This is a genomic window from Bacillus sp. FSL K6-3431 (genome assembly GCF_038002605.1).
GTDB lineage: Bacteria > Bacillota > Bacilli > Bacillales > Bacillaceae_C > Lederbergia.
On the sequence record NZ_JBBOCT010000001.1, the window covers coordinates 4,784,256 to 4,897,694 of the forward strand.

At 37.8% G+C, this 113,439-nt stretch carries 133 protein-coding genes, 1 tRNA gene, 1 pseudogene and 1 riboswitch (2 of these 136 running past the window's edge); of the genes and pseudogenes, 102 read left to right on the plus strand and 33 right to left on the minus strand.

Features of this window, described 5'->3' with window-relative positions; genetic code table 11:
- From MHB53_RS22665 to MHB53_RS22680, 4 genes are all read left to right on the plus strand, one after another.
- On the plus strand, positions 1–1,717 hold the 3' portion of the coding sequence (locus tag MHB53_RS22665) for a GTP-binding protein (RefSeq protein WP_340922745.1). Its footprint begins 1,034 nt before the window's first position; only the last 1,717 of its 2,751 coding nucleotides appear in the window; the start codon falls outside the window, past its left edge; it ends in the stop codon at positions 1,715–1,717.
- Between the two features lie 204 nt (positions 1,718–1,921).
- Complete coding sequence (gene mgsA / locus MHB53_RS22670) at positions 1,922–2,326, plus strand: methylglyoxal synthase (protein ID WP_340922747.1); 405 nt, start codon at positions 1,922–1,924, stop codon at positions 2,324–2,326.
- A gap of 186 nt (positions 2,327–2,512) precedes the next feature.
- A complete protein-coding gene (locus MHB53_RS22675; RefSeq protein ID WP_340922750.1) occupies positions 2,513–4,246 on the plus strand; it encodes an AAA family ATPase in 1,734 nt (577 codons plus the stop codon).
- A gap of 586 nt (positions 4,247–4,832) precedes the next feature.
- Positions 4,833–5,879 (plus strand): polysaccharide deacetylase family protein, encoded by a 1,047-nt coding sequence (locus tag MHB53_RS22680; protein WP_340922754.1) that lies wholly within the window; start codon positions 4,833–4,835, stop codon positions 5,877–5,879.
- A gap of 692 nt (positions 5,880–6,571) precedes the next feature.
- On the opposite strand, the gene MHB53_RS22685 is transcribed toward MHB53_RS22680, so the two are convergent.
- The 4 genes from MHB53_RS22685 to MHB53_RS22700 form a co-directional block, all read right to left on the minus strand.
- Positions 6,572–7,735: an iron-containing alcohol dehydrogenase gene (locus tag MHB53_RS22685; RefSeq protein ID WP_340922759.1), complete on the minus strand. Its 1,164-nt coding sequence runs from the start codon at positions 7,733–7,735 to the stop codon at positions 6,572–6,574.
- A 78-nt stretch (positions 7,736–7,813) separates the two neighbouring features.
- Entirely contained in the window at positions 7,814–8,728 is a 915-nt protein-coding gene (thrB, locus tag MHB53_RS22690) for a homoserine kinase (protein WP_340922762.1), read from the minus strand.
- The gene (gene thrC, locus MHB53_RS22695; protein ID WP_340922765.1) at positions 8,725–9,786 is read right to left on the minus strand and encodes a threonine synthase; all 1,062 of its coding nucleotides are present in this window, start codon (positions 9,784–9,786) and stop codon (positions 8,725–8,727) included. Before thrC ends, thrB begins: the two co-directional genes overlap by 4 nt.
- A complete protein-coding gene (locus MHB53_RS22700; protein WP_340922768.1) occupies positions 9,783–11,084 on the minus strand; it encodes a homoserine dehydrogenase in 1,302 nt (433 codons plus the stop codon). Before MHB53_RS22700 ends, thrC begins: the two co-directional genes overlap by 4 nt.
- A 597-nt stretch (positions 11,085–11,681) precedes the next feature.
- On the opposite strand from MHB53_RS22700, the gene MHB53_RS22705 reads away from it, so the two are divergent.
- The 6 genes from MHB53_RS22705 to MHB53_RS22730 all read left to right on the plus strand — a co-directional run bounded on the left by MHB53_RS22705 (position 11,682) and on the right by MHB53_RS22730 (position 16,369).
- On the plus strand, positions 11,682–12,278 hold the full coding sequence (locus tag MHB53_RS22705; protein WP_340922771.1) for a DNA-3-methyladenine glycosylase: 597 nt from the start codon (positions 11,682–11,684) through the stop codon (positions 12,276–12,278).
- Positions 12,279–12,630: 352 nt separating this feature from the next.
- Positions 12,631–13,413, plus strand: coding sequence for a hypothetical protein (locus MHB53_RS22710; protein ID WP_340922774.1), 783 nt, complete (start codon positions 12,631–12,633; stop codon positions 13,411–13,413).
- A gap of 5 nt (positions 13,414–13,418) precedes the next feature.
- Positions 13,419–13,793, plus strand: a complete 375-nt coding sequence (locus MHB53_RS22715; protein WP_340922778.1) for a GntR family transcriptional regulator — start codon at positions 13,419–13,421, stop codon at positions 13,791–13,793.
- On the plus strand, positions 13,790–14,503 hold the full coding sequence (locus MHB53_RS22720) for an ABC transporter ATP-binding protein (RefSeq protein ID WP_340922781.1): 714 nt from the start codon (positions 13,790–13,792) through the stop codon (positions 14,501–14,503). Before MHB53_RS22715 ends, MHB53_RS22720 begins: the two co-directional genes overlap by 4 nt.
- The gene (locus tag MHB53_RS22725; RefSeq protein WP_340922783.1) at positions 14,500–15,420 is read left to right on the plus strand and encodes an ABC transporter ATP-binding protein; all 921 of its coding nucleotides are present in this window, start codon (positions 14,500–14,502) and stop codon (positions 15,418–15,420) included. The genes MHB53_RS22720 and MHB53_RS22725 overlap by 4 nt, the downstream gene beginning before the upstream one ends.
- Positions 15,413–16,369: an ABC transporter permease gene (locus MHB53_RS22730; RefSeq protein WP_340922785.1), complete on the plus strand. Its 957-nt coding sequence runs from the start codon at positions 15,413–15,415 to the stop codon at positions 16,367–16,369. The genes MHB53_RS22725 and MHB53_RS22730 overlap by 8 nt, the downstream gene beginning before the upstream one ends.
- A 227-nt stretch (positions 16,370–16,596) precedes the next feature.
- Here MHB53_RS22730 and MHB53_RS22735 read toward each other — a convergent pair whose 3' ends face one another.
- Positions 16,597–16,722, minus strand: a complete 126-nt coding sequence (locus MHB53_RS22735) for a hypothetical protein (protein ID WP_340922787.1) — start codon at positions 16,720–16,722, stop codon at positions 16,597–16,599.
- 323 nt (positions 16,723–17,045) lie between these two features.
- Between MHB53_RS22735 and MHB53_RS22740 the strand changes: the two genes are divergently transcribed.
- From MHB53_RS22740 to MHB53_RS26495, 20 genes and pseudogenes are all read left to right on the plus strand, one after another.
- Entirely contained in the window at positions 17,046–18,737 is a 1,692-nt protein-coding gene (locus tag MHB53_RS22740) for a peptide ABC transporter substrate-binding protein (RefSeq protein WP_340922790.1), read from the plus strand.
- A gap of 167 nt (positions 18,738–18,904) precedes the next feature.
- Positions 18,905–19,831 carry an ABC transporter permease gene (locus MHB53_RS22745; protein ID WP_340922793.1) on the plus strand — a complete coding sequence of 309 codons (927 nt, stop codon included), beginning with the start codon at positions 18,905–18,907 and terminating at the stop codon, positions 19,829–19,831.
- Positions 19,831–20,763 (plus strand): ABC transporter permease, encoded by a 933-nt coding sequence (locus MHB53_RS22750; protein ID WP_340922795.1) that lies wholly within the window; start codon positions 19,831–19,833, stop codon positions 20,761–20,763. Before MHB53_RS22745 ends, MHB53_RS22750 begins: the two co-directional genes overlap by 1 nt.
- A 17-nt stretch (positions 20,764–20,780) precedes the next feature.
- Complete coding sequence (locus MHB53_RS22755; protein ID WP_340922797.1) at positions 20,781–21,794, plus strand: ABC transporter ATP-binding protein; 1,014 nt, start codon at positions 20,781–20,783, stop codon at positions 21,792–21,794.
- Positions 21,791–22,777 carry an ABC transporter ATP-binding protein gene (locus MHB53_RS22760; protein ID WP_340922798.1) on the plus strand — a complete coding sequence of 329 codons (987 nt, stop codon included), beginning with the start codon at positions 21,791–21,793 and terminating at the stop codon, positions 22,775–22,777. The genes MHB53_RS22755 and MHB53_RS22760 overlap by 4 nt, the downstream gene beginning before the upstream one ends.
- Positions 22,778–22,949: 172 nt before the next feature.
- A complete protein-coding gene (locus tag MHB53_RS22765; RefSeq protein ID WP_340922801.1) occupies positions 22,950–24,074 on the plus strand; it encodes an ATP phosphoribosyltransferase regulatory subunit in 1,125 nt (374 codons plus the stop codon).
- Complete coding sequence (gene hisG / locus MHB53_RS22770; protein WP_340922803.1) at positions 24,071–24,691, plus strand: ATP phosphoribosyltransferase; 621 nt, start codon at positions 24,071–24,073, stop codon at positions 24,689–24,691. The genes MHB53_RS22765 and hisG overlap by 4 nt, the downstream gene beginning before the upstream one ends.
- Positions 24,688–25,968 carry a histidinol dehydrogenase gene (gene hisD / locus MHB53_RS22775; RefSeq protein ID WP_340922805.1) on the plus strand — a complete coding sequence of 427 codons (1,281 nt, stop codon included), beginning with the start codon at positions 24,688–24,690 and terminating at the stop codon, positions 25,966–25,968. The genes hisG and hisD overlap by 4 nt, the downstream gene beginning before the upstream one ends.
- Complete coding sequence (locus tag MHB53_RS22780; RefSeq protein WP_340922808.1) at positions 25,968–27,017, plus strand: pyridoxal phosphate-dependent aminotransferase; 1,050 nt, start codon at positions 25,968–25,970, stop codon at positions 27,015–27,017. Before hisD ends, MHB53_RS22780 begins: the two co-directional genes overlap by 1 nt.
- A 5-nt stretch (positions 27,018–27,022) precedes the next feature.
- Positions 27,023–27,610 (plus strand): imidazoleglycerol-phosphate dehydratase HisB, encoded by a 588-nt coding sequence (hisB, locus tag MHB53_RS22785; protein ID WP_340922810.1) that lies wholly within the window; start codon positions 27,023–27,025, stop codon positions 27,608–27,610.
- A 179-nt stretch (positions 27,611–27,789) separates the two neighbouring features.
- On the plus strand, positions 27,790–28,491 hold the full coding sequence (gene hisA / locus MHB53_RS22790; protein ID WP_340922812.1) for a 1-(5-phosphoribosyl)-5-[(5-phosphoribosylamino)methylideneamino]imidazole-4-carboxamide isomerase: 702 nt from the start codon (positions 27,790–27,792) through the stop codon (positions 28,489–28,491).
- Positions 28,491–29,252 carry an imidazole glycerol phosphate synthase subunit HisF gene (gene hisF / locus MHB53_RS22795; RefSeq protein ID WP_340922814.1) on the plus strand — a complete coding sequence of 254 codons (762 nt, stop codon included), beginning with the start codon at positions 28,491–28,493 and terminating at the stop codon, positions 29,250–29,252. The genes hisA and hisF overlap by 1 nt, the downstream gene beginning before the upstream one ends.
- Positions 29,242–29,886 (plus strand): bifunctional phosphoribosyl-AMP cyclohydrolase/phosphoribosyl-ATP diphosphatase HisIE, encoded by a 645-nt coding sequence (gene hisIE / locus MHB53_RS22800; RefSeq protein WP_340922817.1) that lies wholly within the window; start codon positions 29,242–29,244, stop codon positions 29,884–29,886. The genes hisF and hisIE overlap by 11 nt, the downstream gene beginning before the upstream one ends.
- A 289-nt stretch (positions 29,887–30,175) precedes the next feature.
- Complete coding sequence (locus tag MHB53_RS22805; RefSeq protein WP_340924668.1) at positions 30,176–31,336, plus strand: IS256 family transposase; 1,161 nt, start codon at positions 30,176–30,178, stop codon at positions 31,334–31,336.
- 488 nt (positions 31,337–31,824) lie between these two features.
- Positions 31,825–32,973 (plus strand): trans-sulfuration enzyme family protein, encoded by a 1,149-nt coding sequence (locus tag MHB53_RS22810; RefSeq protein ID WP_340922818.1) that lies wholly within the window; start codon positions 31,825–31,827, stop codon positions 32,971–32,973.
- Positions 32,974–33,081: 108 nt separating this feature from the next.
- A riboswitch (SAM riboswitch) is annotated at positions 33,082–33,194 on the plus strand.
- Between the two features lie 206 nt (positions 33,195–33,400).
- Positions 33,401–34,381: an aliphatic sulfonate ABC transporter substrate-binding protein gene (locus tag MHB53_RS22815; protein ID WP_340922820.1), complete on the plus strand. Its 981-nt coding sequence runs from the start codon at positions 33,401–33,403 to the stop codon at positions 34,379–34,381.
- A gap of 85 nt (positions 34,382–34,466) precedes the next feature.
- Positions 34,467–35,315, plus strand: coding sequence for an ABC transporter permease (locus tag MHB53_RS22820; protein ID WP_445661471.1), 849 nt, complete (start codon positions 34,467–34,469; stop codon positions 35,313–35,315).
- A 14-nt stretch (positions 35,316–35,329) separates the two neighbouring features.
- Positions 35,330–36,076 (plus strand): ABC transporter ATP-binding protein, encoded by a 747-nt coding sequence (locus MHB53_RS22825; RefSeq protein WP_340922825.1) that lies wholly within the window; start codon positions 35,330–35,332, stop codon positions 36,074–36,076.
- The gene (gene acsA, locus MHB53_RS22830) at positions 36,045–37,757 is read left to right on the plus strand and encodes an acetate--CoA ligase (protein WP_340922826.1); all 1,713 of its coding nucleotides are present in this window, start codon (positions 36,045–36,047) and stop codon (positions 37,755–37,757) included. Before MHB53_RS22825 ends, acsA begins: the two co-directional genes overlap by 32 nt.
- A gap of 516 nt (positions 37,758–38,273) precedes the next feature.
- A pseudogene (locus MHB53_RS26495) lies at positions 38,274–38,801 on the plus strand (methyl-accepting chemotaxis protein); the annotation flags it as partial.
- Positions 38,802–38,979: 178 nt separating this feature from the next.
- Here MHB53_RS26495 and MHB53_RS26500 read toward each other — a convergent pair.
- From MHB53_RS26500 to MHB53_RS22860, 6 genes are read right to left on the minus strand one after another with little or no spacing between them, the layout of a single operon-like run.
- Positions 38,980–39,177, minus strand: a complete 198-nt coding sequence (locus MHB53_RS26500; RefSeq protein ID WP_445661472.1) for a helix-turn-helix domain-containing protein — start codon at positions 39,175–39,177, stop codon at positions 38,980–38,982.
- A 5-nt stretch (positions 39,178–39,182) separates the two neighbouring features.
- The gene (locus MHB53_RS22840; RefSeq protein ID WP_340922834.1) at positions 39,183–39,611 is read right to left on the minus strand and encodes a hypothetical protein; all 429 of its coding nucleotides are present in this window, start codon (positions 39,609–39,611) and stop codon (positions 39,183–39,185) included.
- Between the two features lie 15 nt (positions 39,612–39,626).
- Positions 39,627–40,190 carry a VanZ family protein gene (locus MHB53_RS22845; RefSeq protein ID WP_340922836.1) on the minus strand — a complete coding sequence of 188 codons (564 nt, stop codon included), beginning with the start codon at positions 40,188–40,190 and terminating at the stop codon, positions 39,627–39,629.
- Between the two features lie 15 nt (positions 40,191–40,205).
- Positions 40,206–41,474, minus strand: coding sequence for an FtsW/RodA/SpoVE family cell cycle protein (locus MHB53_RS22850; RefSeq protein WP_340922837.1), 1,269 nt, complete (start codon positions 41,472–41,474; stop codon positions 40,206–40,208).
- A complete protein-coding gene (locus MHB53_RS22855; RefSeq protein WP_340922839.1) occupies positions 41,467–41,880 on the minus strand; it encodes a PadR family transcriptional regulator in 414 nt (137 codons plus the stop codon). The genes MHB53_RS22850 and MHB53_RS22855 overlap by 8 nt, the downstream gene beginning before the upstream one ends.
- Before the next feature lie 6 nt (positions 41,881–41,886).
- A complete protein-coding gene (locus MHB53_RS22860) occupies positions 41,887–42,420 on the minus strand; it encodes a sigma-70 family RNA polymerase sigma factor (RefSeq protein ID WP_340922842.1) in 534 nt (177 codons plus the stop codon).
- Between the two features lie 142 nt (positions 42,421–42,562).
- Here MHB53_RS22860 and MHB53_RS22865 point away from each other — a divergent pair, with 142 nt between their 5' ends.
- The 3 genes from MHB53_RS22865 to MHB53_RS22875 are packed head-to-tail and all read left to right on the plus strand — an operon-like array spanning position 42,563 to position 46,002.
- Entirely contained in the window at positions 42,563–44,005 is a 1,443-nt protein-coding gene (locus tag MHB53_RS22865; RefSeq protein WP_340922844.1) for an FAD-binding oxidoreductase, read from the plus strand.
- Positions 44,002–44,538, plus strand: coding sequence for an MFS transporter (locus MHB53_RS22870; protein WP_340922847.1), 537 nt, complete (start codon positions 44,002–44,004; stop codon positions 44,536–44,538). Before MHB53_RS22865 ends, MHB53_RS22870 begins: the two co-directional genes overlap by 4 nt.
- Before the next feature lie 3 nt (positions 44,539–44,541).
- Positions 44,542–46,002 (plus strand): amidase family protein, encoded by a 1,461-nt coding sequence (locus MHB53_RS22875; RefSeq protein ID WP_340922849.1) that lies wholly within the window; start codon positions 44,542–44,544, stop codon positions 46,000–46,002.
- 159 nt (positions 46,003–46,161) lie between these two features.
- Here the strand turns inward: MHB53_RS22875 and MHB53_RS22880 are convergent, their stop codons facing one another.
- On the minus strand, positions 46,162–47,085 hold the full coding sequence (locus MHB53_RS22880) for an MBL fold metallo-hydrolase (protein ID WP_340922851.1): 924 nt from the start codon (positions 47,083–47,085) through the stop codon (positions 46,162–46,164).
- A 260-nt stretch (positions 47,086–47,345) separates the two neighbouring features.
- On the opposite strand from MHB53_RS22880, the gene MHB53_RS22885 reads away from it, so the two are divergent.
- A complete protein-coding gene (locus MHB53_RS22885; RefSeq protein ID WP_340922853.1) occupies positions 47,346–48,431 on the plus strand; it encodes a DUF3597 family protein in 1,086 nt (361 codons plus the stop codon).
- Positions 48,432–48,713: 282 nt separating this feature from the next.
- On the opposite strand, the gene MHB53_RS22890 is transcribed toward MHB53_RS22885, so the two are convergent.
- Positions 48,714–49,013, minus strand: a complete 300-nt coding sequence (locus tag MHB53_RS22890) for a hypothetical protein (protein ID WP_340922855.1) — start codon at positions 49,011–49,013, stop codon at positions 48,714–48,716.
- Positions 49,014–49,419: 406 nt separating this feature from the next.
- Here MHB53_RS22890 and MHB53_RS22895 point away from each other — a divergent pair, with 406 nt between their 5' ends.
- On the plus strand, positions 49,420–50,565 hold the full coding sequence (locus MHB53_RS22895) for a DEAD/DEAH box helicase (RefSeq protein ID WP_340922857.1): 1,146 nt from the start codon (positions 49,420–49,422) through the stop codon (positions 50,563–50,565).
- Positions 50,566–50,670: 105 nt separating this feature from the next.
- Complete coding sequence (locus MHB53_RS22900) at positions 50,671–51,693, plus strand: STAS domain-containing protein (RefSeq protein WP_340922860.1); 1,023 nt, start codon at positions 50,671–50,673, stop codon at positions 51,691–51,693.
- 483 nt (positions 51,694–52,176) lie between these two features.
- Here MHB53_RS22900 and MHB53_RS22905 read toward each other — a convergent pair whose 3' ends face one another.
- Entirely contained in the window at positions 52,177–53,040 is an 864-nt protein-coding gene (locus MHB53_RS22905; RefSeq protein ID WP_340922862.1) for an endonuclease I family protein, read from the minus strand.
- 172 nt (positions 53,041–53,212) lie between these two features.
- Here MHB53_RS22905 and MHB53_RS22910 point away from each other — a divergent pair, with 172 nt between their 5' ends.
- The 10 genes from MHB53_RS22910 to MHB53_RS22955 all read left to right on the plus strand — a co-directional run bounded on the left by MHB53_RS22910 (position 53,213) and on the right by MHB53_RS22955 (position 66,146).
- Positions 53,213–54,616, plus strand: coding sequence for an anthranilate synthase component I family protein (locus MHB53_RS22910; RefSeq protein WP_340922864.1), 1,404 nt, complete (start codon positions 53,213–53,215; stop codon positions 54,614–54,616).
- Complete coding sequence (gene pabA, locus MHB53_RS22915; RefSeq protein WP_340922867.1) at positions 54,613–55,194, plus strand: aminodeoxychorismate/anthranilate synthase component II; 582 nt, start codon at positions 54,613–54,615, stop codon at positions 55,192–55,194. The genes MHB53_RS22910 and pabA overlap by 4 nt, the downstream gene beginning before the upstream one ends.
- A gap of 1 nt (position 55,195) precedes the next feature.
- A complete protein-coding gene (gene pabC / locus MHB53_RS22920) occupies positions 55,196–56,035 on the plus strand; it encodes an aminodeoxychorismate lyase (RefSeq protein ID WP_340922869.1) in 840 nt (279 codons plus the stop codon).
- A 97-nt stretch (positions 56,036–56,132) separates the two neighbouring features.
- A complete protein-coding gene (glcT, locus tag MHB53_RS22925) occupies positions 56,133–56,975 on the plus strand; it encodes a glucose PTS transporter transcription antiterminator GlcT (RefSeq protein ID WP_340922871.1) in 843 nt (280 codons plus the stop codon).
- A gap of 159 nt (positions 56,976–57,134) precedes the next feature.
- Entirely contained in the window at positions 57,135–59,165 is a 2,031-nt protein-coding gene (ptsG, locus tag MHB53_RS22930; protein WP_340922873.1) for a glucose-specific PTS transporter subunit IIBC, read from the plus strand.
- A gap of 350 nt (positions 59,166–59,515) precedes the next feature.
- Complete coding sequence (locus tag MHB53_RS22935; RefSeq protein WP_340922876.1) at positions 59,516–61,096, plus strand: response regulator transcription factor; 1,581 nt, start codon at positions 59,516–59,518, stop codon at positions 61,094–61,096.
- Positions 61,093–62,883, plus strand: coding sequence for a cache domain-containing sensor histidine kinase (locus MHB53_RS22940; RefSeq protein WP_340922878.1), 1,791 nt, complete (start codon positions 61,093–61,095; stop codon positions 62,881–62,883). Before MHB53_RS22935 ends, MHB53_RS22940 begins: the two co-directional genes overlap by 4 nt.
- 146 nt (positions 62,884–63,029) lie before the next feature.
- Positions 63,030–64,304, plus strand: coding sequence for an ABC transporter substrate-binding protein (locus MHB53_RS22945; protein WP_340922880.1), 1,275 nt, complete (start codon positions 63,030–63,032; stop codon positions 64,302–64,304).
- Between the two features lie 161 nt (positions 64,305–64,465).
- Complete coding sequence (locus MHB53_RS22950) at positions 64,466–65,329, plus strand: carbohydrate ABC transporter permease (RefSeq protein WP_340924928.1); 864 nt, start codon at positions 64,466–64,468, stop codon at positions 65,327–65,329.
- Positions 65,322–66,146: a carbohydrate ABC transporter permease gene (locus MHB53_RS22955; RefSeq protein WP_340922882.1), complete on the plus strand. Its 825-nt coding sequence runs from the start codon at positions 65,322–65,324 to the stop codon at positions 66,144–66,146. Before MHB53_RS22950 ends, MHB53_RS22955 begins: the two co-directional genes overlap by 8 nt.
- Positions 66,147–66,220: 74 nt before the next feature.
- Here MHB53_RS22955 and MHB53_RS22960 read toward each other — a convergent pair whose 3' ends face one another.
- The 6 genes from MHB53_RS22960 to MHB53_RS22985 all read right to left on the minus strand — a co-directional run bounded on the left by MHB53_RS22960 (position 66,221) and on the right by MHB53_RS22985 (position 69,777).
- Entirely contained in the window at positions 66,221–67,009 is a 789-nt protein-coding gene (locus tag MHB53_RS22960; RefSeq protein WP_340922884.1) for an AAC(3) family N-acetyltransferase, read from the minus strand.
- An 84-nt stretch (positions 67,010–67,093) separates the two neighbouring features.
- Positions 67,094–67,687: an ABC-2 transporter permease gene (locus MHB53_RS22965; RefSeq protein WP_340922886.1), complete on the minus strand. Its 594-nt coding sequence runs from the start codon at positions 67,685–67,687 to the stop codon at positions 67,094–67,096.
- 12 nt (positions 67,688–67,699) lie between these two features.
- Complete coding sequence (locus tag MHB53_RS22970; protein ID WP_340922888.1) at positions 67,700–68,329, minus strand: ABC-2 transporter permease; 630 nt, start codon at positions 68,327–68,329, stop codon at positions 67,700–67,702.
- Complete coding sequence (locus MHB53_RS22975; protein ID WP_445661473.1) at positions 68,326–69,189, minus strand: ABC transporter ATP-binding protein; 864 nt, start codon at positions 69,187–69,189, stop codon at positions 68,326–68,328. The genes MHB53_RS22970 and MHB53_RS22975 overlap by 4 nt, the downstream gene beginning before the upstream one ends.
- A 5-nt stretch (positions 69,190–69,194) precedes the next feature.
- Positions 69,195–69,566, minus strand: a complete 372-nt coding sequence (locus tag MHB53_RS22980; RefSeq protein ID WP_340922894.1) for a GntR family transcriptional regulator — start codon at positions 69,564–69,566, stop codon at positions 69,195–69,197.
- A 40-nt stretch (positions 69,567–69,606) separates the two neighbouring features.
- Complete coding sequence (locus MHB53_RS22985; protein WP_340922896.1) at positions 69,607–69,777, minus strand: Fe3+ hydroxamate ABC transporter substrate-binding protein; 171 nt, start codon at positions 69,775–69,777, stop codon at positions 69,607–69,609.
- A 141-nt stretch (positions 69,778–69,918) separates the two neighbouring features.
- On the opposite strand from MHB53_RS22985, the gene MHB53_RS22990 reads away from it, so the two are divergent.
- Complete coding sequence (locus MHB53_RS22990) at positions 69,919–71,349, plus strand: aldehyde dehydrogenase family protein (RefSeq protein WP_340922898.1); 1,431 nt, start codon at positions 69,919–69,921, stop codon at positions 71,347–71,349.
- A 52-nt stretch (positions 71,350–71,401) separates the two neighbouring features.
- Here the strand turns inward: MHB53_RS22990 and MHB53_RS22995 are convergent, their stop codons facing one another.
- The gene (locus tag MHB53_RS22995) at positions 71,402–71,545 is read right to left on the minus strand and encodes a hypothetical protein (protein WP_340922900.1); all 144 of its coding nucleotides are present in this window, start codon (positions 71,543–71,545) and stop codon (positions 71,402–71,404) included.
- 177 nt (positions 71,546–71,722) lie between these two features.
- Positions 71,723–71,872 carry a hypothetical protein gene (locus tag MHB53_RS23000; RefSeq protein ID WP_340922901.1) on the minus strand — a complete coding sequence of 50 codons (150 nt, stop codon included), beginning with the start codon at positions 71,870–71,872 and terminating at the stop codon, positions 71,723–71,725.
- 184 nt (positions 71,873–72,056) lie between these two features.
- Between MHB53_RS23000 and MHB53_RS23005 the strand changes: the two genes are divergently transcribed.
- Positions 72,057–72,129: transfer RNA gene (locus MHB53_RS23005), tRNA-Arg, on the plus strand.
- A 101-nt stretch (positions 72,130–72,230) separates the two neighbouring features.
- On the opposite strand, the gene MHB53_RS23010 is transcribed toward MHB53_RS23005, so the two are convergent.
- The 5 genes from MHB53_RS23010 to MHB53_RS23030 form a co-directional block, all read right to left on the minus strand.
- Positions 72,231–73,382 (minus strand): site-specific integrase, encoded by a 1,152-nt coding sequence (locus tag MHB53_RS23010; protein ID WP_340922905.1) that lies wholly within the window; start codon positions 73,380–73,382, stop codon positions 72,231–72,233.
- A gap of 24 nt (positions 73,383–73,406) precedes the next feature.
- Entirely contained in the window at positions 73,407–73,784 is a 378-nt protein-coding gene (locus MHB53_RS23015; protein ID WP_340922907.1) for a hypothetical protein, read from the minus strand.
- Positions 73,784–74,356, minus strand: a complete 573-nt coding sequence (locus MHB53_RS23020) for an ImmA/IrrE family metallo-endopeptidase (RefSeq protein ID WP_340922909.1) — start codon at positions 74,354–74,356, stop codon at positions 73,784–73,786. The genes MHB53_RS23015 and MHB53_RS23020 overlap by 1 nt, the downstream gene beginning before the upstream one ends.
- Positions 74,357–74,462: 106 nt before the next feature.
- Positions 74,463–75,122 carry a hypothetical protein gene (locus MHB53_RS23025; protein ID WP_340922911.1) on the minus strand — a complete coding sequence of 220 codons (660 nt, stop codon included), beginning with the start codon at positions 75,120–75,122 and terminating at the stop codon, positions 74,463–74,465.
- 91 nt (positions 75,123–75,213) lie between these two features.
- Entirely contained in the window at positions 75,214–75,561 is a 348-nt protein-coding gene (locus MHB53_RS23030; RefSeq protein WP_340922913.1) for a helix-turn-helix domain-containing protein, read from the minus strand.
- Positions 75,562–75,721: 160 nt separating this feature from the next.
- Here MHB53_RS23030 and MHB53_RS23035 point away from each other — a divergent pair, with 160 nt between their 5' ends.
- From MHB53_RS23035 to MHB53_RS23125, 19 genes are all read left to right on the plus strand, one after another.
- Entirely contained in the window at positions 75,722–75,946 is a 225-nt protein-coding gene (locus tag MHB53_RS23035) for a helix-turn-helix domain-containing protein (RefSeq protein WP_340922917.1), read from the plus strand.
- Positions 75,947–75,960: 14 nt separating this feature from the next.
- Complete coding sequence (locus tag MHB53_RS23040; RefSeq protein ID WP_340922919.1) at positions 75,961–76,662, plus strand: ORF6N domain-containing protein; 702 nt, start codon at positions 75,961–75,963, stop codon at positions 76,660–76,662.
- Positions 76,663–76,950 (plus strand): helix-turn-helix domain-containing protein, encoded by a 288-nt coding sequence (locus MHB53_RS23045; protein ID WP_340922921.1) that lies wholly within the window; start codon positions 76,663–76,665, stop codon positions 76,948–76,950. It abuts the gene before it with no gap.
- 66 nt (positions 76,951–77,016) lie between these two features.
- The gene (locus tag MHB53_RS23050; protein WP_340922924.1) at positions 77,017–77,292 is read left to right on the plus strand and encodes a helix-turn-helix domain-containing protein; all 276 of its coding nucleotides are present in this window, start codon (positions 77,017–77,019) and stop codon (positions 77,290–77,292) included.
- A gap of 301 nt (positions 77,293–77,593) precedes the next feature.
- The gene (locus MHB53_RS23055; protein WP_340922928.1) at positions 77,594–77,791 is read left to right on the plus strand and encodes a YqaI family protein; all 198 of its coding nucleotides are present in this window, start codon (positions 77,594–77,596) and stop codon (positions 77,789–77,791) included.
- Between the two features lie 93 nt (positions 77,792–77,884).
- On the plus strand, positions 77,885–79,414 hold the full coding sequence (locus MHB53_RS23060) for a hypothetical protein (protein WP_340922931.1): 1,530 nt from the start codon (positions 77,885–77,887) through the stop codon (positions 79,412–79,414).
- Positions 79,414–80,409 carry a RecT family recombinase gene (locus MHB53_RS23065; protein WP_340922932.1) on the plus strand — a complete coding sequence of 332 codons (996 nt, stop codon included), beginning with the start codon at positions 79,414–79,416 and terminating at the stop codon, positions 80,407–80,409. The genes MHB53_RS23060 and MHB53_RS23065 overlap by 1 nt, the downstream gene beginning before the upstream one ends.
- Positions 80,402–80,560: a hypothetical protein gene (locus MHB53_RS23070; RefSeq protein ID WP_340922934.1), complete on the plus strand. Its 159-nt coding sequence runs from the start codon at positions 80,402–80,404 to the stop codon at positions 80,558–80,560. The genes MHB53_RS23065 and MHB53_RS23070 overlap by 8 nt, the downstream gene beginning before the upstream one ends.
- 121 nt (positions 80,561–80,681) lie before the next feature.
- Positions 80,682–81,527: a DnaD domain-containing protein gene (locus tag MHB53_RS23075; protein WP_340922937.1), complete on the plus strand. Its 846-nt coding sequence runs from the start codon at positions 80,682–80,684 to the stop codon at positions 81,525–81,527.
- Between the two features lie 5 nt (positions 81,528–81,532).
- A complete protein-coding gene (locus MHB53_RS23080; protein WP_340922940.1) occupies positions 81,533–81,655 on the plus strand; it encodes a hypothetical protein in 123 nt (40 codons plus the stop codon).
- A 14-nt stretch (positions 81,656–81,669) separates the two neighbouring features.
- Complete coding sequence (locus MHB53_RS23085; RefSeq protein ID WP_340922943.1) at positions 81,670–82,092, plus strand: YopX family protein; 423 nt, start codon at positions 81,670–81,672, stop codon at positions 82,090–82,092.
- Entirely contained in the window at positions 82,076–82,345 is a 270-nt protein-coding gene (locus MHB53_RS23090) for a hypothetical protein (protein ID WP_340922947.1), read from the plus strand. The genes MHB53_RS23085 and MHB53_RS23090 overlap by 17 nt, the downstream gene beginning before the upstream one ends.
- The gene (locus MHB53_RS23095; protein WP_340922952.1) at positions 82,302–82,682 is read left to right on the plus strand and encodes a hypothetical protein; all 381 of its coding nucleotides are present in this window, start codon (positions 82,302–82,304) and stop codon (positions 82,680–82,682) included. The genes MHB53_RS23090 and MHB53_RS23095 overlap by 44 nt, the downstream gene beginning before the upstream one ends.
- A gap of 105 nt (positions 82,683–82,787) precedes the next feature.
- Positions 82,788–83,024: a hypothetical protein gene (locus tag MHB53_RS23100; protein WP_340922954.1), complete on the plus strand. Its 237-nt coding sequence runs from the start codon at positions 82,788–82,790 to the stop codon at positions 83,022–83,024.
- 28 nt (positions 83,025–83,052) lie between these two features.
- Positions 83,053–83,304: a hypothetical protein gene (locus MHB53_RS23105; protein WP_340922956.1), complete on the plus strand. Its 252-nt coding sequence runs from the start codon at positions 83,053–83,055 to the stop codon at positions 83,302–83,304.
- Between the two features lie 138 nt (positions 83,305–83,442).
- On the plus strand, positions 83,443–84,072 hold the full coding sequence (locus tag MHB53_RS23110) for a dUTP diphosphatase (protein WP_445661474.1): 630 nt from the start codon (positions 83,443–83,445) through the stop codon (positions 84,070–84,072).
- Complete coding sequence (locus tag MHB53_RS23115) at positions 84,072–84,239, plus strand: DUF6011 domain-containing protein (RefSeq protein ID WP_340922958.1); 168 nt, start codon at positions 84,072–84,074, stop codon at positions 84,237–84,239. Before MHB53_RS23110 ends, MHB53_RS23115 begins: the two co-directional genes overlap by 1 nt.
- On the plus strand, positions 84,236–84,748 hold the full coding sequence (locus MHB53_RS23120) for a Holliday junction resolvase RecU (protein ID WP_340922961.1): 513 nt from the start codon (positions 84,236–84,238) through the stop codon (positions 84,746–84,748). Before MHB53_RS23115 ends, MHB53_RS23120 begins: the two co-directional genes overlap by 4 nt.
- 23 nt (positions 84,749–84,771) lie before the next feature.
- Positions 84,772–84,933 carry a hypothetical protein gene (locus MHB53_RS23125; protein WP_340922964.1) on the plus strand — a complete coding sequence of 54 codons (162 nt, stop codon included), beginning with the start codon at positions 84,772–84,774 and terminating at the stop codon, positions 84,931–84,933.
- Positions 84,934–85,219: 286 nt separating this feature from the next.
- Here the strand turns inward: MHB53_RS23125 and MHB53_RS23130 are convergent, their stop codons facing one another.
- Entirely contained in the window at positions 85,220–86,044 is an 825-nt protein-coding gene (locus MHB53_RS23130; protein WP_340922967.1) for an ATP-dependent DNA ligase, read from the minus strand.
- 95 nt (positions 86,045–86,139) lie between these two features.
- On the opposite strand from MHB53_RS23130, the gene MHB53_RS23135 reads away from it, so the two are divergent.
- The 5 genes from MHB53_RS23135 to MHB53_RS23155 are packed head-to-tail and all read left to right on the plus strand — an operon-like array spanning position 86,140 to position 87,264.
- A complete protein-coding gene (locus MHB53_RS23135; RefSeq protein ID WP_340922970.1) occupies positions 86,140–86,376 on the plus strand; it encodes a hypothetical protein in 237 nt (78 codons plus the stop codon).
- The gene (locus MHB53_RS23140; protein ID WP_340922975.1) at positions 86,373–86,549 is read left to right on the plus strand and encodes a DUF6877 family protein; all 177 of its coding nucleotides are present in this window, start codon (positions 86,373–86,375) and stop codon (positions 86,547–86,549) included. The genes MHB53_RS23135 and MHB53_RS23140 overlap by 4 nt, the downstream gene beginning before the upstream one ends.
- Complete coding sequence (locus MHB53_RS23145; RefSeq protein ID WP_340922978.1) at positions 86,539–86,715, plus strand: hypothetical protein; 177 nt, start codon at positions 86,539–86,541, stop codon at positions 86,713–86,715. Before MHB53_RS23140 ends, MHB53_RS23145 begins: the two co-directional genes overlap by 11 nt.
- Complete coding sequence (locus tag MHB53_RS23150; protein ID WP_340922981.1) at positions 86,712–87,077, plus strand: hypothetical protein; 366 nt, start codon at positions 86,712–86,714, stop codon at positions 87,075–87,077. Before MHB53_RS23145 ends, MHB53_RS23150 begins: the two co-directional genes overlap by 4 nt.
- Positions 87,078–87,090: 13 nt before the next feature.
- Positions 87,091–87,264, plus strand: coding sequence for a DUF3954 domain-containing protein (locus tag MHB53_RS23155; protein WP_340922984.1), 174 nt, complete (start codon positions 87,091–87,093; stop codon positions 87,262–87,264).
- Between the two features lie 25 nt (positions 87,265–87,289).
- Here MHB53_RS23155 and MHB53_RS23160 read toward each other — a convergent pair whose 3' ends face one another.
- The gene (locus MHB53_RS23160; protein WP_340922987.1) at positions 87,290–87,400 is read right to left on the minus strand and encodes an anti-repressor SinI family protein; all 111 of its coding nucleotides are present in this window, start codon (positions 87,398–87,400) and stop codon (positions 87,290–87,292) included.
- 221 nt (positions 87,401–87,621) lie between these two features.
- Between MHB53_RS23160 and MHB53_RS23165 the strand changes: the two genes are divergently transcribed.
- The 22 genes from MHB53_RS23165 to MHB53_RS23265 all read left to right on the plus strand — a co-directional run bounded on the left by MHB53_RS23165 (position 87,622) and on the right by MHB53_RS23265 (position 102,641).
- Positions 87,622–87,801 (plus strand): hypothetical protein, encoded by a 180-nt coding sequence (locus MHB53_RS23165; RefSeq protein WP_340922991.1) that lies wholly within the window; start codon positions 87,622–87,624, stop codon positions 87,799–87,801.
- Positions 87,802–87,812: 11 nt separating this feature from the next.
- Positions 87,813–88,313 (plus strand): sigma-70 family RNA polymerase sigma factor, encoded by a 501-nt coding sequence (locus MHB53_RS23170; RefSeq protein ID WP_340922995.1) that lies wholly within the window; start codon positions 87,813–87,815, stop codon positions 88,311–88,313.
- Positions 88,314–88,512: 199 nt separating this feature from the next.
- On the plus strand, positions 88,513–88,689 hold the full coding sequence (locus MHB53_RS23175) for a hypothetical protein (RefSeq protein WP_340922998.1): 177 nt from the start codon (positions 88,513–88,515) through the stop codon (positions 88,687–88,689).
- 73 nt (positions 88,690–88,762) lie between these two features.
- Positions 88,763–89,626 carry a terminase small subunit gene (locus tag MHB53_RS23180; RefSeq protein WP_340923000.1) on the plus strand — a complete coding sequence of 288 codons (864 nt, stop codon included), beginning with the start codon at positions 88,763–88,765 and terminating at the stop codon, positions 89,624–89,626.
- On the plus strand, positions 89,613–90,932 hold the full coding sequence (locus tag MHB53_RS23185) for a PBSX family phage terminase large subunit (RefSeq protein WP_340923002.1): 1,320 nt from the start codon (positions 89,613–89,615) through the stop codon (positions 90,930–90,932). The genes MHB53_RS23180 and MHB53_RS23185 overlap by 14 nt, the downstream gene beginning before the upstream one ends.
- 12 nt (positions 90,933–90,944) lie before the next feature.
- Positions 90,945–92,441, plus strand: coding sequence for a phage portal protein (locus tag MHB53_RS23190; RefSeq protein WP_340923005.1), 1,497 nt, complete (start codon positions 90,945–90,947; stop codon positions 92,439–92,441).
- Between the two features lie 4 nt (positions 92,442–92,445).
- Positions 92,446–93,564 (plus strand): phage minor capsid protein, encoded by a 1,119-nt coding sequence (locus MHB53_RS23195; RefSeq protein WP_340923008.1) that lies wholly within the window; start codon positions 92,446–92,448, stop codon positions 93,562–93,564.
- A gap of 17 nt (positions 93,565–93,581) precedes the next feature.
- On the plus strand, positions 93,582–93,725 hold the full coding sequence (locus MHB53_RS23200; protein WP_340923010.1) for a hypothetical protein: 144 nt from the start codon (positions 93,582–93,584) through the stop codon (positions 93,723–93,725).
- 152 nt (positions 93,726–93,877) lie between these two features.
- Positions 93,878–94,483, plus strand: coding sequence for a phage scaffolding protein (locus MHB53_RS23205; RefSeq protein WP_340923012.1), 606 nt, complete (start codon positions 93,878–93,880; stop codon positions 94,481–94,483).
- Between the two features lie 12 nt (positions 94,484–94,495).
- Positions 94,496–95,338, plus strand: coding sequence for a N4-gp56 family major capsid protein (locus MHB53_RS23210; protein WP_340923014.1), 843 nt, complete (start codon positions 94,496–94,498; stop codon positions 95,336–95,338).
- A 66-nt stretch (positions 95,339–95,404) separates the two neighbouring features.
- The gene (locus MHB53_RS23215) at positions 95,405–95,800 is read left to right on the plus strand and encodes a hypothetical protein (RefSeq protein WP_340923017.1); all 396 of its coding nucleotides are present in this window, start codon (positions 95,405–95,407) and stop codon (positions 95,798–95,800) included.
- Positions 95,800–96,156 carry a putative minor capsid protein gene (locus tag MHB53_RS23220; protein ID WP_340923019.1) on the plus strand — a complete coding sequence of 119 codons (357 nt, stop codon included), beginning with the start codon at positions 95,800–95,802 and terminating at the stop codon, positions 96,154–96,156. The genes MHB53_RS23215 and MHB53_RS23220 overlap by 1 nt, the downstream gene beginning before the upstream one ends.
- On the plus strand, positions 96,156–96,485 hold the full coding sequence (locus MHB53_RS23225; protein WP_340923022.1) for a minor capsid protein: 330 nt from the start codon (positions 96,156–96,158) through the stop codon (positions 96,483–96,485). The genes MHB53_RS23220 and MHB53_RS23225 overlap by 1 nt, the downstream gene beginning before the upstream one ends.
- Positions 96,482–96,898, plus strand: coding sequence for a minor capsid protein (locus MHB53_RS23230; protein ID WP_340923024.1), 417 nt, complete (start codon positions 96,482–96,484; stop codon positions 96,896–96,898). Before MHB53_RS23225 ends, MHB53_RS23230 begins: the two co-directional genes overlap by 4 nt.
- Positions 96,898–97,335 (plus strand): phage tail tube protein, encoded by a 438-nt coding sequence (locus MHB53_RS23235; RefSeq protein WP_340923026.1) that lies wholly within the window; start codon positions 96,898–96,900, stop codon positions 97,333–97,335. The genes MHB53_RS23230 and MHB53_RS23235 overlap by 1 nt, the downstream gene beginning before the upstream one ends.
- Positions 97,336–97,403: 68 nt before the next feature.
- The gene (locus MHB53_RS23240) at positions 97,404–97,658 is read left to right on the plus strand and encodes a hypothetical protein (RefSeq protein WP_340923028.1); all 255 of its coding nucleotides are present in this window, start codon (positions 97,404–97,406) and stop codon (positions 97,656–97,658) included.
- 69 nt (positions 97,659–97,727) lie between these two features.
- Complete coding sequence (locus MHB53_RS23245; RefSeq protein ID WP_340923029.1) at positions 97,728–98,117, plus strand: hypothetical protein; 390 nt, start codon at positions 97,728–97,730, stop codon at positions 98,115–98,117.
- Between the two features lie 10 nt (positions 98,118–98,127).
- Positions 98,128–98,724 carry a Gp15 family bacteriophage protein gene (locus MHB53_RS23250; RefSeq protein WP_340923031.1) on the plus strand — a complete coding sequence of 199 codons (597 nt, stop codon included), beginning with the start codon at positions 98,128–98,130 and terminating at the stop codon, positions 98,722–98,724.
- 61 nt (positions 98,725–98,785) lie between these two features.
- Positions 98,786–98,914: a Com family DNA-binding transcriptional regulator gene (locus tag MHB53_RS26505; protein ID WP_445661543.1), complete on the plus strand. Its 129-nt coding sequence runs from the start codon at positions 98,786–98,788 to the stop codon at positions 98,912–98,914.
- Positions 98,915–98,970: 56 nt separating this feature from the next.
- Positions 98,971–101,748: a tape measure protein gene (locus MHB53_RS23255; RefSeq protein WP_340923033.1), complete on the plus strand. Its 2,778-nt coding sequence runs from the start codon at positions 98,971–98,973 to the stop codon at positions 101,746–101,748.
- Complete coding sequence (locus MHB53_RS23260) at positions 101,745–102,437, plus strand: distal tail protein Dit (protein WP_340923035.1); 693 nt, start codon at positions 101,745–101,747, stop codon at positions 102,435–102,437. The genes MHB53_RS23255 and MHB53_RS23260 overlap by 4 nt, the downstream gene beginning before the upstream one ends.
- Before the next feature lie 15 nt (positions 102,438–102,452).
- Positions 102,453–102,641: a hypothetical protein gene (locus MHB53_RS23265; protein WP_340923038.1), complete on the plus strand. Its 189-nt coding sequence runs from the start codon at positions 102,453–102,455 to the stop codon at positions 102,639–102,641.
- A 112-nt stretch (positions 102,642–102,753) separates the two neighbouring features.
- Here the strand turns inward: MHB53_RS23265 and MHB53_RS23270 are convergent, their stop codons facing one another.
- Positions 102,754–103,302, minus strand: a complete 549-nt coding sequence (locus MHB53_RS23270; RefSeq protein ID WP_340923040.1) for a hypothetical protein — start codon at positions 103,300–103,302, stop codon at positions 102,754–102,756.
- A 147-nt stretch (positions 103,303–103,449) separates the two neighbouring features.
- On the opposite strand from MHB53_RS23270, the gene MHB53_RS23275 reads away from it, so the two are divergent.
- The 5 genes from MHB53_RS23275 to MHB53_RS23295 are packed head-to-tail and all read left to right on the plus strand — an operon-like array spanning position 103,450 to position 110,083.
- Positions 103,450–107,766 (plus strand): phage tail spike protein, encoded by a 4,317-nt coding sequence (locus MHB53_RS23275; protein WP_340923043.1) that lies wholly within the window; start codon positions 103,450–103,452, stop codon positions 107,764–107,766.
- Between the two features lie 2 nt (positions 107,767–107,768).
- Entirely contained in the window at positions 107,769–108,221 is a 453-nt protein-coding gene (locus tag MHB53_RS23280; protein WP_340923046.1) for a hypothetical protein, read from the plus strand.
- Positions 108,208–108,432 (plus strand): hypothetical protein, encoded by a 225-nt coding sequence (locus tag MHB53_RS23285; RefSeq protein WP_340923049.1) that lies wholly within the window; start codon positions 108,208–108,210, stop codon positions 108,430–108,432. The genes MHB53_RS23280 and MHB53_RS23285 overlap by 14 nt, the downstream gene beginning before the upstream one ends.
- Positions 108,433–108,474: 42 nt before the next feature.
- On the plus strand, positions 108,475–108,918 hold the full coding sequence (locus MHB53_RS23290) for a phage holin family protein (RefSeq protein WP_340923052.1): 444 nt from the start codon (positions 108,475–108,477) through the stop codon (positions 108,916–108,918).
- 49 nt (positions 108,919–108,967) lie between these two features.
- Positions 108,968–110,083: an N-acetylmuramoyl-L-alanine amidase gene (locus tag MHB53_RS23295; protein ID WP_340923054.1), complete on the plus strand. Its 1,116-nt coding sequence runs from the start codon at positions 108,968–108,970 to the stop codon at positions 110,081–110,083.
- An 18-nt stretch (positions 110,084–110,101) separates the two neighbouring features.
- Here MHB53_RS23295 and MHB53_RS23300 read toward each other — a convergent pair whose 3' ends face one another.
- A complete protein-coding gene (locus tag MHB53_RS23300; protein ID WP_340923059.1) occupies positions 110,102–110,479 on the minus strand; it encodes a hypothetical protein in 378 nt (125 codons plus the stop codon).
- A gap of 108 nt (positions 110,480–110,587) precedes the next feature.
- Here MHB53_RS23300 and MHB53_RS23305 point away from each other — a divergent pair, with 108 nt between their 5' ends.
- Positions 110,588–110,860 (plus strand): YolD-like family protein, encoded by a 273-nt coding sequence (locus MHB53_RS23305; protein ID WP_340923061.1) that lies wholly within the window; start codon positions 110,588–110,590, stop codon positions 110,858–110,860.
- Between the two features lie 116 nt (positions 110,861–110,976).
- Here the strand turns inward: MHB53_RS23305 and MHB53_RS23310 are convergent, their stop codons facing one another.
- On the minus strand, positions 110,977–111,246 hold the full coding sequence (locus tag MHB53_RS23310; protein ID WP_340923063.1) for a hypothetical protein: 270 nt from the start codon (positions 111,244–111,246) through the stop codon (positions 110,977–110,979).
- 753 nt (positions 111,247–111,999) lie between these two features.
- Positions 112,000–112,563 carry a beta-class carbonic anhydrase gene (locus MHB53_RS23315; RefSeq protein WP_340924934.1) on the minus strand — a complete coding sequence of 188 codons (564 nt, stop codon included), beginning with the start codon at positions 112,561–112,563 and terminating at the stop codon, positions 112,000–112,002.
- Positions 112,564–112,871: 308 nt separating this feature from the next.
- On the opposite strand from MHB53_RS23315, the gene queF reads away from it, so the two are divergent.
- Together queF and MHB53_RS23325 are read left to right on the plus strand one after the other, a co-directional pair.
- Positions 112,872–113,369, plus strand: coding sequence for a preQ(1) synthase (gene queF / locus MHB53_RS23320; RefSeq protein ID WP_340923065.1), 498 nt, complete (start codon positions 112,872–112,874; stop codon positions 113,367–113,369).
- A 35-nt stretch (positions 113,370–113,404) separates the two neighbouring features.
- On the plus strand, positions 113,405–113,439 hold the start of the coding sequence (locus MHB53_RS23325) for a hypothetical protein (RefSeq protein ID WP_340923068.1). 271 nt of this gene lie beyond the right edge of the window; 35 of the gene's 306 nt are visible here — the first part of the coding sequence; the start codon lies at positions 113,405–113,407; its stop codon lies off the right edge, out of view.

Below are 113,439 nucleotides of genomic sequence, written 5' to 3' on the forward strand. Positions count from 1 at the left end.
AGATATATTTAAAATGATCGAGAAAAAGGCGTTTAAACAGCAGATTGAAGTAGATCAATTTTCTGCATGGATGATTAACAGATTGGCGGAATTCGGTAATCGACGTGTGCTTATTGGTGGAAGTCCTGAAAGTGAGAAATTAGATGTAATCACAACAATTATTGGTCAAGAAGCTAAACCGTCAAATGCAAACGCGGAGACAATTTTGTACAGATATGGTTCCAATCCCTCTGTTCAAGCAGTTACAGAAGTAGGTATCATTCCACTTGCTTCCCAATTTGACGTGAATGAAGTAGCTTCTAATCCCAATACGATCATTGATATAGCAGTAGATAAACCATTATTTGATAATAAACAAATGGCTATCGTACATTTGCCAAATTATAATTGGTCCAGTATAGATGATAACGTAATCCCCGACTCTGTTAGACTTGCGGATAATATATTATATATACTTAATGATAGTGCGCCGTTTTCAAGCAATGAATTAACAAATCTGTTGAATATGAAAGAAAAAAATCCTGGACTTCAAGTAGATTTTATTTTGAAATTATCTGCTGAAAATGGGAATGATCAAGAATCAAGCGATCTGTTGAATGATACGAAAAAACATATAAAGGATTATTTTCCGGGTGCAAACCTTGTTTCTTATTCAACTACCTTGGACAAATCCAATGAATTGGATAAATTGTCTCGTTTCCTTCAGAAGAGCATGGAAATGGAAAATTGGCGGCATAATCGGATAACGAATACTTTATATTATATGAAACAGACGCTTATTTATCTGGCTCAACAACAAATCAGAATTGAAGAGGAACTGTCTAACGTAATTGATCGGGACGAAGACATTTTGTCGAAAATTCAAGGTTCAATCCATCAGCTTCATGATATGGAAGAGGATAAGAAACAGGTTATTCAGGAAGCGTATCAAGCAATAAAAATAGAAATAAAGACTGAATTTGTTAAAAACATACCTAACTTAATTAAAGGATCGTCCGACATTATTAAAGAAGATAGTGATTTTAGAAATATTCACCTAGAATTAAATGAGGAAATGAATAAAAAAATAAATCTTTATATCCAAAATAATGTCATGCCGATTTATATTAGTTCACTTCAAGACTGGATAACTTTTGCACAGAATGAACTTACACTAAGCCAGGAACAGTTAACAGAGTGGGAGCATAGTTTTAATACTTTGCTAGGTGAGGATAGAATACAAGCTTCCTGTGACTTTCAAATACTTAATGATTGGCAAAGAGATGCTGATAGAATGACGAGTTCATTTGATATGGAGCAGGAAAACATTATTTTGCGTAGAACACCTTCCCAAGTATTATTAAAAGGTGCAGGAAAATTATTTGGAGCCATGCCAATAAATAATAAAGTGTTAGCAAATGCGTACAAAAGCTTTATTGTAAATGAGGATTATCAAGAAGTGACAGAATCCATATCTAGAAAGTTCTTTCTGCAATTTGAATTATTCGAAAAAGCAATTGCTCGCGATATTCATATTTTCTATAGGGAACCCTTTAGTGTATTAGAACACGCAGTTGCGGAATTGAATAGTGAAAAGGAAAAGAATCAGGCTGATTTGTTAGCAATTAGGTCAAACCCTGAAGTATTTCGTGATCCATTGACCTTGTTTGAAGTAAGGATTCGTCAATATGAATGGATGAACTATGCAGATCAGGTGAAGATAGAAGCGAGAAATTAAGCTTTTATTTGTATCTATCAGCTTAATGGCTGGTTATAATGACAATGTTGATTTTTGGCTCAACTTAGCTCTCGTTTCATCCAGAAGAGCAATCTTTTAACATATTGAAAGCTAGGAGAAAACTTGATTTCTCACAAATGAGCTGAAAATTATTTACTCAACAATAGTGTTTAACATAGCCTTCCAAATAAGGAGGAACATAAATTGAATATTACTTTAATTGCACATGATAAAAAGAAAGATGATATGATCCGGTTTGCAACAGCATATAAACCTATTTTGGAACATCATACGTTATTTGCGACAGGTACAACGGGTTTACGGATTATGGAGGCAACAGGATTGGATGTTCATCGTTTTCAATCAGGTCCACTTGGAGGCGATCAGCAAATAGGTGCTTGCATTGCACAAAATGATATGGACATGATATTATTTTTCCGCGATCCATTAACAGCACAACCACATGAGCCGGACGTTTCTGCATTAATGCGTTTATGCGATGTGTACGGAGTGCCATTAGCTACAAATATGGGAACAGCAGAAATCTTGATCCGTGGACTAGCAGAAGGTCATCTTGACTGGCGATCAGCAATGGATAATGAAGAATGAAACATCAATATGAAAAAATGGCTGACTCATCACTGAGCCAGCTATTTTTTTTGGCATAAATCACTAAAAACAGTGCGATGCCAGACTCCTTCATCACGAACTTCGCCAATTTGTCATAATATGTCTAATGACCTCGACACATGAACGATGTTATACTAGAATCATATTCTATAAGGAGATGGAACAGTGAAATCAAATTCAAAGATTGCATCGAAGATTGTTCCTTTAGCCATTGGATTTATCGTCATTGTAGCATGTGTTGTTTGGGCATTATTGACCGGAGACAAGGGAACCGTCATTCCGTTTTCAGCGATTGAAAAAACAATTCAGGCGCAAAATGGCGAGCTTATCACCCTTAAAGAAATGGCAAACGGCACATTGTATATAGAAACTCCTGAAGAAAAATTTGTTTCACATTTTCGACCAAATAGTCCACTAGTGGAAGAACTAGTTGAAAAATATAATATTAACTATAAATATTCCGAAGGAAATAATATCAATAATTGGCTTATGGGTGGAATCATTATTTTGCTCATTGCAACTGCTATTGTTATTCAGAGAAAAGGTGGCGTTGGCGCAGCAAAGATGAAGCAAAGTGCATCGAAAGAAACACCACTTCCATCTGTCACTTTAAATGATATTGGTGGACTTCCTGAAGAAATGAAAGAAGAAATTCAACAAACATTAGAAATAATTAAAGATCCTAATCGTTCAGCGAAGATCGGTATTAAAGCGCCGAAAGGGATTTTATTATATGGACCTCCAGGGACAGGGAAAACAATGCTCGCACAAGCGATCGCACGAGAAATTGGTGCTAGCTTTTATTCGTCTAGCGGCTCAGCGTTTACTGAATTGTTTGTGGGCGTAGGTGCTTCGCGTATTCGTAGTTTATTTGAAAATGCTAGAAAGCAATCGCCAGCAGTTATTTTTATTGATGAGGTAGATGCACTTGCTGGTAAGAGGAAAGCACATGGCGGAGAAGAAGCGGAAAAAACTTTGACAGAACTTCTTGTCCAACTTGATGGTGGCCATGAGAATAAAGGGATTTTATTTATTGCAGCGACAAATCGTAAGGATATGCTTGATGATGCATTCCTTCGACCTGGAAGAATCGACTTTACATTCCAAGTACCATTACCAGATACGCAAGGTAGAAAAGAAATAATCGACATTCATACAAAAGGGAAACGTCTTTCCGAAGCAGTATTTGCGTCACTAAATACACTTGCGGAGAGTACGTCCGGATTTTCAGGCGCTGAACTCAATTCATTATTTGAATCCGCAAGTAGGAAAGCAGTGAGAGAGGGACGTGACAAGGTCGATGTAGAAGATCTAGATTATGCTCTCGATCGAACGATATTAGGCAGTACTTCCCGTACCTTAAATGATCCAGATACAAAGCGACGGGTGGCTATACACGAATCAGGACATGCACTAATTGCTGCACTTACGAAGCCAGGCTCTGTAAGAAAGGCGACGATCATCCCACGTGGACAAGCATTAGGATATGTGGCTCCAATTCAGAAGGAACTTCATTTGACAACGACAAGTGAGTTGTTAGATCAAGTAAGTATGATTTTAGCTGGTGGTGTTTCTGAACGTCTTTTCCTTGGCGAGCATAGTATTGGCGTAAGCGGGGATGTTCAACAAGCAAAAAATATTTTAGAACAGATGGTTGACACTGGCATGTTGGAAGACGGCTTCACTTTAACTTTCCAAAAAGCAGAGCGGGAAACGAAGATGCAGGAATTATTTCAAAAGGCTTTGAAAAAAACGGAGTATATGATTAATGAACATCAAAAAGAATTCTGGGAACTAGTAGAAGCTTTGCTTAAAAAGGAAACATTGGAAGGTACTGAAGTGCAAATTATTGTCGATGGAAACAATCAGGTAGAAATGGATAATGTAGTATATTCATAAAAGGATGTTCAAAAAGTTATAAAATGATAAACGGCGAATTTCTTGTTGGCAATTAGGTACTTCTGCTAATGAAAAGGATGCTCTGGAAAAGAGGAACCTCTGTTAAGTTCGTCTCACGTCCTGTGAGCAACACAGAGGTCAGCACGTCGTGTGCAAGTCCGGTTCTCAAAACCTTCTCGTCTCGAATTTCTTGTTTCTAATTTGCCACCTTTTTGAACACGCACATAAAGAATATAATCCCCTTAAGCATATAGTTGTAAAACACAAAGCTTAAGGGGATTTTTTTGTGCCATGATAATTTTATAAAAAATAGCGTTAGATAGCTACATATAACTTGAAGCGTGAATAATGTGTTCCTAATCTTAGATTAGTTTATAACTAAGGATTGAAAATATTGCTAAAAAATGCAACGAATTTAGTCGATTTTCCGTCTATATACATATGTATTTGTATAAGATGTTTGCACCTTTATCAGAATGCGACAAAAAGTAACAATGTATGTACATTTTTTGTAACTTTGCTGTAACTAATTCTAATCAATACTCGTATAGGATAATAGATAGAGATATTACTAGGGGGAGCTTTAATGGCAAAACGGGAAAAGGAAGGTAGAAAGTTAAATTGGTTCGGAAAGATCTTCATTTGTTCAGTATTAATATTTACTATTACACTATGTTTTTTTATATTCGAAATGAAAAAGGAAAATGAAGCATTGGCAATTAAAAACCAGGATTCCTCATCAATACAGCAAAAAGGAAAATGGAAAAGAGAGAAAAAAGAGCAGAAAGAGAAGAAAATAGACTCCGCTATTGTTAATAAAACAAGTGATAATAGTGAGGAAAGGAAAGAAGTTGTAACCCCCCCCACACATGATTCAAATTCATCTGAAAAGAAAAAGCAAACTGACCAACAAAGCCAAGAGCAAGAGTCAATAGCCGAGTCTGATGAAGAAACAACAGAGGATCAAACAGGAAGTCAATCAGAGGATCAATTAGAAGACCAGACAGGGGACCAAGCGACTACTCAACAACAATTAAGGACTGGAAAAGTAGTTTATTTAACCTTCGATGATGGACCACATCCTGATTCTATGGAAATATTACAACTCTTAAAAAAGTATAACGCAAAGGCGACTTTTTTCATGCTAGAACCGAATATGAGAAATTATCCTGACGCAGTAAAACAAATGGTTCAGGATGATCATACTATCGCAGTTCACGGAGTGACTCATGATGCTTCGAAGATATATAAAACTCCTGCAAGCTTTGCTGGGGAAATGGAAACAGCTATTCAATATTTAGAAGAACTTACAAATGTGAAGACGCGGCTTATAAGGGCACCATACGGATCCAAGCCGTATATTACTCCGCCATACAAAGCCGCATCTGATGCCAAGGGCTTTATTATGTGGGATTGGAATATTGATTCGATAGATTGGAAGTTAATGAATGGACAATACGTTCAAAAAGTAATTGAAGGAACAAAGGCACTAGAAGGAATAAAGCCACTAGTTGTATTACTTCATGAAAAGTCTTCGACAAAGGATCATCTCGAGAAACTGCTGAAATATTACTCCGACAATGGTTATGAGATGGAGGCATTAACGGAAACAATGGAGCCAATTCAATTTTAATTTTAATAAAGGAATGTATTATATGAAAACGAATATAAAAATAGGTGTTGTAACACTAGTTATTTTAACCATCATTAGTGGTTTATATCTTTTAAACGTCATTCATAGTTTAGAATCAATGGCACCGTATGGATACATACGATTTTAATTAAGGAAAAACTGCTGGGAAACGAGGGCACTGAAAAAAACCTCTTAATGTAAGGATCCGATAGAATACTGTGGATTTCCGCTCTGGGAGGACGCTCCAAGGCTTCCTCAGGCCAACAGGATTTGTTGGTCACGAAGCCCGTTGTGGTGCTTTAGGTTTCTCGCAGGAGCCTTTCACTCCAATCAACGGAACCTGCTAAAATCAACAATCAATGATTTTTAGTCTATATAAGTTCCCCCTCAAAAACACAGCGGATGTCATGGAGGATGAAATGAGAGTATTGCCAAAATATAAAAAGACGACCAAATTCTCATACTTCTGAATTTGGTCGTCTTTTTTGGGTTTAACTAATTAGATTCTTTGAAAATTATAAGTTTTTCAGTGCCCTCTGGGGAACTGGCGTTTTTTTATCTCGAGAATAATACTTTTTGCGAAGCGGTTCAAATTGAACGTTTATATATTTTATAAATGATGCGTTATGAATTCGGCTTATAATGCGAAAAGCCCCGAAAGAAAGTGTTTTTTACAGGGCTTTTCATATAATTTACAATGAGGCTTCGTAGATTGCTTTAACATCTTCACGATTTAATTTGGTGAAATTGCCAAACTCTCCATTGACCATCGCCTTTTCAGCCAACACATTGAGTTTACTGTTATCAATATCGTAGTCCGATAGCCGGGAAGGGGCACCGATATTATTCCAAAACTCACGTAGCTTATTAATACCTGCAAGCCCGATTTCTTCATCTGTCTTATCATTTGGATCAATGCCAAAGACATTAACAGCTAGTTTTTTGAAACGAGATGGATTTACATGTAAATTATGCTTCATCCAATTTGGGAATAAAATAGCAAGCCCTCCGCCATGCGGAATATCATAAACAGCCGAAACAGCATGTTCTATATTATGAGTGGCCCAATCTCCGCGGTACCCCATATTCAAAATGCCATTTAAAGCCATTGTTCCACAGTATAAAATAGTTTCTCGATGTTCGTAATTTTCAAGGTCAGCTAAAAGCTGTGGTGCTGTTTCAATCACAGTAAGCAAAACAGATTCGCACATACGATCTTGTAGTGGTGTGTTTTCTGTTTGGTGAAAATAATGTTCTAAAACGTGAGACATGATGTCGACAATGCCATAAATGGTCTGGTCTTTTGGGACCGTAAATGTATTTACTGGATCAAGGATAGAAAATTTTGGGAAAACAGCGGGACTACCCCAACCATGTTTTTCATTTGTTTCCCAATTAGTAATAACAGAGCCAGAGTTCATTTCAGAGCCTGTTGCTGCGAGTGTTAATACAGTACCAAATGGGAGCGCATCTTTAACAGCGGCTTTTTTTATGACAAGGTCCCATGGATCACCTTCATATTTGGCTCCGGCTGCAATTGCTTTTACACAGTCGATCACGCTGCCACCACCGACAGCGAGTAGAAATTCTATTTCTTCTTGCTTACAGATATCTACCCCTTTACGAACAGTAGAAAGCCGAGGATTCGGTTCGACGCCAGCTAATTCAAAAACTTCAGCATTAGTGTCCGCTAAATAATGTAACACTTTATCATATAAACCATTCTTTTTAATACTTCCGCCACCATATACTAGCAACACCTTTTTCCCAAACTTAGGAACTTCGGCTGTTAATTGTTCCAGTTGATTTCTTCCGAAAATTAATGTCGTTGGATTCCAAAATGAAAAATTGTTCATGAACAAATCTCCTCCTATACAGTCCTATACAAATTATTATCCTGTATTATCAAATAGAAAGCAAAAAACACAGCACGACTAAATGTGCTGTGACTTTGCTTTCTCGACTCGAGAGCCATGTAAATCCATTTCCAGTACTTCAACCGAAAAATCTGGTAAATGCTCTTTAAGACGTAATGCTAATTTACTACCGCTTCCTTTGGGGGCCAATGACATCATCGTCGGACCAGCACCGCTAATAACTGTTCCAAAAGCACCAGCGTTTTTAGCTTCCAGACGAATCTTTTCATAATCGGGTAGTAAAGAGGCACGATGAGGTTCGTGAAATAAATCTTTTTCCATCATTTTTCCTGCAAGTTCATAATTACCTGAAACAAGTGCAGCAAACATGACATTTGCAATAGCACTTGCATTGGTTGCCTCACCACGAGAATACTGATTAGGCAGTACTTTTCTTGCTGCTTCGGTTTTTAATTCGAAGTGAGGAATATAAGCGATAATATCGAGATTATCATCTTTTTTATGCAAATAATCTAAATCGCCATCAGTGGATTGAGCGGCAATGACGAGTCCACCTAAAAGAGATGGAGCCACATTATCTGGATGACCTTCAATAGCAGAAGCACATTGAAGTTTTTCTGTTAATGATAATGAAAGATTACAAAGTTGATCAGCTAACTCAATCCCGGCAATTATTGCGGAGGAACTGCTTCCTAATCCACGTGCTAATGGGATGTCACTTTCCATTAGCACATATGCACCAGGAGGTAATACTGCACCAAATTGATTGGCAACCTTATCAGCTATTTGATAAATAAAATGTTCCTTTGCAACAGGGACATCAGGCAAATGAACAGATTGATGTTCAAACACCCACTCATCATTTGCTTTTACATGAAGTGTTAAATAACGATTCAGTGCCATACCAGCCGAGTCGAAACCCGGCCCGATATTAGCGGTGCTTGCTGGAACCGTAATGGTAAAACGTGTCATGCTTTTACCACACCTTCTATGTAATCAATAACTGTCTTTTCATCATTTGGTAAAACTACTGTATCAATATCTATTTGTTCCATCGCAGTTTCCGGATCTTTTAGTCCATTTCCTGTTAAAACTGCTACAACTTTGCTGCCTTTAGAGATGCTACCATTTTTAACTTGTTGAAGGACACCAGCGATAGATGCGCATGATGCTGGTTCCGCAAATACACCTTCAGTGCTTGCTAATAGTTTAAATGCTTCTAGAATTTCGGGATCTGTAACAGATGTAATTATTCCTTCAGATTCATCACGTGCATTTTCAGCAAGTTCCCAGCTTGCTGGGTTACCAATTCGAATAGCCGTTGCTACTGTTTCTGGGGTGGCTATCGGGCTACCTTGAACGATTGCCGCCGCGCCCTCGGCTTCAAATCCAAACATTTTTGGAAGCCCTGTCTGTTTTGCTTCGTTATATTCTTTAAACCCTTTCCAATAGGCACTAATATTACCAGCATTACCAACAGGGATTGCTAGGATATCTGGTGCACTACCAAGCTGATCACAAATTTCGAATGCAGCTGTTTTTTGACCTTCAAGTCTGTATGGGTTGACTGAATTCACGAGCGTTACAGGAGCCGTTTCGCTCACTGTACGAACCATGTTTAAAGCCTCATCAAAATTACCTTCGATTTCGACGATTTCAGCACCATACATTTTCGCTTGTGCTAGTTTACCAAGTGCAACTTTACCGTTAGGAATAACGATAATTGCACTAATTCCCGCCTTTGCTGCATAAGCAGCAGCTGCAGCGGAAGTATTCCCAGTTGACGCACAAATAATTGATTTACTGCCTGATTCAATTGCTTTTGCGACGGCCATAACCATCCCACGGTCTTTAAAAGAACCTGTGGGATTGGCTCCTTCTATTTTGCCATAAAGCTCAATGCCGAGCTTTTTTGATAAGTTGGAAAGGTGAACCAAAGGTGTGTTCCCCTCTTGTAGTGTTAATGCTGGTGTATTGTCTGTTACTGGTAAGTACTCTTTGTAATGTTCAATTAATCCTGGCCAATTCATTTCTTTACATCTCCTTCAACACGATAGTGACTGATTACTTCTTTAACAACTGACAAATCTCTTAATTGCATTAAAGCTTTATGGAAGTTTTCCAGTGAAATACGATGTGTAACAATAATAATTTCTGCTAGTTCATCTTTACTAAGTGGTGTCTGCAAAATTTGTTCAAAGCTAATGCCAAGTTCATTAAACAAGGCAGTGATTTTAGAAAAAGCGCCGACTTCATCTTGTAAATGGAGGCGGAAATAATGTTTACTAAAGCGTTGGTCAGGTGTTTTTAACACTCGTTCGAATCTTGGTGCAAGAACACTTTTCCCATTGACACCAAGTCTCATATTCTTAATGACCGCTACAACATCAGCCATGACAGCAGTTGCTGTTGGTAGGCTACCTGCTCCAGGTCCATAAAACATCGTTTCACCGACAGCTTCTCCATTTACATAAACAGCATTATATTCATTTTTTACTGAAGCGAGTGGATGGTTTTTTGCTAAAAATGTCGGCTGGACGCTTACTTCCAATTGTTGGTCATCGATATGTGCATAACCGATTAGTTTCATTGTATAACCAAGCTTTTGTCCATAATTTAAATCATCGACAGATACATTACTAATTCCCGATACTTCAACGTCATCAAGCTCTACATTTGTATGGAAAGCTAGTCGAGCTAAAATTGCCATTTTTCTCGCAGCATCTAGTCCTTCCACGTCAGCAGTAGGATCGGATTCTGCAAAACCGAGCTCTTGCGCTTCCTTCAATGCTGTTTCGTATGAAAGTCCATCTTCATCCATTTTCGTTAAAATATAATTCGTTGTTCCATTGACGATTCCCATTAGCTTTTGAATGCGGTCAGAAGATAAACCTTCTGATAAACCTCTTAAAATTGGAACCCCACCGGCAACACTTGCTTCATAAAATAAATCACAGTTATGTTCAATCGCTTTTTTCTGGAGCTCAGGTCCGTGTAGAGCGATTAAATCTTTATTTGCTGTCACCACATGTTTATTTGCTTTCAGTGCTTGAATTATATGTTCACGGGCTTCTTCAACGCCCCCGATTACTTCAACTACGATATCAATGTCTGGATCTTGCAAAACTTCATTAGGATCAGTGGTGAGGTATGTTTGCCCAATATGAATACCGCGATCTTTTTCCACATCGCGAACAAGGATACTTTTAACACGTACTTCACAGCCTACTTGATGAACAAGATCTTCTTGATGATTTTTAATTAGCTGTACAACACCGGAACCAACAGTTCCTAGCCCCAATAGTCCGATAGATACATAGTTTTTCATTTGTTCCTCACCTCTTATGTCTTTCTGTTAGATACATTTGTATTTATATAGTAGACAGTTAATGATTAAAAGTCAAGGGTCTTATTGAAAATTGTGGATATGACATATATAAGTAAGTGTTCAAAAAGGTGCTAAATTAGAAACAAAAAGTCAAGGCGGGAAGATTTTAAGGATAGGACTTGAACAGGATGTGCTGACTTTTGCGTTGCTCACGAGACGTGAGACGAACTTAACAGAGGTTCCCCTTTTCCAAAGGATCCTTTTCCTTAGTAGAAGTACCTAATTGCCAACGAAGAAATTCACCGCTTATCATTTGGTGATTTTTTGACATCCTATAAAACACATAACTTTTTTGTAAAGCTATTAAAAATAGATGAAACCTCCACTCGAGTGTACCGTATGTATGAAACAAAGGGACAAGTTTATTAATAGCAGCATAAGCATAATTAATTTATTCATGTTAATTGCAAAAACTTTTTCTATTTAAAATTTTACCACAAAAAGTAATAATTGATGGAATGGAAATGAATTTCTTTTTCGAAGATTATATCGAAGGGAATGAGGAATAAATAAAGAATAGGAAAGGTGGAGTAGTATATGAAGCAAAACAGCTTACTACAACCATTGAAAGAGGAATCTTTTCAAAAAAACACATTGGAGTTAGCTCAGGCATTGCTTGGATGTGTACTCGTTAATGAAACACCTGACGGAATAACTTCTGGGGTTATTGTGGAAACAGAGGCCTATATGGGTCCAGGCGATCGGGCGGCACATAGTTATAGTAATAAAAGAACGAAACGTACAGAAATTATGTTTGGAAAATCGGGGCTCGTCTATACATATGCAATGCATACTCATTGTCTGGTCAATGTCGTTAGTGCTGGTATAGATGAACCTGAAGCAATCTTAATCAGAGCGATAGAGCCTTATTCAGGGATTGAATTGATGCAAAAGAGAAGACCTGTTGATCAAATGAAGAATTTAACAAATGGACCTGGTAAATTGACGAAGGCAATGGGCATTTCAATGAAAGATTATGGAAAAAGGTTTTATGAACGTCCACTTTATATCGCTGAAGGAATTGTGCCAGACGAGATTTCAATCGGAAAGCGAATTGGAATCGGAGGTGCGGGTGAAGCACAGGATTATCCATGGAGATTTTGGGTGAAAGATAGTCCATACGTGTCAAGATGAAGATGTACAGTTAACGCGTTTTATAAAATTTCATATCAGACATGGCGCATATGCGTTTCGGGTACAGGGTGCTTCCGGATAAACACAAGGCTGGTCATAAGTGCGTGGTCAAAGCCGTGTATCGTTTTGTCTAAATGTTTCTTTTCCCTGCCATGCTAATGTTCCTTTATACGTAGATTCAGTCATACAATCAATAAAATGCTGCTTTATCAGGAAGATCCATTTTATTCACTTATCCTCCGTGGACTACATAACAGGTTATAGAATTTTGTAAAATATATTCTTGACTTTTTTGTATGTACCAGTGTACTATTTGATTAGTACACTGATGCGTCATTTGGAGGTGGGAATAATGAATGCCTTTCTTGGGCTTGTAAAAAAAGATATGACATTGATGAGGTTTTGGTATTTTGCCTGGTTGATTTTTACTGCAATTAGTATGATCGGGGGGTATTTGATCTCAAATTGGTTATCAGAGCCGAACGTGCTTGTTCCGATCTATATTATGTTGTTGGGGTTGCAGCTATTATTAGCGCCGATCATGTTATTAAGCGCTTTAAGACAGGAAGGTAAAACGCAGTTATGGCTTTATAATCCTCAAAGTAGTAAAAAGCTAATACTTGCAAAAATGAGTGCAGTTTTTACATTTCAAGTTGTTTCACAGTTGATTATGGCATTATATGCATTCGTGATTATGACATTTCTAACGTATAAAGGAGAAATTAATACGCTGTCGGAGCTGCTATCATTTAAGCCAGGATTACTCATCCATCTAGGTATCCTATCAGCATCGCTATATTTCTCTTTTTGGATAACCTTCCTTTGGACTGTATATCATTCGCTAGGAAAATACCCAGCCATTAGAAATTTCCGTTGGCTCATCATTATTCTTATATGGGGAGCCTTTAACACGATTGAAGGAATTCTCAGTAGAACGCAGGTAATGCAACAATTGTTTTCATTTACAGCAAATATTGACGTTACTCCAAAGATGGATTATGAACAGGGGAGCGGCTGGAACATTAACTATACCGATGTGCCTATTCCAATCATACCGATCATTTTATATGCAATCATTTCTATCGCATTAATCCTCTTTGCTAGCAGATTACTTGATAGAAAAGTGGAGGTGTGACGAAGGTGGCAAAAGAATTTGAAGCATCAAAACCGATCTATATTCAAATTGCCGATAAAATCTTTCAGCAGATTGTTCGTGCAGAGATTAGACCTGGGGATAAGCTACCTTCTGTACGAGAAATGGCGATTCAATCAGGTGTAAATCCAAATACCATTCAACGAACATATACAGAAATGGAGAGGATGGGAGTAGTGGAGACGAAAAGAGGGCAGGGGACGTTCGTCGTAGAAAAGGAAGAAATTGTGATGGAAATGAAGCATTCTATGCAAAAAGAAATTATTGGCCAATTTGTAAACAGCATGAAGGAACTAGGTCTTTCGAAAAAGCAAATAGTGACAGGTCTTGATGACTTTTTAAAGGAAGGTGAGCAGTTGTGACTGTTTGTCTGAAAAACGTAACCAAAAAGTATGGATCTGAATTTGCGCTTAAAGATGTAAGTCTGGAGTTCGCACCGGGGAAAATATATGGATTGCTCGGTCCTAATGGTAGCGGAAAGTCAACAACGCTAAAGATGATTACTGGTCTTGTTTATCCTAATAGCGGAAAAGTAACTGTTTCAGATGAAGAAGTTACAAGGAGAATTAGTAAGAAGGTTGCATATTTAACTGAACTGGATATGTTTTATGATTCTTTTACAGTTGAAAAGATGATCGCATTTTATGCATCACAATTTCCAGATTTTAGTCTCGAAAAAGCAAATGAGCTTTTAGTGGAGATGAAATTGGTGGGCAATAAGAAAATCAAACAACTATCTAAAGGGAACCGTGGTAGGTTAAAGCTTGTCCTAACACTAGCACGTGAAGTGCCTATTATTCTATTAGACGAACCGTTTTCAGGTCTTGACGCTTTAGTAAGAGATTCCATTGTAAAAAGCTTGCTTACTTATATTGATTTTGATAAGCAAACAGTCATCATTGCTACACATGAAATAGATGAGATTGAGTCGATTATGGACGAAGTCATTGTTATTTACAATGGAAATATTATTGGATGTGAAAACGTGGAACAACTACGAGAAGAACAAGGGTATTCAGTGCTCGATTGGTTTAAATCAATATTGATAGAAGAGGAGCGTGAGGCAAAGTGAAAACTGTTGTAGAATTGAAAAACGTATCTAAAGTCATTCGTGGGCGGAAAATTATTGATGATTTAAGCTTCGAAGTAAATGAGGGGGAAGTATTTGGATTTTTAGGTCCGAATGGGGCTGGTAAAACGACCACGATCAGAATGATTGTTGGGTTGATAGGGATTACTTCAGGAGATATTGCTATTTGTGGCAAGAATGTTGTAAACGACTATGAAAATGCCATTCAGAATGTCGGTGCGATTGTTGAAAACCCTGAACTATATAAATTTTTAACAGGTTATCAGAACTTACAGCAAGTTGCACGCGTAATAAAAGGGGTCACAAACGAAAAAATTGATGAAATTGTAAAATTTGTTGGTTTAAAAGATCGTATTCATGACAAGGTGAAGACATATTCTCTTGGAATGCGACAAAGATTAGGAATTGCACAAAGTCTTTTGCATGATCCAAAAATCCTCATACTAGATGAGCCGACAAATGGACTTGATCCTGCCGGAATAAGGGAGATGCGTGATTACTTACGAAACTTGGCGGAAGAAAAAGGCCTTGCAATCATTGTTTCAAGTCACTTACTTTCTGAAATGGAAATGATGTGTGATCGGATTGCGATTATCCAAAAAGGTAAGTTAATTAATGTGCAGAATGTCAGATCCAATGAAAGTGATACGCATCACGACTATGTATGCCAAGTCAATGAGCAGAAAAAAGCAAAGAAACTTTTGCATGAGAACGGGTACGAAGTCAAGGATCATAAAGACGGACTGGAGCTAGAATTAGAAAGAGATCAAGTGCCAGATATAATTAAATTACTTGTTGAGAATCAGATCCTTATTTATGAAGTGAAACGAATTTCCAAATCACTAGAAGATCGATTCTTAGAGATTACTAATAATAAGGAGGTAGCAGCACATGCTTAATCTCATCCAAAATGAATGGATTAAAATGTTTAGACAAATTGGGACGTATATCATGATTGGCTTAGTCATCTTGCTTGTGATCGGATCTGGAGCAATCACTAAATATCTGGACTCAAAAGCAGAACCAATTAACGATAATTGGAAGCAGGAATTAGCAGCAAGTAATCAACAATTGGAACAGGATATGGAAGAAATCCCGATGATGACGGCTTCGTATAAAGAGTTTATCAATAAGGAAAAAGCAATCAATGAATATCGGATTCAACATGATTTGCCACCTGAAACTTCAAGTAGTGTCTGGACTTTTATTAATGAGTCAGCCTCTTTAATTAGTTTTGCTGGACTATTTGTTATTATTATTGCTGCTGGAATTGTAGCCAATGAATTTACCTGGGGTACAATTAAAGTACTATTAATCAAACCGTTCCACCGGTGGAAAATCCTACTTGCCAAATATGCATCTGTTGTATTATTTTTACTACTAATGCTCGGTGTTCTATTCATTAGTGCATCGGCGATAGGTGCGATTTTATTTGGATCAGGTGGGGAAGCTAGTAATATTCACCTTGCCTATGTAAATGGTGCTGTGGCAGAACAAAGTCTTCTACTCTATTTAATCAAATCATATTTATTAAACTCATTAAGCATCTTTTTATTAGCGACAATGGCATTTATGATTTCCGCTGTATTCAGAGTAAGTGGATTAGCGATTGGGATTTCCATTTTCTTATTACTTATGGGTGGCACAGTTACAAACCTACTTGCAAGTAAATTCACATGGGCAAAATATAGCTTGTTTGCTAACACAAACTTAATGCAATATATAGATGGAATGCCATTGGTTGAAGGGATGACGATGTCATTTTCCATTATAATGATTATTATATATTTCTTGATTTTTCATCTTCTCGCTTTTGTCTTTTTTACGAAACGAGACATTGCAACATAATCAATATCGTATAGACTAGTTCGATAAAAAAGATAAGTTTTATATCGTTTCAATTGTATAAAAGTATTTCTATGTCTAGCGGAAGCGCCTAGCTCCTTGAGGTCACGAAATCGGGGCTAGGCGCTTTCGCTTTTCTTTATTGTGGTATGTGCATGAATGGTTCATTCAAGATGTCTAATATGACTAGCAAGTGTTTTTCTTGATGTTCTATGCTTAATGCCTCTTTCTTAAAATGTTTCGATATCATATCTCCAATTTTCTTCGTTTTTCAGATTTAATTCGGTGTCCGTCATCCTGTCTTTATCGTTCTCCTGAACAAAGTCCGACTTAATTAATAGTTCAATACAATACATTCCACGTCGGAACCCCCATATCCTTCTATTCTCTTTACTCTTTACTGTTTCTGCTTTGTTGTTTAAGAATTGTGTAAAGAAATAAATGAGAGCAAAACAGTCATTAACATATTCCGAGCTAACTACAGTAGCTGATAAAGCATGAGTATCTATCGTGTGTTTTTGACAGACCTGGGCCCATATGGACGCACTATTCTTTAAAAAAGTAAATAAAAGATGATTATGTGAAGAATAGACAAATTAAATCTTTCAATGCCTCATAGACTAGTAAAAGGCAATTACTATGCAATTTATTGCTAATAATACTAAGAGGGGGATTTTATTTGAAAAAGTCGCAATTTTCCGCATTTTTGTTGTTTCTGTCCCTGATGTTATTGCTTGCAGGCTGTTTTGGTGGTCAAAAGGAAACGGCGAATGATCCTGGAAAGGAAGACGAGAATTCACCCGGAAAGACAGAGGAAAAAGAAGAGGTAGCTCCAGAAAAAAAGATATTGCATCTCAATAATAATGAGGAACCTGGGGCACTTCATCCAGGAGAAGCGCAAGGAACCCATGATTCATGGATTTTAGAACACGCATTTGAAGGTTTAACGAAGAAAACACCTGAAGGAGAAATCGTTGATGGGATGGCGGAAAAATGGGACATGAGTGAAGACGGAATTACGTGGACATTCCATTTGAAGGACGGAATGGAATGGTCGAACGGAGACCCAGTAACAGCAGATGATTTTGCATACGCTTGGAAATACGTCCTTAATCCCAAAACAGCCGCCGAATATGCCTATCAGCTTTATTATTTAGCAGGGGCGGAAGAATATAATAGTTCAGAAAATGAAGCTGATTATCCTACACTAGAAGAAAAGGTAGGAGTTAAAGCGCTCAATGAAAAGACGCTTGAAGTAACGTTGGCACAACCAACACCATATTTTCTTGATTTAACATCATTTTACACATACTATCCAATAAGCAAAAAAGCTCAGGAAGCAAATCCTGATTGGTCATTGGAGGCTGAAAGCTACGTCTCGAATGGAGCGTTTAAACTGACTGAATGGAAACATAAAGAAAGCATGAAGCTTGAGAAAAACGAAAATTACTATGATAAGGACAAGATTAAGCTCGATGAAGTTCAGTTTGTTATCATCGATAATGAAGATACAGCATGGCAAATGTATCAAGCCGATGAACTTGATTTGTCTTACCCACTTCCGCAGGATGTACAAGGCCAACTCGTAAATTCAGGCGATCCTGAATTCAATAATGGCCCAGATTTGTCCGTTTATTATTACAACTTAAATAATGATGTGAAGCCTTTTAACAACAAAAAGGTAAGGAAAGCCCTCACCATGGCAGTGGAGCGAAAAACGATCACAGAGCATGTCGCTCAAGGGGGGCAGCAGCCTGCGTACTCTATCATCCCTCCAGGTATTCCTGATGCAAGCGGTGATTTTCAGGAAAATACAGGAGAATTATTCAAAGAAGATATGGAGGAAGCGAAAAAGTTGCTGGCAGAAGGGTTAGCGGAAGAAGGGCTAGATAAAATGCCGGAGTTTACAATTGTTTATAACACTTCTGAAGGACATAAGAAAATTGCAGAAGCCGTGCAAGAAATGTTGCGTAAAAATCTTGATGTTGCCGTAACGCTTGAAAACGTTGAATTCCAAGTAAAGCTTGATCGTGAAAAAGCTGGTGATTACGAAATTTCTCGTGGAGGTTGGTCAGGAGATTATGTTGATCCGATGACATTCATCGATCTATGGGTAACAGATGGTCCATTCAACGATGTAAATTGGAGTAATGCTGACTATGATAAAAATGTCAATATTGCAAAAACATCAATGAATAAGGAAGAACGCATGGAAGCGATGCATAAGGCGGAAGAAATTTTGATGGAAGAAATGCCGATCATTCCAATTTATTTTTATACAAAGCCATTTTCTGTAAAACAACATGTAAAGGGGATCTTTACACCTATTAATCGTTACCCACAATTTATTTACGCGGATATTGAACAATAAAGAAATATAAACGCCCTCTTTGGGTGTGGGAGGTCATAACTGCTTAGATCGCACGACCTGTGGAAACACCGTTGTGACTCGCATTATGCGAGCCTCTTTAAATAGAGGTATGTCGGATCGGCATACCTCTATTTAAAAAAATGTTACACAATGAGGTGGTGGATATATTGTGGAAATATACGTTAAAGCGGTTATTATGGGCAATTTTGACATTATGGGTAATTATTACGATTACTTTTATTATTATGAAAATTATTCCTGGTAATCCATTTGCTAGAGAAGGGGCTATGCCTCCAGCTGTTTATGCAAACCTGCAGCGACACTATCACTTAGATAAATCAGAAATAGTCCAGTATGGCTTGTATTTAAAGTCATTGATCCAGCTAGATTTTGGTCCATCCATGAAATCTCAATCTCTGACAGTAAATGATTATATTAAAAAGGGATTTCCAGTTTCTTTGCATCTTGGATTACAGGCATTAGTAATTGCCGTAACTTTCGGTTTGATTTTAGGTGTGATTGCATCATTGAACCGAAACCGATGGCCAGATTATCTATCGATGGTAGTAGCTATTATTGGTATTTCGGTTCCTAGTTTTATTCTCGCTACTTTTCTCATCCAATATTTCGCTGTTGAATGGAAACTCCTTCCAGTTGCGACGTGGAAGTCCTGGGCACATACTGTTTTGCCATCGATATCACTCTCGTTAATGCCGCTAGCATATATCGCTCGACTTATGAGATCAAGCATGCTGGAAGTAATGAATCAGGATTATATTTTGACAGCGAAAGCAAAAGGTTTAGCGAGAAGCACTGTTATTATTAAGCATGCGATTCGCAATGCGATCTTGCCTGTCGTGACTGTGCTTGGGATATTGACTGCTAACCTTGTGACTGGAAGCTTTATTATAGAGCATATTTTTGGCATCCCAGGAATGGGAGAAATGTTCGTAAAGAGCATCTTTAATCGAGATTATTCTGTCATTTTAGGATCAACTATTTTCTACAGCGCTATTCTTATCCTTTTGATCTTAATAGTGGATATCGCGTATACGTGGATTGATCCTAGGATAAAGGTCACAGGGGAGAGCTGATGATGGAAAAGCATGTGAAAATGATAGAAGAGATGTTTTTGCCAGCCGAAGACAATTTTAAGGAAGCAGAAAAAATAACTAGGCCAACTATCTCTTATTGGTCAGATGTTTGGCGGCGCTTAAGAACAAATAAGCTTGCGATGTTCGGGTTGATTATGATTCTAATATTATTGATCTTGGCGATTGTCGGACCCTATCTAACCGGCTTTACTTATTTTGAACAGGATTTTGCAAAAAAGAATCTAAAACCAAATACTGAACACTGGTTTGGCACAGATTCAGCGGGAAGAGATTTATTTACGCGCGCTTGGTATGGAGCAAGAATTTCTTTATTCATTGGGTTTATGGCTGCGTTAATTGATTTCTTAGTGGGTGTGGTATATGGCGGAATCGCTGCTATTCGTGGCGGTCGTACAGATAACGTAATGATGAGGATCGCTGAGGTGCTTTATGCAATCCCTTATTTATTAATGGTAATACTAGTCATGATTGCGATGAAAAGAGGAATATGGCCGATCATCATAGCGATGACGATCACAGGATGGATACCGATGGCAAGACTTGTCCGAGGACAGGTACTTCAGTTAAAAGCATTAGAATATGTCCATGCTGCTACTTCGATGGGGGCGAATATGTGGTGGGTATTAAGAAAGCATATGATACCTAATACGCTTGGGCCGATTCTCGTAAATCTGACCCTGACAGTACCTACTGCCATTTTTGCAGAAGCAACTTTAAGTTATCTTGGCTTAGGTGTACAACCGCCTCAAGCAAGTTGGGGTACGCTAGTGAATGATGCCCTAGGAAGTATTCATATTGGAAATTTCTATCAATTGTTTATTCCTGCCATATTAATTTCACTAACGATGTTGGCGTTCAATGTTTTCGGTGATGGTCTGAGGGATGCTCTTGATCCAAGATTAAGAGATTAAGAAGGGAGGGATCGTTGATGGGGATAATATTAGAAGTAGAAAATTTGCACGTATCCTTTCGTACGTATGACGGAGAAGTAAAAGCAGTTAGAGGTGTGGACTTTGTTGTTAGAGAGGGGGAAACAGTTGCGATAGTGGGGGAATCAGGATGTGGAAAGAGTGTGACAGCCAAATCTATTATGAAGCTACTGCCATCACCACCAGTTCACTATAAACAAGGTACGATTCATTTTGCCGGGAAGAACTTGCTTGTTGCTAGTGAAAAAGAAATGCAGCGTATACGTGGAAATCAAATAAGTATGATATTTCAAGATCCAATGACCTCACTAAATCCAACAAGCAAAATTGGTAATCAGATTATGGAAGCAATCATACGTCACAATCAGATTAGTAGAAAAGGGGCCTATAAGAAAGCATTGAATATGCTTGAACTTGTTGGAATTCCGCAGCCGAAAAAAAGAATGGATCAATATCCTCATGAATATTCGGGGGGGATGCGGCAAAGAGCGATAATTGCCATGGCTTTAGCATGCAATCCACGGCTGTTAATTGCTGATGAACCAACGACAGCACTTGATGTTACAATTCAGGCACAAATTCTCGAATTAATGAAGGATATTCAGCGACAAACAGGAACTTCTATTATATTAATCACCCATGATCTAGGAGTGGTTGCGGAGGTCTGCGATAGAGTTGTCGTCATGTATGCGGGTCAAGTTGTGGAATCTGGAACGGTTCATGAATTGTTTGCAACTCCCCAACATCCATACACAAAAGGGTTGCTCAAATCTGTTCCACGCCTTGATATGAATAAATCGCAACCGCTTTCTCCTATTATTGGTACACCACCAGATCTACTGGATCCTCCGAAAGGATGTGCGTTTTATGCTCGTTGTGAACATGCCATGCACGTTTGTAATGATCATACTCCAGCATTGGAAGAAGTGAACAATGATCAGTATGCAGCGTGTTGGCTTCATCATCCGTTTGCTAAAAAGCGGTTAAATAGAGGAGGGAGAGGGCGAATATGAAAGCTAAATTAAAAAACATAGTAGAGAAAAAAGGCACCTTACCTCCTCTGGTACAAGTGAAAAATTTGAAGAAGTATTTTTCTGTAGATAATAAGAAATTAAAAGCAGTGGATGGATTATCTTTGGATATTTATCCTGGAGAAACCGTTGGACTTGTTGGTGAAAGCGGTTGTGGAAAGTCAACGGCGGGAAGAACGATTATTCGTTTATACGAACCTACTGAAGGCGAAGTACTGTATAAAGGAAAGAACATTTATTCCAACAATCAAAGAGACATGGCTAAACTTCGACGAGATATGCAAATGATCTTCCAGGATCCATATGCATCATTGAATCCGCGGATGACAGTTGAGGAAATCATTGGAGAACCATTTGCTATTCATAAAACCATGAGCGGGAAAAAGAAAAAAGAGCGCATTAAAGAGTTGTTGAAATTAGTAGGTTTAGATCCGGAACATATAAGTCGTTTCCCACATGAGTTCAGTGGTGGACAACGGCAACGAATCGGAATTGCTCGGGCGTTAGCTTTAGAGCCAGAGTTTATCGTTTGTGATGAACCGATTTCAGCACTAGATGTGTCGATTCAAGCGCAGGTTGTTAATTTGTTGAAGAAACTCCAGAAAAAGATGGGTTTAACGTATTTGTTTATTGCTCATGACTTGTCAATGGTGAAATATATATCTGATCGGATTCTTGTCATGTATTTAGGGAATATGGTTGAACTCTCAGATAGCTCCAATTTGTATGATGATCCGTTACATCCATATACACAGGCTTTGCTGTCGGCTGTGCCAATACCTGATCCAGATTTCCACCGTGAACGAATTGTCCTAAAAGGAGATGTTCCGAGTCCAATTGATCCGCCGAGTGGTTGTGTGTTCCGAACGCGTTGTCCCGCAGCCATGGAAATATGCTCAAAAGCGAAGCCGGAATGGCAAGAAGTAAAATTGAATCATTATGTGGCCTGTCATTTATATGGATAATAGATCATACACCCCAACTCCTTCGTTATTTAATAGTGAAGGAGCTGTTCATTTATTGAAAATGTAAAAAACTAGTTGACGACTATAATTTAGTATGATAAAGTAAAAATAATCAAAAAATCCTTTAGTTCGATAGAGTGATAACGGGATAAAGAATTAGGAAGTGACAAAAATGTTTTTACCGACGGGAAGTAGAGATGAAATGGGAGCTACTGTCAGTAGTCGATTTCATGTAATTGAAAAGTTCAGAAAAGTGGCTATAAATCGGTGTTATCGTGAAATATCTACACCAGTAATTGAGTATGCCTCTACATTTACGAATGAATATGTAGATATGAAATTACAGAATATGATGAAATGGTTTAATTCTGAGGGAGAAATTGAAGTGTTACGACCAGATTGGACAATCGCGATTGCTAGAGCATTATCCAATCAAGAAAAGCGACCGCAAAAATGGGCTTATGCCGGTTCTGTTTTTCAGCAAAATATGCCTGGAGTTGAATCTCATCAAGCTGGGGTGGAAATGATCCATATGCCCGAGCTTATGGGCGAAAGTGAAAGTTTACTAATGGCACGATCATTTTTAAATGATCTAGGTTTAGAACCCTGTGTCATCGAACTTGGTCATGCAGGTATTTATGAAAAACTTGCTGCAGAATTGACATTATCGAAGCAAGAACGTGAACGATTGAGAGTTGCTATGCATGATAAGAAAAAAGATGAAGTTTTTCAAATAGCTGCCGATAATGGAAGTAAAGAGCTAGCGGATGAGTTAGCGAGTCTCGTCGACGCATTTGGTCAAATGGAAATCATCTCCGAGTACGAAAAACGCTGGGAAAGTAAGCCGGAATTATTGCGGATGCTACAACATTTGAAAAAGCTTGTCCTGATTATGAAAGCATCTGGCAATGAAGAGATTCTTGTTGATCTTGGTAGGGTCAAAAATTTACCTTATTATTCAGGAATCATGTTCCGAGGATTTTTAAAAGAATCAGGTGCAGTTTGTTTTTCAGGTGGACGGTATGATCAACTCTATGATCAGTTTAATGAACGGGTATCGGCCGTTGGACTTGGTTTTGAAGTAGATGTTTTGGCAGAACATATTCATATGAACAACGATAAACAAAAAATTTGTATTATTGCGTCAGAAGAGTCTTTAGTGTTTGCGGAGCAGCTTAGAGGTACTTTTAAAGATAGTATTGTCGATGTACAATCAACGGAATCTATGTTAGAAGACTATGATAAAATCGTTGAAATTAAAGAGTACAATGGAGAATTTGAGGTGGTGGAAAGATGAAACCGGTACTTGCCCTAACAAAAGGTAGAATAGAAAAACAATTCATTGCTTTTTTACAAGAGCGTGGATACGATGTTCAACCTTTAATTGATAAAGGTAGAAAGCTGCAAGTCGAAACAGATGATTTTTTTGCTGTTTTCGCCAAAGGAATTGATGTTGCTACATATGTGGAATATGGAATTGCCGATCTCGGCATTGTAGGTGCAGATATTTTACTTGAAAGCGAGCCTGATGTGTTCGATCTTTTGCCACTACCATTCGGCGTATGCAGATTTGCAATTGCTGGTGAACCAACGGCTGCTCCATCATTGCGTAAACCAAGAATTGCGACAAAATATCCAAACATTACGACGAAATATTTTCGTGAAAAGGGAAAATCGGTAGATATCGTAAAACTCGAAGGTTCCGTGGAACTTGCTCCTCTTTTAGGCCTTGCTGACGATATTGTTGATATTGTCGAAACGGGTAGTACGCTAAAGGAAAATGGCCTCATCGTAAAAGAAGAAATGTTTTCACTTTCCGCTCGTTGCATCGCTAACCGAAATTCACTAAAGTTGAAAAAAACAATCCTCTCACCACTAATAGAATCGTTTAAAGCGGAGGAGGCGACAATATGATACCGGTATACTCAGTGGAACAATTTAAAACAGCATTTATTTCTCGAAAAACAAAGAAACAGCCGTTTGATGACAAGGTGATGGAGACGGTAAAAGAGGTAATAGAAAACGTCAAGAATCGCGGAGAAATAGCTTTAAAAGAATATACAGAAGAATTCGATGGTGGTATTCCCAATGAATGGATCGTAACGGATGAAGAAAGAAACGCAGCTTGGAAGGCTGTTTCTCCAGCGGTAATTGAATCGCTTCAAAAGGCTGCGGATAATATACGTTCCTTCCATTCTAAACAGCTTCAGCAATCAAGAATGATGGAAATGACACCTGAGATTGTGAGTGGTCAGTTGTTTCGCCCTATTGAAAGAGTGGGGGTTTACGTTCCCGGCGGAAAAGCCGTCTATCCGTCAACTGTTTTAATGAACGCTATTCCAGCTGCACTCGCCGGTGTGAGCGAAATTGTAATGACAACCCCAGCACGAGATGGAGTCGCTATTTCTCCCATTTTATCTGTTGCTGCAGATATTGCAGGAGTTCATACGATTTATAAAATGGGTGGTAGCCAAGCAATTGCTGTTTTGGCTTATGGAATAGATGGCATTACGCCTGTCGATAAAATTGTCGGACCAGGGAATGCGTATGTTGCTGCAGCAAAATCCCTCGTATTTGGAGATGTGGGCATCGATATGATAGCAGGACCTTCAGAAGTAGCGATCATTGCTGATGAATCGGCAAATCCGAGATTTATCGCTGCGGATTTAATTGCTCAAGCTGAACATGATGAGAAAGCTAGACCATTTGTTTTTTCCACATCGAAAAGAATCCTTGAAGAGACAATGGTCGAGGTTGAAAAACAATGCGCGGTGTTACCAAGAAAAGAGATTGCTGAAGTAGCATTACAAAGTGAAGGAGCGGCGGTTTTTGTTGAGTCGATCGATGAAGCGTTTAAACTCGTCAATGCATTGGCGCCAGAGCACTTAGAATTACAAATCGATAATGCCCTTGCACAGTTAAGTAAAGTGAAAAATGCAGGATCTGTGTTTATTGGTCATTATACACCTGAATCTGTTGGTGATTATTTCGCGGGACCAAACCATGTATTGCCAACATCAGGAACAGCTAGATTTTCATCAGGTTTATCTGTCGATGATTTTATAAAAAAGACGACATATGTTTACTATTCTGAACAGGCACTGCAACAGGCTGCTCAGCATATTGAAAGCATAGCTTTCGAGGAACAGCTGGAAGGGCATGCACGCGCTGTGAAAGTGAGGATGGAATAATGAGAAAAACGCTACAAACATTAACACCTTATAAAGTAAAACCAGAGTTTGATATGATTAGGCTTGATAATAATGAGGCATTTATGAGTTTGCTTTCATCTGCGGATTTTTCGAAACTAGAAGAGACGTTGATTAATCGCTATCCAGCGGAAAGCTCGGATCTGCTTGTTGAGACCTACGCGCGATTTGCTGGTTTTCCGGCTGAAAATGTTTTACCGGGAAATGGATCTGATGAATTGATTTCACTTATTTCTCAGTATGCATTAGATCTGGGAGATACAGTCATTGTGCTAGAACCGGATTTTTCCATGTATGAGAAAAATGCGTTAGTCATGGGAGCGGAAGTAACTCAGATTCAGCTGAATGAAGACTTTACACTTCCAATCGATATAGTTAAAACTGAAATTAGCGCAAAGAAGCCAAAATTATTATTTCTATCCAATCCGAATAATCCTACAGGTCAGCTTTACAGTGAAAATGAAATAGAAGATTTAATCAGTGCGATGAAACTTGTTGGCGGTTTGCTTATTTTAGATGAGGCTTATATGGATTTTGCTGGGGAGTCGCCATTTGCTGGGAAAGTACGCGAATATGATAACTTAATTATTTTACGAACAGCATCTAAGGCACTTGGTATGGCTGCTTTAAGGCTTGGGTTTTTGATCGCAAATGATCGCATTATTGCGGGCATTAGTTGCATTAAGCCTCCATATAACGTAAACACAATTTCAGCATTGCTAGGAACGCAGTTAATGGAAAAGGCGAATGTGCTTGATCAATTTTTATTATTGCAATTAGAGCAAATTGCGGAGTTAGAAGCAATCATGACTGAATTTTCAGCGCGAACAGAAGGAACATATTTGTACCCAAGCAGCACTAATTTTTTCTTAATGAAATATGATCGTGCAAAAGCATTGGCTGATTTTTTATATGAACGAAAAATTAAAATTCGTTGTTTTGATGAAGCTTCTTTGAAGGCAGTGCGCATTTCTGCTGGTACTGTAGAAGAACAAGAAAAATTAAGGTTAGCATTAAAGGAATGGGAGTGAGATGTATGCGAATTGCATCTAATCAAAGAGAGACGAGAGAGACGAAAATTGAACTTGAGTGTCGATTGGATGATCCAACAGTAGTGGAAATTGAAACAGGAGTTGGTTTTTTTGATCATATGCTTGAGGCATTTGCTAGACATGGACTGATTGGTTTAACATTAAAAGTGGACGGCGACTTACATATTGATAGCCATCATACAGTCGAAGATGCAGGAATTGTTCTTGGGAAAGCTGTCCGCGAAGCATTGGGAGATAAAGTAGGGATTGTTCGTTATGGCTCTTCATATGTACCAATGGATGAAACACTCGGATTTGTCGCTTTAGATATAAGTGGTCGGCCATTTTTACATTTTGAAGGAGAATTTGGCCTGCAGTCACTTGGGAATTTTGACACAGAACTTGTGAAGGAATTTTTCCGTGCTTTCGCATTTAATTCAGGCATTACCTTACATGCCCGAGTATTGTATGGTGAAAATACGCACCATATGATTGAAGCACTTTTTAAGGCGCTCGGCCGTGCACTTGCTGAGGCGATTCGGATCGATCCGAATATAAAAGGCATTAATTCTACAAAAGGGATGTTGGAATAAGTGTAAACCAGAACCAGTAGTAAATCGAAGATAATCGATAGCAAATCATAAAAAAACGGTATTAAATCGAAGATACTTAGTAATAAAGTGCTCAATATCGATAGAAATCGCTCAATAATCGGTAATAAACCAGCAAATAGCAAGTATAATTCGCGAATTTTGATTCAGGGGGCAGTTTAATGAAGATTTTACCAGCAATGGATTTAATCGATGGAAAATGTGTCAGACTTTATCAGGGTGATTTTAAACAAACAACACAAGTCGGAAGCGATCCAGCAACTCAGTTAAAAACGTTTATTGAAGATGGTGCTGAAATCATTCATATTGTCGATTTGGATGGCGCACGCTCAGGTAATCCAGATCAGTTGGAATTGATTTCTAATCTATGTAAAATATCCACAGTTCCTGTCCAAGTCGGTGGCGGTATACGATCACTTGAAACAGTAAGAGCTTATATTAAAGCGGGCGTATCAAGGGTTGTACTTGGTACAGCCGCATTGGAAGATGAAAATTTTCTAAAGGAAGCATTGAAAAGTTTCCAAGCAAACATCGTAATTGGAATAGATGCACTTCATGAGAAAGTGGCTGTTAGTGGATGGGAAACGTCAACTAATGTGAATTATATTGAGTTTGCCCAACAAATGGAGCAGCTCGGTGTGAAGACAATTGTTTTCACTGATATTTCTAAGGATGGCACGATGCAAGGGCCTAATCTGGAACAACTTCAAAAAATTAATGAGGCAGTTGATTGCACGATTGTTGCTTCAGGCGGAATTAGAAATCAGGCTGATTTAGATGCAATTGCTGAGCTGGGGATTACAGAAGCGATTGTTGGTAAGGCGATGTATGAAGGTACAGTCAAACTAAAAGGTGGTGCGTGATGGTAGCGAAAAAAATTATTCCTTGTCTTGATGTGAAGGACGGAAAAGTCGTTAAAGGTGTGAATTTTGAAGGCATGCGCGAAATGGGAGATCCAGTTGCAATGGCAAAAGCATATTCTGAAGCTGGCGCAGACGAACTTGTATTTTTAGATATTTCGGCTACAACAGAAGAGCGTGAGACAATCGCCGATTTGGTGAGTAAAGTGGCAAAAGTTGTGACAGTGCCATTTGCAGTTGGTGGTGGAATTAAAAGTTTAGATGATATTGCTCGAATTTTAGCCGCAGGTGCAGATAAAGTTGGTATCAATTCAGCTGCAGTTAAAAATCCATCGCTCATCGAAGAAGCGGGGAAGAAATTCGGTTCAGAGAGAATTGTTGCTGCAGTTGATGCGAAGCTCTTTCCAGATGGAACATGGCATGTAATGACACGCGGTGGTATGGAGGATGCGGAAATTGATGCGATCTGGTGGGCCAAAGAATTAGAAAGTCTAGGTGCTGGGGAGATTTTACTTACAAGCGTTAATCGTGACGGTGTGAAGAATGGCTATGACCTAGAACTAACAAAAGCAATCGTTGACGTTGTTCAGATTCCAGTTACTGCTTCAGGCGGATGCGGAAATGCTGAACATATTGTTGAAGTCTTTGAAAAAACAGATGTTGCATCCGCCCTCGCCGCATCAATTTTTCATGAAAATACATTGACAATTGCTGAAGTAAAACAGCTGTGTAAAAAACAAGGAGTGAATGTCAATGAAGCCTGATTTTTCCAAAGGACTCGTCCCTGCGATTGTTGTGGATGATCGGAAAGGCGACGTGTTAATGCTCGCTTATATGGATGAGACGGCGTTTCAACGTACATTAGAAACGAAGGAAACATGGTTCTATTCACGTTCGCGAGAAGAATATTGGAATAAAGGTGCGACGTCAGGAAATAAGCAAATAGTCAAGTCCATTCAGCTGGACTGCGATGGAGATACGTTGCTAGTTAGAGTCGATCCGCTGGGCCCTGCTTGTCATACTGGAGAAAAGTCATGCTTCTTTCATACGATTGAGGGAGAAGTTTCAGAGTCCCCTTCTATATATGAAGACTTAATGGCTGAGATTAGTGAGCGGAAGCAATTGCCGATTCCAGGATCGTATACGAATTATTTATTCGAAAAAGGTACGGATAAAATTGCTAAAAAGCTAATTGAAGAAGCAGGAGAAGTGGTCATTGCCGCAAAAAATACTGATAAAGAAGAGCTAATCAATGAAAGTAGTGATCTGCTTTATCACCTACTTGTTCTTTTAGCTGATCAAGGTGTGCCGCTTGAAGATGTTGAAGCAGAACTCCGCAAGCGCTCTTCAAAAAAAGGCAATGCCAAAGTGGAAAGACCTGAGATTGAAAATTGGTGAAAAAGACTAGGTTGGTAGGTCGATCATACCAATCTAGTTTTTATTTTGTTCCTATGAACTTTTAAGCATGATTCATAATTTGATAGGCTCATAAAATTGAGTGGCCAGTAAATCACGTGAGTGGCTCATAAAATAGCTGAGTGGCCAGTAAATCACGTGAGTGGCTCATAAAATAGCCGAGTAGCCAGTAAATCGATAGAGTCCGTATAATTGTGTAAAAAGAAAAGGTCTCATCAAGACCTCATGTTACAATGTTTTCAACCACGATCACATTGAGGAGGAATTGATGATGACCCAACTTAATTTTAACCTAGATATTGAAATTTTAAAAGACTCAGTGCTAAATTCAAACCTGGAAGCGGTAGTAAAATCCACGATTGTACTTGTCCTAAATGAATATATGGAGAAGGAACGCGATGATTATCTCCAAGCAGCTGCCTACGAGCGCTCGATCGAACGCATTGATTACCGAAATGGCTACTACGAGCGAGAGCTTCTCCTTAGTATTGGAAGGGTTCAACTGCGAGTCCCGAGAACCCGTGAGGGACACTTTTCTCCCTCCGTGTTTGAAAAGTTTTCCCGTGTAGATCAGGCCTTTGTATTGTCGATGTTAGAGATGGTGGTCAATGGGATTTCCACTCGAAAAGTCACAAATGTCGTTCAACAACTGTGTGGAGAAAACGTCTCTAAATCGTTCGTATCTTCCCTTACTGGAAAGCTAGATCCAATCGTAAATGAGTGGGCAAACCGCCCTCTAAATACCATGTACTATCCGTACGTTTATGCAGATGCCATGTATATCAAGGTCCGGGAACATAATAAAGTGATTTCCAAGGCAGTTTATATCGCTACAGCGATAAATGAAAACAAGAGACGTGAAGTGATTGGACTAAAAATCGATCATGTTGAGAGTTTTGAGGCATGGCAAGGGTTCTTCCAACACCTGAAAGGACGTGCTCTTCAGTCTCCAAAACTTATTATTTCAGACGCTCATGAAGGACTGAAAAAAGCAATTCAGCGGGAATTCATAGGCACTTCTTGGCAACGTTGCACTGTCCATTTTAAACGGAATATCATTGAACGATTGCCAAAAAAAGAATCAAAACAAATAATCGCTGACATGAGGCGCATCTTTAATAGTATTTCAGTAGAAGAAGCTCGCCAATATAAAGAGCAATTTGTCGATAAATATGAAGAAGAAGCAAAGGTCCAGAAAGCAATTGAAATTTTAGAGGATGGCTTCGAAGATGCCATTCAATTTCTCAACCAGCCTTCTCGTTATCATCGTTATCTAGCGAGCACAAATTCACTTGAAAGGCTTAATCAGGAGGTTCGCAGGAGAGAAAGAGTCATACGTATCTTCCCGAATAATCAATCTGCATTTCGACTTATCGGTGCAATACTAATGGATTATGAAAACAGAGAACGAAGCGGAAAAAAGAGTTTATAAAATGACAATTTCATCAAGTGAAAAGGGGGTACCCCCTTTTCACTTGATGAAATAAAATAGCCAACTATAACTAAATATCATAAAGAAAACATTGTAAACTAAATTACACAATTGTCTGGACTTGACTAGTAAATCACGTGAGTGGCTCATAAAATAGCCGAGTGGCCAGTAAATCACGTGAGTGGCTCATAAAATAGCTGAGTGGCCAGTAATAGTCGATATTAACTAGTTATAGTTGTGCGAGTATGCTAGTAATTGTACTCGAACTATCAGTAAATTGCCCTACCGACGGTCAGTAAGATTGGATCACGCTAGGCAGTAATAGATTCATTCCGAATATATTTGCCTTAAGGGCTACATGAATCAGTATTATTAATCACAACCCAAAAGTTCTTGGAGTCTCTTTTTTTGACAACTCTTATAATTGTGAGTATAATCACAATTATTGAATTTCACATTTGCTACAAACATAGGAGTGACCCAATATAATGAGCGACGTTTCATTTGACACTATGGCAGTGCATCAATCACAAAAACAAAATAAAAACTTTACAGCGAAGGTTTCGCCTATTTATCAAACATCGTCATTTGCTTTCCAAAACCTCGACGAATTGGAAAGTTATTTTGAAGGAGAGACGCCATACTTGTATTCGAGATATGGAAATCCGAATACGGATGAACTCGGAGCAGCAGTAGCAACATTAGAAGGAGCAGAATCTGGTGTTGCTGCATCATCAGGTATGTCTGCGATTCTGGCTGGATTACTTGCGGTCGTTAAACACGGGGATCATATTATCGCATGTGAGGATTTGTACGGGGGTACGTATCATCTATTGTCCGAGGAATTAAAAAACTTTGGTGTAGACGTTACATTTGTCTCATTTTCTAATGAAGCTGAGGTATTGTCAGCGATCCGCCCTAATACTAAGTTACTTTATACGGAAAGTATTACAAATCCATTTTTAAGAGTAGAAAATATTACTACACTTGTAAAAATTGCTAAAGAATATCAATTGTGTTCGATGGTTGATAATACGTTTGCAACCCCATACTTGCTTCAGCCTTATAAAGCTGGAGTAGATCTCGTTGTTCATAGTGCAACAAAATATCTCGGTGGACATAGTGATGTGTCGGCTGGCGTGATTGTTGGAACAGAAGAACTTGTGAAAAAGGCGCGACAAAAAATTGTCAACTTAGGTGGAAATTTAAGTCCATTTGAAGCTTGGCTTACATGCAGAGGAGTAAAGACACTCGCTTTGCGTATGGAAAAACAATCAGCTAATGCACAATCTGTGGCAGACTTTCTTGAAAATAATGAAAATGTTAAAAAGGTATTTTATCCAAAAGCGGTTTCTAAATATGGAAACGGAGCTGTAGTAACTGTTGAATTGGCTAAACAATGTGATATTCGCTTGTTTTTCTCTACACTTGGCTGGATTAAAATTGTGCCTTCTTTAGGTGGAGTTGAGACAACTGTTTCTTATCCATTTGGTACTTCACATCGAAACTTACCTCGCGAGTCCCAAGAGAAGCTTGGAATAAATAAAAGTGTCGTTCGTATCTCAATTGGTATCGAAAATGAGCAAGATATTATTATTCAACTACAGCAGGCTATTGCTAAAGCAGTGAACAATTGAAATTGGATATATTGCATTAATTTTCTAAAAATCATTTGACAGCAACAAAACAATCGTTTATACTGCAATACATGGTCAACGAATAAGTATTTGACAATTAAATGTAATCTCTTATCGAGAGTGGCGGAGGGAATAGGCCCTGTGAAGCCCGGCAACCTGCAAACATTATTATGTTTGAGAAGGTGCTACATCCTACAGATCATTGATCTGGAAGATAAGAGGAGGAATCGTATATAACGCCCTCTTCTTAGGAAGGGGGCTTTTTTATGTTTATTTTAAAAAGGTACAAATGCTATATAAAAGGAAAAATGCAAATAGAAGGAACCACTAAACGCCATTTCCGGTGGCAAAGAGGTTCTTATCTATCATGTATAAAGTTAAACCAAGTAATATTATGTGATTAATTATATAAGTGGGGGGATTTCAAATGAAATCATGGACTATTAAAACATTATTAATCTTTACATTAGCGGTTGCGTTAGCAGCTTGCTCTGCAAATGCAAGTGAAGAGCCGGGTAAACCGAAAAAAATAATTCTAGATTATGCACATTATTCGCCAACAAGTCTTGTTTTAAAAGAAAAAGGCTTTGCTGAAAAGTTGTTCGAAGAGGAAGGGATTGAAGTCGAGTTTGTTTTAAGTCATGGAAGTAATAAAGCCCTTGAGTTCTTAAATTCCAAAAGTGTTGATTTTGGATCATCTGCTGGAGCAGCAGCACTAATGGCGAAAGCGAAAGGTTCTCCAATTGAATCTGTATATATTTATTCTAAACCTGAATGGACAGCGCTTGTTTCTACTGACAAAACAATTACAGCAGTTGAAGATTTAAAAGGGAAAAAAGTAGCGGCAACATTAGGAACAGATCCTTATATATTTTTATTAAGAGCGCTAGAAGATAGTGGTCTATCTGCAAAAGATGTGGAAATCGTCAATTTACAGCATGGAGATGGTGCAGCAGCACTTCTTGCAGGTGAGGTTGATGCCTGGGCAGGACTAGATCCACATATGGCTCGTGTAGAAAAGGAAGTCGGAGCTAATCTCTTCTTCAGAAATCCGGATTTTAACACATATGGCGTATTGAACGTTCGTGAAGATTTTGCGAAAAAGTATCCTGATTATGTGAAAAAAGTAATTGAAGTATATGAACAAGCGCGCTTATGGGCGATTGATAATCCAGAAGAAACGGCAGAAATTTTAGCAAAAGAAGCACAAATTGATTTAGATGTAGCAAAAATTCAGCTTGAGCGTAATGATTTTTCTACTTCGGCACCGGGAGATGATCAAAGGGATGTGATTCAAGCAGCTGGTGATGTGCTCAAATCGGAAGGTATCATTGAATCTAAAACAAATATTGAAAAAGTCGTAGATGACTTAATTAACTCAAGCTATTTCGATGCTGATAGAGAATAAATTTGTTTATAATTGATAGTTGATTTTAGGACATATGTCTTGCTCCAGCGCTTACGCATTTAATTTCAATAAGTAAAGGGCGGTAATGAAGATGAGTGAAAGAAGCGAAACAATTGGAGTTGCAGTGGGAAAGCCGAAGACGCGCTTGACTGAAAATTCTCTATGGAAAAATAATGAGAAATGGTTATTAGGAAGTATTATTCCTTTCGTTCTATTAATTTTTTGGGAGGCAGCAGCGAGAGTTGGACTAATTGAAGCTCATCTGTTACCAGCACCAACTAGGATCGTGCAAGAAATTTTCGAAATGGGCGCAGCAGGTACACTCTTCGGTCATGTTGGAACAACGGTGTTTAGAGTTGCGGCAGGTTTCTTACTCGGAACGATAGCTGCGGTCTTGTTTGGGTCAGCAGTAGGATATTTTACTGTATTGGAAAAACTAATGGATCCGCTTATACAGGCATTTCGGTCGATTCCATCACTTGCGTGGGTGCCCCTGTTTATCCTCTGGATGGGAATTGGTGAATCTTCAAAAGTGGTATTAATCGCTGTCGGTGTTTTTTTTCCAGTCTATTTGAATATTGTTTCTGGGATTCAAGGAGTAGATCGAAAACTAATTGAAGTTGGGAAAATTTATGGATTCACTTCAACTGAAACGTTGAGAAAAATTATTCTTCCAGCTTCCTTACCATCATTCCTAGTTGGCTTACGGAGTGGCATGGGGCTTGGCTGGATGTTCGTTGTTGCTGCAGAAATTATGGGCGCAAGTCAAGGACTTGGTTACTTACTCGTCGTAGGACAAAATACGTATTCACCTGAATTGATTATTGCAAGTATTTGCTTATTTGCAGTTATTGGTAAAATAACCGATTCATTGCTAAAAAAATTAGAAGAGAAATCACTTCGCTGGCAAGATAGCTTATCAAATCAGCGTTAAAGGAGGTAATGAGATTGCTTGCAGTTCAGAATGTGAGTCGTACATTTAATAATGGAAAAACTGGTTTTCAACATGTGACTTTTTCGATGGAAGAAGGAGAAATTATTGGGGTCTTGGGTACAAGCGGCTGTGGGAAGAGCACCTTGCTGCGAGTTCTCTCAGGGCTTGATGGTGAATATGAAGGAACGTTTACCTTATCCAATAGTAAAGTTGGAATGATGTTTCAAGAGCCACGCTTAATGCCCTGGCTTTCTGTCCAAGACAATATTTGCTTTGGTGTTCAATCGGTAGAACAAAAAAAGCTTGCCAAGGATTTGCTTGAACTTGTCGGACTTGACGGTTTTGAAGGTCATTATCCCAAAGATTTATCAGGCGGAATGGCGCAACGAACTGCGATTGCTAGGTCCCTTATTACTGAACCGGATGTGTTGTTATTAGATGAACCATTTAGTGCGCTCGATGCTTTTACAAAAATGCAACTTCAAGATTTGTTGCTATCCATTTGGAAAAGGCGGCAAACAACAATGGTGCTTGTGACACATGATATTGATGAAGCCCTCTATTTATGTGATCGGATTTTTATTTTACGGGGACAGCCCGGTGAATTATACGCGGAAATAGCAATTACTCAAGTAAAGCCCCGCTCAAGAGGCGATGTACTACTTGCAGAGAAAAAGGCAGAAATTTTAAGCCTTCTAAATTTAAATAAAGTGGTAAAGGAGAACGACAATGAGCAGACAACAAGTAATTCCTCCATTTAAAGGTATATATAATGTGCAATCCGATCTTGGTGATCAAAAATCACTTGCATGGGAAGAAATTGAAAAAAACTTTAGTTGGCATGAAACAGGTAAAGTGAATATGGCTTATGAATGTGTGGACCGTCACGTAGCTGATGGTTATGGAAATAAAACAGCTCTTCATTATGTAGATGGAGGGAATGAATGGAAACTCACCTATAGGGAATTGAAAAACGAGACAGATAGATGGGCGCAAGTGTTGAAAAAGCATGGGGTGAAAAAAGGAGACTTTCTCTTTGTATTTTTACCGAAGCATCCAGAATGTCATATTGCAATATTAGCAGCAATTAAACTAGGTGCGATTGTTGGTCCACTGTTTGAAGCGTTTATGGAAGAAGCTGTCCGTGATCGGATTTTAGATTGTGAAGGGAAATACCTGATTACAAATGAAGAATATTTACAAAGGGTGCCACTACAGGATCTACCAAGTCTTGAATCGATTTTCCTTACGGATAAAAATCCAGTTTCTTCTGAAGTTATTTCGATTCCACAAGCACTAGGCACTGTCGAAACAGATGAGCATATTATTGAATGGGTTGATCTTGATGATGGGTTGAATATTCATTATACGAGTGGTTCTACAGGGAAGCCGAAAGGAATCATTCACGCTCATAGGGCAATGATTCAGCAATACATAACGGGGCGTTGGGTGTTAGATATACAAGAAGATGATGTGTATTGGTGCACAGCGCATCCAGGCTGGGTGACCGGCTGTGTTTACGGCATTTTCGCACCGCTTTTAAACAGGGCAACTGTTATTCTTCATGGGGGGCGCTTTAATGCTGACAGCTGGTACGAAACGATCGAAAAAACAGGAGTAACTGTTTGGTATAGCGCGCCGACTGCTTTCCGCATGTTGATGGCAGAAGGGCGTGAAGCACTTGATCGCCATAACTTAAGCAAGCTACGTCATATATTAAGCGTTGGTGAGCCGCTTAATCCTGAGGTCATCTACTGGAGTGTGGAAAATTTGAATTTACGGATCCATGATACATGGTGGATGACAGAAACAGGTGCACAATTAATCGTGAACTTACCGACAGAACCGATTAAACCGGGTTCAATGGGCAAACCGCTACCGAATATTGAAACGGCTGTTTTGGACGATGATGGAAGTATTCTGCCATTGGGGGAAGTTGGGCACTTAGCAATAAAAGGTCCATGGCCTGCGATTATGAAAGGGGTTTGGAAGGACGAAGCTAAATATGCCTCTTATTTTCCGTTTGGTCCAGATTGGTATCTTGCTGGTGATTTAGCGTCCAAGGATGATGACGGTTATATCTTTTTCCAAGGAAGAAGCGATGATATGATTAATTCTTCTGGTGAACGTATTGGTCCTTTTGAAGTAGAGAGCAAGTTAATTGAGCACCCGGCAGTGGCAGAAGCAGGTGTTATTGGCAAACCTGATCCTATTCGTGGTGAAATTGTAAAAGCGTTTATCGTTTTAAACAAGGATTATACATCCACACCAACCCTGCTTGAAAACATACGTCTTTTTGTCAGAGGTAGGCTTGCGGCCCACTCTGCACCACGTGAAATAGAAGTGGTGGAAGAATTACCGAAAACAAAAATTAGCGGAAAAATTTTACGCAGGCAGTTAAAAGCACAGGAAATTGAAAAGTCAAAAAAGGTGCTAGTATAACATATGACTAATATAAAATACCTATATCTTTTATCCTGTTTATATACTTTATCTATGTTAAATTATGTTATTATAGAGGTATAAAGTATTGTGGGAGGAAGACATATGTTTAAAGCAAAAAAAGAAAAACAACAGCGAATTATGCAATTGCAATTAGAAATAGACGAATTACAAGCTGATTTACAACAAAAGGAAGAGAATAATCAGGAATGGCTTTTAAAAGTTAAGAGCGAACTGAATGCAGCAGTGCATCAGCATGAAAAAGTAAACTCGCAACATAGTGGACTTGGAGAAGCTGTTAATCTTATAGAGAAAAAGTTCGAAAACGTTGCTCATATAAGTGAAAAAACTTCAGATAAGTCAAAGGAACTATATGAAAAAGGAGTTTCTTTAAACCAACTATCAAATAAAATGGTAGACGATTCACAACAAGGATCAGAAGAAGTAAAGAACACAGCTGATGTCATTCAAGAGCTAGGAGAACAAATCATTGCATCCGAGCAAAATATGACGAATTTAAGCGAACGTTCTGTTGAAATTCAATCGATCGTCGGAGTAATTGAGGATATTGCTGCGCAAACGAATTTATTGGCGTTAAATGCATCCATCGAAGCTGCAAGAGCTGGTGATTCTGGCAAAGGATTTGCTGTTGTCGCCCAAGAAGTGCGAAAACTTGCTGAAAGCACTGCGGACAGTACGGCGAATATACAATCATTGACATCATCATTGCAAACAGAAATAGAAAGTGCACTAACAGCAACGCAAAAAAGTGCTCAGTTAGTTGATAAAGGAATTCAAGTCAGTTTTCAAACCGCAGATAAAATTGACGCTATTTTAAAAACGATTGAAGAAAGTCAAATTGATATTGGCGCGGTGCAAGAAATGATAGAGGAACAAAAACAATTGTCAGAAGAAGTGAGGTTAGAGCTTCAGGAAGCAAGAAGTCTCTTCACACATGCCCATGATAAAATTATTGAGCATATCGAAGACGCGAAAGAAGTAGATGAGCGGTTGGAGAACGGTATTTTACAGCTGCAAGTATAAAGAATTAAATAAACCACTCGCTCATTGCGGGTGGTTTATTTAATTCTATACGCAGTGGCTTCACATACTGCAGGTGAATGTTTTTAACAATAGTGCAAATCCAATGTATATGGTTATTTTATTATATATATTTATCGAAGATTATGGGCAGAAAATCTGCACTTATATAAGCTTTACGTTATGTATTGAGTTCTATCGTGTCTAAGTTTTTTCTAGTTTCTTTTCGGTACATGGAGGGAGTTTGACTAGTTATGCGTTTAAATGATTGAGCGAAAAAAGATTGTGAGGAAAAACCAGTCATTTCAGCTATGTCTGCAATTTTGTAATCGGTCGTTTCTAGGAGAAGTTGTAAATCTTTAATTCGTACTTGGTTCAAGTATTCTATAGGAGAGATCCCATATCTTTTTTTAAGGAATGAGCTAAGTAATATTTATTGATATGTCGGATTCCAGCCAATTTATCAAGTGTAATTTCATTACGGTAATTTTGCTTGATAAATTGTTTGATAAATGCCACATCTTTATTAATTCTTTTGGAGTCAGTTTTTTCAACTTTTAAGTTTTTTTCGCGCTGAAGTTTGACAATAAGAATTTCAATAATATTTTGGCGAATAATCTCAAAATTCTCTTTATTATTTTGAACTTCATATAATAACTTGTTGAGGTAGAATAAAAGATTCTCGCGGTTTCCTTGATATGTATATAGCCACATTTGTGAAATCTCTTCTTTCGGAAGTGAGAAAGACAGTCCTTCAATTCCTAATGCAATATATTCTAATGAATCCTTAAAAGGAGTAGTGAAAACCTTCATATTTTGTCATTTAATTCAAATTCGGTTTTTCATGTACATAAATGTCTTTCGTATCAATAGCCATAAAACAAATCCAATACAACCGCCAAGTGTATTCAAGATCAAATCATCGACATTGAATGTTCTTATCGAGATGATTCCAAAGTAACTTAAGATCAATTGAGATATTTCGATTGTAAGACTTGTAAGGAAAATAATAAGCGCTGCTTTTTTTACTGTTTTAATATTAAATAATAAGGATAAGTAAATTCCTAATGGCAAAAGCATAATTAAATTATAAAAAGTTAATTTGACTGAGTTCCAGAAAAACCAATCTAAGCCATTTTGACGATATATTGAAACAAAGTCCGCGACAAAATAAAATGGAGTGAACTGGATTTGGATCCCAGCCATATCGGTAAAAGGCGGTAAGTGAATATGGCCGAGCGTAAGTCTTGCCACATTTAATATATAAATAATAAAGCTGTAAAAGAAGGCCCTTTTTAAAATATGCCTAGTTTTATGTTTTACAAAATCAACTATAACTAGTAGCACAATCCCCGTGATAAAAATGATTCCTATAATCGCAATTGTATCCATAGAAAACTCCTTGCATTATTTTTCGATGGCAGGGGCAACTAAATCCTTCCGCCGGTATACACTGAGAACAAGTCCGATCAAAACAGAATTAATTAAAATATGCACTGTTCCATAGCTAATGAAGGGCAACCAAAATCCAGCAAGAGGTAACCAGCCGAGCACCATCGCAATATTGTAAACAAAGGGAACAGTGTAAAGAGTAGCCGCACCGATAATGACCAGTTGGCCAAATGTATCCGGGATTTTACGGGACATCCAGCACAATCTGACAGTGACGGCAATAAGAAAGAGAACAAGACTGATAGAAAATATCCAACCAAAAGAGTAGGTTAAAGTCACAAACACATAATCCGTGTGTGATCCTGGGAGAGAGAAGTTTTCTAGTTTTTTTATTTGGCCAAACCAGCTTGCTTCAGATAAGTACTTTTTTATTTGTACATACATAAATCCAGAGTCATCGGCATATTTTCCGGGATTTAAAAAACCTAATAATCGATGTTTCATATAGAAAGGATTATATTTCCAAATAAGAAGAGAAGAAGCTCCGATGATCAATGCGATGAATGTTCCAAGTACTCGTTTCCTCTGTTTACGAATGGTCCATACGTACATAGTGAAAACCATCGAAACATATATTAAGATATTGGATAAATTGCTTACAGGAATATAAAGTAGTAATGTAAGGGAAAATAATCCAATCATTAACAAATTACTATTACCATATCGATAAAATACTCCTGTCCATCCAATAAAAAGAAAAGGAAGAACGGCTATGGAATTTGAATTAAAAAGTCCGAATCGGATATATGGATACCCATTTATAAAGGTGCCAAAATAGAAAAGTACAATCAAATTAACACCAATTAGACCAATAACTAGCGACAACTTTTCTTTTAATTTTCGATAATCAAATAACATGATGCAAAAGGCACAAACAATGCCTAAGAAAACACTCATGGTTTGTTGATAAATAGATGGCTGATACTCAAAATTAGTGATTAAAAGTGGCAGTAACCCAACCATTTGTAAAAAAATAAAGAGACTAAATAAGCTCCAGTCCACTTTTGGTCGATGCAAACGGCCCATATTCAAACCAAGTGTTACGGGATCTCCCATTTGCTGAACGGCTTGGGCTACTGCTTCTGCTCTACACATCCCCGATTGTGTTAATTGTTGCACCGTTTCTTCAATATGTTTGTCAAGCTCAAGAGATACGAATTCCTTAGCTTCCCTAGATTTAATCTGACTTTTTACGAGCTGTAGAAATGACTGTTTCTTATTCATAAGTTAGATCCCCTTGCAAAAAGTCCTTTAGTGGTTTCGATAAAATCTCATGTTTAGCTTCCATTTTACGTAAATGCCTTTTTCCTTTTTGATTGAGAAAATACTGTTTTACATTATCCTGTTTCCATTCGGACAAAATGAATTCTTTTTGCTCAAGATCGTGCAATAGTATGTACAATGATCCTTCATTATCTTCAAACTTTTTCAAGCCGCGAGCAATGAGTTGTTGGAGTAATTGAAAACCGCTTTTCTTCTCGGATAGCAGCTGTAATATGGAAAGCAACACATCATCCTCATTTTCTGCTTCTCGTTCAATCGCTTTATAAATATTGTTGCGATGACGTTCAGTAAATTCTAGCTGTGTGGACACCCGGCTTTTTTTGAGGTTTTTTAATCTATCTTCCATGAATAATCACCCCTCCAAACTTTCTTTTAAAAGTGTTTTCGATCGGCGCATGCGAGTTTTAATCGTGTTTTGTTTTACTCCTGTGAGTATTTCAATTTCTTTGATCGACATCTCTTCGAAATAATGTAGATAGATAGGTTCGCGTAATTTCAGTGGCAACTGCAAAATTGCTTTTATTAATTCGCTATCGTCATTTAATTGAATTACCATTTGTTCTACATGATCGTGTTGAGAAGCGGGTTCTACCTCATTTTCGTATGTAAGAAGAATCTTTCGGTGGTGCCAGCTCCGCAAATAATCTTTGCAATGGTTAATAGCAATCCTCCATAACCAAGTTTTGAAGTTAGAATGATGTTGAAATGTATGTAAATTTTTATAGCATTTAATAAAAATCTCCTGCGTTAAATCTTCAGCAATTGCATTATTTTTCACATAGGAATAAGCGAGCTGCAAAATCGCTTGCCCATAATCTGTCATGATTTGATCGAAAGTTATCTCATCTTCTGTCACTTGAAGCGCTTCAGCAACAATTTCTTTCACAAATTCATACCTCCTTACCATGCATATCTATTAGACGATGCAATGTGAGTGTTGGTTTTCATTATATAACAAAATTTACAGTCTCTGATAAAACACTTTCTGCTAGAATGAAAGAAAAGGTATCTTTCATAGGGGGGACAAATTGGGGAAATCAAAGCGGATTGTAAGCGTATGTATTATTTTATTCATTGTTAGTTATGCTATCTTTTTTCTCTTTTCGATACAGAAAAAAGATCAAGATGAGCTCCTAATGAATGATGTGGGACGATTGGTTCCTATTAAAGTGCGAGAAGTCGTGCAAGGACAAGAAACAGAGCAAATTCAGCAAATTTTAAAAGAAGCTAAAAAGAAGGAAATGAAAATTTCAATAGCTGGGAAACAACATAGTCAAGGCGGGCATACGTATTTTAAAGATGCAATTGTGTTAGACATGACAACGTATAATCGTATCATTAAGGTACTACCAGAAGAGAAGTTGATCACTGTTCAAAGCGGTGCTACATGGGAGGATGTCCAAGAAGCAATCAATCCTTACAATCTATCAATTAAAACGATGCAGGCTCCAAATATTTTTACGATTGGTGGATCAATGAGTGTGAATGTCCACGGAAGAGATATTCGCTTTGGCCCACTTATTGATAGTATTCGTTCTTTTCGGTTGATGAATGCGGATGGAAAGATTTTGAATGTAAGCAGAACGGAGAATGAGGAACTGTTTAGGCTTGTGAATGGTGGGTATGGATTATTTGGGGTTATTCTTGATGTTGATATTGAGCTGACGGATGATGTCGTTTATAAGGCAAATAATGAATGGATTGACTATAAAGAATATCCCACATACTTTAAAAATGAAATATTAGCGAACCAGAATATAGAGATGCATAATTCGCGAATATCCGTCGCACCAAATCATTTTTTAACAGAAATGTATGTAACAAATTATTATCGTGAGGATAAAGACTTGAACGAATTTAATGATTTGCTTAATGAAACATATGTACGCAGAAATAAATTTGCATTCGGACTATCACGACATTTTGATTGGGGGAAAAACTTCGTCTGGTATGTGCAAAAGCAAGCCTTTAAAGATGGAAAAGAAGAGTGGATATCGAGGAACAATGTAATGCGTCCGGAAGTTCAGTTTTTAGACTATGAAGGAAAAAGTGATACGGATATTCTTCAAGAATATTTCGTACCAACAGATGAATTTCCGATTTTTATTGATAGATTAAGAGAAATGTTAGAAGATAGTGAAATGAATGTATTAAATATCACTGTGCGATATGTGCCTAAAAACGAAGAAACAATCCTTTCTTATGCGAAGGAAGATATGTTTGCCTTAGTATTCTTAATCAATCAAGGAATTGGGGAAAAAGAGATCGATAAAAATGGTGAGGTTGTGAAAAAAATCATTGATCTTACGCTTGAATTGGATGGAAGCTATTACTTACCTTATTATCACTATCCAACGAAAGAACAAATGAGAAAAGCATATCCATTAACAGATGAATTTTTCGAAAAGAAAAAGCAGTATGATCCCAAGGAACGATTCGTGAGCGAATTTTATGAGGAGTATAGCCAATGAGATGGGTAGTTATTTCACAAAGCATTGCTATTCTTGGAAGCAGTCTTGTCTTTCCATTTTATTTAATATTTATAAAAGAAGTTGGTGGGGGATTCCTTCAGTACGGAATTTCTTATGGACTATTTATGATGAGCTCAGCACTCGTCCATCTTTTCATTGGTAAGCTTTCTGATAGAGTGGGTCGAAAATTATTTTTACTAATCAATAGTTGGGGTATGGCGGTACTATTATTATTTTTCCCCATTGTCTCGATGGTTTGGCAAGTATATGTTTTACAAATTTCCCTTGGAATTGTTGGAGCGATGCAGAAAACGAGTGAAAAAGCATTGCTTGCTGATTTTACAGATGGTGCGAATCGTGGCTTTGTTATTGGACGTTATCACTTTTGGACATCGATTTTTTCAGGTGGAGCAGTTATGCTAGGCGGATTTATTATTGATTTATTTACGCTAGATATTATTTTTTATATTAGTTCCTTCATTTTATTCGTGAGTGGTTTCTTTATTTTGAAAATAGTAGAAAAGGAGACATGAGACATGAAGAATCCTAGGCTTAGAAAACTACATGATAAGTGGCTGATTGAGGCAAGAATTGAAGACATGCAAGAAAAGCTTGGTTCAGGAGAAGTATCATCTGTAGATCTCGTCCAAATGTATTTGTACAGAATTGCTAAATATGATAAAAGTCTCCGTACAGTTATTGAATTAAATCCGGATGCTTTGCAGATTGCTATGGCACTCGACGCGGAGAGAAAGCTTCATGGGTCAAGAGGCGCACTACATGGCATTCCAATTTTATTAAAGGACAATATTGACACAGGTGATAAAATGCATACGACCGCTGGTTCCTTAGCTATGAAGGATCATTATGCAGCTGAAGATTCCTTTGTAGCCGGACAATTACGAAAATCGGGAGCTATTTTACTCGGAAAAACAAATATGACGGAATGGGCGAATTTCATGACAGTCGGAATGCCAAGTGGGTATAGTTCAAGAGGTGGGCAAACATTGAACCCTTATGGACCGGGAAAGATAGATGTCGGTGGATCAAGCTCTGGTTCAGGTGCCGCGATCGCAGCCAATTTTGCTGCAGCCGCCGTAGGCACGGAAACATCGGGATCTATCTTAAATCCTTCTTTGAAAAATGCATTAGTTGGTATCAAGCCGACAGTGGGACTCGTGAGCAGAAAAGGTGTCATTCCGATTGCGCACAGTCAAGATACACCAGGACCAATGGCTAGAACAGTGAAAGATGCCGCATATTTATTAGCTTTGATGGCAGGTGTCGATGAAAAGGATCCGGTTACAGGAACAAATACAAAGCTGGTCAACTTTGCTGAACATCTTAAGGAAACGAGCTTAAAAGACATGCGTATCGGTATAGCACGGGGGCCTTTTACAGAGCGGATCAGCAAGCATAAGCTAGCACTCTTTGATGGTGCCATTCATGGGCTTCGGGATCTGGGGGCGGAGTTGATAAATGATATTGAGATTGCATCTGCGAAAGAAGGATGGGAAGCTGAAACCCTGATACATGAGTTCAAATCGGATTTGAATGCCTATCTACAGGCGACCACACATTCAAATAAAATTCGTTCACTTGCGGATGTGATTTTGTATAATAATGATCATCCAGATGAAATGCTAAAATACGGGCAAAAACTACTCGAAGCTTCCGAGAAAACGAGCGGAACATTACTTGAGATGGAATATATTCATACATTGGAAAAAGAATTGTATTTATCGCGAGAGCAAGGCATCGACTATGCTTTGCAAAAATATAAGCTAGATGCGATTTTATTCGCAGGTGACCGTGGTTCAGATATTGCTGCGAAAGCAGGGTATCCATCTGTCATCGTGCCTGCCGGATTTATTCCAAATGGAGAGCCATTCGGAATCATGTTTACAGGCACATCGTTTAGCGAACAGATATTGTTGAAAATCGCCTATGCATTTGAACAAGCAACGAAGCACAGGCAAGCCCCAAAGTTAGAGTGATAAAGAATGGCTGCTACTACTGAGTAAGCAGCCTTAACAATGTTGGTGTAACTTTGGCAATAGAACTTCGCAAAGGTAAATAGAATGTCTATATAAGTAAATAGAACCCCACAACGGTAAATAGAGTACTGGTATCGGCTAATAGGCCGACAATACCGACTATGCCATCCTCATCGTCTCGCCAATTTTTAAGTCTTTCAATCGTTCATCGTCCAAATCTTGTTTTTTCCATTCAGCAAACAATCGATCGAGTGCTTCTTTAGGTGTATCATCTGCTAAACGATATGCGCCATAATGCATGGGGATCAGTATTCGAGCTTGGGTATCAAGAAAAGCCTTTACAGCTTCTTCTGGACTTACATGCTGTGCGCCCATGAACCATTCCGGTTCGTATGCTCCAATCGGCATTAAACAATAATCAATCTGATATTTTTCCCCGATTTCTCGGAATCCTTTAAAATATCCACTGTCTCCTGCAAAGTAAATCGTTTGTTTGTCGGAATCTTTGATGATCCAACCTCCCCAATGGGAGCGGTTCGTATCGGTTAACGTTCGCTTTGTCCAATGTTGAGCTGGCGTAAAAGAGAAGTACAATCCAGACACTTCATGTTCCTCCCACCAAGTAAATTCCATTGTATTGCCAAATCCTTTTCGCTTAAACCAGCTACCTAGTCCAATTGGTATCAAAAACATTGGTTCACCTTTCAAACTTTTAATAGAAGAATAATGAAGATGATCATAATGACTATGTGATATTAAAACAAAATCAATTGGTGGTAACTCACGCAAGGCAAGTCCAGGCGAAGAGAGTCTTTTATCCATCCCAAGTCGATTTGCCCAAACAGGATCTGTTAAGATGTTTTTTCCGTTAAGTTGAATGAGAAAAGTGGAATGACCAATCCAAGTGATCGTTGGAATAGTACGGTTGGATTGCAAAAATACTACTTCTGTTTTTTCCACTGTCGGTACTTGGAATGACAAATCTTTCATTTTAGCCTTTCTTTCTTTTCTCCACTTTAGTAAATCTTTAAATGTACTAAGGCTTGCATTTACGTCCATATTTTCATAACGTTTCTTTTTCATGTACTAACCCCACAATGATCTTTTCTTCAGTTTAAGTTAAATGAAAAAAAATTGCTAAGTGGGTGTCTTTGTATAAATAAAGTGTATATCACTTTATTTAAGAAGGAGGTTAGTCCATTGATAAAAATAATGATTGAAGGTGGGGAAATAACACGCAAGGACACTAATTTTTTTTTGTAAAACAAGCACATGTACCAAGTGATCTGCCTGTACGTTTAATGAACACGTTGCATTTTATATTATAAGGAGATGTATATCTTATGAATATTAAACAACAACTAGTTTTTAACCGTTCAAACACATATGGGTTAGGTAATCCATGTAACTTTATTACGATCCACGAGACAGCCAACTATGATAAAGGGGCTGGTGCTCAAACACACGCTAATTTACAATCAAATGGCTATTCTGCATCATGGCATTATCAAGTTGATGACAAAGAGGTTATACAATCATTTTCAGATGATGTACAATGTTGGCACGCCGGGGATAGTCGTGGAAAAGGTAATTTAGAATCTATAGGGATAGAAATTTGCGTTAACATTGATAGTGATTTTAAAAAGGCAGTAGAAAATGCAGCAAAACTTGTTAAGATCTTGATGAACAGGCATAAGATAGCACTTATTAATGTAGTTCAGCATAATAGGTGGAGTGGTAAGGATTGCCCACATAATTTACGGAATGGATCAAAGGGAATTAGCTGGGGGGACTTTGTAAATATAGTAAATGAGTTAGTCAAAGACGAGCCAATTGAAAATAAGCCAACTAAGACTGAATCTGGTCCAGTTCAAAGTAAACCAGTGCAATCAACTACAATCAATAAACAGACAAGTATTGTAGATTGGATGAAACTAAATGGGATGGATCCGAGCTATGTGAATCGTACTAAGTTGGCTGGCCAGTACGGAATTAAAGATTATAAAGGCACAGCTGCTCAAAATATAACATTGTTAAATAAACTAAAAGGCGACCGACCTGTCATGAACTCCAAACCTAAATCAACTGTCAACACGAATAGTATAATAGATTGGATGAAAGCTAATAAATTGGATTCGAGTTATAGCAATAGAGCAAAGCTTGCTGAGAAATATGGTGTTAAGAATTATACTGGGACAGCTGGTCAGAATATAGCGCTGTTAAATAAACTAAAAGGCGACCAACCTGTCATGAACCCCAATCCTACATCGACTGTCAACACGAATAGTATAATAGATTGGATGAAAGCTAATAAGTTGGATTCGAGTTATAGCCATAGAGCAAAGCTTGCTGAGAAATATGGTATTAAGAATTATACTGGGACAGCTGGTCAGAATATAACGCTGTTAAATAAACTAAAAGGTAAATAATAGCCCGGCATTGTCCGGGCTTGATTTAATCTTATGAAAATAGGCCGGAAAACAGAAGGATAATTAGTGAAGCCATCGTTCTAATCAAAGCATGTTACGGATCAAGCTATAAGTCATTGCTACTAAAAACGTTTCATGATGTTTATATCGATTACATCGAAAAAGATTCTTTTCACCATTGACCGATCATAATAAATAACTGAAATAATTAGTTAGATAATATCCAGTAAGTGAAAATTCCCGTCTTTATAGAAGAAGGAAAAGGTTTAAGGTGAAATTTAGTTAATTATCTATATTGTCCCGAAAATTTTTATTCCAGTTCTTATCCCCTGAATGTTCGAAGTCTTGGGTGGTACGCTCCAACACATCAAGTATCCATCGTTTGGTTTCATATATGGTATCGTAGAATGCTTTTTCTTCCACCCCGGTTGTCTTTACTCCAGCTAGAGCATTCGACGCAGTTAAACGTCGATGTTCTTCTATCTTTTTATTGTACTCATCAAAGATATGCTGTACAAACATCGTAATGTCTCTGTGTTCCTTCGTTACCCTTTGTTGAATATCAATTAATCTTTTATCCATTTTTAATTACCCCTTTCTTTTCTTTTTAATCATTCAATTAACCTTGCCAGTTCTAATTCATCCACAATCATAGGTCACTAATTCAGTTTATTTTCTTCTTAATAAAACAATACCTTTTGTAGCACTTTATTTTCATTGGCTCCATATATTACATAATTGTCAATATATGATTTATAGACGTCAAGTAAAAGCATTTACCAATGTGTTTTAATCATACTATTTTACTTCACAGTAAATTTATAAACAAGGGAGAGATGTAATAAATCCGGAAATTTACTGATTACCTTTTATATAAATAAAAACTCTTCTATAAAATGATTGTTAAAGCTGGTAGAATTTTTATTACTGTAAAGGATTGTAGTATGATGGAAGAAGAATCTTGTAGTATGTGAAATGAGGAGAAAAAATGACAAACGAAATAAACTTCTTATCCAATATAAAACCAGCGTTGCAGAAAATATGGGCAAAGTCTCATTTTACTGTACCCACTCCAATTCAAAATAGAGCTATCCCCTATATTTTAGAAGGAAAAGATCTTATCGCGCAATCACCGACAGGAACAGGCAAGACGATTGCGTACCTTCTTCCGATTGTCGAACATATTCAAGTGGATAATAATAGCCTTCAAGCAGTCATTTTAGCGCCATCTCGTGAACTTGTTATGCAAATTTATCAAGAATTACAAAAGTGGACAGAAGATACGGAAATCACCGGGGTATCATTAGTAGGTGGGGCAAATATTAAGCGCCAATTAGACAAATTGAAGAAAAAGCCACAAATTGCTGTGGGGACACCAGGACGAATATTAGAGCTAATCAAATTAAAAAAATTAAAGATGCATGATGTGAAAACAATCGTTCTTGACGAAGGGGATCAGCTTCTTATAAACGAACATTTACAAACAGTACGAACAATTGTAAAATCAGCACAAAATGATCGTCAACTGTTATTATTTTCTGCTACTTCCCTGAAAGAGATTGACTTGATTACGGCAATGATTGACAGAAAACCCGAAATTATTAAAGTGGAGAGAACGGAAACTGCGTCAAAGGGAGTAAATCACTATTATTTAATATCTGAACCACGTGAAAAAGCTGAATTACTTCGAAGGATTGCTGCTATGGAAGGGATGAAGGGGCTCGTTTTTGTACGTGATGTTGCAAGTATGACCGTACTAGCGGAAAAGTTGAAGTATGAGAAAGTATCACTAGACATTCTTCATAGTGAGCTTGGAAAAAATGATCGTGAAAAAGCGCTTCGGGCATTACGCGATGGCGATGTGAAAATATTATTAGCAACAGATGTTGCTGCGAGAGGGCTAGATATCGAAGGATTGACCCATGTCATTCACTCTGATTTTCCAGCCGATGTTGAACAATACATACACCGTTCAGGTAGGACAGGCAGAATGGGGGCAGCAGGTACTGTTGTATCCCTTGTTACATCTAGGGAAGAACGTGAGTTGAAAAAGTATGGTAGACAACTCGATCTAGAAGTACAACTCCGCAGGCTTTCACATGGTAAGTTTATAGAAGTGAATCTGAAAAAGTAAGTTTTTTTACTTTTGGAAGATACAGATTTTTAGGTGTAATATTCAAGCAGTTTTATCAACAATCTCATGGTTTAAAATGTAGAGAATTTTGGGGAGGCAAATTGCATGAAGCCAAATGAGCATGTAAAGACAGTTGATGGTGTCCAGTTTTCTTGGGGTATGGATAGTGGGTCCCTTAAATACGAAGGTGATAATGTTCTTTTATTCTGGATTGATACCGCATTTAAAACATTTTTAGACACGATTGAAGAAATTACGGGGGAAGAAAGTGCACGCGTTGTTATGGAAGCAGCTGGCTATAGAACAGGTAAAATAGTTAGCGACTTTTTTGCAGGCAAAGCGGAGAACGAGGAGGAGATAATAGCCCTCCTCCCAAATATCTACAAAAGGGCCGGGTGGGGAACCTTTACAGTTTTAGAATTTTCCGTTGAAAAAAAAGAAGCGATTATTGAGTTAAAGGATGACTGGGAACTCAAAATTAATCGATTACAAAATAAAAAAGAGCCAGGAAGTTTTCTTGCAGGACACTGGGCCGGCATTCTTTCCGTATTATTTAAAGAACAGATTTGGTATCAAATTACGAAACACCCTTTTTTAGGGGATGATGTCACCGAAATTAAATTTACTCTATCGAATATTTCATCTACTGAAAATATTAAAGAGCTTTTAAACAGTAAGGAGCAACATGAGATTACTACACTTGAAGCAATTGTTGAAGATAGGACTCGGGAACTGAAAAAACTTGTCAACGATTTATCTTCACCAATTATACCTGTTTTGGAGAATATTGTGGTTGTACCGATGATGGGACGGTTTGATGAAAGTAGATCAACGGAACTGATTGAGAAAACGTTGCAAGGTGCGATAGACTATCAATCTAATATTATCATTTTTGATGTTACTGGAATGAATGAGATGGATAATAATTTTATTTCATTATTGGAAAATGTGACACAAGCAGTTGCCTTGGTTGGGGCTACGCCAATCATTGTTGGAATATCTCCAGATTTAAGTATGCAGCTCGTGTCCAGCGGGGTTTATCTACAGGAATTAAAATGTTTTGCAACGCTTAAACATGCCGTTCATTATGCTTTAGCTTTAGAAGGTATGCAAATAACGGCGAAATAACATGAAAAAAACGCTCTTTTCCAACAGATGAAGACTTGGGAAATGAGTGTTTTTGTTTTTTAAAGGAAAAAGATATCCAAGTATTTGCTGTACTGGTGGTGAAAAGACACCAAGTGATTTAATAGAAGTCTATATGTAAGTCTGTTACATCCAATGATGATGAAACTTATTGGAAACTTAGTGAAATTAGGCTAGGGTATAATAAAAAAGAAATGACATTACGTAAAATAAAAACATCCCGCTTGTTTTAAAGACAGGATGTTATGTAAGTATGTCTATTATCCTTCTTTATTTGCAGCAATGTAACCATTAGTCCTGTCATTCCTGCACTAAGTATTGGGGCAATGCTGAAAGTAAGGAATCTCAAATTATCGGTAATTAGCGACAAAATGAGAAAAAAGCAAGGGAAAATGATTAGAACCGTTAATGAAACATTCAATGCAAATCTTATATTCTTTCGGATTCGTATTCATCCTTCCATTTTCATAATGGAAAATAAAACTCATCGATAAGTTCTGGATAATCAATAAATGGATTACGATTTCCTTGAATATGAAAAATTGCTTGGTTGCGATGCTTTTCGTAAATGCTGGGAGGAAATTGCTGGTTCCATTTCCTTAATAATGTGAAATCAACTTTTTTTCTAAAGGATTTCCGAATCCCATCAGGATAGCGAAGAATAAAATATAGCATCGCACGAGCAATAGTTCCTTTTCCATATTCTGGTTCGAATAACTCGAATGATGCGACTCCGCAATGATTACGAATGTTTTCATTAGGAGATTCCGGACTGTAATTGACAAAATCATGATATTCAAAATTAGATCGAATGGCATTGCATTGGGGATCACACGCGAATAAATGATGCAGATCGCCTTTCATTGGCTCTCGCCCACTAAACCAAGATTGTGGAACGATATGCTCCGCATTAAATTTTAAATCTATCGAAATTAATTCAGTAGTATTCTCCTTTGGCTGTAATCTTTCATAATCAACATGCCTAATCTGGACCTCAAAGTCTTGTTTGATTAAATCGGCGGGCTTCATTTCTTCACCTGAATAAATATTTTTTACAATCCCATTTGGCTGTAAATCAACCCAGGTATATAAGTATTCATCTTTACTAATAAAATAAGGAAGTATATTTTTATGGGAGTTTCTCACGATTGTATGTAACTGAAAAAACTTTTTACGGCTACTTGGTAGTTGAAATTTGAATCGATGATAATAGCGCTGAGTATCTTTCATATTTGCTTCTTCATCATAATAAACAAGTTCATTATTGATTATCTTGCTGCGATATATCTCTAATGACGCAAGTATTGATTCAAGTCGATTTTTGTACATATTTTCATCTCTCCTTTCTTATAAGCTAGTATAAGCCGAAAGTGTATAGATTAAAATGGAAAAACGACTTGACTTCTATATAAAAATAAAGTAACTGGATCAAAATATGATATGATGAAGCTAAAAATTATACTTTAATAATTTATAATTAAAGACAGGAAGTGAGTTTACAATGGATAATAATCCAATTTTATATAAAAAGGTTCCATTTACAAAAGAAAGATTCTTTCAAGTATATGTGCATGAAACAAAAGAACAGGAGCGTCATGTGCTACTCGAAAGTGGCCGCACTGGAAGGTATAGCATTGCTGGGATAACACCATTTGCTGTTTTTCAAGCAAGTGGCAACGAAATTACGATTGAACAGTCAGGTAAACGTACGATGATATCTGGAAAAGCTTTGTTGGAGTTAGAGAAATGGATGAAGCCATTTAGCTTTACCCCAATACCAGGACTTCCTGATTTTCAAGGTGGTGCGATTGGGTATATAAGTTATGATTACACTTGGTCCATTGAGAGACTACCCAATATGGCAGACGATGATTTACAATTTCCACATATTTATTTTTTAGTTTTTGATGAATGGGTAGTTTTTGATCATGAAGAAGAATGCCTATGGATCATGGTGCTAAATCGTGGTGATGCTAAGGAAAAGCTTTTGTCTGCTAATAAAAGATGGTTAACTGAATCTATAGAAAATACTGAAATAACTACTACTCCATCAAAACTTAAAAGTGTACATCAAGTTTCTTTTACTGAGGAGGAGTTTGTCACTGCAGTTGAAAAAGTGCAAGCATACATAGAAGAAGGTGATGTTTTTCAAGTAAACTTGACGGTTAGACAGTCAAAAGAGCTAGAAATTCCACCATTTGATATTTATAAAGAGCTGCGTATCCTTAATCCTTCTCCATATATGGGCTATTTTCATACGCCAGAATTCCAAATAGTTTCCGGCTCCCCGGAGTTATTAATTAAAAAGTCGGGCGATATTGTGAGTACGAGACCAATTGCAGGTACAAGGTCGCGTGGGATGGATGACGAAGATGACCAAAGACTTGCAAATGAGTTAATGGAAAATAAAAAAGAGCAAGCAGAGCATATCATGCTTGTTGACTTGGAACGTAATGATATAGGTAAGGTATGTGCATATGGTTCTGTCAAAGTAGATGAATTAATGACGGTCGAGAAATACTCCCATGTCATGCATATCGTTTCACATGTAAGTGGTCAGCTTGCTGAGGAAAAAAGTGCTTATGATTTAATTGAAGCTACATTTCCAGGTGGTACGATCACAGGAGCGCCAAAAGTTCGTACACTCGAAATTATCGAAGAGCTTGAGTCCGTTAAGCGCGGTGTTTATACGGGATCACTAGGATGGATTGGATTTAACGAGGATTTACACCTTAATATCGTCATTAGGACGATGCTTATTAAAGATGGGATGTGCCATGTACAAGCAGGTGCTGGAATTGTGATTGACTCAGATCCGAAGGCGGAGTATGAAGAATCACTGAAAAAAGCACGTGCGCTTTGGAAGGCAAAAGAAGTAGCGGAAAGTAAGGTGGAAAACGCATGATATTAATGATAGATAATTATGATTCATTTACATATAATCTTGTACAATATTTTGGTGAACTTGGAGAAGAGATTTTGGTTAAACGAAATGATAATATATCTATTGATGAAATTACTCAGCTTGAGCCGAATTATTTGGTGATCTCTCCAGGACCTTGTACCCCAGATGAGGCGGGAATTTCGCTGGAAGCGATCCGTTATTTTTCCGGGAAAATTCCAATCCTCGGTGTCTGTCTTGGTCATCAGGCTATTGGTCAAGTATTTGGCGGTGAAGTTATAAAAGCAGAACGATTGCTGCACGGAAAAACATCTGCGATATTACATGATGGAAAAACAGTTTTCTCCGGGCTAGATAATCCTTTTCGCGCGACGCGTTACCATTCCTTAATCGTCAACAAAGAGAATCTACCTGATTGTTTAGAGGTATCGGCTTGGACTGATTCAGATGAAATTATGGGAATTAGGCATAGAGAACTAGCGGTTGAAGGAGTTCAATTCCATCCTGAATCGATTATGACGGAAGCAGGGAAGCAACTTTTAAAAAACTTCCTTCAACGCTATCGAACGGAAGTGCGTTAATATGTTTTTATATCTAAATGGCGATTTTATTGAAAAAGAGAGAGCAACAATATCTCCATTTGATCATGGTTACTTATATGGGCTTGGCGTCTTTGAAACATTTCGCACGTACGATGGGCACCCATTTTTATTAGATGATCACTTGAAACGTCTGAATGCAGGGCTTGATGAGCTGAATATTGTAAGAAAGTTTACTTGTGATGAGGTGCGCGGTATTGTTGAAGAACTGTCGCGGTTGAACGGTCTCCAGGATTCATATATTCGCTTTAATGTTTCCGCGGGTGTGGGTGAAATAGGTTTACAAACGGAAGGATATAATAGGCCGACAGTTATTATGTTTCAAAAGCCACTTCCGAAGATGAAGCCGCTGGGAGAAAAGGAAGCAGTGGTTTTGCAACTCCGGCGTAATACACCGGAAACAGCAACCCGATTGAAATCGCATCATTTTTTCAATAATGTAGCAGCGAAGAGAGAGCTAGGATCTAACCCGAGTAGGGAAGGGATATTTCTGACTGAAGCCGGATTTTTAGCAGAAGGTGTTACATCAAATTTATTTTGGATAAAAGATGGGTCCGTATTTACGCCATCCCTTGAAACAGGGATATTAAATGGGATTACACGTCAATATATCTTGAATTTAGCACGTTTACTTGAATTGCCAGTTCATGAGGGATTATATCAAGAAGCTGTATTGGAAGAAGCAGATGAAATCTTTTTTACCAACTCTATTCAAGAAATCATACCAGTGAACATATTGGGTCCGGTCCGATTTCCTGGGGAAAATGGTAAGTATGTAAAAGAGCTTCATCAGGCATATGGAGAGAATATTAGTTCATTCTAATTTATAAAATTGAAACTGTTCGAATGCGCCTATAAAAACGACAAACTCGCCCGAAACCGGTAAAATAGATACTATGAACATTAATGGAGAGGTATCGATGGATAAATACTTGATCAAAAAGAGTTTAAATAATAATGTCTTAATTGCTACAAATGAAGATGATGATGAAGTGGTGGTCATTGGGCGAGGAATCGGTTTTGGTAAAAAGTCAGGAGATCGAATTGTTCAGGAGCAAGTGGAGAAATTATTTGTATTGAAAGATCCAGATGAGCAAAAGCAGTATAAGGAACTTCTATACAACTTAGATGATACTATTTTAAAAGTGATTATTTCTGCTGTTGAACTGATACGTAAGCGAGTATCTGCCCCCCTGAATGAACATATCCACGTCGCGATGACAGATCATTTGGCATTTGCAGTTAGTCGGATAAAAAAAGGAATTGGTATTCGTAATCCATTTTTACTTGAGACGAAGGGACTTTACCCTGACGAATACGCGATTGCTACTGAAGTGACGGAAATGATTAACAAACATCTAACCGTGGCACTCCCAGAAGGTGAGATCGGGTTTATCGCCCTGCACATCCATAGTGCACTTATGAATAAAAATGTTCGGGATTTAGCTTTACATTCCGATTTAATTGCCCGGCTTGTAATAATAATTGAAGAGCAATTTGATGTGGTGATTAACAAAAGCAGTATTGATTATTTGCGGCTTATTCGTCATCTAAGGTTTACAATCGAGCGTGTTGTCAGGGACGAGGAAGTAGCGGAACCGGAAAAAATCGCGCAACTATTGAAAACGGAATATCCAGTATGCTATAATCTAGCTTGGAAGCTAATCAAAGTGATGCAGCAAACACTAAAAAAACATGTATATGATGCAGAGGCAGTTTATTTAACATTACATCTGCAGCGAATTCAAACAAAAATGAAATAATAAATCATAATAACGTGTTACTGATTCGATCAGGCATGAGTTAAGAAGATTGAGGGGAAATAGGGGTTCATACCTTATTTTCATCATCTTTTTTTCTCATGCCTTTTTTTGTTGCCTTACTTTGAGAAGCATTAATGATAATTTCAGGAGGATGAACAAATGTTTAAGAAAGCATTTGGTGTATTACAAAAAATAGGACAAGCCTTAATGTTACCTGTCGCTTTACTACCAGCAGCGGGGTTATTACTAGGTTTAGGTAATGCAGCTCAACAAGATACGATGCTAAACTTTCTACCGTTCCTATCAGCTGATTGGATACAATTAACAGCAACGGTTATGGAAGATGCCGGTAATATTATTTTCGCTAACTTACCACTTATCTTTGCGATAGGGGTTGCGATTGGGTTAGCAAAAGATGGTGCAGCCGCACTTGCAGCACTCGTTGGTTATTTAATACTGAATCAGGTGATGAGTTCATGGATGGGAATTACTCCAGACATGCTTGCTGATAACCCTGGTTATGCCCTTGTTTTTGGAATTCCAACATTACAAACGGGTGTTTTTGGCGGAATAATCGCAGGTCTGATCGCAGCATTCTGTTATAACAAGTTTCATGATATTGAAATGCCTTCTTTCCTTGGTTTTTTTGCTGGGAAACGTTTTGTTCCAATTGCTACAGCGGCAGTATCTTTTGGTGTAGGATTGTTATTAATGATTATTTGGCCACCAATTCAATCGGGAATGAATAGTGCATCTCTTTGGCTGATGGAGGAAGGTACGTATTTCGCTGTATTCTTCTTTGGATTTATTAAACGATTACTCATTCCATTTGGATTGCACCATATTTTTCATGCTCCATTCTGGTATGAATTTGGTTCATATACTACAACTGCGGGTAATATTGTTCGCGGTGATATGACGATCTTCTTTGCACAATTAAAAGACGGTGTAGATATTACAGCGGGTAATTTTATGGCTGGTGAGTTTCCAATTATGATGTTTGGTTTACCAGCGGCGGCGCTAGCGATGTATCATGCAGCTCGACCAGAAAGGAAAAAGCTTGTAGCTGGTTTATTAGCTTCTGGAGCTTTAACTTCCTTCTTAACAGGGATTACCGAGCCACTTGAGTTTTCATTTTTATTCTTGTCGCCAATACTATTCTTAATCCATGCCATTTTAGATGGGTTATCATTTGTTTTAATGACATATCTAAATGTGAATATAGGTTATACTTTCTCTGGTGGAGGAATCGACTTCTTCCTATTTGGAATATTACCAGGTAGGGAACCATGGTGGATTGCTATCCTAGTAGGTCTAGTTTTTGCGGTCATTTATTATTTCTTGTTCCGTTTTATGATTAGTAAATTTAATCTGATGACACCTGGACGAGAAAAAGTGGAAGAAGATGAAGCAGAGAGTACGAAGGGGAATGCTGATCTTGCTTATCATATTCTTGATGCAATGGGTGGACAAGAAAATATTTCTAACTTAGATGCTTGTATTACTCGTCTACGTGTATCTGTTAAAGATATTAAAGATGTAAACAAGGGCGAGTTGAAAAAATTAGGTGCAGCAGGTGTACTTGAGGTTGGAAATAATATTCAAGCTATATTTGGTCCTCGATCCGAAATTATTAAAGGACAAATGCATGATATTATTAGTGGTAAAAGACCTCGGACAGTCGATGAACAACCTAGCAAAGAAGTGAACACAGCTGATTTAAGTAACGATGCAAATGATGTGTTTGTTTCACCAATCAAAGGAGAAATTCTACCATTGTCAGAAGTTCCAGATGCGGTATTTTCTGAAAAAATGATGGGAGATGGATTTGCGATCATGCCATCTGAAGGTACGGTTGTTTCACCTGTTGATGGGACAATCATTAATTTCTTCCCAACAAAACATGCTATGGGTATTTTATCTGACTCAGGAAGAGAAATTTTAATTCATGTAGGTATAGACACGGTTAAATTAGATGGACAAGGTTTTGAAGCATTAGTTTCACAAGACGATCGTGTGGAAAAAGGACAACCATTGTTGAAAGTCGATTTAGACTATATTAAGGACAATGCGTCATCCAGCATTACTCCGATCATATTCACAAATCTATTCGAAGGTGAATACGTGAAGATCAACAAAGAGGGTAATGTTGAAATAAAAGAGGATAATATTATTACGATTGAAAAGTAAAAAGCGGGAGCCGACATGGCTCCTGTTTTTTTATTGCGTGAAACTACTACTGTAGTAGCCGTAAACTTTGTCGAGTAGCCAGTAAATTCCCTGAGTGGCTGTTCAGCGGTCACTAAATCATCTAAAACTTACTAGTATCTCTATTTGAATGCATCTATGTCCCTTTTTGTATGAATTCCAATAAGAATGTATACAAAATTGGTACGATGACAGGTGTTAACAGCTTGGAACTTTTTAACACTCAATTATGGTTGCGGCAGGATTGGAATGATATATAAATACATAATATCGTTCACTACACCCATGCTATAATTAAATATATCTATTAGTAGGACGAGCGGGGGATAATTATGTCAGTACGTGAATGGTGTAAAGTACTTGTAGTTGATGATGAAATTCTAATTAGACAAGGAATAAAGCATTATATCAAATGGGAGGAAGAAGGCTTTCAAATTGTCGGTGAAGCTTCCAATGGTAAGGAAGCCCTAGCAATGATAGAGACGCAACAGCCTCATATCGTAATTACTGACATGGTCATGCCTGTGATGGATGGAGAAGAATTAACGAAAATAATAAAAAGAGATTATCCACAAATAGAAATTATTGTTTTAAGCAGCTTTGGTGATTTTGATTATGTTCGTTCGACATTTCAACATGGGGTGTCAGATTATATTCTTAAGCCTAAATTAGAAGGTCCGGAGTTATTAAAATCATTGCAACATGCTGCAAGTAAACTTACTTCCTTTCGTTTGTTGAAAAATGAAAGAAATCCACATTCTTCGATCGGCCGCGTGCTTGATCGGGTAATGTCTGGATTTGATGTGGAAGATGAATATACCATTATAAAAGAAGCTTTTCCACACAGTCATTATTGCTTATTTGGAGTGGAGGCTGAAGAAGGAAACTGGAAAGGTGACAAAGAACTTTCGGAATTGAGACAATATATCTCCAGTGTGTTGGAAGATGAACTAACCCGTATTATTTGCCATACTCTTACTCTAACTGAAAATACAATCACTTATTTATTAAATGTGGATGAGCATCAACTTGCCACAATTAAATATTTTATAAAAAAACTTGCTCAATCAAAAGAAGTTTCTGAATGGGATATTGCTTTTTCCCTTAGTGAGCCATTTACCACTTTTTCTGAATTGAAGAATATGCATGAGCAAAAGTTGTTGCAATTGATGCAGTATCGCTTTTATTTGCCTGAAAAGACGGTGTTTATTTATGATGAATTTCCACTTGAATCAAAAGGAGAAGAACCTTTTCAGTTAACACATTTCATAGAGGTTTTTAAACGCGAACGGTTTGAAGATGCTTTTACTTACTTGGAGAAGCATACCGACTATTTAGCTCAACACTATACAGCGGAAGTTTTCGCATTTAAATCATTCATTGGAAATATTATTTTTAATGTAACGACATTATTAGGAAATATGAAATATGAGAATCAACATTTGGAAGAAGCGAAATATGGTTATTTAGCAACAATTGATAGTGCCACAACAGCAAGAGAAGCACTTCTTCAATTAGAAGCATTTATTACGGCAGCAAGGTACGTAATTACGGAAAAAAGGTTAAATATGGTTCAGCCAAATATGCAGAAATTACTTAATTATATTGATAAACATTATGCAGAGTCACTTAGTTTAACGGAAATGGCGGATCATTTTCACTTTAACCCTTCCTATTTATCAAATTATTTTAGTATGAATAATAATGAAGGGTTTAATGAGTATTTAAATAAAGTGCGTATCGAAAAATCGACTGAATTATTAAAACAAGACACTACTCCCATATCTGAAATTAGTCATTTAGTTGGCTATTCAGATCATAGTTATTTTTGCAAAGTATTTAAGAAAATGAAGGGAACATCACCAAGTAAGTATCGAAAACAATTTCACCAGACAAAGAAGCGAAGAAAATGAAAAAGATCTTTACACAATTAAATAATAATAGTTTATTTATTAAAATGTTTATTGTGATGGTGCTTAGCATCGTAACCATTTCTGTAACGATTACTTATAGTACGATCCGAATGTCAGAGCGGCTATTTATGGAAACTTTCAGTATTACAAACTCGAAGGTCATTAATCAAATGAAAAACAGTTTTGAATCTTTCAGTTACTCGATTGTGACTGCAGTAAATAACATATCTGATAGTGTGACGGTTAAAAACTATCTTATGCAAAGCGATTCAGATTCATTGTCCATGTCAAAATCTTATTATCAAATGGGAGAACAAATGAGTCGCATGGAATCGCATCTAGATGCCTATGATGTTGGAATTAATTTGCTAGGTGTAAATGGGCGGCACTTTGCTACTAATACTGCTATATGGTCCATTCCTACAGAAGAATTGGCGACACATACGATCACCGTGAAAGCGTATGATCAGCCCCAAAAACTGATGTATCATTATGATTATCCGAATGGAATGAATAGATATTCTGGAAAACCGACAATTATCGCTTCAAAAGCTTTAACGGAGCGTACATCAGGATATATTTATGGCGTCCTTTATATTGCGATGGAGGAAAGTGAATTCAAGCAGTTTTATACCAATTATACGAGTGATGGTAATGATATTGTCATATTAGACAGCAAGGGTTTAATGATCTCAAGTAATCGTGAAGAATGGATAGGAAAAAAAGATAAAGAGCTATTAAAACATGCAAAAGAAATTGATGAGGATGGATTGGACTATAAAAATGCGATTGTAATGGATAGAAATCAGATTATTTTAACAGAATACTTACCCTCCTTTGATCTGTATATTGTTAATTTGGTTGATAAAAAGCTTGTCATGAAAAATTTAATCGATACGAAAGCAATTATCTTCATTAGTATTACGATCGTTAGTATTGCCTTATTCATTGTTTTTCTTATATCAAGACGCCTTACCAAATCTTTAACAAATCTTGTGAAGCAAATATCAAATATGCCTAAATATGATTTTGATCAATATGTCACAGTTTCGGGGAGTTATGAAACAAGGGAATTAGCAAATACGTTTAATTATATGCTCGATGAACTCCATGATTATGTCGAGGAGTTAATGGAAACACAAAAGAAACAACGTAAAGCTGAATTAGCAGCGTTACAGCAACAAATTAATCCGCACTTTTTATATAATACACTAGCTTCTATTAAAATCATGGTAGAGCAAGGGAATAAAGAAAATGCTGGGGAAACGATACGTGCACTGATTTCACTACTACAAAATACAGTGGGTAATATTAGTGAAACGATATCAGTTGAACAAGAACTAATGAACATGAAAAACTATGCGTTTATTAATCAAATGCGATATGGGCAAAGAATTAAAGTGAATTATTATATTTCACCAGACTGCTTAGCATTTCAGCTACCAAAATTAATTATACAGCCCTTTATAGAAAATGCCTTTTTCCATGGGTTCAATAAAAAATCTGATGGGTATATACATATTATGATAGCTCAAGAAGGCGAGAAGCTTGTTTGTGAAGTAGTTGATAACGGAGATGGTATGCAAGTCAATCGGGAGCATAGATTACCGAGTCACAAAAGCAAACGCCAGCTTTTTAGCGGTATAGGAGTAAATAATGTCAATGATCGGATTAAATTATTGTATGGCAAAGAATATGGGGTGGCTATTACGAGTCAGATCGGTAAAGGAACTAGGGTGAAAATCCATTTACCACTAATACAACCTAAAGAAAATCCCAATATCTAAAAAAAGTCATATAATTATTGAGTCTGTATTTATAAAACCAAAAATCTTCATAATTCGAGCTAAAGATCGTCCTAACGATCTTTTTTTCATGCATGTTAAGATGAATACACAAGAAAGCGGTTACAAAAATACGGGAGGTAATTCTATTGAAAAAATTACTATATGTATTGTTAGCTAGTCTATTATTGCTAGCTGCGTGCTCCTCAGGCTCTGAGAAAGAAGGATCTGAAAGCAAAGATGATAATGAACTCACTGTATGGGCATGGGATCCAAACTTTAATATTGCAGCGTTAAAGCTTGCTGAAGAGGCATATGGCAATGATGATGTAAAACTAAAAATTATCGAAAATGCACAAGACGATATCGTTCAAAAGCTAAACACAAGTCTTAGTTCTGGTACAACAAAAGGCTTACCAAACATAGTATTGATCGAGGATTATCGTGCACAAAGCTTTTTACAAGCATTTCCGGATTCTTTTTATGAGCTAACAGATCACTTTAATAATGAGGATTTTGCTGAATATAAGCTTGCACCGACTAGTATGGATGGTAAAAACTATGGATTACCTTTTGATACAGGTGTAACTGGATTGTTCGTTCGAACTGATTATTTGGAAGAAGCGGGGTACACGGTTGAGGATTTGCAAGGAATCGATTGGAATGAATATATCGAAATTGGTAAGGTAGTCAAGGAAAAGACAGGAAAGCATATGATTTCAATTGATCCTAATGACTTAGGTGAAATACGATCAATGACTCAAACTGCCGGAACTTGGTATACAAAAGAAGATGGAGTAACTCCAAATATTGAAGGTAACGAAGCTCTGAAATCAGCTTTTGAAATATACAAAAAGATGATTGATGCAGATATTGTTAAGCCACACTCTGATTGGAACCAATATCTTGCTAATTTTAACGGTGGAGAAGTTGCATCAGTTGTTACAGGAAACTGGATCACTCCTTCTATTAAAGCAGAAGAATCTCAAGCGGGTAAATGGGCGGTTGTACCAATACCACGATTGCCAATAGAGAGTTCAATAAATGCCTCTAACTTAGGAGGAAGCTCATGGTATGTTTTAAATGTTCCAGGCAAGGAAAAAGCTGCAGAGTTCCTTGGAAAAACATTTGGGGAAAATGAAGAGCTTTATGAGAAGTTAATAACAGAAGTTGGTGCTCTTGGTACTTATACTCCAGTCTCTGATAGTGCAGCGTACAATGAGAAAGATCCATTCTTTAGCGACCAAGCTCTTTCAGGCGATTTTGCCAAGTGGATGGAGGACATTATCGGTATTAATTACGGCATGCATACGTATGCGATTAATGACATCTTAGTCGTAGAAATGCAGAATTATTTATCTGGAAAAGATATTGACGATGTATTGAAAGATGCCCAAAAACAAGCAGAATCGCAGATTAAATAAGGATAGGAAAATAACCTTGAGCAATTGTCTGCTGCATCACTGCTAAGTAGTAGATAATTGATCAAGGTTTTATTTACAGAAAAGTTACTTCCGAGTTTCAACAGGATCGGTGGGCGCCTTGCGCTTTTCTAAATAAGGAGTTGATTTACGTGAGTACGAGAATGAAAAATAATGCCATTGGCTGGTCATTTATCATAGTGGCGGTATTCATGATTTGTGCGTTTTATTTTTACCCTATGATTCAAGCATTGATCTTATCTTTTAAATCTGGTACAGGTACGAACTTACAGTTTGTAGGACTAGATAATTATAAGCGACTGTTTTCTGATGCTACTTTTCTAGCAGCAGTAAAAAATACCTTCATTTATTTAATTGTTCAAGTACCAATCATGATTATATTAGGATTATTTATATCTGTGCTATTGAATGATAAAACGCTGAAATTAAAAGGTGTTTTCAGAACCTTGATTTTTTTACCTTGTGTTACTTCTCTTGTAGCTTATTCTGTTATATTTAAATATTTATTTGCAGTTGATGGTTTAGTAAATACATTATTAGTAAAGTTTCATCTTGTACCACAAGCAATCAATTGGTTGACAGATCCTTTTTGGGCAAAAATAACGATCATCATTGCCATTACTTGGCGTTGGACAGGTTATAATATGATATTTTATTTATCCGCACTACAGAATGTAGACAATTCCATTTACGAAGCAGCAAAAATTGATGGTGCTAATGGTTTACAACAATTCTTTAGAATAACGATCCCGATGTTGAAGCCAATTATATTATTTACTTCCATCACATCGACCATTGGGACACTCCAGATTTTTGATGAGATTATGAATATTACAAAAGGCGGTCCTGGTAATGCCACGTCCTCCATATCTCAATATATTTACAATCTTTCTTTTAAGTACACACCGGATTTTGGTTACGCAGCGACTGTATCTTATGTAATCGTATTCTTCATTGTAATTTTAGCAATTCTACAATTTAAAGTGGCAGGTGATCGAAATGACTAATGTAAAACGGATATTTGTATATATATTCCTGGTCATTGCATCAGTTGTTTCCATTTTTCCGTTTATATGGATGATTGTGAGTGCAACGAACAAATCAGTTGATGTAACACAAGGGAGATTATTACCAGGTAGCCATTTTATAAAAAATTTAACGAATCTCCTTGAAACAGTTGATATCGTACCGGCATTATTGAATTCAGCAAAAATATCGATTACAACAACGGTTTTAGCGCTTCTAATCGCATCCATGGCAGGATATGGATTTGAAATTTATAAAAGCAAAGCTAAAGATATGGTATTTAATATACTGCTGCTATCGATGATGATTCCATTTGCAGCATTGATGGTTCCTTTATATCGGATGTTCGGGTCCATTTCACAAACGATGCCAGCGATTGGTATTGACACATTGACATCAGTAGTGTTACCGACGATGACTACTGCATTTCTTATCTTCTTCTTTAGACAAAGCACAAAAATGTTTCCAAGAGAGATGATTGAAGCGGGGCGAATCGATGGCTTGAGTGAAATAGGAATCTTTCTACGTATCTTTATGCCGACGATGAAAACAACATATGCCGCGGCGGCAATTATTACATTTATGTCGAGTTGGAATAATTATTTATGGCCATTAGTAGTCTTGCAGTCACCAGAAAATCAAACAATACCATTACTCATATCTAATCTAGGGTCAGGTTATTCACCAGATTTTGGTGTGATTATGATGGCGATCGTTATAGCGACATTGCCGACAGCACTTGTATTCTTCCTGATGCAAAGACATTTTGTAGCTGGAATGATGGGGTCTGTAAAATAAATTAATAAAAAGTCAGGAGCCGAATTTGGCTGCTGATTTTTTCTACCTGAATGTTACTGCTAAACTTCTTGATATTATTTATTCGAATAATATTCAATTGTTTTTTTATCGAGTGGTTCATTATCGGAAAATAAGTCAGGTAGATCATATAGCATATCCATTAAGACATCGTTAAGTTTCCTCGCATTACATACTCTTGTTTCAGCATCACCGAATGTACCAATCGACATTGCTCCACGGTTTAATAAGATGTCATCCACCTTCCAAAAATGTTCGGACCAAGATAAGCCGCTATGTCGGCGTGAAGGTACATTCACTATTGTACCGTCTGGCAAAACAGATTGTAGTTGCTCGAAGCTATCCGTCATTCGTCCTGGTATATCTGCCCATTCTTCAATCCCATGGATATACGTATTTCTTTTTAAATCGACACCAACTAGCATGATTTGCGCATTCCGATCAAGTAACTTGCCCCAAGCAGAACCGCGAGCACATGGTGTGTCGCACTTTTCGTCACCAGATGTAAAAGCAATAGCATCCTCACCAATAGCTGCCACGGAGTGCGTCGGATGAGCAGATCGAACAACATGATCTCTTTTCCGAAACAGTTCTGTTAATATACCAACACATGTCGAAGAATCTTGCACAGAAAAAGTTGGATTGTCAGCATTGATCGAATCCCATGTATGTGTCGGAAGGACAAGTAATCCATCTTCCATATGTTTTTCGAGTGCATCTAGAACAGTATCAGCTCTGCCGGCTACGTCTCCAATACTTTTGTATGAAGAGTGTACAAGTAATGTTCCCTTTTTATCAATGGATAGATTGGTTAAATCATCAAGTAAACTATTTTTTGTATGCATGAAACGTTCCTTTCTTCTGTCTAAACAGTAAATATTTTTCTGACCTATTCATTGTAGCCCAAAAATTCAGAAACTGACAGAGAATTAAGTGATATCAGTCTTTTTGAACCGAGACAATACAGTACAATAGGAAATAACCGTTATTAACAACGAGACAAGGTAGATTAGCCAATGATTTATTAATGAAAAGAATTCACTCATTTTATCTGGTAAATTGAGAGAGAGAGTAAAGGTAATACAGAAAATGAATAAAGGGAATGTAGCCGTTTTCCAAAAATGATTGATTAAAAAGAATAATGAAGCGAACATGATTGTAAGAGCAAAAGTGATCAACCATATTTTTAAACTGAAAAAGCTAAAGTCTCTATCAAATAATAGGATCAATATAGTCATAGTAATAGAAGCTATGATAAACCATGGGATGACTATGACATATTTTACGGTAATATATTCCTTTCTCGTCACAGGCAAGCTAATAATAAGCGTCGGAATCTTATCTTTAGTTTGCTTATTAAATGTTTCAAACGAAAGCCCGAGCGTGATGAGGGAGATTCCTACGTAAAAAATGCTCGTGCTAAAAATAGTAGATATAAATGCAATGACGAACACTGCCGGAATAAGCGTTACAAATGCAAACAGTTTGATGCTTTTCATATCAGCTTTCATTAGATTGATCATGATGGCCCTCCTTTACAAATCTTTTTTCTCAAAGACTCTGACAGATCCAATATAAGAAAGTGTTACTACTAAAATACTTATGATAATAATAATTAACTTCGATATAGTAAGACTGTTTTCGAGCCCATCAAAAAATGCAGATAGGTAACCTATACTAAAAAAACCACTCATTGTGATTATAACGGTGATAAGCGCAGCAATTTGATAACCATACGCAAAATAGAGCGGATAAAAAATGGAAATAGCAATATATAAGGCAGCAAAAGAAAGTAAGATACTTTGCCAACTTGGTAGGCCTAAATCTGCAGAAGTGGAGATCTCTATGATCAGATAAATGAATCCAAAAAATAGAAAACTAATCCCCCACCATACGAGAGCAGCTAAGTACTTTGCTTGCACGATATTTTTTCTAGTAACAGGGAGGCTCGTGACCAATCTTTTCTGTAATAAATCTATAGATACGACGCCAAAATTGGAATAGACAGATAGCCAGATCGCAGCGTATGTCGCTGCTATTAAGAAAAAGTTGCCAATGCCGACAACAAAACTAAGGCTTATAAACATCATGAATGTAATGAAAATTGGAAAAAAGTAGCCCATACGCTTTTGTGTATATAGATCTTTGAGGATCAACTGCTTCATAAGGACCTTCCTTTCACTGTGTAATACATGATGTCTTCCAAGGTAGGTTGTAGCAACACTAGATTTTCCATTAGCTCAACATCAACTTTTTTAAAATCCTTCATGAGTGCCTCAAAGCCAATATCTGTTTGTTTCATCCCGACAATGTTTAATGTGTTAATGCGATCGACTAACTCTCGTGGTCCTCTCATAAGCTTGTAATCTTCTAAAATCGCATCTGTTTCCTTGCTAAAGATCAATTCCCCAGCGTGAATAAACGTAATATAATCTGCAATTTGCTCTAAGTCCGTTGTAATATGTGTGGAAAAGAAAACTGATTTATTTTCATCTTGGATAATATCTTGTAAAATATCGAGTAATTCCCTACGGAAAACAGGATCAAGACCTGATGTCGGTTCATCTAAAATAATTAAATCTGGATGATGTGATAGGGCAATTGCAATCGCGAATTTCATTTTCATCCCTTTGGATAAATGCTTTACTTTCTTTTTCAGCGGTAAATTGAATTTTTCAATATAATCATAAAAAGCTTGCTCATCCCAATCGCGATAAAACGGAGCAATAATGCGCTTATTTTTTTCTAATGTAAGATCTTCATAAAAATAACTTTCGTCATAAACAAAGCCAATTCTTTGCTTCATTTCTTTAGTGTTTTCAGCGTGTGTCATGCCAAATAAATTAATTTCTCCAGTGTTAATCTTCATTAAATCCATCAAACAGCGAATGAGCGTACTTTTCCCAGCCCCGTTTGGTCCAATTAAACCCATGATATACCCTTTTTTTAAAGCGAATGAGATATTTTTTAGTTGAAAGTCTTTTAATGTCTTCGAGATCCTTTTTACTTCGATGATATTTTCCAAACCAATCACTCCTCGTACAGTAAAGTTACCATTTGCACTAATTCTTCTAAGCTGACGTTGTATGCTTTGCTATCTTGAATGACTTCGCTTAGCTTATCTTCCATCATTTTCATTTGTTTTTCTTTTAATAACTCGTGATTTTGAGTGGCGACGAACGAGCCTTTTCCAGGAAAGGTTTCGATAAACCCTTCACTTTCCAATTCGTCATATGCTCTTTTCGTTGTGATTACGCTGATCTGTAAATCTTTTGCAAGCTTCCTAATAGAAGGAAGGGCTGACTTTTCAACGAGTTCCCCCCGTAAAATTTGTTCTTTTAGCTGATCTTTAATTTGGATGTAAATCGGCTGGCCATTATTGTTGGAAATGATGACATTCATCTGAACACCTACAATATTTTTTATTTATAGAATGAGAAAATTAATTCTTTGTTTCTTTAAAACAATCTTTACAAATAATTTCACTTTTCTTTTGCAAAAACGCTTTAATTTCTACCATTACTTTGTGTTTTGGATAATTTAATTTAGCGTATACTTCTTCACTTTCTTGTATTTCTCTTTCGCATCGTGAACAGATTGCTTTTTTAAACATGAAAATTACCCCTCTTTATTTTTTATTTTACCAACTGTTAATATTCAATATATACAGTAATAACGGTAATGTCAAACACAATATACGAATTTTTATTGACAATTTGTTATAGTTAAATCAAATCAATGATGAGGTGAGAAGATGAAAATGGGTCTATATATTGATGGTGAATATAATAAAACGGATACAATGTATGAATTAATCAATCCGTATAACAACGAACTGATAGCAAAAGTATCGGAAGGAACAACGGAAGATATGAAAAAGGCTGTCGCTTCAGCTCATCAAGCTTTTCAAAAAATGAAACGGACATCCGCCTTAGAGCGCGCAAACATTTTATTCAATGCTGCACGCTTACTAAATGATAGAAAAGAAGAATTTGCGAAGCTTATTACAGTGGAAGCAGGAAAACCAATTACGGCATCAAGAGCAGAAGTAGAACGATCTGTACAAACATTACAATTTTCCGGAGAAGAAGCAAAACAAAGCCAAGGAGAGTATATTCCCCTTGGGGCAGCTACAGGCGGTACTGGAAGGGACGCTTATACTGTTTTTGAGCCGCTAGGAGTGGTTGGGGCAGTGACACCTTTTAATTTTCCATTAAACCTTACCGTTCATAAAGTAGGACCAGCAATTGCCGCGGGAAATACAATTGTTGTCAAACCAGCTGAGAAAACCCCATTATCCGCATTAAAACTGGCAGAGCTGTTCACGAAAGCCGGCTTGCCTGATGGGGCGTTAAATGTAATTCCAGGAGAAGGAAAGGCTATAGTAAAAGTGCTACTGGAAGATGAGAGGGTGAAGAAGATTTCGTTCACGGGAAGTCCAGAGGTTGGTAAAGAGATAAAAAATCAAGCGGGACTGAAAAGAATGACTTTAGAGCTTGGAAGCAACTCAGCATTGTATGTAGATGCTTCTGTAAAAGATGAGCTTAAAAATATTGTGCAGAAATCTGTAAATGGAGCTTTTGCCTATAATGGACAAGTGTGTATCCATACACAAAGAATTTATGTTCATGAAGAAATAGCGGATGCATTTTTAGAGGAGTTTGTAAAAGGAACAGAAAAGCTTACTTTCGGTGATCCCCTTGATGAAAAAACGGTCATTACTGGAATGATTAATAAGAAATCGCGAGAGCGTGTGCTTGCATGGGTGAGAGAAGCAGTAGATGGTGGTGCTGAGCTACTCACTGGAGGTGTGACACGGGAGACAGGTATATTGCCGACTGTTCTAACGAATGTCCACGCGTCTGCTAAGGTGGTATGTGAAGAAGTATTTGGTCCCGTTGTTGTGATTAATCGTGTGGCATCTCCGGAAAAGGCACTTGAGTTAATGAACGATAGTCAGTACGGATTAAATGCGGGGGTATTTACGAACAATTTGAAGCAATCACTGTATTTTGCTCATGAACTAGAAGTCGGTCAAGTTTTAATCAATGATGTCCCTACGCTTCGATTTGATAATATGCCTTATGGTGGTGTGAAAGAGTCAGGCTATGGCCATGAAGGAGTAAAATATGCTATCAGAGAAATGACAAAGATGAAGCTAATTAGTTTAAACTATCAGTTTTGATAAATGAAAGCGCCGAGCGTATTGGATACGCTTCAGGCGCTTTATCTTTGTCTTAATCATCATCAGATTTTCCTACACGAGCTTTGTCCACTCTTTTAGCATCATCAAAATTTAAGGCTCCACTAATGAAATAACAGAGAAATACGGCAATGGAACCCAATACAAAGACAAGACCGATCGTTATCCATAAATCCATTTAAAATCCCTCCAGTTTCTAAAAAATGTATGCCAATCATGTAGTTAAGTAAAGAGGCATTAATTATTTTCCCTCTTTCACTAACAATAAACATAAAATTTAGAAAAGTCTAGAAGTAATTTTAAGATAATAAAAAATCTCTTGCAACATAGTTGTTAGCAAGAGATTTTATTAAATTTATTGAGCTTTTTGACTTAAATCATTTTGTGGCAATTCGTCAATTGTGTGGGCGTCATCTGAGTTCAATGCGGATCCAATAAATAAGGTAAGAAAAACCGCTACAGTTCCCATGATAGCAATTAAGCCTAATAGCACTCCTAGTTGCATGCAAATAACCTCCTCTTGTGTAAATGATCATATAAATCTATGTGAAAAAAGAAGAGAACTATCTTCTTTTATTTCAAAAAAAGATGTGAGACTTATCTTATATTTAGTATATATAAGATTTTACTGTTAATCAAAGAAACTTTGTATTATAATAGGGAAAGTGAAAAAAATGTGACTGAATTATGGCTCCATAGCTCAGAGGATAGAGCGTCGGTTTCCTAAACCGTGCGTCGCAGGTTCGATTCCTGCTGGGGCCGTTACCAAAAACCTATTGATAGCAGGGGATGCAGCGTTTTGTTCCCTTGCTGTTTTTTTGTTAAAAATCGTGATTGGTCACGGTTTGGTCACCTTTAGTCTACTAAAGTGCATTTTTGTTCTCATTTTCAATGTTTTTATCAGCAAACATTTCATCCAATTTAGCGGCTGCTGCTTCTTGCATGTTTGGTAGCATGTGAGAATAAGTGTCTAAAGTAATCTGTATTGACGAATGGCCCAAACGTTCCTGTACAATTTTAGGATGGATGTTTTGACTAAATAGCAATGATGCATGAGTATGCCGCATGTCATGGAAGCGTATCTGCTTTACTTTCGTCTTTTTTAACATTATCCGGAATGCCCTTCCGATATTTGTAGGTAGCACGAAAGAGCCTACAGCCGTAGCCACAACAAATCCTTGATCGTCATAATCCTCACCAAGTTTTAACTTTTCCTCTTTTTGTCTGGTCTTATGCTTTTTTAACTCAAACATTAAACTTTCTGACATAGATATAGACCGATAGCTTGGATCGTTTTTTAAATCATCTAATACATGTCCGCCTTCTTTTCTTTTTATTGCTCGGTGTACATGTATGGTTTTGTTATCAAAGTCTAGCGCATCCCACTTCAATCCTAATACTTCACCTTGTCTCATTCCAGTAAAAATCGCTAGATAAAAAGCGATGAAGTGTTTATGACTTCTGGCCACTTCAACATACTTATTCACATCCTCGACATCCCAGTAGTTTAATTCTTTCTTTTTAACCGTTACAGGATCTACAGCACTAGCAATATTTCTTTGGACTTCACCCATTCTTACGCCTAAATTAAGCGCATTAGATATGATTCTGTGTATATGATGTATAGATCGAGCGGATAATACTCCAGCATCAAGTAATCCATCATAAAATAATTGTAGCTGCATTGGTTTTAATTCATGTGTTTTAACATTTCCTATAGCCGGTTTAATGTGATTACGAACAAATCCTTCATAGTGAAGATAAGTTCCATATGCCACACGTTTTTCCTTATGCTTCAGCCACTCATCAAGATATTCCCCTAAATTCTTGTTAGTCGGTTCTACATACCCGCCCTTATTAATTTCTGCTATCATGTCGATCATAGATTTACGCGCTTTCTTTTCGCTTGTAAATCCAGATACACGTTTTTGCTTACGCTTTTTCGTAACTGGATCACGACCTAGATCGATGATATAAGAGTATTTACTACCACGTTTAACAACGTGTCCTCTCATTATAGTTTCACCTCCTTTCAATGTTTAGATGATCACAAACTCCATTGTTCTTTTGGTTGGCAGGATTTCGAGAAATTCATTTATTTCTGGCGCTTGTAAAATAAACTGTCGGACCACACAAGGATCCACTCCATGCAGCTCAATTCGCTTTCTGACACACTTTAGATTAATTCCGATTTTATGTGGATAACATTTATTAAAAACTAAGTCTGAGAGGTTAAATGACATATTGATGAAAGAATCATCGAATTCGTCTCTTTCAACGAATTCAAAAGGCTTGATGGCATCAAAATAATAAACAGTCTGGTCCCAATCTAGTTGGTTATATCGAAACGTCAAAACATACCAGTAGGGGATTAGCTGGTCATCTACATAATCATAATACAATCGTTGTTGTGGCATTAAACTTTCACACCTTTCTTTATTAATAGAGCATTTAATTGATCTAATACTTTATTAGTTTCTTCGTTATATGGGGGTGCTTTTGGATACATAGATTCCATATAACGACGATGCTCCTCATCGGAATGGGCTTGTAGAACTTTCTTTTTATATTGGTTGAGCCTTATCTTGGCAAATTCCTCTGTGACATTAAAGTTTTTTGCTATTAACGGTACTCCATCATCGAAATTATAATAATTAGTAAACTCGTAATCTTGTAACATAAAAGTTGGGACGCAGAAATGGTGCATAAAATTTTCCGCTTTTACTTCCTGATAGAGACGAAATTCGAATGGCAAGTTCCATTGATAGCCGGAATGTTGAAGAACATGGCATAATTCATGACCAAAATCCTGCCATTTTTCTTCAGGACTTAGATGTTCATTTAAAAATATCCAATGTACTCCTTTGATTTTTGTTGCTTCACTTGTATCGTCCCAAAAACGTAGTTTAACATTAAGACAGTCAGCTATTGCTAACATATTAATTTTCTTCGGAGTTACAATACCCATGGACTGATACGTTTCGTTCACAAAATCTTCCAAAATACTATAATTGTATATAATAATCTCCCCCTTTATCAAACGTATGTTCTAATGATGGTTGAAAGAAAACTCCCTCGATAGAAGGAGCGCTCTATTACTTGTTAACTTCGATTACATGTTTGATATCTTCACCAACAGTTTCGAATCCGCTATCAGTAGGTGCAGATATTCGTATTTCAATAGATTCCAAATCTTTTACAGTTGACTTATTTAATATATATACATTAAAACCTTCATGCTCCACTTGTCCAAGGTAATCACCTTCAATATATTCAGACAATATCATATCTGGCTCTAATTGCTCTTTAGTATTTGTAATGATCGTTGCTTGTCCTAAATAGAAGGTCATATCTTCTTCTGATGTGTTTTCGCCAGAAAGAGCAATAGTAATCACGTGCACTTTATCTCCTATTTCAACTTCAAACATATCTGCTGTTTCTTGAGTTTTTGGTTCGAGTTCTTTTAATTGAATGCCTGATATTTCATATTTCATTGGTCCGACTTCACCAGTGATACCGAGTTCTTTATTCGTGAAAGTGTTAGTCGCTTTTAGATCATCATCTTCTTGAACGTTTTCATTTTCTGTTTCAGCTTCTTTTTTTACTTCTTCTGGAACTTCTTTATCCTTTTCAGCTTCTTTCGCCGATTCTTCTTTTGGTTTTTTATCACCGCCACTAATTTTAACAGTATCAGATCCACAAGCTCCCAATACCAAAGTTAAACCCAGTAACAAAACCAACAATATTTTATTCATATGCATCTCCTTAAATTGTCATGGTGAATATCACCTATATTATATGTAAAAAATATACACGATTGAAAGAATCGTGCTTTTAATTACTAAATCAATCTTTTTCGCTCTTAATAATTTCCCACATCTTACGGAGTTTCCTTAAATCCTCTTCTTTAGATTTAGGTAACTCTTTATACCAGCGTCCAAGCTCAGGGTCACTGATGAACTCTTGAAATTCATCGTCCTCAGTCATATTAGGATTATTAGATCTACCTAAAAGATAGTCAGATTTAACTTCTAATACATCTGAAATCTTAGCTAGTTCATGATCCTTAATAGGTCTTTCACCTGATTCAATTCTATTCATTACACTAGCATTCAAATTAACCCTCTTAGCTAATTCTCGTTGATTCCATCCTTTGCTTTCTCTTAGGGATATAATTCTATGTCCTATTTCCATTTCCCCACCACTTTCTATAACCACAACATCATAATAGCACGTTTCCAAAACAGAAATATAATAATTGCTAAAATAACAATATAAAGTGTTGACATTTCTATAATAGCAATGTAATATGTAATTAAGGCGTTGCTAATTCAGCAATTTAAGGAGGGTTTACATGCAAACACTAGATTTACAATACATCAAGAATCGACGGATTGAGCTTGAAAAAACTTTGCAAGAAATGGCTGACAGCTTAGGAATGAAGAATGCATCAACTTATTTAAAGTATGAGAATGGCACTTATGCATTCAAAGCAGAGCAACTTCCTATGTTATCTAAAACGTTAAAATGCAAGATTCCAGATTTTTTTAACCGGAACGTTGCTAAAACAGCAATTTAGGAGGAGGAAAACAAATGAATCAATTACAACCTATCATCCAAAACAATCAACGAGTATTAACAACTGCTCAACTTGCAGAATCGTTTGGGGCAGATGCCAAAATTGTTAATCGGAACTTTCAACGAAATTCAGAAAGATACATTCAAGGAAAACATTACTTTGCTCTTTCAGGTAACGAATTAAGAGAATTCAAAGGGTCACGTCAATTTGACGACAGCCTAAAGTTCACTTCCGTATTGTATCTCTGGACAGAAAAAGGAGCTTGGCTTCATGCAAAATCACTCAACACGGATCAAGCTTGGGATGCTTACGAAATGTTGGTTGATGATTATTACGAAATCAAAAACAATGTCGTTCCTTTAAACGAAAAACAATCTCTAATTGCAGTCTTGAAACTTACTACTTTAACAGCAGAAGAAACTGAGGAGCTGAAACAGGTGACAACTGAACACTCCAATGAAATCAAAATGCTTAAACAGAAAGTGGATAACGAGATCACGCTCGATCATGGCGAACAACGCAGATTACAGAAAGCAGTTGCGTCTAAAGCGTACGAGCTATGCCACGACGCAAAAGAGCGTCCGAAGTTTTTCAAAGAAATCTATCGTGAAATCAAGGATCGATTTGCAGTTGCTTCATATAAAGATGTAAAGCGTCACGAATTACAATCAGCAATTCGATACGTTGAAAACTGGATTCCAAGGAAGGTGAGCTAAATGTCCTTCGAAGATGTAGTACGACAAATTATTCGTGAAGAAAATGAGAAACACTTGAAAAATATTGAACAATTATTAGAACGACACGGATACAACGAGATTCCTAGATTCCTAACAGTTCCTGAGACAGCAGAAATATTAAGGATTGGCCGCACGGCAACTTATGAGCTTTGCCAACAAGCGGAAGTTAACGGCTTCCCTTGTTTCAAAGATGGAAACAAGATTAGGATTCCATACTCAGCATTAATGAATTGGATAGAACAGCAATCGAATCAATTAATCTCTTAACTCTAGTTTACTAACAAAATGAAACATCTACTATTCCAATTTGGAATAAACGGGGAGGTGATCAAAATGGAGTTTGGGGGAGTATTCAGAGCCTTAAGGCAAAGAGCAGGCTTTAGTCAAGAAGAATTTGCTGAAAAATTACATATAAGTCAGTCAGATATCAGCAAGTATGAAAATGATGTTAAAACACCAGATCTACCGATGTTCCTACAAATCATACAGGTTACACAGGCACCAGAAGTCGCAGTTGCTTTCATGCTAGGAATGGATGGGATTAGCATCATGCAGAACTTAGCAAGCTTAACAACTACTTTAATGGGTGGATTCATCACATTGATATAAGGAGTGAACGATATGGACTTTTTCGATATGTGGTTGGTAGCAGTGATTTTTAGCTCACTAGGTTACATGGTTGGGAGTTTCATCAAAGAAGACAACAAAAAAGCAGGAAATTGAGTTCACGGCTCAACTTCCTGCAAAGATCCAAACATGAAATTCATTCAGTAACTACATTATAACATCTGAACATTCGGAATACAAGACAGGCTTGGTACCTGTCGAAGCGATTATAAGCTGTCCCCCTTAATGGCTTGTAGTCGCTTCGATGGTACTAACCATTAATACATAACAGGAGGTGAAAATAATGCCACCAGTAGAGAATCCAATGGTAATCGATGCACTTTGGAACGATCAAGAAAAACATTGGGGTACTGATGCAATGGGTGAAGAGATTTTTGAAGGTGAGTCAATTGTCGAGATCGACGGTGAAACAATCCTGGAGGATAACTTGGAAGATTATTTAGTAGAGCATCTGGGAGCCAAGTTCACATTAGCAAAATAAAAGACCCCTGTTAGCGCAGGAGTCGGAGGTTTTAAAAAGTTAATTAAATCTATTTTACCGCACATTGAAAATTGAATCAAGGGAGAGAAAAACATGGAAATCATTTTTAAGCATGTTGAAATGGAAAACTTTAAGAATCAGAGCAAGCTATCAACTAGTTTTGGTGACATAACAAACATCTTTGGTAGAAATGGTGCAGGGAAATCAACAGTTGCAGATGCAGTAGCTTGGGTGTTTACAGGGAGAGATCAGATAGGCGTGAAACTTGATCCTAATCCAGTTGATAATCCTGAGCTCGAAAGCAAGGTTACTCTTACCATCTTAGTCGATGGGGAAGAAACGATCTTAGCTAGAGCGCAAAAGAAAACTGCTAAGTATTACATCAATGAGATTCCAAAGAAAGCTACTGAATTTAACCAGTTCACAAAAGAACTTTTCGATGAAAACTTATTTCTTTCAATGTTCAACCCAATTTATTTCTTTACTCAAAACTGGAAAGATCAACGCGCTCAGGTGCTTGAATACGTAGACGAGCCACTAAATAGTGAAGTTTTTGCCGAATTGCCAGACATTCAATCCAAGTTGCTTCAAGAACACATGAAAAAGCATTCACTGGACGAGCTAGAAAGCAAGCACAAGGAACGATTCAAAGATCGTGACACTCAATATACGAGAGTTGCTGAAAGGCTTCTAACGTTGCAAGAACAGCTTGAAAAAGATTCTGGTTCAGAGTCGATTGATCCAGAAGCTATCCAGAAAGAAATTGATTCACTTGTTAATGAACGCGATGGATTGGATGAAAACAGACATAAAGCTTTTAAAGCAATGCAAAACAGAACGGCTCTTCAATCGGAAATCGAGCATTTAAGTGAAAGGATATTCAAGCAAAGAGAATTAGCCCTTTCTATTCGTGAAGAGAAGCTTGAAGATAGCTGTCGAACATGTGGACAAGAATTAGATATCACAGCATTTAAAACTGTGAAAGAACACCATGCTAAACGTTTTAAAGATGCGATTGAAAAAGGTAAGGGTATGACAGCAGAGCTACAAGAGTTAAAAGAAAAACTAGCTGCTCTTCCAGAAGTTGAAGCGTCAGGTACACAACAACAAAGCAAGGAACTGGATGATCGTGTTTATCAACTTATGACAAAACGTGATACAGCAGGAAGAAACGCTCAACTAGAATCAGACATCAAAGAAGCTACGGAAAATAAAGAGCGTGTGCTGCAGGAAAGAAACGAATCGCAAAGCATCAGAGAAGCTATTAAAGACTTTGAAGCTAAACAAGCATTAGTAATGGTTAAAAAAGTAGATAGCTTATTCACAACAATTTCTGTTCAGCTTTTCGAAGAATTAAAGAATGGTAATCGTAAAGATGCATTTGAAATCAACATGGATGGTAAGCCGTACAGCAAGCTCTCTACAGCGGAAAAAATCAGATGCGGATTAGAAATGGTTGAGGTCCTTAGTCAACAATCTGGTGTGATCGTGCCGACATTCGTAGACAATGCTGAATCGATCTTAAAGTACATTGCTCCAACAGGTCAGTTGATCACAGCATCAGTTAGAGATCACGATTTAAAAATAAATGTTAGAGGAAAAATCAAGGAGGTTGCTTCCTAATGACAAACACTAAAGAAATACAAAAATCAGATCCAAAAGAAGTTATTGCCGGAACATTAACTCGTGGTGAAGTTGCAACACTGAAACAAACATTAACACCGCAAGGTATCAGCGATGCACAATTTAATCTATATATTCAAACGTGTGCTGCATCTGGTTTAAATCCGTTTCTAGGGCATATATACGCCATCCCATATAACGGCAAGATGGACATTCAAATCAGTGTAGAGGGCATCCATTACAGAGCTAGAAAGCATCCAGATTACATCACGGCATCAGCAGAAGTAATTGGGGAAAACGAAGTTGATAACTTTGAAGCTGAACTGGTGGATGGAGAATTTAAAATCATGAAACACAAAATAGCCCTACCGATCAGAGGGAAGGCAGTTGCAGCTTATGCCATTACTAAACGAAAAGGCGCACCGGATCAAGTTATTTTCATGGATCGTTCAGAAGTCGAGCATTTGGAAAAAGGTAGAAATCCATTATGGAAATCAAACTTCAACGACATGTTCAAAAAGCACGTGATGAAACGCGCCCTGAAAGCTCAGTTTGGTGTAGATATCGATGATCATACGATCCAAGGGACAAAGGATGCAGTACAAGAAGATAGCCGCCAATCGCAATGTAGGGAGATTAATATCAGTGAAACTGAATCGGTAGATGAAGAAACGATGTTACAACAAGTTAATGCGGAAGTGCTAGAGCTAGCTAAAGTGAAAAAAATTACAATCCCGGAAATTCGCACGATATCGGAGAAAAATTTCGGTAAATCGTTTAGCGATTTAAATCTTCAACAAATGACCGGGCTTAAAAGAATTATTGAATTACAACCAGCTAAAAAGCCTGTACAGAAGAAAGAAGATGCAATTGAAGCTGAATATACAGAAGTTCAAGATGAACCTCCGGTAGAGCCAGAGAAGCCATCTGCAGCAGATATAGACTTCGGAAATATTGATTTTGATGAAATGCAAGAGGAATTCCCATTTGAATAATACATCAAGCGTACTCCTTCCAGAGCGGATCTGGAAGGAAGCGCAAGATAAGGCTCACTTTAAACAGCTTGTACTAGATTATATGCAACGTTATCCAGATTACGAGGTATTAAAAATAAAAAATAGATTTGCAATATGTAAACGAAATTGAGGTGATTTATGTGCATGGGCCCAAAAATCCAGGTGGGTACATCCTGACATCGAGAAAAATGGTAGAAAGCGAGATATGGGAGAAGCCACCTATCTATTTAAAGGTTTGGATGTACCTCCTTATGAGGGCACAGTACAAACCTTACAAGAATTTAGATAGGGGACAAGTGATTGTATCTATCCCGGAGTTAATTGAAGCCTGTAGCCATAAGGTTGGTTATCGTGTTGAAAAACCCACAAAATCCCAAATGTTTAACATTTTAGAGTGGTTACGAAATGTTGACGAAGCACCAGACGAAGGATACGACAGCAAACCGATGATAGAAACGACGAAGACAACGAAGGGATTAGTCGTAACCATATGCAACTACAACGTTTATCAAGACCCGAGCAACTACGAACAGAACGCTGAAAACGACAATGAAAACGACACGAACGATACGATGCCAAAACGACAGGCTGACACCATAAATAAGAAGGTTAATAAAGAACTAAGAACTAAAGAATTAAAAACAGTAGTAGTAGAAGAAGCTCCGCAAAATGATTTGTCAGCAGTCTTTCTTTTCTACGAACAAAACGGATTCGGCACTATTGGCAGTTACATATCAGAAAAAATCATCGCATGGTGTGACGATCTATCCGAAGAACTAGTTTTAGAATCTTTAAAGCAATCGGTTGAAAACGGCAAGAAGTTCTGGAGCTATACAGAAGCTATTTTGAAAAACTGGTTTGATAAAAAGATAACAACTGTTGAACAAGCCCATGCTGCTCAACTTGAACATAAAGAGAAAACTAGTCAATCGAAAAACTACCCAAGAAGGCGCACTGGTAGACAGGAACAGTTGCCTGAGTGGTTTGAACAAAAAGAAAATCAAAAGCCAGTCGCTGATTCAGCAGTCGATGAAGTCGATGAAGCAAGAAGAAAAAGGCTAGAAGCAATACAGCAAAAATACAAGCAGGGAGGATGAAAAACATGAGTAAAGCTGAATGGCTCGCATGGCAAAAGGAAGTTATCAGGGAAGAAGCGAGAGATGAAAAACAGGTGAAAGAATTTAGAAATATTGATACGGATAATTCGGAAAATGCTTGGTTTTGAAAGGGGAGATTGTTGTGAGGGAGATAAAGTTTAGAGTATTTGATAGATGTCATAAATCAATGCACATTGTAGGGACGGATAGTCACGATAACCTTAGTTGTTTTGATGGGGTGGTTCAATATTACAATTTGCAAAACGGCGAAGGTAGTGGAGAACACGGAGACTACACTTTGATGCAATACACCGGATTAAAAGACAAGAACGGAAAAGAAATATTCGAAGGTGACATTTTATCCACCGAGGATGGAAGTTTTGAAGGTACAACATGCGGGATTGTAGAGGAGCATAAAGGGATGTTCGTTAGCTTTTACGGACAAGGTTTCCTTGGTAGAGATCGTTACGATGAGCTTTATGAAATTTCCAAAGAACGTGAAATCATCGGCAACATTTACGAAAACAAGGACTTGTTGGAGCAAGATAATGAGCGCTCTAGTTAGTAAATACGCCCAACCTTACATCGTATGTGAAAATTTCGATTTCGTCTGGCAGGAAGAACAAGTCTTTGACTTCGAATGTCAATGGCACGAAGGCAAAACACTAAAAGAAATGGCTAAATACTTCAAGCGAACACCAGAAGATGTCCTGCTACTTGCACTGGATCGGGCTAAACTCGGAGCAATTAAAAAACGGAAAGGCGGTCTTATCGGTGAATATTCAAGAAATAAAAACGAAAAGGTTAATAATTCTTGATGAAATACACGATTTGAAATGTCAGCTACCAGAAAATAATCGGACTGTATGCGGTTGTCCTAATTGTACTCGTATAAAGTCACTGGGTCGTGACTACGAAGCGCTAACGGTGTTAGCAAGGAAAAAAGATAGGTATCTAGTAAATAAGTGCACAAACGCCATTCTGGCAAAAGGATATGAAGCAGATCATAGGGATATCGAATACCTGTTAGTCAAGGAAAAAATGACGATGCAGGAAATAGCAGATGCGCTTGACATAGCAGAATCGACTGTGTGGAGGAAATGTAAGAAATGGGGATTAAATCGGGAGTACGTGAAGGAACAGAAAATAGGATGAACGTTGCAATAGCAAACTTATCTCAGCTTATGTTTCTTGCGAGGTTTACTGAATTGAGAAAGGCAGCGCTTGACGAGTTCGACAAAAGAATTGAGGGTGATTCTAATGGTCGTAGGGGATTGGGTGACGTATAGAGGTGAGATTGGCTGGGTTGAATACGAAGGCAAGGAAACGGGTAGATTGGGAGTTTACTTGCCTAATAGACGCACCAAGATAATATTCGTTCATAGTTTTGAGCTGAGAGAGCTTCCAACAGATATTAGTGATTTAAGGGATAGCGTGATGATTGATTTGGCGTTAGATACATGGGACAAAGAATGGTTTATGGAAGTCACTGGATAGGCAGAAATTGTGAAGGAGTGAAACTTATATGACTGAGTTGCAATTGTACAAATTTATTATTGAAAATGAATTAGAAATTAGTTGGTTTGGTGATGAGTATTTGAATCTATGGCTTGACGGTTTTGAAATTAAAAAGTTTGCAGACCTATTGGACCGTTGTGATGCGGACGATGGGGGCATTGATTGTAAACTTCAAAATGGCGGAACAGTTGTGTTGAATTTGTTAGATATATGCAAGGAATACGACATTGATCCTGAAAATATTCTAGCGAAAGATTAACGTCATAGATCGATCATTAAAACATCACAACGGAGGTAATCCAATGAATAAATGCTTAAAGTGCGAAAAGACGTTTCATAAAAAGAGAAGTAGTTTCTGCTCGCTTTGCTTCAACAGAATGATAAGGATGTGGATGGTTTGAATCTCATTAAATTGTTTGAAATGCAGAAGGTGCTCGATGATCGGATCTTGGAGAAGCACCCTGAACTTAAAAATCAGAATAATTTGGATTGGAAAATCTTAGCCTTGCAGGTTGAACTTGGTGAATGTGCGAATGAGTGGCGTGGGTTTAAGAAATGGAGTAAGGATCAGGAGCCGAGGATATTTGAACCAAATCCGGACGATCTATGTGAGAAATGCAACGGAGACCCGACTATTAGAGAAGGTAATAAAATTATTAGTTTTTGCGATAACTGCGATGGTGTTGGAGTTCATTTTCATAACCCACTCCTAGAAGAATACGTGGACTGTCTGCATTTTATCTTGTCGATAGGGTTGGAGTTGCAATTCGGTAACTTTACGATGATCGGGAATGCGCCAAAACCTAAAACTGTAACAGATATGTTTCTTATCACTTTTGAATCCATAAACAACTTTTATAAAGCTAGGTATTCGGGTGATGAGACGTTGACGGAGATAAAGTACACAATTGTATTTGATTGCTTTTTAACATTAGGAGAAATGCTCGGCTTCACTTGGGAGCAAATCGAACAAGCGTACATCAGCAAAAATGAAATCAATCACGTTAGGCAATCGGAGGGATATTGATGACTGTCTGCAAACGATGTAACCGACCACTCAAAATAACGAAAAGCATCGATAACGGATATGGTCCTGTCTGCAAGAAAAAGCACGAGGAAGCCGAAGTAGAGTTTTTAAAACGGCAGATAACAATCGACGAAGCGTTGGATTATATGAAAAAGGTGAAAGCATGAGTAAAGCCTATAGCAGATCACATGCAAACCGTGGTGCAGGATTAGAGAGATTAGTAGACATGGTGAACACGCAATATCGAAATAAGGGTGTAGCAGACATCAGGAAGGTGCCTACGCCGGTACAGATCATGAAGCATCATGGGCGGACAGTGACGGGTTATACACAAAAGGGTGAGTGGGTGGATTACGTGGGAGTGCATAACGGACGGACAATCGTGTTCGACGCCAAAGAGACATCTAATCGGACGAGCTTCCCACTCGATAATGTTTCTGACCATCAGTACGAATTACTTAAATCATGGTACGAAAAAGGTGCGCATTCATTTCTAATCGTTTCGTTTAAGAAGTTGAATGAAATATACCTTTTGTCATTCAATTTGCTAGAAGCATATTGGGAAGGCGCTAAAGAGGGTGGTAGAAAATCAATACCTTACGATGAATTTGTTACGGAGTGCGATTTAGTTAAGTCGGAAAAAGGGTACGTGCTGCATTATCTAAAAGTAATTTAAAAAACTCAAAAGGAAGTGAGGATATGGTCACACGCTGGTCGGTCGAACGTAAAGCAAGAACTAGCGAAGGCGACATACTCCAAGTCATAGAAATTTATGCTCCCGGAGAGAACAAGGAAGCTGTGAAACAAGAAAATAAGCAGTGGTCATATCGTAGGGAATTGATTTTGATTGGTAGGCAGTAGACAGAAAAAGCGTTATAGGGAGGGTGATGGAAATGGTTTATAAATGTGATTTGTGCGGAAATGAGTCTTTGTTTTATAACGGTGTTAGCGTAGAAGCAAAAAGGGTTTTTAATCAAAAAAACGGGAAAGAATACATTCGGGAAAAGTCGAATCTGATTGATAATTACTTCCAGTCTATCCATTGTTACAAGTGTGGAAAAACAGTCAGTGAACACTGCGATTGAGTCACAGTACGATAAAAAGGCGAAATAGATAAGACAAGAACAATTTATATGTATCTGTGGAGTTATGAAACCCACTCCACAAAGCTTGGTATTCTAAGCAGCCCTTTGCTAGTATAATTACGAAATTTTACAGATGCCTTCAAGTCGGGATTTAAGTAGAAAAACTTATCATTTTCGTTAATAACTAAATCAGAGTAAACATTATATAATTCTTTTCTGTTATTAGGCGGCATGAATTCTAATAGTCCAGCATAAGTCCCGTTTTCATAGTTTAAGAGTAATCCGAATTTATCTTTACGCAAACCAGAAATATAAACATTCTCATATTTGTAGTTAATAACTTTTAACCAATCTTTAGAGCGTTTATTGACTTGATAACCTGAATCGGCTCTTTTAAGTACAACGCCTTCAAGGTCTAGTTGCTTAACGGAGTCGAAATAAGCCATACCATTGCCGTTAGTCCAGTTAACTTTGGTGAGTAAATTGGTATCGACTGGGATTACATTACTAAGAATTTCTTTTCTTTCTAGTAAAGGCTTATAAGACAAATTTTCGTTAGCGTAGTAAACGATATCGAATACACCATAGGTTATCTGGTGAAGAGACTTCTTCGATTTAAATCGTTGCATTACAGCTTCAAAATCGGGTTTGCCTTGATCATCTGAAACGACAATCTCGCCATCTAAGACTGTTCCGTCTGGCAATGGTAAATCTATTAACTCAGGGAACATTGAAGTGATTTCGTTATTATGCCGGGTATATAGCCTTACTTTGTTATTAAACTTAGTCCAGATACATCTAAAACCATCAAGTTTTAACTCAGTGATCCATGAATCATCATCAAAAGGCTGATCTACTTGATGCAGCAACATTGGGGAAATAAACATAATAAACACCTCTAAGTAATTTTAACACGTAGAAACGAGACACAATACAGTTTTGCCTTTGGTAAGTTATTGAAAAAAAGAAAGTAGGCAGAGGGATGATAAAACCTTATCCGAACAGTAACGCCTATAAGTTAAAGCCAAAAACTAAACGCAATCCAGTCTTTCAACAAGGATTCGAGCAAGGCAGACAGGCAGGAAAACATGAAGCAACAGAATTCATTCATGCGTTTCTAAATGAGCGTATGGAGAGTTTAACAGAGATACCAGGTATCGGGGAAAAGACAGCGTTGAAGGTGTTTGAGCATATTCAGGAAGGGATGGGCGAGGGATGAGTCCAATGCAGGAGTTACTTACAATATCTAGCCAATTGCCGACAGAAGTGTTGGCAGATGTCGATAAACGGATCGGTGATTGGTTGGCAAGTGGTGGTAAAGAAGACGATCCATATATTGAGCAACAGTTAAGATTTGCTAAAAGATTTGTGGAGGTAGAGTTTGATGGATAAAACAAAACTAAATGAAAATGACCCTGCTCACCGATTATTAATTGCAACATTAGCTACTCTGGTTGACGACTTTGGATATACAGCAAGGGAAGTCTATCAACTTGTCGAGCATAGTAAAAAAAGATTATTCTTTACCCTTCAAGAATTGGAGCGTGAACAGAAATGATGGATAAAGAACGGTTTGAAAAAGTCATTAAGAATGCAGCTTTCCTCACTGATAACGAGGGATACATCGCAAATGTCGTTCAGTTAGATGTTGATGATTATGCTTTTCTTGCCGAAACCGCGAAAGAACAGCAGAAGGAAATAGAGATAGCAAAAGCTGAATCGGATATTAAGAAAGCCGCATGGGAAGCTCAGGGGCTTATGATTAGAAAATTACATGATGAAAATGAACGCCTACGTGAAGCGTTGGAGTTTTATGCGGACATCGAAACATATAACACGAATGTCATTGAACAATGGGAACCGGTTATTCCGATTAACAGAGACGTCGGGGAAAGAGCACGTCAAGCACTAGCTAAATAACAGGAGGGATTCCATGAATGACAACATAACGAATGCAGTGATTAGCCTTCTGGATGAAAAGAAGATGTACGTGGTGAAAAAAGGGAAGTTGATTGAGCATGATTTACCAGACTTTGGAGAAGTTAGAGTCGTTGTTATGGGCGGTAAGGTGGACAGGCTTGAAGATACGCGGAAGAGAAAAGTTTGATAATTCGAGGCAAAAAAAGACCTTACTAAGGCCTTGGGGGATCTTTAAAAAAATTACTGATTTCCTTTGCCGAGATACCGAGCTTCAATGCTTCTTGAATTAGTAAGATCCACTCTTCATCAAGTTCTTTTTGCAAGGTTATCCTCCTAAGTTTTAGTTGTGACAATTGTACTACAACTAATTGCTTATAGCAGAGGAATCGTTTTACAAATATCGACAATTTAATAGCCTAACCAAGAACTGGAAGGCACTGGATGACGCATAGGAGCGTTGTTTGGTGTCTTTTTTATTTACCTTTTAATGTTTGCAACTTTTGTACCTAAATAACGATAATTTTGCAACCGAGGAGATGAAGCCATGAATATCCCACTGAAAGAGCAGTTGAGGGGTTGGAAGAAAGATCATGCAGAAATGAAACAGTGCAGGAAACCACAGAAGCGCAAACCAGAGGTTTTAACAGATTCAGATATAAGAAGTCTTATGGGAGTAAATAGACCGACATACGCAAGATACAAAGGTTCATTCAGACAACGATAGGAGGAGTTTTTATGCCAAATTGGGCGGATAATTTAATTCATGAATATACTCTTGGGAAAAGGCAGTTGAATAAGATGCGTGGTAATTTGGATAGAAATAATCCTTCTGATCGAGAAGATATGAAACATATTAATAGTATGGTAGATGATATGGATTTTACGATTGAATGGCTAGAAACAGGTAGGCAGCCGGGGACGTTCAGAGGTGTCGATAAAAAGTTAGCTTATCAGAGAAAAGCGCTCGAGAGTATGGATATTATACCGGATATTACAGATCAATTGGATGATATAAATGAAAAGCAATTATACATGACTAGTGAAGAAAAGATTATTCTGTCTGATATTTTCGCATCGTTTTCATTGAGGGAAAGACAGTGTTATGTATTACATGCAGCACAAGGAATGAGTTGGACAGAAATTGCAGATGAATTAGGAGTGAGCAAAAGTACAGTCCAAACTCATATTACACGTGCAAGGAACAAGGTTGAGCAAAGAATGCGGAAGGTAGGTTAAAAATCTATGTCATGCGATTGTCATGCGAAGTACGTATTAGTGAAGGGGGATTATAGGGGGATGTTCCACGCCTTTGATCTTTCCTTCATATCAGAACGTCGTTACGTGCGCCATCCTTCGGTGGCGTTTTTATATGCAGTAAAATAGAGGATTTACACCTTCTGTGGCGAATGATGTCATTATGAGGGGGTGGAATAGGATGAACAGTACTCAGAGAAATCAAAATGACGTTGTAATGGAGTTAGTTAAGTTGCACATAGATGCGGTTAGAAATAACAGACAACCAGTAACTCCTGAAATGATTGAAGAACTTTACGTTAAATATCACGAACTATACAAGGTAACTAATAAAGGCAGGGCGGCATCACAAATGTAATTGGTTATTAAGCATCTCTTCGGGGGTGCTTTTTCTATGTCCAAAATAAATATGGGGGTGGCGGTGATGTGAAGTGCCGAATTGGGATGAAATACAAAAAGAGTGGGAAACAACAAGAATTACATTTAAAGATTTAGCTGAGAAACATGGTGTAAAAGATTCCACTATCAGGAGTAGAAAGAATAGAGAAAAATGGCAACGCAACGATGCAACGCAACGGACTGAAAAAAAGAAGAGTGTTGCAACGAAAAAACAACCTAAAGAGCCTATTGTTGAGTCGGGTAATCTGACAGATAAACAAAGGCTTTTTTGCATTTACTACATTAAAAGCTTTAATCAGACGATGGCTGCAATCAAAGCTGGGTACTCTCCTGACAGGGCTCATGTGACCGGAAGTGAGTTAGTAAGAAATAGTAAGGTTGCAGAAGAGATACGAAGACTTAAAGGCGAAATGCAACAAGGCATCTTCATCGATGCAATGGACGTGCTGAATAAATACATTCAGATTGCCTTTGCTGATATTACTGACTATGCGACATTCGGTAAAAAAGAAGTTCCGGTCATTGGTATGTTTGGTCCTGTAGAAGATGAAGAAGGAAACGTTGTGACAGAGGAAAGAAACTATGTTGATTTCAAGGAATCTTCCATGATTGACGGCACAATATTAACAGAAGTCAAGCAAGGTAAAGATGGTATATCTGTGAAGCTTGCTGACAAAATGAAAGCTTTAGAGATGTTGTCCAAATACTTTGATCTCCTATCTGATAACGACAAGAAACGCCTGCAGGAAGAGAAGTTGAAAGCTGAAACAATGAAGATTGCTGCTGAAACGAAAAATGATAAAGGTGGCGAGGGCAAGACGATCATACTTACTGGTGAAGATGAAATGAGACGAATACTAGCCGAGAAAGCGCGTGAGAATCATGACAGCGATTAGTGAAGCTTATAACGTCGTTAACGTGCTGGACTTGATCAATGAGAACTTTTACGATCTATGGCTTGCTGAACAATCTCATGTGATTGCTAAAGGTGGACGTTCTTCCATGAAGTCGTCTGTTATCAGTCTTGACCTTGTTAAAATCAAGATGCAAGAGCCGATGTCTAACATCATTTGTATGCGAAAAGTAGCTAATACGCTTTACAAGTCGGTTTATAGTCAAATTAGATGGGCACTCTCGTTGATGGGCGTTGCTGATGAATTTACATTTGGTAAAAGTCCGATGGAAATCATTCATAAGGAATGGGGTACTGGCTTCTATTTCAGCGGTGTGGATGAACCAGAGAAACTAAAGTCTATGAAAATACCTGTCGGCTATGTTCGTGCCTTGTGGTACGAGGAATTAGCTGAATTCGCGGGTGTTGAGGATATTGACGTTGTTGAAGATACATTTATACGGGAAGATTTGCCTGATGGAAAAGAAGTTAGGGTGTACTTCTCCTATAACCCACCTAGAAATCCATATAATTGGATTAATGAATGGGTAGATGGTAAATCCGGTGACGATGATTATTTTGTCCATCATTCAACATATTTGGAAGATCAGAAAGGTTTTCTATCACGACAGCTCATAAGAAAGATTGAGAAGTATAAAGAAAATGATGAGGATTATTACAATTGGATGTATTTGGGCCATGTAATCGGAATGGGCGACAATGTTTACAACATGAACCTATTCAAAGATATTACTGAGCTACCAAGTGACGATAGACTGATTGGTTTGTATTATGCGACTGATACAGGGCATCAGGCATCAGCGACAGTTCATCTTTGTTTTGGATTAACCGCAAAGGGCAATGTTATTTTGCTAGATACCTATTATTATTCTCCTGCTGGGCGAGTCGTTAAGAAAGCACCTAGCCAATTAGCGAAGGAATTGAACGACTTCATTACAAGGACAGGCAAGATGTATAAAGTGCCTATCGTGAAGCGTACAATCGATTCGGCAGAAGGCGGGATAAGGAATCAGTATTTCCTTGACTACGGCATTCGTCTTCATCCAGTAGCGAAAAAGAAGAAGATGGATATGATCGATCCTGTGCATGATTTATTAGCGCAAGGTCGATTTTTTTATATGGATATCGAAAGCAACAAGATATTTATCGAAGAGCATCGTAAGTTTCAGTGGGATGCGAAAACGTTAGATAGCAGTGAACCGAAAGTGGTAGAGGTAGATGATCATTCGTGTGATGCCTTTATTTACTTTGTAATTGATAATCTTCGAGAGTTACGGCTGAAATACTAGGAGGTGCAAGCCTTGTTCAATGGTATCAAGAATTTTATACAGAAAGTAGGTGTGAAATTGGGTCTTATTAAAGCGTTAGAGAACGTTCAATCTCATAAGAGGGTAAATGTATCAGGCGACTATTACGAGTCGTTAGCAATGAACAAGGCGATTTACAAGGGATTTTACGACAAGTGGCATCGACTGACTTATCTTAATTCAAATAGAGAAACGAAGAATAGAGAGATGTTGACACTCGGCATGGGTAAGATGTCAGCGCAGAAGATGGCTCAGATCGTCTTCAATGAAAATTGTGAGATTGAAATTGCCGAGGAAAATAAGGCAGCGCGAGAATTCATCGAAGAAACGTTTGATTACAATAACTTCTATCGTGAGTTTCAGCGTTATCTTGAATACATGTTTGCTCTTGGTGGTATGGCAGCTAAGGTCTACGTGACAGGTGGTAAAGTAAAAATAGCTTATGCATTAGCGGATGCTTTCTTTCCCTTATCTAACGATAGCGAAAACGTAGATGAAGCACTCTTTATAAACCAGTTCCAAAAAGATGATAAATATTACACCTTGCTAGAGTGGAACGAATGGGAAAAAGATGTCTATGTAATCACCAATGAGTTGTATGTTTCCGAGGTGAGTGGAGAACTAGGGCGCCCAACAAAGTTATCTAGCTTATATCCTGACTTACAAGAGCGTACTACCCTTAATAACTTAACTAGACCGTTATTCGTATACTTCAAGCCGAACATAGCAAACAACATTGAATTAACAAGTCCATTAGGTATCAGTATCTTTGCTAATGCCTACGATACGATGAAGCAGCTTGATTACATGTTCGACTTTTATCATCAGGAATTCAGGCTAGGCAAGCGCAGGATCGCGGTACCTGCTGAAATGTTAAAAACATTCTATGACGAAGCAGGACAGGCGCATGTTTTCTTTGACAGTGAAGAAGAAGTATTCCAACAAATGAACATGGACACACAGATAGAGCCTAAAGATTTAACTGTTGATATTCGGGCAGATGAAATCATTGCATCCATTAACGCTATGTTAGATATCTTTGCAAAACAAATCGGATTCAGCACGGGTTCATTTACGTTTGATGGAAAAAGCATGAAGACGGCTACGGAAGTTATTAGCGAAAATAGTGATACCTACCAAACACGAAACAGTCATATATCCATTGTTGAGCAAGGAATCAAGGATTTAATCATATCCATTATTGAAATTGGATGGGCACATGACATATTCAAAGGCGAGATCAAACGTGAAGAAATCGGCATTAACTTTGATGATTCCATTGCTACTGATAGAAACGAGCAGCTGAACTTCTACATCAAGATTAAGAGTGCGGGATTTATGCCGGACCTAGAAATCATTCAAAGGCTATTTAAGGTATCTGAGGATACTGCAAAAGAGTGGATTGCTATGAAAAATGCTGAGGAAAATGAGAGGTCACCGGACTTGGATGTATTAAAGAGCAACATCACCATGTTTGGTGCAGAGGAGTGATTAAGTGTCAGATATCACACCGCATCAACTCAATCTTTATACAGCCCAAGTAACTGATATCTATGTTGCCCTCGAAGATGAAATATTCCTGATGGTAGCAAGGCGATTGAAAACCAATCCTGCTCACGGTAAGGATTACGTCCTACAATGGCAGATTGATAAGATGCAGCAACTTAGAATGCTTAATACCGACACGATCAAAGCACTCTCGAAAGCTACTGGACTATCAACCAAAGCGATTAGGAAAGCCGTTAAGGATGTTGGCTTTGATACTATATCCGGTGTTGATGAAGAGTTGAAAGAAGCATTCAAAAAGCTTGAACAACCTACTCAGATTGATGCAGTGCTTGAAAGTTTCGTGAAACAGGCTTTTCGTGAAGTTGATAACTTTGTTAATCAGACATTGATTACTACTAACTACGGTGAAGGCAAGGTCACTCAGATGTATCGTAAGATCATCGAGGAAACCACATCTAAGGTGTTGGCGGGAACAAAGACTATCAATCAAGCTACGGCTGAAACGGTGATCAAGTGGTCGAATAGAGGTATTGAGACTGCTTTTATTGATAAAGGCGGTCATGTTTGGGGAATGGAACGCTATGTGGACACGGTTATTCGTTCTACTGTTAATAATACCTACAATGAGTTGCGGCTCTCGAGGATGGATGAATACGGTGTTGATTTGGTGCTTGTAAATAGCTATCCAGATGCAAGGGAAGCTTGTTCTGCTATACAGGGCAAAGTGGCATCTATGAGTAATCCTTCTGGGCATCCGGATTATCCAAGCATTTATGATTTTGGCTATGGGACACCGTCCGGAATCCGAGGAATTAATTGTAGACATATTTTATATCCCTTTGTCGAAGGCTTGAACACTAATAACCAAACTCAATACGATCCACAAGAAGCATATGAACGCGGGAAGGTTGTTCAGAAGCAAAGACATTACGAACGGCAAATAAGGGAGTCTAAACGATCATTGAAGCTTGCCGAGGAAATTGGAGATGAAGATACTATCCAAAAGTACAAGCGACAGGTTAGTGCTAGGCAAGCAAGGATGAGGGAATTTATCAAAGAGAATGATTTGCCGAGAAGATATGATAAGGAACGTGTAATTAAATAAAAGGAGGGTTAAACGCTATGGAACAGATTAAATGGTACCTAAAACAGCTATTGCCATTAACATACCGTACGAAGTACGAAGAAGATGGCAAGAAACACTTTGTTGTATGGAAAATGTGGTTTGGACGTTGCTATTCTATTGATGATTATATTATCGAGTAGGAAGGGGTGATCCACATCTCGTTGGTAGCACACGTTAGCTACTTGTCTTTAAGCAATAGACATTAAACAGGCTTATTTGTCGTTCGTACAACGTTAATGTACAACCTTTCGTGGACTCGACCACGTAAATAAATGTAAGGGAGCAATGAATCATGAATAGAGAGTTTTTAAAAGGCTTAGGTTTAACTGATGAACAGATTGACAAGGCGATGATTGAACATGGTAAAACGGTCAATAAAACGAAAGAGGATCTGACTAGTGCACAGTCTGAAAGGGACTCTTTGAAAGTGCAGTTGACTGAACGTGATACTCAGCTTGAAACCTTGAAAACAAAGGCAGCCGGAAACGAGGATTTAACTGCTGAAATTGAACGCCTAAAAGGTGAGAACTCAACAGCAACTGCTGAATTACAAGCGAAATTAGACAAGCAAGCATTTGATTTTAGCTTAGAAAAGTCATTGACTGCTGCTAAAGTCCGTAACCCTAAAGCTGTAAAAGCGTTGCTCGATACTGAGAAAATCAAGCTAGATGGCGAAAAGCTATTGAACTTGGATGATCAGCTAGAAGCGTTGAAAGCTAGTGATGCTTATTTGTTTGAGGAAGAGCAGCAACAGGGCGGTAAGCCTTCATTTACAACTGGGCAACATCAAACAGGTGGCGGTATCGCAACAGGTGATTTCGCTAAAATGACATATTCAGAAAGACTAAAACTAAAACAGGAAAACCCGACACAGTATGATAGCTTGGTCGGAAATTAGGAGGAATGAATAATGAATAAAGATAAAATGTTAAGACTGAACATCCAATTTTTTGCTACAACTAAAATTGCGGATCTTATTAACCCGGAAGTAATGGGGGATATGGTATCAGCGGAACTACCAAATATGATTAAGTTCCAAGGAGTAGCGCCCATTGATAGCACTCTACAAGGGCAACCAGGTTCCACGATTACACTACCTAAATATGCTTACATTGGTGATGCTACAGTTGTTGCGGAAGGTGCGGCAATTGATTACACCAAACTTGAAACATCTACTGCTCAACACACGATCCACAAAGTTGCTAAAGGCGTTGAATTAACGGATGAAGCTGTATTGAGTGGATATGGTGATCCAATCGGTGAAGCTACTCGCCAAATCGCTATGTCAATTGCATCAAGAATCGATAATGAGACATTAGATGCACTGAAAACAGCACCATTGAGCGTTGAAGTAGAATCAATTGACCCTGGGGTAATTGATTCTATTGAGGGTGTGTTTGACGATGAAGACGAGAGCACTGGTGTTCTTTTTGTGAATCCTAAAGATGCTTCAAAGCTTCGTGCAGCCGCAGGCGTTGATTGGACTCGTGCATCTGAATTAGGAGACAACATCCTTATTAAAGGAGCGTTCGGAGAGATCCTTGGATGGTTGCTAATTCGTACGAAAAAGCTTGAAGAGGGAGAAGCTATCGCGGTTAAGGCAGGGGCAGCTAAAACTTACTTAAAGCGCGGTCTTAATCCAGAGTCAGCACGTGACATTGATCATAAATTAACTAAATTCAACGCGGATCAGCACTTTGTTGTTGGTCTTATTGATGATAGCAAGGTTGTAAAAGTCACTGTCGCGCCCTAATGGGCCCGTTCCAATCGGGCAAGCTGAAATAGGCAAAGACTTCATTGTCAGTTAGGAGGTTAATAAATGCCTTATTTAACGTACGAAGAATATGAAAATATAACCCTATCTGATATGGACGTGGTTGAATTTGATAAATTATTACCCCGTGCGAGTGGCGTTATAGATAACGTCACTCGTAATTTTTATCAATTTAACGACTTAGAAACAGATAATCCATTCAGAAAAAGGAAATTCAAATCCGCATTGGCTTTCCAGATCGAATATTTCCATGATGTGGGCGCTGTAACATCAGAGGGTATCAATAGCCCTCAAAGTGTGACAATCGGCAGGACAAGCGTTTCTAGTGGCTCACGTGGTAGTGTTCAGCAACAAGAGTCAACCAATAAACTAGTTTCACAGGATGCCCTCTTATTCCTTGAAGGAACAGGGCTTCTTTATCGTGGAATTGGGGTGATCTAATGCGGATTGGTCCATTGCCTAAAAAGTGGTTGATCCACAGCATCGTATACAAAGGGTTCACTGGTAAGAAAGACGACTTTGGTAAGCCTGTATATGATCCACCAATCACTATCGAGTATGTACGCTATGATGAATCGTCTGTATTCAGCCGTGACAATACACAAACGAAGATTTTAGCTGATGGTGTCATATTCGTTGATACTACCCACAGCAAGCCTATTCCGGTGTTTAAAGAAGAATCTAAAATCACGTTTAATGATGGGGTAAAAGACAGGGAACTTACATTAAAGAAGATCGTTCCTTGCTATTATCCCAATCAGAACAAGGTTCATCACTACGAACTGGAAGTGATTTAATGGCCATCAAAGTAAAGTTCAAATCTGATCTTGATGGAGTTAAAAGAAAAGCTTCTGACATGGTGAAGCAAGGTCAATACGCCTTTGCTAATCAGGTACTTGCGGATAGTAATATTTATGCGCCAATGCTTTCAAGTGATTTGCGTAATCAATCTAGTATTGCATTAGATGGTAAATCAATCATCTGGAACGCTCCATATGCAAGGCGGCAGTATTACAATTATGGCGCTAAATTCACGACGCCTGGCACTGGACCCAAATGGGATGTGAAGGCTCAGGCTATCCACGGTGCATCATGGCAGGAAATTGTAAAGAAGGCGATGAAATGACAACGGAACTAAAAGAACTGGATTTTATGCAAAAACTTAATCAAAAGATTAATAGTCTTGGTCTATACGCTGATTCTTTCATCGGTGTGCTTGGTGACGGTGAAAACTTATCCATTGTGGCTATGCCTGGTGGTGCTGAGGTCGAGTATATGGGTGGCATGCGGGATAAAGATTATCAAGTCCAAGTTAATGCCAAGAGCATAGATCAACTAAATTGCATCAACGCGTTGACTTATATTTATCAGACGCTTGAAAACTTGACTGATCTACCAAGTAGTAATGATAGCTACGAATTTAATAAAATATCCACTCAATCCCTGCCCTCTCTTGTTACGCAAGATGAACAGGGTTTTTATGTTTATGCATTATCCATTTCAGCAAAAATCACAATTTATAAAGGGGTTGTTCAATAATGGCAAGAAAAAAGAATGCACTGACAGAATACTACGTGGCGCCTATGCCTATCGCTGATGAAGAACCAGAATACAACGAGTTAGCGGATTGGATTTCCTCTGTTAATGATGATACAGACGAAGAATCAGAAGACACTGGATACTATAGTGGTGACGGAACGCCTGAAACGGATGTTATTTCTGTTAAAAAGAAATACACGTTTGAGGGTCTTTACGATGAAACTAATCCAGCTATGAAATTTATTGCGGGGTTAGAATTTGTGACTGGTGAAGAACGTAAAATCATGTTTAAGCAAGTTAGAACGGACGGAAAAACCCTCGAAGGTCCAGCGACTGTAACAGAACCAAAGGTAACAGGTGGAGAAGCTACGGTGTACGCTCCATTCAGCTGTGCTATCGCTTGGAATAAAAAGCCGACTGAAACAACAACGCCCTGATGCGCCCCAAGCAATAGGGGCAGCGACGATAGGCACAAATTTAATAATTAGTTAGGAGATGTATATAAATGCCAACAAAAGAAGAATTAAAAGTTTTATTTAGCACAGGTAAAACACCCACGGGTGCTGATTTCGCTGGATTAATTGATGGTGTTGAAGGTCCAAAAGGGGCGACTGGTGCAAAAGGCGATAAAGGTGACACTGGTACAACAGGCGCTGCTGGTCCTAAAGGCGATGCGGGCGCAACAGGTGCGGCAGGCTTTGGGACGAAAGCACAATACGACGCTATCATTGCTAGATTAGATGCGCTTGAAACAGTCTAAGATCCAGAAGCTTAAGCGAGGGTGGATAAATTCCACTCTCTTTTTTATACAAATTGGAGGGATTAAACCATGTCAATTATTAAAATTGATTTACAGAAACCAGAGATAGATTTTGAAATAGGCGGTTTAGAGTTTAAATACAGTTATGCCGACAAATCACTCGTTGAAGAATCGAAACAAATGGACAAAATTCTAAAAGAAGTTGAGTCTATCGAACCAGAAGGTGAAGAAGGGTTAGAGAAGTCAAAAGAAGTCCTTAGAAAAGGATATGACTTACTTCTTGGCGATGGAGCGTTTGATAAAATTTATCCGTTAAATGAATCGTGCTTTGACTTGGCAATTATTTTATTTAAATTACGAAAAAGCATAAACGATGAATTGGATAGGCGTGGAGAGGGTTATAAGGCGACACAACAAGAAAAAGCCAAGAAGTACATTCAAAACAAAAAGAAAAAGTAGGTGAAAGCTTATGTTTTCGCTTGCTTATCCACTGACTGAGAGTGTAGAAATTGACGGTGTTACTTATTCACTTGATTTGAGTTTCGATAATGTTCTTAGGCTTATTGATTTGATGGGTGATCAAGAAATAGATGATGTAACCCAAGTAGAAACAGGTTTAGAAATGCTATTAAATGTTTGTTTTTTATTCGACATTGAGAAACAAGGAAAGTTATTATCTTCTCTTTTTGAAAAAGTCCTTGCCGTTGGTGAAGAAGATGAACAGGCTGTTGACATCAAAGGGAATCCGATGCCATCAGCTCAGGGAGACCAAAAAGAGTCGTATTCATTGACTGAGGATGCTAACTATATATACGCATCGTTTTTGCAGTGCTACGACATGGATTTACATGAGCAGCAAGGAAAGCTTCACTGGGAAAAGTTCAAGGCACTCTTAGGAGGATTATCCGAAGACACTATCTTCCGAAAAGTAATAGATATCCGAACGATGCCATTACCTACTGGTAAAGGTACTGAGAAAGAGCGAGAGAATATAAAGAAACTGAAAAAAGCTTATGCCTTAAAAGGGCAAGAAATTGATTTTGACGATGAAGATGAAGACCAATGACTATGAATATTCAAGAATCCTATGGGTTCTTTTTTTATTGCCTTAGAAGGGCGGTGGGACTATCAATAAAACGAACGAATTAAAAACCGTTAGATGCGATCAATGCAATAAAAAACTAGGCATGATATCTGGTAGAGCTGAGATTAAATGTCCTAGATGCGGATTAATAAATTATATAAGTAAAAATTAGAGGGTCACCGAACCCCAAGCGTAAAGGCTTATAGCCTGTAAAAGTCGTGAGGGGCGGTGATTAACATAGCTGATGGAAGGATAGTAATTGATGTCTTGTTAGATGATGGCAGCGTAGTTAAAGGCGTAGGTAACATCGACAAGCAATTAGGCGGTCTCCAAGGTAGCGGAGAAAAGGGTGCTCTAGGTATCGGTAAGATCGTTACAGCTCTAGGGTTAGTTTCTCTGGCCAACAAGGGAATAAGTATGATCAAAGATTCCATTGGGAAGGCTTTTGGTCGTATTGATACCATGGAACAATTCGAGCGAGTCATGACAACATTAACCGGTTCATCCGAAAAGGCAAATGAAGTTTTGGGAACTGTTAGTGATACCGTAACAGGGACAGCCTATGGTCTTGATGTCGGAGCTAAAGCAGTGCAAGGCTTCGTAACATCCAACATGGAAGTTGATAAGGCTACCGAAACGTTTGGTAATTGGGCTGATGCTGTAGCCTTTTACGGAGATGGAACAAACGCTACGTTAGGCAGTGTTACTGACGCTTTGGCAAAGGCAACTGCAAAAGGCAAAATACAGATGGATACGATGAATAGCCTTGCGGAAGCCGGAATTCCAGTTATGCAGATTTACGCAGATGCTACAGGACAATCCGTTGAAGATGTTGCGGATGCTATGTCAAAAGGTAAAATAGATGCAACAAAATTCCGCGAAGTAATGAACAAGGCGATGGCAGAAGGTACAAAGAACTTTAAGTCCATCGAAGGAGCAGCTAAAGAAGCCGGGGCATCGTGGACAGGCTCATTTGACAACATGAGGGCAGCCGTAGCTCGTGGTGTTATTGCCATTATCCAAAATATTGATCAAATGCTTACTGATAACGGTTTGCCGGATATGAGAGCAATGATATCTACATTCGGTAAACAGTTTGAGGACGTCTTGAAAAAGGCTGCTGACGCAATTCCTAAAGTAGTTAATAAAATTAAGAAAATTTACGAAACTCTTGAACCGTGGTTGCCGTTAATTCAGGCAGTCGCAATCGGAATAGGGACATTTGTGGGTGCAATCGCAACAATGAACACAGCAATGGCTGTTGCAACTAAGGTATGGGGCGCATTGAAACTCGCTTTTTCCATTAGTCCTTGGGGATTAGCTATAGCGGGTCTCATAGCGGCAGTTGTCCTTATTTATGTTTACTGGGAGCCGATTTCCAAGTTCTTTATCGATTTGTGGGAAAAGATAAAAGTGTCCGCTCTTTCCATTTGGGAAGTTATAACCAAATCATGGGCTGATGCAGTAGCCTATTTCAAAGACTTATGGGAGCCGATAGGTACATTCTTTTCGGATATGTGGAGAGATTTCTCAGCGGCTGCTACAGGGCTTTGGGATGAAGTAACGGGCGTGTGGAATCGTTCAGTTGATGGTCTTAAAATGATGTGGAGCGGTATTACTAGGTTCTTTACGAAGTTATGGACTGACATACAGACTGTAGCGAGTTCCGCGTGGGAAATTATAAAAAATGTTATCCTTGGACCAATCCTTTTGTTAATTAACTTGGTAACAGGAGACATGGAAGCATTTAAATACAATCTACTAGCGATCTGGATCAATATATCCGAAGCTGCAGGGAGGATATGGGGAGTTTTAGTTGATAACATTTTTCGAGCTTTAGGATTTCTAGAAGGTATCTTTGAAAAAGCGATGGATTCTATATTTAACATTCTCATTAGAGTCTGGACGTTTATAGATAATCTATGGCGTTCGGCGTTAGATCTTTTAATCGGAGATACTAATAAATCTTTTCTAGCGATAAAGTGGCATATTGAAGATGCGATGGAAGCTGTATGGATGTTGATAGAGACCGTATGGAATTATGTAAAAGAGACATTCCTTAATGCCACAGCATTTTTGAAAGCACTTGTAACTGGCGACTTCGCTGTCATGAAAGACCTTGTTAGTGAGCAAATGACTTTAATAAAAGACACCATTAAGAATGTATGGGAAAATATAAAGATTATTTTTAGCAGTGTTTTATCAGCAGTATGGAATATAGTAAAAGCTAAGTTTGGCCAATTGAAAAATAGCGCAATACTGAACATGGCAAATATGTTAGAGAGTATAATTTCAATCTGGGCATCAATTAAGAGTTTCTTTTCAACAACTCTTACAAACATCTGGAAGGACCTAAAAAGCAAGTTTACCGGCATGAGAACTACATCAAAAACCGAGATGAATGGCGCTTACACAAACATCAAAGACGCGTGGAACAAAGTGGTTGCATTTCTAAAGGCAATCAACCTTAAGCAGATTGGTATAGATATCATTAGAGGGCTTATCAAAGGTATATCAAGCATGGATGGTGCTGTAAAAAATGCTGTAAGCAAGGTCGTCAGCGGCATTAAGGGCAAGATCACAAGCGCGCTGAAAATCAAGTCACCATCCCAATGGATGCGAGACATGATTGGTAAAAACATGATGATCGGATGGAAGGTCGGAATTGATAAAGAAAAAGGATCAGTGCTTAAGAAGTCTAAGCAAATGACTGACTGGATGAAGCCTGATGTTCCAAGCAGTGGCGGATTTGTAAATAAATTACGTGGTGTGACAGCTCCTATTGGGAATGTGATGCCTATTAGTGCTGCTGGTAATACATCATCAACAAGGGATGCTCCAACCGCAAAATCAGTTGGATCTACCGATAAATATACCATCGAAGTAGTCACCAATTTGAATGGCAGGGAAATCGCGAGAGAAACCGTTGATGATATAACAAATTTACAAGGTAGAAAAGCTAACAGAAAAAAGAAATCTCCTAAACTAAGGGGGTCGTTCGCTTGATTTTTAATGGAATTGAAAAGGATTATATCAGGGTGACAAGGGAATTTTTTAGACCTCCTACACCCCCGATCGAATTTCAAACAAGACCAAATGCAAAAGGTGGAGCAAGGACAAAGAGGAAAAGATTTACCGATCTAATATTACCTGTTCCAATCGTGGTCAGAAGTAAAACGACAATAGAAGATTTAAAGGAAGACTTGTCAAATTGGCTAGTTCATACCGAACCGAAGAAGTTGATTTTTAAAGATAAACCCAATCGGCATTATTTAGCTGAATATGAAAGTATGGAATTAGACGAAAAGGTAAATTACGCAAAAGGAGTAATCAATTTTTATTTGGCAGAAGGCTATAGGTTCGGTCCCGAACAAGCCTTGAACTTAACTCTCACCACCAAAACCTTTACCATTGGGGGTCAAGAATCAACCGTGTGGGAAAGCTACACAAGATTTACGGTGCCACAATCAAGCTACACACTCGAAAGCAACGTGGGAAAGATCATCCTAAAATATGATTTTATTGCAGGCGATGTTTTGGAAATCGACTATCGAACGCGCGATGTGTTTTTAAACGGCAAGGATTTGGCGGTTTCGGTGCAGTTAGAAACGGTGTGGTTTGAGTTGCCAGTAGGTAGTGTGCAGTTGAAAGCTAGTCATGCTACTGAGTTGAAATATAGTGAGAGATTTTATTAATTGGAGGGATTATTTATGGGTAATGCAGCAGAAATATTTGTGTTAAAGCCACTAGATGTTGGTTTCGGTATCGAAAAAATTCAAATCACAGACTACAGTATTCCACAACTTGATAGAATCGAAAAGAAACTGGACAGCGTCCTGAACATTTTGGAGAATGGGGAGCTGTCCAGTTCTTTTGAGAAAGAACTAACTCGTAAATGATCAATGACTTTATTAACCTAACTCAAGGTCAGCTGTTAATTAAGTACTGGTGGATTTGGTTAACGATACTATTAATTGCATCTACTTCTTATTATCTCAATAAAAATAAGAATTAAAGGCAAAAACACACAAATTCTTTACCGAAATCAGATAACTGTATTTCTTCTGTAAGTGCATTATCTCTACCACCAACAGAAAAATTACCAGTGTAAGTTACGATAAAGCCATAACTTCTTAATCGACCTACTGCTCCTAGAATGGCATATTCGCTCATTTCATTACTAGTGATATTATTTACTGGTATTATCCGATCTTGATCATAAAGCATTGCCATCATTTCACATTCTGACAAAGTCATGGATGAAAGAGTATCTAAGAAAAATAATGATTTATCAAAACTTTTGATGGTTGTACCATTAAGCAATGCATTAATAAGGAATTGCACCAAACATTCCTTTTTAAACTGAATATTTTCTTTTTCTACTTGATTATTGATCTTTTCAATTAAGGCTATCAAAGAATCATCATCATGCGTTTGTTTATTTAAAAGGTCCTTATAAGATTGCTCCATACTATTAATTTTAGAGGAAACTTCTTTGTAAAATGATTCTATCCTTTGATATTTCGTTTTATCTCTGTTGGTTGTATATAGTGCTGCCAAGCTACCGCCAACATAAGGAATAAGGTTTAACCCTACTTCATAAACGGTACTGCGAATATTATTGGTGTTTTGTTCTTCTTTACTAATTGTTTATTCACCTCCTATCTACCAAGATAGGTATATATTACCACAGAAAGGAGGAAACCAATGTCAGAGATTTATATCTTTAGTCAAGATGATGAACTCTTAACAATATTAACTGAAGAAACAGGGCTTAATAGCGCACCGTTCAGAGATGAAAAAAACAGTGTAGCTAGTGAGCCTTTTGTATTTACCGTTGACGCTGATGAAGATCGTGCCAAACACGTAAAAGAAGAAAATCGAGTCGTCTTTAAAGATAAGGACGGTTTTTTTCGCGAAATGGTAATTAAAGAGTTAGACGATACCGACAATAACGACGGTCCACAAACGATGGCAACTTGTCTCCCTGCATGGCTCGATGAGTTAAGTGAGCATTACGTCTTAGACAAACGCTATACGGACAAGGAAGCACAACTACCTTTAAATGATGCCTTAGCCGGTACACGTTACATCGGTGCGGTCGAAGTAAGTCTTGGACTAGCATCTACTAACTTTTATCGCCTATCGAGCGTTGATTGCATCTGGAAGATCATTAGCGTATGGGGTGGAGAATTTAAGGATGTCGTAGAGTTTACTGGTAATAAAATTACAACTAGGAAAATACTACTCTTGCAACGTTTAGGTGCTGATAATGGTGCAAGATTCGAAATTGACCATAATATCGAAGAAATCCAACGTACAGTCTTATCCTATCCTAAAACAGCTATGTACGGATGGGGTGCATCATTAGAGACAGAAGGCGGTGGTCACACTCGTTATATCGATTTTGCGAATGTTGAGTGGTCAGTGGCTAAAGGTGATCCAGTCGATAAGCCGAAAGGTCAAACGTGGGTTGGTGACCCTGATGCTTTGCTTAAATATGGTCGTAAACATGATGGTCAACTCTTACATCGATTTTCTGAATTTAGCAATCAAGATTACGAAGATCCAGAAGAATTACTGTGGGCAACATGGAATAATCTCCAAGATAACAAAGAGCCTGTGGTTAATTACAAACTGTCCGTTGACTTGCTAGACAAAGATGTGAGCCTTGGTGATGGCGCTGTAGCTATTGATCGACAATTTGCTAGACCAATAGAAATACAGACTAGGGTTATTGCTATCGAGTACGACTTACTAGACATCGAGGGTACAGCGGTCGTTGAAATGGGTCAGTTTTTAAATTTAGGCGATGATGATATCTATCGTGACATCGAGGATTTGAAAAATGAAGTCACTAAACCAAGACCAACGAAACCAATCACAGATGAAAGCTTTCCAGATATTGTTCCAGGCATTCCGGTTAACATTGTTACAGATGCAGCAATGGGTGCGATTCAACTTTATTGGGAATACGATTCGGAAGTCTATATCAGTCATTATGAAGTCTATGGATCACAGGTAGCTGACTTTGTACCGGATAGTCAACATTTACTATGGCGAGGTCGAGTAAGTACTTTTGTCCACACAGTCGGCACAGATCAAACATGGTACTACTATCTTAGAGCTGTAAATACTCGTGGAACTGCAAGTTCGTTTAGTCAACGGGTATCAGCTAGTACTTACAGAGTAATGTCAGACGATATTCTTTTCGGAGAACTTATCGCAGATCATTTTAAAGATGGATTAGACATTGCCGACAAACTCACCCAAAACACGATTGATAGAATTAACGAAGGACCAATGCAAGAGATTGTGTACACTCAGCAGGAAATAGCAGCTACAGAAGATAGATTGCTATCCCAGCTTAATAGTGAAATTGGTGATGTCAATGCGTCAATTAGTAGCTTGCTAGATCGAACTAAAGGAATTGAAGGTACAATCACATCTATTAATCAAGAAGTTGATGACATAGAGGGTAAGTTATTAACGACAATAACGAAATTAACAAACCTAGATGGTGTGGTAAGTGCTCAGGAAACGACTTTACAACAGCATGCAGGATTAATTTCTGCAAAAGCTGAAAAATCTGAGGTTTACACAAAAACACAGACAAATAACTTACTTGGTAATAAAGTAGATTTTTCTGTTTATAGTAACAAAATGTCTAGTTTGGATATATCTATTAATGGTATTAATCAGACGGTGAGCAATACTCAGGCTACTGTAAATAAACATACTGGCGAGATCGCTACAGCTAAGAGTGATATTTCGGCGATTGATCAAAAAGCAGAAGGCATTTCAACACAGGTGTCAAGCTTACGAAATGATTTGTCGTCCACACAAAGCCAAGTTGCGGCTATTAATGTTAAGGCTGATGGGATTATATCGACTGTGGAAAATATACAGATTGGTGGGAGCAACCTACTACTCGATAGTAGGATAAAAAACATAACATCAAATAACAGTACGAATTACCCAATAACAACAGAAGTACTTACCGAGAATGGATTGACATTTAGGAGAGTAAGACCTGCACCAAACAGTCCAAACCCTATAATCAGTTTATACGAGACAATTCCAGGGAGCGATATAACAGATAGGCACTGGGCAGGGCAGGATATAACATTCTCTATTCGTGTAAGAGCGTCTATCAAAGGGGTGGCGATAACCCTCAGACCATGGGTAACAACTACAACAGCAAGACCACCTACAGTTAGTATCGTATCTAACGGAGAGTGGCAGACAATTTCATGCGTATGGAAAGTACCAGACAATGTACAGACAAGCTCTACAATCAGGTTTATGCCTGCAATAACATCAAATATGTCTGGGCAATACCTAGATATATGGGGTTATCAGATTGAAAAAAGCAACAAGGCTTCCGATTGGAGACCTGCTGTTGAGGATGGGGAAAAGAGGTTAACAAAAGCCGAATCATCAATTGAACAAACAGCGAAAGATATACTCCTTAAAGTCAATAAAGATGGCGTCATAGCATCTATCAACCTATCGCCAGAAGGTGTCAGAATCAATGGTAACAAGCATCATATTACAGGCCAAACACTTATCGATGACGCAGTAATAGGCACGGCAGCCATGGCGAATCTTTCCGTCACCAATGCAAAACTAGGTTTACTTTCGGTAGGCACAGCGCAAATGCAGAATTTATCCGTGGTGAATGGGAAGATAGGAAACCTTGCTGTAGACGATGCCAAGATCGCTAATATCTCAGTGTCTAAATTAAAGGCTGGGGAAATGGATACTAGCAAGATCACCATACGTGGCGGCTCAAGTATCGACTATATGTTAATCGATGGATCACGCCTTGAATCACGGGGTCGGTACAACATGCGTTGGCATAACAAATCTAAAACGATTGATGCTAGCTTATATCTTGCTAATGGTAACTTTAGGGTAGCCAACTGGACGGACTCACGCTCTATATTCTTAACTCCTTTTGGATTATCGACATTCGCTGATGGATATGGAGATGGGACAAGTTCGGGAATGCTTGAATTCTTTTCAGAGGAATTTGAAGCAGGGACTCACGGAATCACATTGGCTAGTCAATTAGGGGTTGCTGGTATCAAGTCCTTTAGAAACAGAGTAGTGATGGACGCATACGCATCAGCCAATATCGAGAGCAGACAATCACCTGTTTACTTTAGACCATACAAAGATTTACGAGTAGGCAATAACGTATTTGCTATGACTGTTGTTTCATCTACTAACGCAGCGTTAACGGAAGGTATCCTTCATTATGGCTCTGACGCAAGTGGTTATGCATCTGGATTAAGATTCTCAAAGGCAGCTAGCAATCCTTGGGTAGCAGTGGTAGATGGCGCTGGGGCTCGTGGAGGAAATGCCACATTTGATGCAGGGATAGTACAGGCTAACCGATTTACAAAAAGAGATGGAAGCGCAGATGCATACTTTAATGGTACAGGTGGAGGTACGTTATTAACCACAAATCCTCAAACTCCTTTAATGGCAGATGGGATTCGAGCAACTTCGGATTTTTTCTATATCGGCAGTGACGGAGGAACGAAAGTCACAAATGGTGCTGGATATAATTATGGCAATGGATTAGTCCATAAACCTATTTGGGCTAGCGCTTTTACGCAAGTATCAGAAATCAAATATAAAACGAATATAGAAGCTTTGGAGCTAGATGCGTTATCACTCATTAATAACACTGATTTGACAAGGTACAACTTGAAAGACGATTTGGCCGAGGGAAATCAGATTTCTAAGTTAGGTGTAATTATCGGTGGGAAATATAACACACCTAAAGAAATTATCAATCCTGACGGAGACGCGATTGACTTATACGCTATGACAACAATGGGTTGGAAAGCCATTCAAGAACTTGATACGAAAGTTTATGACGTTGAAACACGAGTTGATAAGCATGATTTAGAAATTCAATATTTAAAGCAGAAAATAGTACAACAAGATGACGTAATAGCAAGCCAAGGCAAAAGAATAAAACACTTAGAAAATCTACTGGAGGTAGCTTAATTATGAAAATAGAAATCGAAAACGGTAAATTAGCGGCAGCAATTAACTTTATGTACGATATTAAACTGGTGAGGAAACAATCAAGATTTAGAAGGTATCTTATTGAAAAGTTAAATGATCGACTAAAGGTAGTAGAGGAAGATCGAAAAGAACTTCTCAAAGAACATTCTCATAAAGATGGAAACGGTGAAGCAATCATTAATGACGGTCAATATGACGTCAAAGACATGGTTGCTTTTTCTAATGATCTAAAAGAGCTTAATCAAGAAAAATTAGTCATTGAAGGGGGCGATAATCGTGAGATGATCCGTACGATTAAGGTAGTGCTCAAAAAGCTCGAGGATATAGAGTACGAGGGTGAATCTAGTGAGATTTACGATTATCTTGCAGATCAATTCGATATCGATAATGAAGAAGAAACTAACGAAGGAGAGGGTAAAAATGATGCAAATTAATCAAATGACGCCTAAATACGAAAACGGGGAAATGACAGGCTTAACAATTTATTTTACAGGGAAGATTGGCAGTATTAACTTTAACGGTCCTATCACATTAACAGCAGAGGAATTTAAACCATTTTTACAACCAGAGAAAATGGAAACAGCAGTAAAGAATAAAGTCATTGATGAAATCATGGATGGCAATGTAGAAAGCCCTACTGAGTGAGGGCTTTTTGTTTGAATAAAAATCCTAATAGGAGTGATAGACATGGGAGGAATGGACTTGGAACATTTGGAAGTAGTTAAATTTTATTTATTTGGTGATGTGAAGTTTTTACATTTTTATTTATTGCTTGCTGTGATTGATATATGTACAGGCATCATGAAAGCTTGGAAAAACAAAAATCTTTGGAGTAGGAAATCACTGTTTGGTTATGCAAGGAAATTAATGGTGCTGGCAGTTATTATCTTGGCTAACGTGATAGATCAAATCTTAGGAATGAACGGAGCGATAACATATGCTACCGTTCTTTTTTATATCGCGAATGAAGGATTATCGATCTTAGAAAATATGGCCGCAATTGGTGTGCTTGTTCCAACAAACCTTGCTGACAAACTTAAAGGTATTGATTCTAGTAAAAGTTTACCCGAAGAAATTGGCGAGGAATTGATCGGAACGAAAGTAGACGAGCAATTGGACGGTAAAGAGTGACGACTAATCGTTGCTCTTTTTTTATTTAAATTTGGAAGGATGATCAACAATGGTAGCAATTAAACAGCAATTAGTATCAAGTCGAACAATCACATCTGGCGAAGGAAACCCTTGTAATTTTATCACGATCCACGAAACAGGAAATTATGATAAAGGTGTTGGCGCTCAAAGGCATGCCGATCTACAGACTAATGGATTCACTGCATCCTGGCAATACCAAGTGGACGATAAAGTGATTATACAATCATATCCTGATAGCGTACGGTGCTGGCATGCAGGGGATGGAAATGGCAAAGGGAATATGGAGTCCATTGGCATCGAAATTTGTGTTAATCCAGACAGTGACTTTAAAAAGGCTGTTGCAAATGCAGCTGAATTAGTTAAACACTTAATGAAAAAGCATAACATCCCACTCACTAATGTTGTTCAACATAATCGATGGAGTGGAAAAAACTGTCCAACAAATTTACGTAGTGGAGCGAAGGGGATTAATTGGTCGGGTTTCATTTATCTAGTAAGCTTAAAGCAAGATAAACCTATCGAGAATAAGCCTGTTGCTGTAACCCCACCTAAAGTAGAAACTGGTCCAGTAAAGAATATACCATCAGCAGGAAAGCCGTCTACACCTAATACAGGTCACGGTATTGTTGATTGGATGAACATTAACAAAATGGATTCTAGCTATGCTAATCGAGCAAAGCTTGCCAAGGAATATGGAATTGACCACTATTCAGGGACGGCTGCACAAAACACAGAATTACTTGCTAAACTTAAAGGTGGTAAGCCTAGCAAACCAGTAGAAAAGCCGATTGAAAAGCCTGTTACAAAACCTGTACAGTCTGAAAGTGTAGTTGACTACATGAACAGTAAAGGCATGAATTCCGGTTTTGCTAATCGTAAAAAGTTAGCTACTCAATATGGCATTAAAAATTATTCAGGCACTGCTGCTCAAAACATTACGCTTCTGAATAAGCTACAGGGCGGGGTGGTTGTCAATAAGCCAAAAGGAAACCAAAAGACTACAAGTGTGGTCGATTACCTAAATTCAATCGGACAGGATTCAGGCTTTAATAATCGTGCTAAGTTAGCCAAGAAGCATGGTATTAAAAACTACACTGGTACAGCAGGGCAGAATACAGCGTTGTTAAATAAACTAAGAAAGTAAGTCAAGGCGACCTATCCATTATGTGGACGGGTCGCTATTTTTGTTTTGTCCACCATTCATATATTCCCTCAACAACTCTTCAACTTTGTTACGTAACCTTGGATTATAGTAATTAGTCGGCTCTTCATAGCCTTTATACAAAAACAAATAATTAGTAGTCACTTCTCCCTTGCCCGTATAAACTAACTCCATATTATTTTTATGCATATATCTCTTTACCTCAGTGAGATCCTTTTTAACATTTTTAATTACTTCTTCTATTATAACTTCATAAGGGCTTTTAAATTTAAAAGGACTAACCTCGACCACTTTCAAATCCCGTTGTAATACTTTTATTAGAAAAGGTAAACAAACTGCTTTGCTCAGTATCTCCCGATCATGATCAGGTATCATCATTCATCCTCCTGATTTAATATTTATCTTATCTTAACCAAAAAACATATTTTTGACAAGAACTAATGTTCGTAATATAATAAGAACAAATGTTTTGGGAGGATGATAATTATGTTAGCTATACCAAAGCCAAAAAAAGTGAAGAAAGAATCTATGCAAACTCCAAAGCTTACAGAAGAGGACTACATTGAAATTGGAGAGAGGATTTCAGAAGCATATGAATTTGAATCACCAATCACTATAACTACATTCCGAAATAGGAAACATGAAAAATTCACAGGTATAATTACAGGAATGAACGCAGGAACCAAAATGATCGATCTTGATACAGGAGAGATTGATCGTATTAAAATAAGTGTTAATATTATTGTAGATGTGCAATAAGAAAATCCCCGTTCATGAGAGCGGGGATTAATCTTTAGTAATTTTGCAAACTGGTCACACGATCGGCAACGAACGATACCCAATGAATTGAAATGAACTGAAAACTCCTAAGGCTATTATATGGAAGAAACTCGATTTACAGCAATATTGAAACGTCTTAAAATACGTTGCAACACCATCAGTGAGTTTCCTAAACCGTGCGTCGCAGGTTCGATTCCTGCTGGGGCCGTTACCAAAAACCTATTGATAGCAGGGATGTAGCGTCTTGTTCCCTTGCTATTTTTTTGTTGAAAACTGTTATTGGTGGCAGAATGGTGCCCTTTAGTCGGTAAAAGTGTATTTTTGGTTGGGGTTTCAACGTTTTTATCAGCAAACATTTCATCCAATTTAGCTACTGATTCATCCTGCATGTTTGGCAAAACATGAGAATAGATCAAGTGTAACTGTGATTAAATAATGACCTGATTTTTCCCAAAATAGCTTCGCTCACTGACTTTGAAGTGTGCGAAGCTATTTATTTTTTTGTAACTTTAAATAATCGGAAAAAAACTCCGAATATTATAACGCAGAATAAAGATTGTAAAGTATTCTCAGTCCATTTGAACATATTATACCTACTGTAATCCGAAGATATTAAAGCTATAAGTAGAACAATAAATGTTAAAAAGTATGTAAAAGTAATTTTCATGAAATCCTCCACATGTGCTGTAGGAATATATGCTTTTAAAATTCTACTGTATTCCAATATTTATATTTTATTTCCCAAGTTAAAGATTTAGATTTTTTGTACATGATTTTTAACAGATGATTAAAGGGGAACATAGGTTTCGAATATAAGACATGAAAGTCACGTCCAGTACATGTCTATATACAGTCAATTAAGGCAGGTATTTTTATAGTTAGGGTGATATGTACGTTGATCGTCTATAGGTTAAAGATACTTCGTTTTGCTAGGTCCTAATGCAGATGAACCAAAGCTAATAATACGAAACTGCTAAAATGATTTCCTAAACCGCGCGAGACAGGTACGATTCCTCTAGAGCCGTTTGTAAATGAAAAAGCAATGGTGCGAGTCTAGCGATTTGCACCATTGCTTTTTTATGATTACTAAGATTTTTTTCAGAAGATTCTTTTACAATTTACTTTTCATATCCATCAACAACCAAATCCAACTCCCCAGTAACAGGGTCAATAACAAGTCCATGGATAGGAACATCACTTACCATTAATGGATGGCTTTGGATCATGCCGACGCTATGTTTAACGCTATCCTCCACACTGTCAAAGCCTTCAAGCCACTGGTCAAGTTTAATTCCGGAATTTTTAATAATATCGAATGTTTCCTCGGGGACTCCCCGCTTGGCCATTGTTTCGAGCATATGATCACTTTCAATCGCACTCATACCGCAATCATGATGACCAACGACGTACACTTCATCTGCTTTAAGCTCATAGACAGCAATTAAAATACTGCGCATAATACTTCCAAATGGATTTTTAACGACAGCCCCAGCCGTTTTTACGACTTTGACATCACCGTTTTTCATATTCATTGCTTTATGTAGTAATTCGACTAAACGGGTGTCCATACAGGTAAGGATAACTAGCTTCTTATCGGGAAATTTCGTTGTTGCATATTGTTCGTATAACTTTTCTTCAACAAAAATTTTGTTATGGTCTAGTATTTCTGTTAACAGTGACATCATTTACACCTCTTCTTTCTTATAATATATATTACCGAAAAGTTCAAATTAATAAAAGCAATACATACTGATTGACGAAATATGATTGGTCCAGTATGATAGGATTTGCAATAATATACACCCAAACGGGAGAGGTTCATAGCGATAAACCCTCTATAAAAAACTATGGATGCCATATCCATTCGCGATAGGGCTTTTTTATTTCTTAGTTTATCGCAAATTAACTTGGATTTAAAGCACCAATGATTGAATGTACATTTTATATGGATGACTTTTGACCGGTATGGGTAAAATAGGGAGGCTTTTTTATGGCTGGAAGAAATGATGATACATTACAAGACTTGTCGCTACTTGGTAGTCAAAACACGAAATATTTATTTGAATATTCACCGGACGTGCTCGAATCAATTAATAATTTACATAAGGATAGAGATTATTTCGTCAAATTTAATTGTCCGGAATTTACCTCGCTTTGTCCACAAACAATGCAACCAGACTTTGCTACGATGTATATTAGTTATATACCAGATCAGAAAATTGTTGAGAGTAAATCTTTGAAATTATATTTATTCAGCTTTCGAAACCATGGGGATTTTCATGAAGATTGCGTGAATATTATTATGAACGATTTAATTAAGCTGTTAGACCCACGTTATATCGAGGTCTGGGGAAAATTCACACCACGTGGCGGGCTTTCAATTGATCCATATTGTAATTATGGAAAAACTGGAACGAAGTATGAACAAATGGCAGATCATCGTATGATGAATCATGATATGTATCCGGAAAAAGTAGATAATCGTTGAAGGATAGATACATGAAATAGTAGGAGGGATTCAATGTGAATGACAATAGTGATACTATTATCTCTACTAT

What these genes read in the sequence shown, in the direction of transcription:
- MHB53_RS22680 (WP_340922754.1), top strand. Translation starts at nt 4,833, where the DNA reads ATGGCAAAACGGGAAAAGGAAGGTAGAAAGTTAAATTGGTTCGGAAAG.
- MHB53_RS22685 (WP_340922759.1), bottom strand. Translation starts at nt 7,735, where the DNA reads ATGAACAATTTTTCATTTTGGAATCCAACGACATTAATTTTCGGAAGA.
- thrB (WP_340922762.1), bottom strand. Translation starts at nt 8,728, where the DNA reads ATGACACGTTTTACCATTACGGTTCCAGCAAGCACCGCTAATATCGGG.
- thrC (WP_340922765.1), bottom strand. Translation starts at nt 9,786, where the DNA reads ATGAATTGGCCAGGATTAATTGAACATTACAAAGAGTACTTACCAGTA.
- MHB53_RS22700 (WP_340922768.1), bottom strand. Translation starts at nt 11,084, where the DNA reads ATGAAAAACTATGTATCTATCGGACTATTGGGGCTAGGAACTGTTGGT.
- MHB53_RS22705 (WP_340922771.1), top strand. Translation starts at nt 11,682, where the DNA reads ATGAAGCAAAACAGCTTACTACAACCATTGAAAGAGGAATCTTTTCAA.
- MHB53_RS22710 (WP_340922774.1), top strand. Translation starts at nt 12,631, where the DNA reads ATGAATGCCTTTCTTGGGCTTGTAAAAAAAGATATGACATTGATGAGG.
- MHB53_RS22730 (WP_340922785.1), top strand. Translation starts at nt 15,413, where the DNA reads ATGCTTAATCTCATCCAAAATGAATGGATTAAAATGTTTAGACAAATT.
- MHB53_RS22735 (WP_340922787.1), bottom strand. Translation starts at nt 16,722, where the DNA reads ATGTATTGTATTGAACTATTAATTAAGTCGGACTTTGTTCAGGAGAAC.
- MHB53_RS22750 (WP_340922795.1), top strand. Translation starts at nt 19,831, where the DNA reads ATGATGGAAAAGCATGTGAAAATGATAGAAGAGATGTTTTTGCCAGCC.
- MHB53_RS22755 (WP_340922797.1), top strand. Translation starts at nt 20,781, where the DNA reads ATGGGGATAATATTAGAAGTAGAAAATTTGCACGTATCCTTTCGTACG.
- MHB53_RS22760 (WP_340922798.1), top strand. Translation starts at nt 21,791, where the DNA reads ATGAAAGCTAAATTAAAAAACATAGTAGAGAAAAAAGGCACCTTACCT.
- MHB53_RS22765 (WP_340922801.1), top strand. Translation starts at nt 22,950, where the DNA reads ATGTTTTTACCGACGGGAAGTAGAGATGAAATGGGAGCTACTGTCAGT.
- hisG (WP_340922803.1), top strand. Translation starts at nt 24,071, where the DNA reads ATGAAACCGGTACTTGCCCTAACAAAAGGTAGAATAGAAAAACAATTC.
- hisD (WP_340922805.1), top strand. Translation starts at nt 24,688, where the DNA reads ATGATACCGGTATACTCAGTGGAACAATTTAAAACAGCATTTATTTCT.
- MHB53_RS22780 (WP_340922808.1), top strand. Translation starts at nt 25,968, where the DNA reads ATGAGAAAAACGCTACAAACATTAACACCTTATAAAGTAAAACCAGAG.
- hisB (WP_340922810.1), top strand. Translation starts at nt 27,023, where the DNA reads ATGCGAATTGCATCTAATCAAAGAGAGACGAGAGAGACGAAAATTGAA.
- hisA (WP_340922812.1), top strand. Translation starts at nt 27,790, where the DNA reads ATGAAGATTTTACCAGCAATGGATTTAATCGATGGAAAATGTGTCAGA.
- hisF (WP_340922814.1), top strand. Translation starts at nt 28,491, where the DNA reads ATGGTAGCGAAAAAAATTATTCCTTGTCTTGATGTGAAGGACGGAAAA.
- hisIE (WP_340922817.1), top strand. Translation starts at nt 29,242, where the DNA reads ATGAAGCCTGATTTTTCCAAAGGACTCGTCCCTGCGATTGTTGTGGAT.
- MHB53_RS22805 (WP_340924668.1), top strand. Translation starts at nt 30,176, where the DNA reads ATGACCCAACTTAATTTTAACCTAGATATTGAAATTTTAAAAGACTCA.
- MHB53_RS22810 (WP_340922818.1), top strand. Translation starts at nt 31,825, where the DNA reads ATGAGCGACGTTTCATTTGACACTATGGCAGTGCATCAATCACAAAAA.
- MHB53_RS22815 (WP_340922820.1), top strand. Translation starts at nt 33,401, where the DNA reads ATGAAATCATGGACTATTAAAACATTATTAATCTTTACATTAGCGGTT.
- MHB53_RS22820 (WP_445661471.1), top strand. Translation starts at nt 34,467, where the DNA reads ATGAAGATGAGTGAAAGAAGCGAAACAATTGGAGTTGCAGTGGGAAAG.
- acsA (WP_340922826.1), top strand. Translation starts at nt 36,045, where the DNA reads ATGAGCAGACAACAAGTAATTCCTCCATTTAAAGGTATATATAATGTG.
- MHB53_RS22840 (WP_340922834.1), bottom strand. Translation starts at nt 39,611, where the DNA reads ATGAAGGTTTTCACTACTCCTTTTAAGGATTCATTAGAATATATTGCA.
- MHB53_RS22845 (WP_340922836.1), bottom strand. Translation starts at nt 40,190, where the DNA reads ATGGATACAATTGCGATTATAGGAATCATTTTTATCACGGGGATTGTG.
- MHB53_RS22850 (WP_340922837.1), bottom strand. Translation starts at nt 41,474, where the DNA reads ATGAATAAGAAACAGTCATTTCTACAGCTCGTAAAAAGTCAGATTAAA.
- MHB53_RS22855 (WP_340922839.1), bottom strand. Translation starts at nt 41,880, where the DNA reads ATGGAAGATAGATTAAAAAACCTCAAAAAAAGCCGGGTGTCCACACAG.
- MHB53_RS22870 (WP_340922847.1), top strand. Translation starts at nt 44,002, where the DNA reads ATGAGATGGGTAGTTATTTCACAAAGCATTGCTATTCTTGGAAGCAGT.
- MHB53_RS22875 (WP_340922849.1), top strand. Translation starts at nt 44,542, where the DNA reads ATGAAGAATCCTAGGCTTAGAAAACTACATGATAAGTGGCTGATTGAG.
- MHB53_RS22880 (WP_340922851.1), bottom strand. Translation starts at nt 47,085, where the DNA reads ATGAAAAAGAAACGTTATGAAAATATGGACGTAAATGCAAGCCTTAGT.
- MHB53_RS22885 (WP_340922853.1), top strand. Translation starts at nt 47,346, where the DNA reads ATGAATATTAAACAACAACTAGTTTTTAACCGTTCAAACACATATGGG.
- MHB53_RS22890 (WP_340922855.1), bottom strand. Translation starts at nt 49,013, where the DNA reads ATGGATAAAAGATTAATTGATATTCAACAAAGGGTAACGAAGGAACAC.
- MHB53_RS22895 (WP_340922857.1), top strand. Translation starts at nt 49,420, where the DNA reads ATGACAAACGAAATAAACTTCTTATCCAATATAAAACCAGCGTTGCAG.
- MHB53_RS22900 (WP_340922860.1), top strand. Translation starts at nt 50,671, where the DNA reads ATGAAGCCAAATGAGCATGTAAAGACAGTTGATGGTGTCCAGTTTTCT.
- MHB53_RS22905 (WP_340922862.1), bottom strand. Translation starts at nt 53,040, where the DNA reads ATGTACAAAAATCGACTTGAATCAATACTTGCGTCATTAGAGATATAT.
- MHB53_RS22910 (WP_340922864.1), top strand. Translation starts at nt 53,213, where the DNA reads ATGGATAATAATCCAATTTTATATAAAAAGGTTCCATTTACAAAAGAA.
- pabA (WP_340922867.1), top strand. Translation starts at nt 54,613, where the DNA reads ATGATATTAATGATAGATAATTATGATTCATTTACATATAATCTTGTA.
- pabC (WP_340922869.1), top strand. Translation starts at nt 55,196, where the DNA reads ATGTTTTTATATCTAAATGGCGATTTTATTGAAAAAGAGAGAGCAACA.
- glcT (WP_340922871.1), top strand. Translation starts at nt 56,133, where the DNA reads ATGGATAAATACTTGATCAAAAAGAGTTTAAATAATAATGTCTTAATT.
- ptsG (WP_340922873.1), top strand. Translation starts at nt 57,135, where the DNA reads ATGTTTAAGAAAGCATTTGGTGTATTACAAAAAATAGGACAAGCCTTA.
- MHB53_RS22935 (WP_340922876.1), top strand. Translation starts at nt 59,516, where the DNA reads ATGTCAGTACGTGAATGGTGTAAAGTACTTGTAGTTGATGATGAAATT.
- MHB53_RS22940 (WP_340922878.1), top strand. Translation starts at nt 61,093, where the DNA reads ATGAAAAAGATCTTTACACAATTAAATAATAATAGTTTATTTATTAAA.
- MHB53_RS22950 (WP_340924928.1), top strand. Translation starts at nt 64,466, where the DNA reads ATGAAAAATAATGCCATTGGCTGGTCATTTATCATAGTGGCGGTATTC.
- MHB53_RS22955 (WP_340922882.1), top strand. Translation starts at nt 65,322, where the DNA reads ATGACTAATGTAAAACGGATATTTGTATATATATTCCTGGTCATTGCA.
- MHB53_RS22960 (WP_340922884.1), bottom strand. Translation starts at nt 67,009, where the DNA reads ATGCATACAAAAAATAGTTTACTTGATGATTTAACCAATCTATCCATT.
- MHB53_RS22965 (WP_340922886.1), bottom strand. Translation starts at nt 67,687, where the DNA reads ATGATCAATCTAATGAAAGCTGATATGAAAAGCATCAAACTGTTTGCA.
- MHB53_RS22970 (WP_340922888.1), bottom strand. Translation starts at nt 68,329, where the DNA reads ATGAAGCAGTTGATCCTCAAAGATCTATATACACAAAAGCGTATGGGC.
- MHB53_RS22980 (WP_340922894.1), bottom strand. Translation starts at nt 69,566, where the DNA reads ATGAATGTCATCATTTCCAACAATAATGGCCAGCCGATTTACATCCAA.
- MHB53_RS22985 (WP_340922896.1), bottom strand. Translation starts at nt 69,777, where the DNA reads ATGTTTAAAAAAGCAATCTGTTCACGATGCGAAAGAGAAATACAAGAA.
- MHB53_RS22990 (WP_340922898.1), top strand. Translation starts at nt 69,919, where the DNA reads ATGAAAATGGGTCTATATATTGATGGTGAATATAATAAAACGGATACA.
- MHB53_RS22995 (WP_340922900.1), bottom strand. Translation starts at nt 71,545, where the DNA reads ATGGATTTATGGATAACGATCGGTCTTGTCTTTGTATTGGGTTCCATT.
- MHB53_RS23000 (WP_340922901.1), bottom strand. Translation starts at nt 71,872, where the DNA reads ATGCAACTAGGAGTGCTATTAGGCTTAATTGCTATCATGGGAACTGTA.
- MHB53_RS23010 (WP_340922905.1), bottom strand. Translation starts at nt 73,382, where the DNA reads ATGAGAGGACACGTTGTTAAACGTGGTAGTAAATACTCTTATATCATC.
- MHB53_RS23015 (WP_340922907.1), bottom strand. Translation starts at nt 73,784, where the DNA reads ATGCCACAACAACGATTGTATTATGATTATGTAGATGACCAGCTAATC.
- MHB53_RS23025 (WP_340922911.1), bottom strand. Translation starts at nt 75,122, where the DNA reads ATGAATAAAATATTGTTGGTTTTGTTACTGGGTTTAACTTTGGTATTG.
- MHB53_RS23030 (WP_340922913.1), bottom strand. Translation starts at nt 75,561, where the DNA reads ATGGAAATAGGACATAGAATTATATCCCTAAGAGAAAGCAAAGGATGG.
- MHB53_RS23035 (WP_340922917.1), top strand. Translation starts at nt 75,722, where the DNA reads ATGCAAACACTAGATTTACAATACATCAAGAATCGACGGATTGAGCTT.
- MHB53_RS23040 (WP_340922919.1), top strand. Translation starts at nt 75,961, where the DNA reads ATGAATCAATTACAACCTATCATCCAAAACAATCAACGAGTATTAACA.
- MHB53_RS23045 (WP_340922921.1), top strand. Translation starts at nt 76,663, where the DNA reads ATGTCCTTCGAAGATGTAGTACGACAAATTATTCGTGAAGAAAATGAG.
- MHB53_RS23050 (WP_340922924.1), top strand. Translation starts at nt 77,017, where the DNA reads ATGGAGTTTGGGGGAGTATTCAGAGCCTTAAGGCAAAGAGCAGGCTTT.
- MHB53_RS23055 (WP_340922928.1), top strand. Translation starts at nt 77,594, where the DNA reads ATGCCACCAGTAGAGAATCCAATGGTAATCGATGCACTTTGGAACGAT.
- MHB53_RS23060 (WP_340922931.1), top strand. Translation starts at nt 77,885, where the DNA reads ATGGAAATCATTTTTAAGCATGTTGAAATGGAAAACTTTAAGAATCAG.
- MHB53_RS23065 (WP_340922932.1), top strand. Translation starts at nt 79,414, where the DNA reads ATGACAAACACTAAAGAAATACAAAAATCAGATCCAAAAGAAGTTATT.
- MHB53_RS23075 (WP_340922937.1), top strand. Translation starts at nt 80,682, where the DNA reads ATGAGGGCACAGTACAAACCTTACAAGAATTTAGATAGGGGACAAGTG.
- MHB53_RS23080 (WP_340922940.1), top strand. Translation starts at nt 81,533, where the DNA reads ATGAGTAAAGCTGAATGGCTCGCATGGCAAAAGGAAGTTATCAGGGAA.
- MHB53_RS23090 (WP_340922947.1), top strand. Translation starts at nt 82,076, where the DNA reads ATGAGCGCTCTAGTTAGTAAATACGCCCAACCTTACATCGTATGTGAA.
- MHB53_RS23100 (WP_340922954.1), top strand. Translation starts at nt 82,788, where the DNA reads ATGGTCGTAGGGGATTGGGTGACGTATAGAGGTGAGATTGGCTGGGTT.
- MHB53_RS23105 (WP_340922956.1), top strand. Translation starts at nt 83,053, where the DNA reads ATGACTGAGTTGCAATTGTACAAATTTATTATTGAAAATGAATTAGAA.
- MHB53_RS23115 (WP_340922958.1), top strand. Translation starts at nt 84,072, where the DNA reads ATGACTGTCTGCAAACGATGTAACCGACCACTCAAAATAACGAAAAGC.
- MHB53_RS23120 (WP_340922961.1), top strand. Translation starts at nt 84,236, where the DNA reads ATGAGTAAAGCCTATAGCAGATCACATGCAAACCGTGGTGCAGGATTA.
- MHB53_RS23125 (WP_340922964.1), top strand. Translation starts at nt 84,772, where the DNA reads ATGGTCACACGCTGGTCGGTCGAACGTAAAGCAAGAACTAGCGAAGGC.
- MHB53_RS23130 (WP_340922967.1), bottom strand. Translation starts at nt 86,044, where the DNA reads ATGTTTATTTCCCCAATGTTGCTGCATCAAGTAGATCAGCCTTTTGAT.
- MHB53_RS23135 (WP_340922970.1), top strand. Translation starts at nt 86,140, where the DNA reads ATGATAAAACCTTATCCGAACAGTAACGCCTATAAGTTAAAGCCAAAA.
- MHB53_RS23140 (WP_340922975.1), top strand. Translation starts at nt 86,373, where the DNA reads ATGAGTCCAATGCAGGAGTTACTTACAATATCTAGCCAATTGCCGACA.
- MHB53_RS23150 (WP_340922981.1), top strand. Translation starts at nt 86,712, where the DNA reads ATGATGGATAAAGAACGGTTTGAAAAAGTCATTAAGAATGCAGCTTTC.
- MHB53_RS23155 (WP_340922984.1), top strand. Translation starts at nt 87,091, where the DNA reads ATGAATGACAACATAACGAATGCAGTGATTAGCCTTCTGGATGAAAAG.
- MHB53_RS23165 (WP_340922991.1), top strand. Translation starts at nt 87,622, where the DNA reads ATGAATATCCCACTGAAAGAGCAGTTGAGGGGTTGGAAGAAAGATCAT.
- MHB53_RS23170 (WP_340922995.1), top strand. Translation starts at nt 87,813, where the DNA reads ATGCCAAATTGGGCGGATAATTTAATTCATGAATATACTCTTGGGAAA.
- MHB53_RS23175 (WP_340922998.1), top strand. Translation starts at nt 88,513, where the DNA reads ATGAACAGTACTCAGAGAAATCAAAATGACGTTGTAATGGAGTTAGTT.
- MHB53_RS23185 (WP_340923002.1), top strand. Translation starts at nt 89,613, where the DNA reads ATGACAGCGATTAGTGAAGCTTATAACGTCGTTAACGTGCTGGACTTG.
- MHB53_RS23200 (WP_340923010.1), top strand. Translation starts at nt 93,582, where the DNA reads ATGGAACAGATTAAATGGTACCTAAAACAGCTATTGCCATTAACATAC.
- MHB53_RS23205 (WP_340923012.1), top strand. Translation starts at nt 93,878, where the DNA reads ATGAATAGAGAGTTTTTAAAAGGCTTAGGTTTAACTGATGAACAGATT.
- MHB53_RS23210 (WP_340923014.1), top strand. Translation starts at nt 94,496, where the DNA reads ATGAATAAAGATAAAATGTTAAGACTGAACATCCAATTTTTTGCTACA.
- MHB53_RS23215 (WP_340923017.1), top strand. Translation starts at nt 95,405, where the DNA reads ATGCCTTATTTAACGTACGAAGAATATGAAAATATAACCCTATCTGAT.
- MHB53_RS23220 (WP_340923019.1), top strand. Translation starts at nt 95,800, where the DNA reads ATGCGGATTGGTCCATTGCCTAAAAAGTGGTTGATCCACAGCATCGTA.
- MHB53_RS23225 (WP_340923022.1), top strand. Translation starts at nt 96,156, where the DNA reads ATGGCCATCAAAGTAAAGTTCAAATCTGATCTTGATGGAGTTAAAAGA.
- MHB53_RS23230 (WP_340923024.1), top strand. Translation starts at nt 96,482, where the DNA reads ATGACAACGGAACTAAAAGAACTGGATTTTATGCAAAAACTTAATCAA.
- MHB53_RS23235 (WP_340923026.1), top strand. Translation starts at nt 96,898, where the DNA reads ATGGCAAGAAAAAAGAATGCACTGACAGAATACTACGTGGCGCCTATG.
- MHB53_RS23240 (WP_340923028.1), top strand. Translation starts at nt 97,404, where the DNA reads ATGCCAACAAAAGAAGAATTAAAAGTTTTATTTAGCACAGGTAAAACA.
- MHB53_RS23245 (WP_340923029.1), top strand. Translation starts at nt 97,728, where the DNA reads ATGTCAATTATTAAAATTGATTTACAGAAACCAGAGATAGATTTTGAA.
- MHB53_RS23250 (WP_340923031.1), top strand. Translation starts at nt 98,128, where the DNA reads ATGTTTTCGCTTGCTTATCCACTGACTGAGAGTGTAGAAATTGACGGT.
- MHB53_RS23265 (WP_340923038.1), top strand. Translation starts at nt 102,453, where the DNA reads ATGGGTAATGCAGCAGAAATATTTGTGTTAAAGCCACTAGATGTTGGT.
- MHB53_RS23275 (WP_340923043.1), top strand. Translation starts at nt 103,450, where the DNA reads ATGTCAGAGATTTATATCTTTAGTCAAGATGATGAACTCTTAACAATA.
- MHB53_RS23280 (WP_340923046.1), top strand. Translation starts at nt 107,769, where the DNA reads ATGAAAATAGAAATCGAAAACGGTAAATTAGCGGCAGCAATTAACTTT.
- MHB53_RS23285 (WP_340923049.1), top strand. Translation starts at nt 108,208, where the DNA reads ATGATGCAAATTAATCAAATGACGCCTAAATACGAAAACGGGGAAATG.
- MHB53_RS23290 (WP_340923052.1), top strand. Translation starts at nt 108,475, where the DNA reads ATGGGAGGAATGGACTTGGAACATTTGGAAGTAGTTAAATTTTATTTA.
- MHB53_RS23295 (WP_340923054.1), top strand. Translation starts at nt 108,968, where the DNA reads ATGGTAGCAATTAAACAGCAATTAGTATCAAGTCGAACAATCACATCT.
- MHB53_RS23300 (WP_340923059.1), bottom strand. Translation starts at nt 110,479, where the DNA reads ATGATGATACCTGATCATGATCGGGAGATACTGAGCAAAGCAGTTTGT.
- MHB53_RS23305 (WP_340923061.1), top strand. Translation starts at nt 110,588, where the DNA reads ATGTTAGCTATACCAAAGCCAAAAAAAGTGAAGAAAGAATCTATGCAA.
- MHB53_RS23315 (WP_340924934.1), bottom strand. Translation starts at nt 112,563, where the DNA reads ATGTCACTGTTAACAGAAATACTAGACCATAACAAAATTTTTGTTGAA.
- queF (WP_340923065.1), top strand. Translation starts at nt 112,872, where the DNA reads ATGGCTGGAAGAAATGATGATACATTACAAGACTTGTCGCTACTTGGT.